Annotated in this window: 97 protein-coding genes, 1 tRNA gene and 2 pseudogenes; 48 read left to right on the top strand and 52 right to left on the bottom strand. The window is 75.0% G+C overall.

What is annotated here, in order from left to right; translation table 11 throughout:
- Window positions 1-1,749: 1,749 nt before the first annotated feature.
- The 3 genes from ACZ7KX_RS34235 to ACZ7KX_RS34225 all read right to left on the bottom strand — a co-directional run bounded on the left by ACZ7KX_RS34235 (window position 1,750) and on the right by ACZ7KX_RS34225 (window position 5,480).
- Window positions 1,750-2,289 carry a GNAT family N-acetyltransferase gene (locus ACZ7KX_RS34235; RefSeq protein ID WP_470329879.1) on the bottom strand — a complete coding sequence of 180 codons (540 nt, stop codon included), beginning with the start codon at window positions 2,287-2,289 and terminating at the stop codon, window positions 1,750-1,752.
- A gap of 457 nt (window positions 2,290-2,746) precedes the next feature.
- The gene (locus tag ACZ7KX_RS34230) at window positions 2,747-3,766 is read right to left on the bottom strand and encodes a hypothetical protein (protein WP_470329878.1); all 1,020 of its coding nucleotides are present in this window, start codon (window positions 3,764-3,766) and stop codon (window positions 2,747-2,749) included.
- A 1,369-nt stretch (window positions 3,767-5,135) separates the two neighbouring features.
- Window positions 5,136-5,480, bottom strand: coding sequence for a CbrC family protein (locus tag ACZ7KX_RS34225; protein ID WP_470329877.1), 345 nt, complete (start codon window positions 5,478-5,480; stop codon window positions 5,136-5,138).
- 89 nt (window positions 5,481-5,569) lie between these two features.
- Between ACZ7KX_RS34225 and pip the strand changes: the two genes are divergently transcribed.
- Window positions 5,570-6,526, top strand: a complete 957-nt coding sequence (gene pip / locus ACZ7KX_RS34220) for a prolyl aminopeptidase (RefSeq protein WP_470329876.1) — start codon at window positions 5,570-5,572, stop codon at window positions 6,524-6,526.
- 232 nt (window positions 6,527-6,758) lie between these two features.
- Here pip and ACZ7KX_RS34215 read toward each other — a convergent pair whose 3' ends face one another.
- The 5 genes from ACZ7KX_RS34215 to ACZ7KX_RS34195 all read right to left on the bottom strand — a co-directional run bounded on the left by ACZ7KX_RS34215 (window position 6,759) and on the right by ACZ7KX_RS34195 (window position 12,563).
- Window positions 6,759-8,567 carry an AAA family ATPase gene (locus ACZ7KX_RS34215; protein ID WP_470329875.1) on the bottom strand — a complete coding sequence of 603 codons (1,809 nt, stop codon included), beginning with the start codon at window positions 8,565-8,567 and terminating at the stop codon, window positions 6,759-6,761.
- Window positions 8,564-9,277, bottom strand: a complete 714-nt coding sequence (locus ACZ7KX_RS34210; RefSeq protein ID WP_470329874.1) for a hypothetical protein — start codon at window positions 9,275-9,277, stop codon at window positions 8,564-8,566. The genes ACZ7KX_RS34215 and ACZ7KX_RS34210 overlap by 4 nt, the downstream gene beginning before the upstream one ends.
- A gap of 48 nt (window positions 9,278-9,325) precedes the next feature.
- Window positions 9,326-10,399 (bottom strand): AAA family ATPase, encoded by a 1,074-nt coding sequence (locus ACZ7KX_RS34205; protein ID WP_470329873.1) that lies wholly within the window; start codon window positions 10,397-10,399, stop codon window positions 9,326-9,328.
- Window positions 10,400-11,231: 832 nt separating this feature from the next.
- Window positions 11,232-11,834, bottom strand: a complete 603-nt coding sequence (locus ACZ7KX_RS34200; protein ID WP_470329872.1) for a hypothetical protein — start codon at window positions 11,832-11,834, stop codon at window positions 11,232-11,234.
- Between the two features lie 354 nt (window positions 11,835-12,188).
- Window positions 12,189-12,563, bottom strand: coding sequence for an aggregation-promoting factor C-terminal-like domain-containing protein (locus tag ACZ7KX_RS34195; protein WP_350519594.1), 375 nt, complete (start codon window positions 12,561-12,563; stop codon window positions 12,189-12,191).
- Window positions 12,564-13,226: 663 nt separating this feature from the next.
- Between ACZ7KX_RS34195 and ACZ7KX_RS34190 the strand changes: the two genes are divergently transcribed.
- Window positions 13,227-13,601, top strand: a complete 375-nt coding sequence (locus ACZ7KX_RS34190) for a hypothetical protein (protein WP_350519593.1) — start codon at window positions 13,227-13,229, stop codon at window positions 13,599-13,601.
- 117 nt (window positions 13,602-13,718) lie between these two features.
- On the opposite strand, the gene ACZ7KX_RS34185 is transcribed toward ACZ7KX_RS34190, so the two are convergent.
- On the bottom strand, window positions 13,719-14,543 hold the full coding sequence (locus ACZ7KX_RS34185) for an SDR family oxidoreductase (RefSeq protein WP_470329871.1): 825 nt from the start codon (window positions 14,541-14,543) through the stop codon (window positions 13,719-13,721).
- A gap of 114 nt (window positions 14,544-14,657) precedes the next feature.
- Between ACZ7KX_RS34185 and ACZ7KX_RS34180 the strand changes: the two genes are divergently transcribed.
- The gene (locus ACZ7KX_RS34180) at window positions 14,658-15,077 is read left to right on the top strand and encodes a MarR family winged helix-turn-helix transcriptional regulator (RefSeq protein ID WP_350519591.1); all 420 of its coding nucleotides are present in this window, start codon (window positions 14,658-14,660) and stop codon (window positions 15,075-15,077) included.
- Between the two features lie 51 nt (window positions 15,078-15,128).
- Here ACZ7KX_RS34180 and ACZ7KX_RS34175 read toward each other — a convergent pair whose 3' ends face one another.
- Window positions 15,129-16,340 carry an eCIS core domain-containing M35 family metalloendopeptidase gene (locus tag ACZ7KX_RS34175; protein WP_470329870.1) on the bottom strand — a complete coding sequence of 404 codons (1,212 nt, stop codon included), beginning with the start codon at window positions 16,338-16,340 and terminating at the stop codon, window positions 15,129-15,131.
- 148 nt (window positions 16,341-16,488) lie between these two features.
- Here ACZ7KX_RS34175 and ACZ7KX_RS34170 point away from each other — a divergent pair, with 148 nt between their 5' ends.
- Both ACZ7KX_RS34170 and ACZ7KX_RS34165 read left to right on the top strand, forming a co-directional pair.
- Window positions 16,489-17,142 (top strand): GOLPH3/VPS74 family protein, encoded by a 654-nt coding sequence (locus ACZ7KX_RS34170; protein WP_470329869.1) that lies wholly within the window; start codon window positions 16,489-16,491, stop codon window positions 17,140-17,142.
- A 141-nt stretch (window positions 17,143-17,283) separates the two neighbouring features.
- A complete protein-coding gene (locus ACZ7KX_RS34165; protein ID WP_350519589.1) occupies window positions 17,284-17,496 on the top strand; it encodes a cold-shock protein in 213 nt (70 codons plus the stop codon).
- Between the two features lie 34 nt (window positions 17,497-17,530).
- Here ACZ7KX_RS34165 and ACZ7KX_RS34160 read toward each other — a convergent pair whose 3' ends face one another.
- Together ACZ7KX_RS34160 and ACZ7KX_RS34155 are read right to left on the bottom strand one after the other, a co-directional pair.
- Entirely contained in the window at window positions 17,531-20,044 is a 2,514-nt protein-coding gene (locus tag ACZ7KX_RS34160) for an FtsX-like permease family protein (RefSeq protein ID WP_470329868.1), read from the bottom strand.
- Complete coding sequence (locus ACZ7KX_RS34155) at window positions 20,038-20,850, bottom strand: ABC transporter ATP-binding protein (RefSeq protein WP_402803722.1); 813 nt, start codon at window positions 20,848-20,850, stop codon at window positions 20,038-20,040. The genes ACZ7KX_RS34160 and ACZ7KX_RS34155 overlap by 7 nt, the downstream gene beginning before the upstream one ends.
- Window positions 20,851-21,362: 512 nt before the next feature.
- Here ACZ7KX_RS34155 and ACZ7KX_RS34150 point away from each other — a divergent pair.
- Complete coding sequence (locus ACZ7KX_RS34150; RefSeq protein WP_402803724.1) at window positions 21,363-21,632, top strand: hypothetical protein; 270 nt, start codon at window positions 21,363-21,365, stop codon at window positions 21,630-21,632.
- Window positions 21,633-21,901: 269 nt separating this feature from the next.
- Here ACZ7KX_RS34150 and ACZ7KX_RS34145 read toward each other — a convergent pair whose 3' ends face one another.
- Window positions 21,902-22,666, bottom strand: a complete 765-nt coding sequence (locus ACZ7KX_RS34145) for a VC0807 family protein (protein ID WP_470329867.1) — start codon at window positions 22,664-22,666, stop codon at window positions 21,902-21,904.
- An 82-nt stretch (window positions 22,667-22,748) separates the two neighbouring features.
- Window positions 22,749-23,348 (bottom strand): TetR/AcrR family transcriptional regulator, encoded by a 600-nt coding sequence (locus ACZ7KX_RS34140; protein WP_350519585.1) that lies wholly within the window; start codon window positions 23,346-23,348, stop codon window positions 22,749-22,751.
- A 481-nt stretch (window positions 23,349-23,829) separates the two neighbouring features.
- On the opposite strand from ACZ7KX_RS34140, the gene ACZ7KX_RS34135 reads away from it, so the two are divergent.
- Window positions 23,830-25,383 (top strand): RICIN domain-containing protein, encoded by a 1,554-nt coding sequence (locus tag ACZ7KX_RS34135; RefSeq protein WP_470329866.1) that lies wholly within the window; start codon window positions 23,830-23,832, stop codon window positions 25,381-25,383.
- A 79-nt stretch (window positions 25,384-25,462) separates the two neighbouring features.
- Here ACZ7KX_RS34135 and ACZ7KX_RS34130 read toward each other — a convergent pair whose 3' ends face one another.
- Window positions 25,463-26,383: an MBL fold metallo-hydrolase gene (locus ACZ7KX_RS34130; protein WP_470329865.1), complete on the bottom strand. Its 921-nt coding sequence runs from the start codon at window positions 26,381-26,383 to the stop codon at window positions 25,463-25,465.
- 194 nt (window positions 26,384-26,577) lie between these two features.
- Here ACZ7KX_RS34130 and ACZ7KX_RS34125 point away from each other — a divergent pair, with 194 nt between their 5' ends.
- Window positions 26,578-27,579 carry an AraC family transcriptional regulator gene (locus ACZ7KX_RS34125; protein ID WP_470329864.1) on the top strand — a complete coding sequence of 334 codons (1,002 nt, stop codon included), beginning with the start codon at window positions 26,578-26,580 and terminating at the stop codon, window positions 27,577-27,579.
- A gap of 49 nt (window positions 27,580-27,628) precedes the next feature.
- Here ACZ7KX_RS34125 and ACZ7KX_RS34120 read toward each other — a convergent pair whose 3' ends face one another.
- Complete coding sequence (locus ACZ7KX_RS34120) at window positions 27,629-28,039, bottom strand: PPOX class F420-dependent oxidoreductase (protein WP_470329863.1); 411 nt, start codon at window positions 28,037-28,039, stop codon at window positions 27,629-27,631.
- A 200-nt stretch (window positions 28,040-28,239) separates the two neighbouring features.
- On the opposite strand from ACZ7KX_RS34120, the gene ACZ7KX_RS34115 reads away from it, so the two are divergent.
- On the top strand, window positions 28,240-28,692 hold the full coding sequence (locus tag ACZ7KX_RS34115) for an iron chaperone (protein WP_402803733.1): 453 nt from the start codon (window positions 28,240-28,242) through the stop codon (window positions 28,690-28,692).
- Window positions 28,693-28,726: 34 nt separating this feature from the next.
- Here the strand turns inward: ACZ7KX_RS34115 and ACZ7KX_RS34110 are convergent, their stop codons facing one another.
- Window positions 28,727-31,738, bottom strand: coding sequence for an ATP-binding protein (locus ACZ7KX_RS34110; protein WP_470329862.1), 3,012 nt, complete (start codon window positions 31,736-31,738; stop codon window positions 28,727-28,729).
- Between the two features lie 144 nt (window positions 31,739-31,882).
- Between ACZ7KX_RS34110 and ACZ7KX_RS34105 the strand changes: the two are divergent.
- A pseudogene (locus ACZ7KX_RS34105) lies at window positions 31,883-32,209 on the top strand (VOC family protein); the annotation flags it as partial.
- 12 nt (window positions 32,210-32,221) lie between these two features.
- Complete coding sequence (locus ACZ7KX_RS34100) at window positions 32,222-32,686, top strand: pyridoxamine 5'-phosphate oxidase family protein (protein ID WP_470329883.1); 465 nt, start codon at window positions 32,222-32,224, stop codon at window positions 32,684-32,686.
- A gap of 106 nt (window positions 32,687-32,792) precedes the next feature.
- Here ACZ7KX_RS34100 and ACZ7KX_RS34095 read toward each other — a convergent pair whose 3' ends face one another.
- The gene (locus tag ACZ7KX_RS34095; protein WP_470329861.1) at window positions 32,793-34,985 is read right to left on the bottom strand and encodes an MMPL family transporter; all 2,193 of its coding nucleotides are present in this window, start codon (window positions 34,983-34,985) and stop codon (window positions 32,793-32,795) included.
- Between the two features lie 383 nt (window positions 34,986-35,368).
- Between ACZ7KX_RS34095 and ACZ7KX_RS34090 the strand changes: the two genes are divergently transcribed.
- Together ACZ7KX_RS34090 and ACZ7KX_RS34085 are read left to right on the top strand one after the other, a co-directional pair.
- The gene (locus tag ACZ7KX_RS34090; RefSeq protein ID WP_470329860.1) at window positions 35,369-36,667 is read left to right on the top strand and encodes a sensor histidine kinase; all 1,299 of its coding nucleotides are present in this window, start codon (window positions 35,369-35,371) and stop codon (window positions 36,665-36,667) included.
- Window positions 36,664-37,356 carry a response regulator transcription factor gene (locus ACZ7KX_RS34085; protein ID WP_470329859.1) on the top strand — a complete coding sequence of 231 codons (693 nt, stop codon included), beginning with the start codon at window positions 36,664-36,666 and terminating at the stop codon, window positions 37,354-37,356. The genes ACZ7KX_RS34090 and ACZ7KX_RS34085 overlap by 4 nt, the downstream gene beginning before the upstream one ends.
- Window positions 37,357-37,423: 67 nt before the next feature.
- Here ACZ7KX_RS34085 and ACZ7KX_RS34080 read toward each other — a convergent pair whose 3' ends face one another.
- On the bottom strand, window positions 37,424-38,257 hold the full coding sequence (locus ACZ7KX_RS34080; RefSeq protein ID WP_470329858.1) for a hypothetical protein: 834 nt from the start codon (window positions 38,255-38,257) through the stop codon (window positions 37,424-37,426).
- A gap of 470 nt (window positions 38,258-38,727) precedes the next feature.
- On the opposite strand from ACZ7KX_RS34080, the pseudogene ACZ7KX_RS34075 reads away from it, so the two are divergent.
- Window positions 38,728-39,502: pseudogene (locus ACZ7KX_RS34075) on the top strand (SDR family NAD(P)-dependent oxidoreductase).
- A 50-nt stretch (window positions 39,503-39,552) separates the two neighbouring features.
- Here ACZ7KX_RS34075 and ACZ7KX_RS34070 read toward each other — a convergent pair.
- On the bottom strand, window positions 39,553-40,284 hold the full coding sequence (locus ACZ7KX_RS34070; RefSeq protein ID WP_470329857.1) for a hypothetical protein: 732 nt from the start codon (window positions 40,282-40,284) through the stop codon (window positions 39,553-39,555).
- A 250-nt stretch (window positions 40,285-40,534) separates the two neighbouring features.
- Window positions 40,535-41,260: a hypothetical protein gene (locus ACZ7KX_RS34065; protein WP_470329856.1), complete on the bottom strand. Its 726-nt coding sequence runs from the start codon at window positions 41,258-41,260 to the stop codon at window positions 40,535-40,537.
- Window positions 41,261-41,363: 103 nt separating this feature from the next.
- On the opposite strand from ACZ7KX_RS34065, the gene ACZ7KX_RS34060 reads away from it, so the two are divergent.
- The gene (locus tag ACZ7KX_RS34060) at window positions 41,364-41,636 is read left to right on the top strand and encodes a hypothetical protein (RefSeq protein WP_470329855.1); all 273 of its coding nucleotides are present in this window, start codon (window positions 41,364-41,366) and stop codon (window positions 41,634-41,636) included.
- A 488-nt stretch (window positions 41,637-42,124) separates the two neighbouring features.
- Here ACZ7KX_RS34060 and ACZ7KX_RS34055 read toward each other — a convergent pair whose 3' ends face one another.
- A complete protein-coding gene (locus ACZ7KX_RS34055; protein WP_470329854.1) occupies window positions 42,125-43,156 on the bottom strand; it encodes a glycosyltransferase family 2 protein in 1,032 nt (343 codons plus the stop codon).
- Window positions 43,157-43,539: 383 nt separating this feature from the next.
- Here ACZ7KX_RS34055 and ACZ7KX_RS34050 point away from each other — a divergent pair, with 383 nt between their 5' ends.
- The 8 genes from ACZ7KX_RS34050 to ACZ7KX_RS34015 all read left to right on the top strand — a co-directional run bounded on the left by ACZ7KX_RS34050 (window position 43,540) and on the right by ACZ7KX_RS34015 (window position 53,115).
- The gene (locus ACZ7KX_RS34050) at window positions 43,540-45,156 is read left to right on the top strand and encodes an FAD-dependent monooxygenase (RefSeq protein WP_470329853.1); all 1,617 of its coding nucleotides are present in this window, start codon (window positions 43,540-43,542) and stop codon (window positions 45,154-45,156) included.
- A gap of 265 nt (window positions 45,157-45,421) precedes the next feature.
- Window positions 45,422-46,501 (top strand): methyltransferase domain-containing protein, encoded by a 1,080-nt coding sequence (locus ACZ7KX_RS34045; protein WP_470329852.1) that lies wholly within the window; start codon window positions 45,422-45,424, stop codon window positions 46,499-46,501.
- A gap of 271 nt (window positions 46,502-46,772) precedes the next feature.
- Entirely contained in the window at window positions 46,773-46,973 is a 201-nt protein-coding gene (locus tag ACZ7KX_RS34040) for a hypothetical protein (protein WP_396552166.1), read from the top strand.
- A 115-nt stretch (window positions 46,974-47,088) separates the two neighbouring features.
- A complete protein-coding gene (gene ligA / locus ACZ7KX_RS34035) occupies window positions 47,089-49,170 on the top strand; it encodes an NAD-dependent DNA ligase LigA (protein ID WP_470329882.1) in 2,082 nt (693 codons plus the stop codon).
- Between the two features lie 214 nt (window positions 49,171-49,384).
- Window positions 49,385-50,581 (top strand): serine hydrolase domain-containing protein, encoded by a 1,197-nt coding sequence (locus tag ACZ7KX_RS34030; RefSeq protein ID WP_470329851.1) that lies wholly within the window; start codon window positions 49,385-49,387, stop codon window positions 50,579-50,581.
- Window positions 50,582-50,687: 106 nt separating this feature from the next.
- A complete protein-coding gene (locus ACZ7KX_RS34025; protein WP_470329850.1) occupies window positions 50,688-51,392 on the top strand; it encodes a hypothetical protein in 705 nt (234 codons plus the stop codon).
- Window positions 51,393-51,767: 375 nt separating this feature from the next.
- Window positions 51,768-52,112, top strand: coding sequence for a hypothetical protein (locus ACZ7KX_RS34020; RefSeq protein WP_402803767.1), 345 nt, complete (start codon window positions 51,768-51,770; stop codon window positions 52,110-52,112).
- Window position 52,113: 1 nt separating this feature from the next.
- Window positions 52,114-53,115, top strand: a complete 1,002-nt coding sequence (locus ACZ7KX_RS34015) for a tyrosinase family protein (RefSeq protein WP_470329849.1) — start codon at window positions 52,114-52,116, stop codon at window positions 53,113-53,115.
- A 61-nt stretch (window positions 53,116-53,176) separates the two neighbouring features.
- Here the strand turns inward: ACZ7KX_RS34015 and ACZ7KX_RS34010 are convergent.
- Window positions 53,177-53,245 (bottom strand) — tRNA-Glu (locus tag ACZ7KX_RS34010).
- 283 nt (window positions 53,246-53,528) lie between these two features.
- Here ACZ7KX_RS34010 and ACZ7KX_RS34005 point away from each other — a divergent pair.
- Window positions 53,529-54,527: an AraC family transcriptional regulator gene (locus ACZ7KX_RS34005; RefSeq protein WP_470329881.1), complete on the top strand. Its 999-nt coding sequence runs from the start codon at window positions 53,529-53,531 to the stop codon at window positions 54,525-54,527.
- 676 nt (window positions 54,528-55,203) lie between these two features.
- Here the strand turns inward: ACZ7KX_RS34005 and ACZ7KX_RS34000 are convergent.
- The 4 genes from ACZ7KX_RS34000 to ACZ7KX_RS33985 all read right to left on the bottom strand — a co-directional run bounded on the left by ACZ7KX_RS34000 (window position 55,204) and on the right by ACZ7KX_RS33985 (window position 58,693).
- The gene (locus ACZ7KX_RS34000) at window positions 55,204-56,199 is read right to left on the bottom strand and encodes a DUF4232 domain-containing protein (protein WP_470329848.1); all 996 of its coding nucleotides are present in this window, start codon (window positions 56,197-56,199) and stop codon (window positions 55,204-55,206) included.
- A 146-nt stretch (window positions 56,200-56,345) separates the two neighbouring features.
- Window positions 56,346-57,410 (bottom strand): alpha/beta fold hydrolase, encoded by a 1,065-nt coding sequence (locus ACZ7KX_RS33995; RefSeq protein WP_470329847.1) that lies wholly within the window; start codon window positions 57,408-57,410, stop codon window positions 56,346-56,348.
- A 205-nt stretch (window positions 57,411-57,615) separates the two neighbouring features.
- Entirely contained in the window at window positions 57,616-57,840 is a 225-nt protein-coding gene (infA, locus tag ACZ7KX_RS33990; protein WP_350519557.1) for a translation initiation factor IF-1, read from the bottom strand.
- A gap of 31 nt (window positions 57,841-57,871) precedes the next feature.
- Window positions 57,872-58,693, bottom strand: a complete 822-nt coding sequence (locus ACZ7KX_RS33985; RefSeq protein ID WP_470329846.1) for a GNAT family N-acetyltransferase — start codon at window positions 58,691-58,693, stop codon at window positions 57,872-57,874.
- A gap of 455 nt (window positions 58,694-59,148) precedes the next feature.
- On the opposite strand from ACZ7KX_RS33985, the gene ACZ7KX_RS33980 reads away from it, so the two are divergent.
- Window positions 59,149-59,478: a hypothetical protein gene (locus ACZ7KX_RS33980; protein ID WP_470329845.1), complete on the top strand. Its 330-nt coding sequence runs from the start codon at window positions 59,149-59,151 to the stop codon at window positions 59,476-59,478.
- A gap of 45 nt (window positions 59,479-59,523) precedes the next feature.
- On the opposite strand, the gene ACZ7KX_RS33975 is transcribed toward ACZ7KX_RS33980, so the two are convergent.
- From ACZ7KX_RS33975 to ACZ7KX_RS33955, 5 genes are all read right to left on the bottom strand, one after another.
- On the bottom strand, window positions 59,524-61,017 hold the full coding sequence (locus tag ACZ7KX_RS33975; RefSeq protein ID WP_470329844.1) for an SDR family oxidoreductase: 1,494 nt from the start codon (window positions 61,015-61,017) through the stop codon (window positions 59,524-59,526).
- Window positions 61,018-61,069: 52 nt separating this feature from the next.
- The gene (locus ACZ7KX_RS33970) at window positions 61,070-62,077 is read right to left on the bottom strand and encodes a MerR family transcriptional regulator (RefSeq protein WP_470329843.1); all 1,008 of its coding nucleotides are present in this window, start codon (window positions 62,075-62,077) and stop codon (window positions 61,070-61,072) included.
- Entirely contained in the window at window positions 62,074-62,835 is a 762-nt protein-coding gene (gene sigK / locus ACZ7KX_RS33965; protein ID WP_470329842.1) for an ECF RNA polymerase sigma factor SigK, read from the bottom strand. Before sigK ends, ACZ7KX_RS33970 begins: the two co-directional genes overlap by 4 nt.
- 127 nt (window positions 62,836-62,962) lie before the next feature.
- Window positions 62,963-64,300, bottom strand: a complete 1,338-nt coding sequence (locus ACZ7KX_RS33960) for an NAD(P)/FAD-dependent oxidoreductase (protein WP_470329841.1) — start codon at window positions 64,298-64,300, stop codon at window positions 62,963-62,965.
- Window positions 64,301-64,639: 339 nt separating this feature from the next.
- Complete coding sequence (locus ACZ7KX_RS33955) at window positions 64,640-65,737, bottom strand: baeRF3 domain-containing protein (RefSeq protein WP_470329840.1); 1,098 nt, start codon at window positions 65,735-65,737, stop codon at window positions 64,640-64,642.
- Window positions 65,738-66,009: 272 nt separating this feature from the next.
- On the opposite strand from ACZ7KX_RS33955, the gene ACZ7KX_RS33950 reads away from it, so the two are divergent.
- The 5 genes from ACZ7KX_RS33950 to ACZ7KX_RS33930 all read left to right on the top strand — a co-directional run bounded on the left by ACZ7KX_RS33950 (window position 66,010) and on the right by ACZ7KX_RS33930 (window position 72,933).
- Entirely contained in the window at window positions 66,010-66,477 is a 468-nt protein-coding gene (locus ACZ7KX_RS33950) for a MarR family winged helix-turn-helix transcriptional regulator (RefSeq protein WP_396552145.1), read from the top strand.
- A gap of 241 nt (window positions 66,478-66,718) precedes the next feature.
- Window positions 66,719-67,915, top strand: a complete 1,197-nt coding sequence (locus ACZ7KX_RS33945; RefSeq protein ID WP_470329839.1) for an MFS transporter — start codon at window positions 66,719-66,721, stop codon at window positions 67,913-67,915.
- A 40-nt stretch (window positions 67,916-67,955) separates the two neighbouring features.
- Window positions 67,956-68,378 (top strand): GlcG/HbpS family heme-binding protein, encoded by a 423-nt coding sequence (locus tag ACZ7KX_RS33940; protein WP_470329838.1) that lies wholly within the window; start codon window positions 67,956-67,958, stop codon window positions 68,376-68,378.
- Between the two features lie 161 nt (window positions 68,379-68,539).
- Window positions 68,540-70,546 (top strand): NHL repeat-containing protein, encoded by a 2,007-nt coding sequence (locus ACZ7KX_RS33935; protein WP_470329837.1) that lies wholly within the window; start codon window positions 68,540-68,542, stop codon window positions 70,544-70,546.
- A gap of 155 nt (window positions 70,547-70,701) precedes the next feature.
- Window positions 70,702-72,933 (top strand): MMPL family transporter, encoded by a 2,232-nt coding sequence (locus ACZ7KX_RS33930; RefSeq protein ID WP_470329836.1) that lies wholly within the window; start codon window positions 70,702-70,704, stop codon window positions 72,931-72,933.
- On the opposite strand, the gene ACZ7KX_RS33925 is transcribed toward ACZ7KX_RS33930, so the two are convergent.
- On the bottom strand, window positions 72,930-73,802 hold the full coding sequence (locus ACZ7KX_RS33925; RefSeq protein ID WP_470329835.1) for a class I SAM-dependent methyltransferase: 873 nt from the start codon (window positions 73,800-73,802) through the stop codon (window positions 72,930-72,932). The genes ACZ7KX_RS33930 and ACZ7KX_RS33925 overlap by 4 nt on opposite strands.
- Window positions 73,803-73,899: 97 nt before the next feature.
- On the opposite strand from ACZ7KX_RS33925, the gene ACZ7KX_RS33920 reads away from it, so the two are divergent.
- On the top strand, window positions 73,900-74,490 hold the full coding sequence (locus ACZ7KX_RS33920; protein ID WP_470329834.1) for a TetR/AcrR family transcriptional regulator: 591 nt from the start codon (window positions 73,900-73,902) through the stop codon (window positions 74,488-74,490).
- A gap of 7 nt (window positions 74,491-74,497) precedes the next feature.
- Here the strand turns inward: ACZ7KX_RS33920 and ACZ7KX_RS33915 are convergent, their stop codons facing one another.
- On the bottom strand, window positions 74,498-75,853 hold the full coding sequence (locus tag ACZ7KX_RS33915) for a M14 family zinc carboxypeptidase (protein ID WP_470329833.1): 1,356 nt from the start codon (window positions 75,851-75,853) through the stop codon (window positions 74,498-74,500).
- Window positions 75,854-75,962: 109 nt separating this feature from the next.
- Here ACZ7KX_RS33915 and ACZ7KX_RS33910 point away from each other — a divergent pair, with 109 nt between their 5' ends.
- Window positions 75,963-76,628, top strand: a complete 666-nt coding sequence (locus tag ACZ7KX_RS33910) for a hypothetical protein (protein WP_470329832.1) — start codon at window positions 75,963-75,965, stop codon at window positions 76,626-76,628.
- Window positions 76,629-76,695: 67 nt separating this feature from the next.
- Here ACZ7KX_RS33910 and ACZ7KX_RS33905 read toward each other — a convergent pair whose 3' ends face one another.
- A complete protein-coding gene (locus tag ACZ7KX_RS33905) occupies window positions 76,696-77,544 on the bottom strand; it encodes a hypothetical protein (protein WP_470329831.1) in 849 nt (282 codons plus the stop codon).
- 74 nt (window positions 77,545-77,618) lie between these two features.
- The gene (locus ACZ7KX_RS33900) at window positions 77,619-79,844 is read right to left on the bottom strand and encodes an MMPL family transporter (protein ID WP_470329830.1); all 2,226 of its coding nucleotides are present in this window, start codon (window positions 79,842-79,844) and stop codon (window positions 77,619-77,621) included.
- 132 nt (window positions 79,845-79,976) lie between these two features.
- Here ACZ7KX_RS33900 and ACZ7KX_RS33895 point away from each other — a divergent pair, with 132 nt between their 5' ends.
- Together ACZ7KX_RS33895 and ACZ7KX_RS33890 are read left to right on the top strand one after the other, a co-directional pair.
- On the top strand, window positions 79,977-80,672 hold the full coding sequence (locus ACZ7KX_RS33895) for a TetR/AcrR family transcriptional regulator (RefSeq protein ID WP_470329829.1): 696 nt from the start codon (window positions 79,977-79,979) through the stop codon (window positions 80,670-80,672).
- 103 nt (window positions 80,673-80,775) lie between these two features.
- The gene (locus tag ACZ7KX_RS33890; protein ID WP_470329828.1) at window positions 80,776-81,558 is read left to right on the top strand and encodes a hypothetical protein; all 783 of its coding nucleotides are present in this window, start codon (window positions 80,776-80,778) and stop codon (window positions 81,556-81,558) included.
- Between the two features lie 55 nt (window positions 81,559-81,613).
- On the opposite strand, the gene ACZ7KX_RS33885 is transcribed toward ACZ7KX_RS33890, so the two are convergent.
- The gene (locus ACZ7KX_RS33885; RefSeq protein ID WP_470329827.1) at window positions 81,614-82,762 is read right to left on the bottom strand and encodes a mechanosensitive ion channel family protein; all 1,149 of its coding nucleotides are present in this window, start codon (window positions 82,760-82,762) and stop codon (window positions 81,614-81,616) included.
- Between the two features lie 212 nt (window positions 82,763-82,974).
- On the opposite strand from ACZ7KX_RS33885, the gene ACZ7KX_RS33880 reads away from it, so the two are divergent.
- Complete coding sequence (locus ACZ7KX_RS33880; RefSeq protein WP_470329826.1) at window positions 82,975-83,346, top strand: PRC-barrel domain-containing protein; 372 nt, start codon at window positions 82,975-82,977, stop codon at window positions 83,344-83,346.
- A gap of 112 nt (window positions 83,347-83,458) precedes the next feature.
- Here ACZ7KX_RS33880 and ACZ7KX_RS33875 read toward each other — a convergent pair whose 3' ends face one another.
- The 6 genes from ACZ7KX_RS33875 to ACZ7KX_RS33850 all read right to left on the bottom strand — a co-directional run bounded on the left by ACZ7KX_RS33875 (window position 83,459) and on the right by ACZ7KX_RS33850 (window position 87,517).
- A complete protein-coding gene (locus tag ACZ7KX_RS33875) occupies window positions 83,459-83,938 on the bottom strand; it encodes an ATP-binding protein (protein ID WP_470329825.1) in 480 nt (159 codons plus the stop codon).
- Between the two features lie 146 nt (window positions 83,939-84,084).
- Window positions 84,085-84,480: an STAS domain-containing protein gene (locus ACZ7KX_RS33870; RefSeq protein ID WP_470329824.1), complete on the bottom strand. Its 396-nt coding sequence runs from the start codon at window positions 84,478-84,480 to the stop codon at window positions 84,085-84,087.
- 110 nt (window positions 84,481-84,590) lie between these two features.
- Window positions 84,591-85,493 (bottom strand): SigB/SigF/SigG family RNA polymerase sigma factor, encoded by a 903-nt coding sequence (locus ACZ7KX_RS33865; protein WP_470329823.1) that lies wholly within the window; start codon window positions 85,491-85,493, stop codon window positions 84,591-84,593.
- Window positions 85,494-85,674: 181 nt separating this feature from the next.
- The gene (locus tag ACZ7KX_RS33860; RefSeq protein WP_350519533.1) at window positions 85,675-85,974 is read right to left on the bottom strand and encodes a DUF7701 domain-containing protein; all 300 of its coding nucleotides are present in this window, start codon (window positions 85,972-85,974) and stop codon (window positions 85,675-85,677) included.
- Complete coding sequence (locus ACZ7KX_RS33855) at window positions 85,971-86,456, bottom strand: RipA family octameric membrane protein (protein ID WP_470329822.1); 486 nt, start codon at window positions 86,454-86,456, stop codon at window positions 85,971-85,973. Before ACZ7KX_RS33855 ends, ACZ7KX_RS33860 begins: the two co-directional genes overlap by 4 nt.
- 149 nt (window positions 86,457-86,605) lie before the next feature.
- On the bottom strand, window positions 86,606-87,517 hold the full coding sequence (locus ACZ7KX_RS33850; protein WP_470329821.1) for an MBL fold metallo-hydrolase: 912 nt from the start codon (window positions 87,515-87,517) through the stop codon (window positions 86,606-86,608).
- 128 nt (window positions 87,518-87,645) lie between these two features.
- On the opposite strand from ACZ7KX_RS33850, the gene ACZ7KX_RS33845 reads away from it, so the two are divergent.
- From ACZ7KX_RS33845 to ACZ7KX_RS33835, 3 genes are all read left to right on the top strand, one after another.
- A complete protein-coding gene (locus tag ACZ7KX_RS33845) occupies window positions 87,646-87,855 on the top strand; it encodes a hypothetical protein (protein ID WP_470329820.1) in 210 nt (69 codons plus the stop codon).
- Window positions 87,855-89,249: an amidase gene (locus tag ACZ7KX_RS33840; RefSeq protein ID WP_470329819.1), complete on the top strand. Its 1,395-nt coding sequence runs from the start codon at window positions 87,855-87,857 to the stop codon at window positions 89,247-89,249. The genes ACZ7KX_RS33845 and ACZ7KX_RS33840 overlap by 1 nt, the downstream gene beginning before the upstream one ends.
- A 145-nt stretch (window positions 89,250-89,394) precedes the next feature.
- Window positions 89,395-89,952, top strand: coding sequence for a TetR/AcrR family transcriptional regulator (locus ACZ7KX_RS33835; RefSeq protein ID WP_470329818.1), 558 nt, complete (start codon window positions 89,395-89,397; stop codon window positions 89,950-89,952).
- Between the two features lie 40 nt (window positions 89,953-89,992).
- Here ACZ7KX_RS33835 and ACZ7KX_RS33830 read toward each other — a convergent pair whose 3' ends face one another.
- Window positions 89,993-92,899 carry an AfsR/SARP family transcriptional regulator gene (locus tag ACZ7KX_RS33830; RefSeq protein ID WP_470329817.1) on the bottom strand — a complete coding sequence of 969 codons (2,907 nt, stop codon included), beginning with the start codon at window positions 92,897-92,899 and terminating at the stop codon, window positions 89,993-89,995.
- A gap of 298 nt (window positions 92,900-93,197) precedes the next feature.
- On the opposite strand from ACZ7KX_RS33830, the gene ACZ7KX_RS33825 reads away from it, so the two are divergent.
- Both ACZ7KX_RS33825 and ACZ7KX_RS33820 read left to right on the top strand, forming a co-directional pair.
- Window positions 93,198-94,589: a uracil-xanthine permease family protein gene (locus tag ACZ7KX_RS33825; RefSeq protein ID WP_470329816.1), complete on the top strand. Its 1,392-nt coding sequence runs from the start codon at window positions 93,198-93,200 to the stop codon at window positions 94,587-94,589.
- A gap of 131 nt (window positions 94,590-94,720) precedes the next feature.
- Window positions 94,721-95,443, top strand: a complete 723-nt coding sequence (locus ACZ7KX_RS33820) for a heparin lyase I family protein (RefSeq protein ID WP_470329815.1) — start codon at window positions 94,721-94,723, stop codon at window positions 95,441-95,443.
- Window positions 95,444-95,506: 63 nt separating this feature from the next.
- Here ACZ7KX_RS33820 and ACZ7KX_RS33815 read toward each other — a convergent pair whose 3' ends face one another.
- From ACZ7KX_RS33815 to ACZ7KX_RS33790, 6 genes are all read right to left on the bottom strand, one after another.
- The gene (locus ACZ7KX_RS33815; RefSeq protein WP_470329814.1) at window positions 95,507-95,806 is read right to left on the bottom strand and encodes a hypothetical protein; all 300 of its coding nucleotides are present in this window, start codon (window positions 95,804-95,806) and stop codon (window positions 95,507-95,509) included.
- Between the two features lie 76 nt (window positions 95,807-95,882).
- Window positions 95,883-96,194 (bottom strand): hypothetical protein, encoded by a 312-nt coding sequence (locus ACZ7KX_RS33810; RefSeq protein ID WP_470329813.1) that lies wholly within the window; start codon window positions 96,192-96,194, stop codon window positions 95,883-95,885.
- 95 nt (window positions 96,195-96,289) lie between these two features.
- A complete protein-coding gene (locus ACZ7KX_RS33805; protein WP_470329812.1) occupies window positions 96,290-96,865 on the bottom strand; it encodes a WXG100-like domain-containing protein in 576 nt (191 codons plus the stop codon).
- A gap of 30 nt (window positions 96,866-96,895) precedes the next feature.
- Window positions 96,896-97,225 carry a WXG100 family type VII secretion target gene (locus ACZ7KX_RS33800; RefSeq protein WP_470329811.1) on the bottom strand — a complete coding sequence of 110 codons (330 nt, stop codon included), beginning with the start codon at window positions 97,223-97,225 and terminating at the stop codon, window positions 96,896-96,898.
- A gap of 153 nt (window positions 97,226-97,378) precedes the next feature.
- Window positions 97,379-97,582 carry a DUF397 domain-containing protein gene (locus tag ACZ7KX_RS33795; protein ID WP_470329810.1) on the bottom strand — a complete coding sequence of 68 codons (204 nt, stop codon included), beginning with the start codon at window positions 97,580-97,582 and terminating at the stop codon, window positions 97,379-97,381.
- Window positions 97,575-98,363 (bottom strand): helix-turn-helix domain-containing protein, encoded by a 789-nt coding sequence (locus tag ACZ7KX_RS33790; RefSeq protein WP_470329880.1) that lies wholly within the window; start codon window positions 98,361-98,363, stop codon window positions 97,575-97,577. Before ACZ7KX_RS33790 ends, ACZ7KX_RS33795 begins: the two co-directional genes overlap by 8 nt.
- Window positions 98,364-98,832: 469 nt before the next feature.
- Here ACZ7KX_RS33790 and ACZ7KX_RS33785 point away from each other — a divergent pair, with 469 nt between their 5' ends.
- The gene (locus tag ACZ7KX_RS33785; RefSeq protein WP_470329809.1) at window positions 98,833-99,342 is read left to right on the top strand and encodes an NUDIX domain-containing protein; all 510 of its coding nucleotides are present in this window, start codon (window positions 98,833-98,835) and stop codon (window positions 99,340-99,342) included.
- A gap of 25 nt (window positions 99,343-99,367) precedes the next feature.
- On the opposite strand, the gene ACZ7KX_RS33780 is transcribed toward ACZ7KX_RS33785, so the two are convergent.
- Window positions 99,368-100,576, bottom strand: a complete 1,209-nt coding sequence (locus tag ACZ7KX_RS33780) for an erythromycin esterase family protein (RefSeq protein WP_470329808.1) — start codon at window positions 100,574-100,576, stop codon at window positions 99,368-99,370.
- Between the two features lie 101 nt (window positions 100,577-100,677).
- On the opposite strand from ACZ7KX_RS33780, the gene ACZ7KX_RS33775 reads away from it, so the two are divergent.
- From ACZ7KX_RS33775 to ACZ7KX_RS33745, 7 genes are all read left to right on the top strand, one after another.
- Complete coding sequence (locus ACZ7KX_RS33775) at window positions 100,678-101,502, top strand: MerR family transcriptional regulator (protein WP_470329807.1); 825 nt, start codon at window positions 100,678-100,680, stop codon at window positions 101,500-101,502.
- A 106-nt stretch (window positions 101,503-101,608) separates the two neighbouring features.
- Window positions 101,609-102,571: a quinone oxidoreductase family protein gene (locus ACZ7KX_RS33770; protein ID WP_470329806.1), complete on the top strand. Its 963-nt coding sequence runs from the start codon at window positions 101,609-101,611 to the stop codon at window positions 102,569-102,571.
- 70 nt (window positions 102,572-102,641) lie between these two features.
- Window positions 102,642-103,247 (top strand): TetR/AcrR family transcriptional regulator, encoded by a 606-nt coding sequence (locus ACZ7KX_RS33765; RefSeq protein WP_470329805.1) that lies wholly within the window; start codon window positions 102,642-102,644, stop codon window positions 103,245-103,247.
- Window positions 103,248-103,619: 372 nt separating this feature from the next.
- Window positions 103,620-105,023 (top strand): MFS transporter, encoded by a 1,404-nt coding sequence (locus ACZ7KX_RS33760; protein ID WP_470329804.1) that lies wholly within the window; start codon window positions 103,620-103,622, stop codon window positions 105,021-105,023.
- Between the two features lie 284 nt (window positions 105,024-105,307).
- Complete coding sequence (locus tag ACZ7KX_RS33755; RefSeq protein ID WP_470329803.1) at window positions 105,308-108,088, top strand: ATP-binding protein; 2,781 nt, start codon at window positions 105,308-105,310, stop codon at window positions 108,086-108,088.
- Between the two features lie 172 nt (window positions 108,089-108,260).
- Window positions 108,261-109,364, top strand: a complete 1,104-nt coding sequence (locus ACZ7KX_RS33750) for an NADH:flavin oxidoreductase/NADH oxidase (RefSeq protein ID WP_470329802.1) — start codon at window positions 108,261-108,263, stop codon at window positions 109,362-109,364.
- 205 nt (window positions 109,365-109,569) lie between these two features.
- A complete protein-coding gene (locus tag ACZ7KX_RS33745; RefSeq protein ID WP_350519505.1) occupies window positions 109,570-109,992 on the top strand; it encodes a carboxymuconolactone decarboxylase family protein in 423 nt (140 codons plus the stop codon).
- Window positions 109,993-110,006: 14 nt separating this feature from the next.
- On the opposite strand, the gene ACZ7KX_RS33740 is transcribed toward ACZ7KX_RS33745, so the two are convergent.
- On the bottom strand, window positions 110,007-111,194 hold the full coding sequence (locus tag ACZ7KX_RS33740) for a sensor histidine kinase (protein WP_470329801.1): 1,188 nt from the start codon (window positions 111,192-111,194) through the stop codon (window positions 110,007-110,009).
- Between the last annotated feature and the right edge of the window lie 103 nt (window positions 111,195-111,297).

Here is a 111,297-nt window from a genome sequence, read left to right as displayed (position 1 = left end):
GGGGGCGGAGGCCTACGGCCTGCAACGGGCCTGGCGGCCCGTTGGGCGGTGCTGACGCACCGCCAGGTGCGGGGGTGCCGCCTACGGCGTCACCATGCGTGGTGTGGCCTAGGCTGCGCCTCGGCGGGTGGGTGGGTGGTTGGGGGTATTCGCCTGCGGCGAATACGTGGGCTTGCTCGGGTGGTTGGTGGCGGGGCTTTGGCGTCGCTGCGCTCCGCCTATCTGGTGGCTTTTCTCCGGGCCTGCGGCCCGTCAATCGGTCGGCTTTCCGGTCTTGTTGGGCTGGTGTTTTCACGGCCCTGCGGGCCGGTTTGCTGGCAGGGTTTCCCGGGCGGCGCCCGGGGGTGAGCGTTGACGATGTGACGCGGAATTCGGGTAGTGGCCCCTTCCCTCCGGACGGGCGGGGGTGCCGGCCGGGGCCTGCGGCCCTCGGCGTTGACGATGTGTCGCGGACTTCGGGTATCAGTCACAACCTCACCCCCGGGCCCTCTCCCCCGGTTCCGGCCGGTGGGGGCGCTCGGGGTGCTTTCGCCTTGTGGTTGCTGGGCCGATGGCTCATCCGGCGCCCCTGGGGCGGGGCCTGCGGCCCTCGGAGGGCCACGGTGGGGTCTCCGGTCCGGCTCGGGCCTCCCCCGCCCCTGTGGCGGGCCCTCACGGGCGCCCCGGACGGCGGTCCCTGACAGGCCCTCAACCGCACACTCCCGACCGGAATCCGAAACGAATCCGGCGGCGATTCTAAGGCGTTTCACCGGCTTCCGAACAGCTCTATCCTACCGATCCCCGAAGGGGCACGGGACGCGAACCGGCAACCTCGCGGCAACCATCCATCCCGGCTCTATCCTGCCGCGCTTCCGGCGAGAATCCGAATTACCTTCCACTCCCTTTCAGGCGGCAATCCGAACCCATTTCGAGGCGCAGCGGCAAGGAATCGAATTCAGGCACGCCGGAAAGGGGCCTACGGCCCTCCCAGGCCGACACCACGACCGCCCTCCCAGGCCGCCCGTGAAAACCCGCCAAGCGTCAACCGGGAAACTCCCGAAGCAGCGACACCAAACCGAACACCGGACCAGGACGGCAGCCACGACGGCGGGCAGGGCGGCAGGCAGGGCGGGCCCGGAGAGGGCCAGGCAGCCCAGGGCCGGAGCGGCCAGGACAGCAACCCAGGGCGGGCACCAGGGCTTCCAGGGACGGCGGCCTGGACAGCGGCCAAGCCGGGCGCAGCGGGACGGCCTGGCGGCCGACCAGGACGGCGGCCAGGGCGCAGCAGCGGGGCAATTTGACGGGTGGGGCCGGTGCTGACGAGCCGTCCCCAGGCCCTTTCTCCCCGGACGCCGGTTAGGCCGTAACCACCCCCGCGCAGACCGGGAGGTCTGCCGTTCCGTCTCCAGTGCTGGACACTCCGGTACCCGCCCCACCCACACACCACCGTAGAAGCCCCCACCGACACACCCCTCCGGCCACGCCAGGGCAGCGGGACGGCCTGGCGGCCGACCAGCACGGCGACCCGGCCAGGAACCAGGGCGGGCACGGGCACGGCCCGGACGGCGGCGAGGACGGCGGCCAAGCGCAGCAGCACGACAGCGGTCGGCGGGACTCGGGTGACCTGTGACAGCGAAGTCCGGACGGTTGTCACCGAAGTTGGGAACAGCGCCGGTTTGTGACAGCGAAGTTGGGCGCACTGGCGCACGCGGCGCGCCGAGATCGACGGTCGATCGGTGGCCTCGTAGATCCGCGCTGTCGAGCGCGTGCTCAATCGGACGGCGTGATGGGGGACCACAGGCCGAGCCACTGTTCGGCGCCCCAGGCCTCGAACCGCTCCACCTCGGTGAAGCCCAGCTTCGCCGCGAGGCGCATCGAGGCGACGTTTGCGCTCTGGGTGGCGAGCACTACTGGTTCGCCGGGAAGCGCGCCGGCGAGCCAGTCGAGCGCCGCCGCGCACGCCTCGGCGGCGTACCCGAATCCCCATGCCCGCGGCAGGAACAGGTAGCCGAGCTCGGCCGTGCCCGCGGCAGCCGGGCGACGGTTCCCTGCTGCTCTCCTGAGCAGGATCTGGCCGATCATCGACCCGTCGAGCTCGACGACGAAGCTCCCGGGCCACCGCTCGGGCACCTCGGGCATCTCGCGCTCGAGCTCGTCACGCGGCTGGGGGCCGCCGAGGTAGGTGTGCACCTCTGGCGAGGCGAGCAGTTCGATGAACGCCGTACGGTCCCGGGGCTCGGGCTCACGGAGCACGAGCCGCTCGGTCTTGATCGGCTCAGGCGGCCAAGCCACGGGTCCAAGCTCAGTCATGACGGGCAACCTACCGCACGCCCGCCGGCAGGAGCCTCAGACGAGCGACGAGACCGATCAGTCCCAACTGCCGTGCCACAAACCAGCGATGTCCCAGCTTCGGTGACAATCATCCCAACTTCGCTGTCACAGATCATCGGGCGAGGCCAGCGGACCGGCGCAGCCCGGTACAACACAGGGTGCAACACACCCACCCACCTCCACCCCCGGCCACATAACACCAGGTCAAACCCGCAACACGACCCCGCGTTGCACCCCCGCGCTGCACACCCACCACCAGCCACCAGGCCACCAGCCGCCGTGTCCCGTGCCATCGAACCTTGACCGATTGCCACCGAAGGTTGACGGGTGGTGGTTTGTGTCAGCGAAGATTGACCGCCCAGGTCAGGTCCGTCGAGTGGGCCTCCGCGTACTGTGCCCGGGACACGGTAGACGTCACCGTCCCGTCTCCAGGTGGTCAGAGCAACAAGCCGCCCAGCCAGCTGGAGGGGAACCAGCCCTCCAGGGAGCGCAGTTCGGGTTCGGTGGCGGGATGGGTTGCCAAGATGGCGTGGCGCACCTCGCCGCCCCCGCTGAGGGTGCTCAGCCCGCCGCCGGCGCCGGCCAGCGTGATCGTGAGGCCGTCGCGCTGCAGGACGTATCGGTTCACTCCGTCGGACCAGAGGCCGCCCGGCTGCGGCAGGCAGGGGGTGAAAGGGCTGGTGGTGAGAGTCTCACCGTCCGCGGACAGCATCGGGCGGCCGCAGGGGTCGCTGTAGCCCGGGGAGACCGTCTCGACCGCGGCCTTGTCGAAGCCGTTGCCGAGTCCGCCGCTGCCGGCGTAGATGTCCGCCTGGTCGCTGAGCACGAAGACCGCCCGATGCCCATCCCAACTGATCCCGGTGATCTGCACATCCGCCGAAAGGACCGGCTGCATCAGGGACCGGGACGGGATGCCGGCCCCGCGCAGCAGGTCCTGGACCCCCAGCTCCCGCTGCATCGCCCGCAGCGGGAACGCGAGCACGAACACGCCCAGCAGCGTGCCGACGGCCGCCAGCAGGGCGGTGCGTGAGCGCAGCACCACGGCGCCTGCCACGGCGAAGGACGGGAGCGCGAACACCAGCACGCTCAGCAGGCCCGGGCGGAAGGGCAGTAGGAAGGCCAGCCCGTGGGTAGCGGCGAGGTCGAGCGCCATCGGCGCGGGTGCCAGCAGCCAGCACCATCGGGGGGCGGACGGCTGCAGGGCGTGGACACTGACGAAGTACGCGGGTATGACGACCGCGAGCGTCACCACCAGGTGCAGGATTCCGAGGACGCGCCCCCCGCCGCCAGGCTCGAAGTGCTGGACGGCGCTGCCGATGACCACCGAGATCAACGACGGCAGGGCGCAAGCCGCACCGAGGGTGAGGACCTGCCAACGCTGGTTCGAGGGCGGACGAACCGGAGCGCTCCCCTGCGCCGTGACCACGTACCGATCGTGCCGTTCGACCGCGGTCATCGCTTCCCCCTGGCGTTCGGTGCGTTCGAGCCATCAGTGGGACGAGCGCGTGCCGATCTTGGTTGCGGCAGCCGGGCGGGTGTACCGCGAAGTCTCGAGAATTCCCTGGCTCGTTCCGCCGAGCGCCTAGCGGCCGTCCTGCGTCGGAAGGTCGTATCCCAGGGTTCCAACGACCGTCCGTTCGGGTCACCGGCACGACGCGCGGCGACTGACCTGGGCGATCAACCTTCAGTGACACAAACCGTGCAGACGTCAAAGCTCAGTGGCACACGGTCAAGGTTCGGTGGCACGGGACACCCCGGCCGCCGAGCACCACCACCAGGACCAGCCCTCCGAGAAGGCCGGCCTTCACGATGGCCACCAGCACCTGGCGGTCGTCGGCACCCCCAAGGCAGCCACCACCGAGCAACAGCCGCGGCCCCGCCCCGCCACCCTGTCCCGCCCACCTGTCGCGCCCCCACCACGCACCGGGGAACAGGGGTATCCGCCCACGTCACAGCACGCGACAGCAGCACGCAACAGCAAGCGCGACAGCCCCCACCCACAACCCAGGACGACGCCGGGACAGCCTCCCGGACCACCACCAGAACAGCCTCCACGGCGGCCTGACGGCCACCCAGCCGTCCAGCGAGGGGCGCAGCGGGACGACGTACGACCCGGGATGACGGCGCAGCCCGGACGGCGGCCAGCACGGCGGGACGGCGACGGCGGCGGCCGAGCAGGGACACAGCAGGCCCGGACCAAACCGGGCCCGACCCGCGCACCGCCCCGGCGGCGTAGCACCGACTACATGCCCCGCGCGGGCCATCCGGCGACGGGGCCAGCCCGGCGCGCCGGCGGCCAGCGCGCAGCCACCGGACCGCCCCCGAGACGCGCTGAGGACCACACCAAAGACCACGCCAAGAGCCGCACCAAAGAGCACACCAAGGCCACTCCAGGCCGCACCGGCGGCCACCCGCACCACACCACTGAAAACCGTCAGCGCCACGCCAAAGGCACCGGAAAACCAGCCATGAAACAGCATCGGAAAACAGCGCCTAAAACAGCGGGAAACAACACCGCATTCCCATCCAGGCACCACCCCTTACCCCTGGTATGGCATGCCCACGGCGAACACGCACAGCAATCAGACCCGCCCACAGCCACCAGACCCGCCCACAGCCACACCCCGCCAACAGGGTCCAGCCCACCAGGGGAGAAACGCCCAAAACAGGCTAAAACACCCCGGTCGGTGGGAACAGGTCACACTAAGCAGACAGGCCCGCCACGACACGGGCGTCGGCATCGTTCAACCGGCAAAGGACCGACGACTTGTGGCTCGCTCCGACACAGGCGGGGTGCCACCGGGCCCATCACCCGGATCCAGGGGCTACGTGGCGTCTGCGTATGCGAGGTGGGTGCCACAGACCCGGCACTGGAAGAGGTAGGCGGTTGGCTGGCCGTTCTTGGACAACGCCATGAGGTACTGCTCGGCCTGCGAAGAGGACCAGGGGCCGCAACTGAGCTCTTGCCGCAACGATGCCCATGCTTCGGGGCGGGCCATGAGCTCGGCGGCGCCGGCGCTCCCGAGGAAGGCAGCGCCGTCACCGCAGTGGATCAGCCAGCGCTCCTGCTGCCACCCGCTGAATCCCGGCGTGCGCTGCGTGATCGCGAACAGCAGGTCCAGCGGAACATCGTCGACCACCTCCGTGAACTGGGCCTCGACGCACACCACAGGCTGAGATCGAAGATCGTTTCGTTGCGCTTGTCGAGAGTCGGCTGACCCCCAACGGGAGGACCGCTGGGCCGCCTAGGATCGAACGCATGACCCTCTATGCTCCGACCGAGCCGTACGACTCCGGGTTACTCGACACCGGTGACGGCAACCGGATCGCCTACTCCCAGCTCGGCAACCCTGAGGGGAAACCCGCCGTGTACGTGCACGGCGGCCCCGGGGCGGCCACTGTACGACGGCCGCTCAGGGCCTGGGATCCGGACGCCTACCGGGTGATTCTCTTCGACCAGCGCAACTGCGGCCGCAGCACCCCGCACGCCAGTGACCCGGCGGCGGACATGAGCCTCAACACCACGCAGCACCTGATCGACGACATGGAACTGCTGCGCGAACACCTCGGCATCGAGAAGTGGCTGCTCAACGGCGCTTCCTGGGGTGTCACCCTGACGCTGGCCTATGCGCAGCAACACCCCGAGCGGGTCAGCGAGATCATCGTCCAGGCCGTGATGACGACCAGCCGGGCCGAGCTCGACTGGCTCTACCGGGGTGCGGGGCGCTTCCGTCCCGAGGCCTGGGACCGGTTCCGCGCGGGTGTCCCCGAGGAGGAGCGGGACGGCGATCTGCTCACCGCGTACGCGCGGCTGATGGAGCACCCGGACCGCGCCGTCCGGGCCAAGTCCGCCGCCGACTGGCTGGCCTGGGAGGACGCGGTGATCGCCGGCGAGCCCAACAACTCGCCCGGCATGTACAGCGACCGGGGGGTGGACGAGCAGATCGCCTTCGTCCGGATCTGCTCCCACATCTTCAGCCACGGAGCCTGGCTGGACGATGACCAACTCATCCGCGACGCACCCAAGTTAGCTGGCATCCCAGGCGTCATCGTGACCGGCCGCCATGACATGGGCTGCCCGCCGCAGACCGCCTGGGAGCTGGCGAGGAACTGGCCCGGCGCCCGGCTGTACATCTCCGAGGACTCCGGACACGTCGGCAGCCCGAGCATGGTCCAGGTCGTCCACGATGCCATCGAGGAGTTCAAGACCCGTTGACCGCCCGACCCCAGACAACTCAGCCGCTCCGACCGACACCACCCAGACCAAGCAGCCCATCGGCTGAGTGACTCGACCACTGGTCGGGGCGGCTCCACAACCGCCCCGACCGGCAAACCCTGTCTCGACCGCACCAAGGACCGTATCGAGGGCCGCACCGGGCCACACGAGCAGCACCGGCGGCGGCCGGGCGCGCGGCGGTCACGGACGGCGGTGATTGGGGGCCGTCAGTTCAGCTCTGGTCCATGGGGAAGAGCGTCTCGTTTGGCTGCCGGGCAGCGGGGAGAGCCGCGACGCTGGGGGAGTTGCGCAGCTGGGGCAGCTCCATCATCAGAGTGATCAGGTCGCCTGGCGGGGTGTGGCCTCCGGAGCGCTTGCGGAGGAACTCCTTGAGGTGGACCTTTCGGGCCGGGATCGTACGGGCCCAGTTGCGGAAGTTGCCGTGGGCGGCGTGCTGGTCGGCGAAGGCGATGTCGCCGGGGTCGGCTTCGGCCCAGATGGGGTGGTAGAGGGGGATGACGTCCAGGACCTCCTCGGGGGTGAGGCGGGCCAGGCGCTGCCAGATGAAGATCCTGGAGGAGAGCATCGGTTCCTTGCGCAGGGTCTGGTAGCAGCCTTCTCCGCCGACGAAGACGACGGCGAGCTGGGTGTAGGGGTCGTCCCAGAGGTGGCGGACGTACTCCAGCTGGTCGCTGGAGAGCCATTGGGCCTCGTCCAGGACGAGGGTGCGGGGGTGGGTGGCGAGGGCGGTTTTGAGGAGGTGGTCGAACTCGCCGGCGTAGCGCGGGGGCTGGCCTGGTAGTTGGAGGCTGGTGAACAGTTCGTGGCGCGCGGCGCGGGTGGTGGGGCGGGCGTGGAAGGTGATGCGGTGGATCTCTTCGCCGGGTTCGAGTTCGCGCAGGCAGCTGGTCACGGCGACGGTCTTTCCGAAGCCTGCGCCGCCGTGGATGCACATCATGGCGCGGGCGGCGATGGTGTCGGCGAGGTTGTCGCGCACGGTGAGCAGCGCGCGGGTGGCCACGAGGCGGGCCTGGGGCAGGGTGACGTACTGGTCGGTGGGTGCGGGTGGCAGGCGGCGGGTCACGGGGCGTCCTGTCCTGGTGGGCCGGGGGGCGGTTCTCACGGTGGCGGGGGTGGGCCAGTCCGCGGGTGGCGGGGCGGGTGGGATCAGGTCCGGCAGGGCCAGCGCGGCGAGGTCGCTCTCGTGGTGGCGTGACAGTTCCCGGGCTGTCTCGGCGGCGGTGGCGGCATGCAGGCGGTGTGGTGCGGTCGGGGTGGTGGCGGGAGCGAAGCGCTGGTGACGCAGGTGCTCGGCGGCCTTCGCTTCGGCCCGCAGGCGCTGGGCGCGCCGGGCGCGGGCGCGGCGCAGCGCGCCGAGTTGTTCGGGGGTGGCGTGGTCGGCGAGGTGGGCGGTGCCCAGGCGGCGGCCGGCGGGGTCGCAGATTTCGATCTCGTGGGTGTGGTGGGGCATGAACCGGACCCTGACCTCGCGGCCGGCCTGTCCGGTCATCCAGTCGGCGAGGTAGTCGCGGTTCTTGAAGCGCACACCGTGGCTGGTGATGACGCGGGTGCGGCCGTCGTCTTCGAGCGTGAACGACCACAGATCCGTGGGCGGGATGTCGGTGAGCGGTGTCGGATCCTGCTGCCAGGCCTCACGTGGGGTGTGACCGTTCAGGCCTTGGGGGTGGTGTTCGGTGTTCCACCAGGTGACGTAGGCCAGGACTTCGGCGGTGAAGTCCTCGAAGGACAGGGCGGGGGCAGTGGGGAGGCGGTCGGGGCGCCGGCGGGGCTGCTTGGTTCGGTAGCCGGGCAGGGGGTTCTCGATGCTGCCCTTCAGGTGGGGGCTGTAGGCGGGCAGGTCGTCCACGGTCGTCCCGAACGCGCCGAACGCGGCGGTGACGGTGCGGGAGAGGAAGTCCTTGCCGCGGTCGATCCGCACCATCTCCGGCCGGCCGCCGATGGGTCCGTACGGGCCGGTGCGCAGCACCGCGGAGCGCAGCGCCGCCAGGACCGAGGCACGTGAGGGGGTGCCTGGGGTCACCGCCACCCCGGTGATCGCTTTGGTTGCGCAGTCGATGAACCAGGTGACGTACGGGCGTACCAGCTGGCCGTCGGCGACGACGCGCAGCGGGGCCTGGACGTGGTCGCCCTCCCAGACGTGGTTGCCCAGGTGCGGGGGCGTTTGCCGAACACGTCGAACGCGCGGGCCGCATCGGGGCCCTTGCGGTACCCAGCCCGCTCCCCTGCCGTCAGGTCCAGGCGCACCGCGCGCAGAAACGTCGACAACGAGGGCACCGGATCCAGCACGGGCACTGCCGGAGGCGGGGCGCCCCCCGGGACGGGCGTGGGCTGGGCGGCGTTCATGCCGAGCGTCTCGGGCCCGGCGGCGGCTCGAGCACGGGTGAGGAGCTCGCGGTGGACGGCGGAGGCGTTGCCGTGCCAGTAGGCCAGCAGCACCCGAACCTGTGGGGTGATCTCGAAACGGGTTGCCCTGCGGGCACCAGGGCGGGCGGCCGTGTCCGGTCTGGTCGTGGCTTCGGCCAGCCAGCGCCACACCGTGCGCTCCGAGACACCAAGGCACTGCGCCGTCAAGCGGACGTGACTGCCGGTGAGTTCACGCCGAGAGCGCAGATCCAGCAGGATCCGTACGGCCGGAGCACGCAGCGCGGTCAACGACACCGCGTCCAGGACGGTCTCGCGCTCGGCGGTCGAGGATTCCGGAGAGTCCGTGTCGGGGGTGGTCGCGTCCATCGCGGTCCTTCCCACCTGCCTTGCGGCAGCGCGGCGGTTGGAATGTGGTCAGAGGGTGGGGCCCAGCCGGGCGCAGGCCCACGTGATCAGCTGACGGTCCACGGCTCGGGAGGGACGACGGTCCCGGGCGGCATAGACATGGGACGTGATCTTCGCCCAGGTACGCAGGTTCCCCCTCGCACAGGTCTCGTCCGCATGCAGCAGGTCCTCGTCGATGGCTGCATCCCACAGTGGATGAAACAGCCGCAGCACGCCCGGGACCTGGGATGACTCCAGCCGTGGCATGTGTTGCCAGGTCAGGACTCGAGAAGCCAGGGCAGGCGCCCGTTGAACAGTGCGCTCGGCGCCGGCGCCGCACAGCACCAGCGCGGCCCTGGTCGTGGAGACGTCGGCGAGCAGACGCAGATAGTCCAGCTCCGGGGCGGCGATGCGCTGGACATCATCGATCACCAGCACGCCCGGGGCCTTCAGTGCGTCGATCAGCGCGCGGTCCGTTGCCTCAGTGCGGTGGGCCAAAGACTGGACGGGCAAGCCGTAGGCCGTGAGCAGCGCGGCACGCAGCTGCGGAAGCGCCGGCTTCACCGGCACCTGTACCCGGCGTACGGGAAGACGGCGAGGCAGTAACCGCAGCGCCTGATGGACCGCCACCGACTTCCCGTGCCCGGGATCGCCGTAGACGCACAACACGCCCCGCGCAGCCACCGTATGAGCCAGAGCCTCCGTCACCTCACCCAACTGCCGGGTCGACACCAGGTGGGCCCCGGGCGCGTACAAGCGCACCCCGTCGAGCAAAGCCGGTAGGGAGGACGAGTCAGAATCGCTGTTCGCGCCGGTTCCCGTCACGGGCTCCGCCGCTGGAATACGGCCAGCGTCGGCATCGGCCATGCCTGGCAACGCCAGCTCGGCCACCGCCCGGTCATAGCGGTCAGGAGCGACATGCCCTCGAGCCGGGCGGGCGATCTCCAATACGCGCCCCTGGCTCAAGTCCCGTCGTACCACCCGTATCACGGTCGCAAGGGAAGGCACCGACGTGTCACTGGCCGCGCGGCCGGCCTGCTCCTCGGTGAGCGACCGATACAGGGCCGACACGTTTCCGCCGAGGTCCGCCAGGCGGGCCCACATCTCCTCGTCCAGAGAGAATCCCCCCGCGCCGAGACTCCGGCTCGACCTGCGCGTCGCGTCCACTGGCCAGCCAGCGCCACACCGTGCGTTCCGACAGCCCTGCGGCCTCGGCCGCAATCCGCACATGCACCCGCGACAGACCACCTGCCTCGTCCACGGCCAGCAGGCGGCGTACCACCGCCCCGCGCATCACACCCCGTACAGACCCATCCGCGCCTGCAGCACCGGATGCCGCAACCAGCGAAGACGAGGAAGACCGACCAACCGTCATGGCCACCAGCACACGCCCCACACCACGAGCGAGGCACAGGAACAGCCAATCCCATGACAGAGACCGTCATGCATGCTAACGACGCCATAGCAGTCGAAAATCAACCCGTGACAGTGCAAACGATCAACGCGTCCAGGCTCGTGAACAGCAACAACACCCCGACACGCCGATCACAGCGACTGCCACCAACCCACTGCCACCCCACCGCCCAGTCACAGCCCACAACCCTCGTCGGCACACCGGACGAACTCATTGCCCACGAGGAAGCAGCCCACGGCCGCATCAACGGTTGAACGACGAACGGCGGGCGGGTCCGCGGCGGTTGGCCGGGCGACCGGGCGACGGGTCGGCGGCGTCGGGGGGGTGGGGGTGAGCTGCTGGTGTTCTTCTTGTTGCGAGGGAGATGATCTCTCGTCAGGCGTCAGCGGTGCTGCCAGAGCGCGCCCTCCTTTCAGTAGGGAGAGTTCGTGCGATCCGGGCCTGGCGCTCCATTGGTCGGACGAGGTCCGGTGCCCGTACGGGTGCCGGCCTCGTCTGCGTTGGGCGGGGCCGGGTGGTGGGTCAGCACTTCAGGTGGGCGCTGGTGGTCGCCTGGTTGATGCCCTGGAAGTCGTTGATCCAGAACCGCACGTCGGATTCGGTGGGATGGGCCGTGCCGCAGCTCTGGTTGAACGGGTAGTCGATCGACCCGCCGGTGTCGGTCAGGTGCACGCGGCCGTAGGACGGGCTGTCGAACGAGTGCTTCTCGTAGGCCCAGTGGGATCCCTTGATTCCGACGAACGAGAATCCCCTGGCCTGGTCGGGCAGGTCGCGGAACTCGACGGTGAGGAACACCAGGGGGCCTTCGGTGTGGATCCGGGTGCCGGTGATCTGGATCCGGCAGAGGTCCGCGACGCGGGGGACGGTGGCGGGGAGCTGAGTGCAGATCTGGGCCAGCCACGCGCGGGCGACAGCCACTTCCCCGTGGAAGCAGTTCACGATGACCGTCCAGCTGCCGGCGTTGTTGACGGCGCAGGCTTCCTCGGGAGTCTGGGCGACCGCGCTCGGTACGGCTGCGGGTGTGACGCTCTGTGCGACGGTCGCGCCCGTGGTCTGGAGGCCCACCAGGGCCACGGCGGCGGCTGCGGGCACCGCGAGGGAGCGCCAAGGGCGAGGAATCTTCATCGGAAGTCCTCCGATTGTGCGTGTGGGATCGCGGGGAATACCCGGCTTCACGCGGGGATTCCTCACTCTCCGTCAAGAAGAGGCTTCGTATAGAAACAACGCTAGCGACTGCACTATTGAGTGGCAATTGCAGAAGATTCAACAGAGGGGATCGGCGGAGGGATTCGGCCCGGGCGCTGGGGGCGGTTGCGCAGGGTGTCCGGCGCGGCCTGGCGGGCTGTCAGGCGGTGGCCGGGGCCGGAACGGCGTGAGGGCCCGGCTCCGCGCGGTTGCGCGGGGCCGGGCCCTCACGGGTCGCCCCGGTGACACCTGTCCGCCCCCGGGGTGGGGGGAGGAAGATGCGACGGTGTCGGCTTAGTACCAGTGGTGGGTCTGCCAGAAGGCCCAGGCGGCGTTCGGGCTGCCGTAGCGGGAGTTCATGTAGTCGTAGGCCCACTTGATCTGGGTCTTGGGGTTGGTCTTCCAGTCGGCACCGGCCGAGGCCATCTTGGAGGCCGGCAGCGCCTGGCCCAGGCCGTAGGAGCCCGAGCTCGGGTTCGTCGCCGTCACGTTCCAGCCCGACTCGTGGGAGATGATCTGGCTGAACGAGGCCAGCTGGTTCGCCGGGACGATCTGGGCGGCGATCGCCTGCGGGGAGGCGGTGGCGGCGTTCGCGGTGGCGGGCAGGACACCGGCGCCCAGGGCGGTCAGACCGGCGGCGCCGACGAGAACGGCGGCAGAGGTACGCATACGGAGCTTGAAAGCGGGCATGTAGAGCAGGACCTCAATCGGGTTGGGCCGGTGTCGCACCCCGTCTCGACCGCGGCCGGACAGGGGCCGAAACGGTCACGGGGTGTGACACGGCGCTTAGCCGCAACCGGCGGGACAGGAGCCGGTGTGGCTGACGACGAATGCCAAGGTGCCAGACCGCGGCAGCCCCTTCCAAGGCCCCCTCGCTACGACCCGCCGTCGTAGCGAGGGGGCCTCGGAACGGCCCGGGAAGAGCGTCCGCCTCGCCCCCGCAGGCCTGCCCCGACCTGCGCGAACACCTCTCACCGGTCCGCGTGGAAAGGTGCGGAACAGTGCGAAACGGACAGCACTACCCGCCGTCGTTCATGCCGTACCCGTGTGAGCACCCTCACCACCCGCGGCCCCCGCACCGCCACCCACCGGCCCTCCCCCGCCACGCCCGGTCACCGCCGCGCCCGCGATCCGAGACGCGCACCACACCCGGTGACGGGGAGGGGAGGAGGGATGGCCGGGGAACCGGGGACGGACGAGGGAGGCAGGGGGACGAGGGGGCGGGCGCGCCCGGGGCGGCGGGTGGGGCGGGACGGGGGGCAGGGGGCGCGGATAATGACCGCAGGCCAGGCGCCGGTGGGTGCGGTGGTTCGACGAGGAGGCGGAGGACGGATGACCCTGGAGGAGGGCCGGCGCGTCAGGCTGGCCGAGGACGTGGGGATCGGTGAGGCGGTCACCGCGGCGTCCGGCGTCGCCGTCGGGTTCCTCTCGGTGGGGGCCGGGGCCGAGGGCACCGTCGAACGGGTGGACGGGGAACTGCCCGAGAGCGACGAGGTCCGCGAGTACCGGCGGCTCAAGGCGCTGTTCGAGGACTACGGGCACACCATGCCGACGGCGAGCCGTGAACGGCTGGAGGCGCAGCTCGCCGCGCTGGAGCCGCAGTGGGCCGCCCACCGGGAGCGGGGCAAGCGGGTGACGGTCCGGGTGCGGCTGGACAACGGCCTCGTCCTCGACGGGGCCCACCAGGACGTCCTCACCCTGCTGTGACACGCCGCCCGCGCGTGCAGCCCCGTACCGGCGCGGTACGGGGCTGCGTCATGTGAGGGCCGAGGCTGCGGTCCGAGGCTGCGGTCCGCGGCGCTCAGCCGCGTGCCCGGGGACGGGTCACCCGGCGACCCAGGCGGCGGTCAGGGCCTGGACGGCCGAACCGTCGAGGTCCTTGAGCTTGGCGGCGGCGAAGGCGCTCGCGGCGTCGGAGGTGAGCAGCCGGAAGGCGGGGCGCTCGGCCGCGAGCTGGTCCACGATCCTCGCCGCCACGTCCTGCGAGGTCTGGGCGGCGGCGAAGGCGCCGCGGGTGCGCTCCAGGTAGGCGGCGAGGGCCGGGGCGTACGGTCCGGCCTGGTCGAGGGCGTCGTCCGGGAGGCCCACGTTGGCGACGAACTCGCTGGCCACCGCGCCCGGCTCGACCACGCTGACGGACACCCCGGCGGTGGCCGCGACCGGGGCCAGGGACTCCATGAAGCCCTCGACCGCGAACTTCGCCGCGCAGTAGGCCTCGTTGAAGGGCTGGCCGATCACGCCGCCGACGCTGGTCACGGTGAGCACGCGGCCCCCGCTCGCGCGCAGCAGCGGCAGGGCGGCCTTGGTGACGTGCAGGACGCCGAAGAAGTTGACCTCCATGACGGCGCGCACGTCCTCGACGCTCTCCTGCTCCAGGGTGCCGACGTGGCCGGCGCCGGCGTTGTTGACCAGCGCGTCCAGCCGTTCCAGGCCGGCCAGGCAGGCGTGGACGGAGGCGGGGTCGGTCACGTCCAGCGCCCGGACCTCGACGGTGGCGCCGGCGTCCTTCGCGGCTGCCAGCAGTGCGTCGGCCTTGGTGGTGTCGCGCATCGTGGCGATCACGTGCCAGCCGGCGCGGGCGGCGGCGACGGCGGTGGCCAGGCCGATGCCGGAGGACGTGCCGGTGATCAGGACGGTCTTGGTGCTCATCGGGGGAACCTCCGGAGGCTCGGGAAACACATGCTTATGGTTCATAACCAATATGAACCATAACTATGTGGGCCGATATTCCACCCTGTCAAGCACCTGGCTACGCTGGACCCCATGCCCGATCCATCGGATGAGCTCGCCAGGGAGGTCGTCGGCCTCTTCGCGGCCGTCAACCGCCGCTACGCCCAGGAGTCCGAGGCCGCCGCCGCGGTCCACGACCTGACCCCGCTGCAGGCCAAGGCCCTGCTCGCCGCCGAGACCCCGCTCCCCACCCGCCGCATCGCCGAGCGCCTGCACGCCGAGCCGTCCAACGTGACCGTGATCATCGACCGGCTCGAATCGCGCGGCCTGGTCGAACGCGGCCCCGACGAGACCGACCGCCGGGTCAAGCGCGTCACCGCCACCGCGGCCGGGCGCGCCGTCGCCGCCGACCTGCGCGCCCGGATGCCCTTCGCCGGCGACCCGCTGGCCCGGCTCGCGGCACCGCAGCGCGAGGCCCTGCGTGACCTGCTGCGGCTGATCCTGGAGACCTGACGGCGGAGATCTGACGGGGGTGGGCGGCCGGGCAGGAGGCGGCCGGGGGGATCAGTCGGAGTCGCTGTCGGAGTCGCTGTCCGACGCGCTCTCGGAGTCGCTGCCCGGGCCCAGCGAGGCCGTGCCCGCGTCGTCGGCGAAGTACTCGTAGTTGTAGGCGCAGTCGACGGCCTCGTCCGGTGAGCTCCGGGCGAAGGCCTCGGCGGCCGCGCGGCCGAAGCCGCTGTCGTCGTGCGTGTCGTGGACGGCGTGCGTCGCCTCGTGCACCAGGGTCAGCGCCCGCTGGCGCTGGCTGCCGGACCAGAACCTGCCGGCCACACTGATCGGGCCGCCCTGGACGGTGTAGGCGTGCACGCCCTCCTCGTTGCCGACCATCATGTTCGGCTGGTGGTCGTCGATCACGATCGTGTCGAGGATGTCGGAGGCGCCTTCGTACACGCGCTCGATGCGGTCGAGAACACCCACGTCGTCGTGCTCCCCGAAGTACCGCACGAAGACCCGCGCGCCGAGCGGATCGTCCAGCTCCCGCAGCTCGTAGAGCAGGCTGATCGCCTCCTCGATGACGGCCTGCGCTTCCTGCACGGCCTGCTCCACCTGCGTCCGCCGGTCCTCGCCGGCGACCTCGACGGCGGCCCGCTGGAGCGCCCCGGCCCGCACGCCGCCGTGCCCGGACGCCTCCCGCTCCTCCCCCGCCGCCCGCCCCGCCGGCGCGGCCAGGGCCCGGACCGCGTTGGCCTCGGCCTCGCGTTCGAAACGGTCCGCGGGATCGCTGATCCTCAGACCGGATCCGTCGTCGGTGCCGGCCACCGGCCCCGAGCGCTGCTGGATCACATGGGTCAGCTCGTGGGCGAGCGTACGGCGGTCCGCGCCGCCCTCGCCGATCACCACGTGGTTGCCCGAGGTGTAGGCACGGGCCCCGATCCCGGCGGCGGACGCCTTCGCGGCGGGGCCGGTGTGCACCCGGACGTCGGAGAAGTCCGCGCCCAGCCGGCCCTCCATGTCGGCCCGCGTCCGCTCGTCCAGCGGGCGCCCCGCCCCGCGCAGCACCTCGTGCACCGCGGAGCGCTGCACGGCGGCTGCCGGGAGTCCGTCGCCGGCCAGCATCCTGGCCACCGCCGCGTTGCCGACGCTGCGCTGCAGTCCGTGCAGCACGGCGGCGGACGGCGGACGCGCGGGCACCCGCCCGGCCGCGCCGGCCTCCGGCCCGGCGGCGCGTCGCGGTCCCGCCGAGGATGTCCGCTCCGGCCTGCGGTGTGCGTGCATGGGCGTCTCCGTCCCTACGCGAAGCCAACGCTGCCTTCCTACCGGGGGCGGCCGCCCCCGGGACAGGGCCGCGAGGGCAGGCCCGGGGCCGCCGGCCCTGCCCCGGCGGGCGGGCCCCGGCGGCGGGGCCCGCCGTATCGTCGGTGCCATGAGCCGAGGACTGCATCTGGACGCCTACCTGCTGGCCTTCGACACCCGGGCCCAGTCCCTGCAGGACCGCACCCGCGCCGGCTTCCTGGTGCGCGCCGCCGCCCTGGCCGAGCTCGCCCACCGTGGCGCAGCCGCCGAGGACGCGGCGGGCCGGGTGCGGATCCTCTCCTCCGCCGCCACCGGGGACCCCGTCCTGGACGCGCTGCTCGCCGAGGTGGCCGAGCGGCCGCGCAGCTGGAAGTCGTGGATCCGGCGCGGACGCGAGGACACCCTGGAGGCCGTCGAGGAGCGGCTCGCGGTGCTCGGCGCGGTGACCGTCGCCGACCGCGACCCCTACGGCCCGGTCGTGCCGCACCGGCCGGTGACGATGGAGGACCCGCGCGAGGCCATGGACCTCCAGGCGCGGGTGGCCGCCCTGGTCCGCGGCGACGCCCCGGTCGCCCGGGCGCCGTTCACCGACGCCGCCCTCGCCGCGCTGGCCGCCCACGGACACCTGCGGCTGGTGCTCTCCCGGCACGACCGCCACGCCCACGCCGACCGGATCGCCGCGCTCACCGACCGCCTCGCCGACCCGGCGCCGGGCCTGGCCCGGGCGGTGGCCGGACTGAACCTGACCATGATCGCCGCGCAGGGCGGCATGGGCGGCGGCTGACCGGCCGGACGGGCGGGGCGCGGGGCCGCGCCCCGGTGGCGGGTGACCGGCGCCGGGACGCGCGTGACGTTTGGCACCCGATCCCTCACGGAACGTGAAAGGATCGTGGTCGGCAATGGTTCACATCGGCTAGGGGAAGACATGGCGGAGCGTCAGAACGGCACGGTCAAGTGGTTCAACGACGAGAAGGGGTACGGGTTCATCACCCCTGAGTCCGGGCCCGACCTGTTCGTTCACTTCCGTGCGGTCGAGGGAAGCGGCTTCAAGTCCCTGGTGGAAGGACAGAAGGTCAGCTTCGAGGCCGTGCAGGGCCAGAAGGGGATGCAGGCCGACAAGGTGCGCATCGAGCAGTAGCCGCCGGCTCCGGGCGGGCGGTCGCGGCCGGGTCCTACTCACGGGCGCCCACGGCCTCGACCGGCCGCCGCCGGGTCGCCCGCACGGTCGCCACCACCGCGGTGCCCACCGCGACGAGGGCGCACAGGGCGACGGCCCCCGCGATCCGCGCCCACGGGACGACCGTCGTCGCGCCGTCCACCAGCCGGGCCAGCGAGGCGTGCTGGGTCACCGCGGCCAGGACGGTCGCCACGGCGGCCAGGACGGTGCCGACGACCACCGCGACGGCCGTCTCGGCCGCGGCCACCCTGACGACCTGTCCGCGCACCGCGCCGGCCAGCCCGAGCAGGGCGAACTCCCGCCGCCGCCCGGCCACCGCCATGACCAGCGTGTTGGCGACCGCGATCAGCGCGTAGGCCAGCGCCGTCCCCAGGATGACCACCGCGGCGTTGTCCGCCTGCTCGGCGGCGTGCGCGCGCTGGGCCTCCAGGTAGGCGCCGTAGGGCACCAGGCGCGCGCCGGAGCCGGCCAGCACCCGGTTCACCTCGGCGGTCTGCCGCTCGTCCAGCGGCCGGCCCGCACCCGCCGCGGAGTCCAGGTAGACCCGGCTCGGCGGCACCGCGCCGGTCAGCGTCGAGGACAGGTAGGCGTCGTCGCCGTGCAGGCCCCGGGCGACGACCGCCGCGACGACCACCGGCACCCGCGCGCCGGTCGGCAGCAGCGCGACCACCCGGTCCCCGACCGCCAGGCCGTCGGACTCGGCCGCGTGCTCGTCGACGACCAGGAAGTCCCCGGGCGGCGCGGCGAGCGAGCCGGAGCGCACCGGCGGGGTGACGGTGGTGCCCAGCGCGGACGCCGGCACCGCGACGGTGCTCAGCGAGTCGATCTGCTCGCCCCCGGCGGTGCCGATCCGGACGTTCATCGCGGTGACCGGGGTGACCCGGACCCCGGGCACGGCCGCCAGCCCCTCCAGCGTCCGGGCGTCGATCCCCGGGCCCGCGGGCACCACCACGCCCGCCGCGTGGACCTCCTGGCGCTGGCGGGCGAGCGCCGCGGCGTCCCCGGAGCCCTGCGTCGTCAGCAGCGTGGCGACCAGGCCGACGGCCACCACGACCGGCGTCACCGTGGCGGCCGTACGCCGCCGGGAGGTCAGCACGTTCGCGCGCACCAGCATCGGGCCGGCCTTGGCCGAGCGGCGCAGCGGGCCGGTCAGCAGGGCGGTGACCGGCCGCAGCAGGACCGGGGCCAGCAGGGCCACCGCGCCGACGTACAGCACCGGCACGGCCTGGTACTTGCGGACGCTGGCCGCCAGGTAGGGCTGCGTGGCGGCGATGACGGCCCCGGTGGCGACCGCGCCGGCCAGCAGGGCGGCCCCCAGCAGGCGGCGCACGGGCGTCATCGTGCGGCGCTCCACCGCGCCCTCGCGCAGGACCTCGATCGGGCGGATCAGCGAGACCCGCACCAGGGTGGCCGCCGAGCCGGCCAGTGCCGCGGCCACCCCGACGACGAAGGAGACCAGCAGCGGCAGCGGGTTGAGCGGGACGGTGAACCAGGACGGGGCGACGTGGTGGCCGAGCATCCAGGAGCGCAGCGGCACGGTGCACAGCGGGGCCAGGGCGCAGCCGGCGGTGGCGGCGGCCAGGCCGATCAGGAGTGCTTCGCCGAGCACCATGCGCCGCACCTGGCGGGGGGCGGCGCCCACCAGGCGCAGCAGTGCCAGTTCGCGGCGGCGCTGTTCGGTGGCGAAGGCGAAGGTGGCGATGACGACGAACACCGAGACGCAGGTGGCGAGTCCGGTCGTGCTGCCGGCCATCGCCTGGGCGTCGGCCAGTGCCTGGGCGCCGCCGGTGGGGTCGGGGTCCAGGCGGGTGCGGCCGTCGCCGTCGAGGAGGACGGCGCGGCCGTGCAGGAGGGTGGTCAGTTGGGCGGGGTCGGCGTCGGTGACCAGGGCGTTGACGCCGGGTGACAGGCGTCGGGCCTCGGTGTCGCTGAAGAAGACCGCGTTCTCGAACCAGCGTGCGTCGGTGACGGCGACGACGCGGTAGCGGGCGGTGCCGTCGGGGGTGGCGGCTTCGGCCCGGCGTCCGATCAGGGAGGGGTCGCCGCCGCCGACGGCGATCTCGTCCGGGGCCTGGGGCGGGTGCCCGGCCGTCAGGTGGTAGCCGGCGAAGGCGGCGGAGGACCAGGGGTGGCCGGTGGTCTCGGCGGGGGCGGCGGGGCCGGCGCCGCGGTCGGGGGTGGGGTCGGGGGTGGGGTCGGGGCTCGCGTCGGGGGTGAGGCGGACCGGGAAGCTGCGGTCGGCGGTGGTGTTGCCGGCCGCGGTCACCTGGGCCACGACCTCGGGCGGCAGGACCGCGGGGGCCTTCATCGGGTTCCCCTCGAAGCCCTCGGGCGCGACCACGGCCGGCGCGTGCGGGAAGCGCTGCGGCCCCGGGTGCGGTGTGCCGAAGGTGGCGGCCAGGGTCAGCGTCATCATGCCGACCATCGTCGTGCCGAGGGCGAGGGCGACGAAGGCGCCCAGGAAGCCGGTCAGGCGTCGGCGCAGGGTGGCGGCGGCGATCCTCAGCACGGGTGCGTCCCGCTGTCGCCGGGCTCCAGCGCGGCCATCCGCAGGGCCACCGTCTCGGCCGTGGGCCCGATCAGTTCGCCGGTCACCGCGCCGTCGGCGAGGAAGAGGACCCGTTGCGCGTACGAGGCGGCCGACGGGTCGTGGGTGACCATGATCACCGTCTGGCCCTGCTGTTCGACGACGTCGCGCAGCAGGGCCAGGACCTCCCGGGCGGTGCGCGAGTCCAGCGCGCCGGTGGGCTCGTCCGCGAAGACGACCTTGGGCCCGGTCACCAGGGCGCGGGCGACGGCGACCCGCTGCTGCTGGCCGCCCGAGAGCTCGGCGGGCCGGTGGCCGCCGCGCTCGGCGAGGCCGACCCGGGCCAGCGCCAGGTCGATCGCGGCCGGGTCGAGCGGGCGCCCGGCCAGGCGCAGCGGCAGTTCGACGTTCTGTCGGGCGGTCAGCGCCGGGACCAGGTTGAAGGACTGGAAGACGAAGCCCATGTGCGCGCGGCGCAGCACGGTCAGGGCACGTTCGGAGAGTTCGTGCAGCGGTGTGCCGTCGAGCAGGACCCGGCCCGCGTCGACCCGGTCGAGGCCCGCCGCGCACTGCAGCAGCGTCGACTTGCCGGAGCCCGAGGGGCCCATGACGGCGGTGAAGGTGCCGGCCGCGAAGGCGGCGTCCACCCCGTCGAGGGCGCGTACCCGGTTGTCGCCGCGGCCGTAGGTCTTGTGCACGCCGGTCAGGCGGACGATGTCGCCCGGTGTCGTCGCACCGGCGTCGGCCTGGTGCGAAGTCCCTGCCGGTAGAGCCTTGTTCCGGAACACGCGCTCGCCTTCTCCCTGGGGCACCGGGTGGGGCGGCGCCTCGGCCGCCCGCCGCGCCGACGCTAGGGCCGGGGGCGGCGGCCGCGCCTCCGGGCCGTCCCCGATCTTGTCCCTGAGGGGCCCCTGACCCGGGGCCCGGGTGGGCGGTGAAGGTGCCGGGGGTGGTGGCGGTCGCGGTGACGGGGGTGGTGGCGGTGGGCGAAGGGCGGGGTGGCCGCCGGGGTATCCGGGCCGATCAGGGGTGGTGTCCGGGGCGCCGGCGCCGGGGGCGGATTCCCGCCTCCTGCCCGGGTACGTGGAAGGGCCCATGCGCCTGCTCCGCCCGACTGATCCCCGGAAGGTGCCCGTCGGATCCGCATTTCCGCAGGTCGGCGCGGTGTTTCTGACGAGCTGTGAGGTCCGCTCGGGCGGCGGCAGCGCTTGCGGGGGGTCGCGGCGCATGGCTGTCTGAAGTCGTGACGGGCCGATCGGCGCCGTCCCTTTGAATCCTGAACTCCGTGGAGGAGATTCCCATGCGTGCTTTCAAGCGTGTTCTGGCCGTCGGCGCTCTGACCGCCCCGCTCGTCATCGGCTGCGCCGGTCTGGCCTCGGCCACCGAGGGCCTGAGCGCGGACTTCGGCAAGGGCGGGTTCATGGCGAACCAGAACGGCGCCGGCGTGGCCGCTGTCGAATCCGCCGTCTCCCCCGACGGGGTCTCCCACGCGGGCTTCTGGATCCTGGCCGACGACAACGGCGTCTCGGGCTCGTTCGCGGGCTCGGGCGCCACGTGGAGCAACGACTGACGAAGCCCGGCCGCCGCCCGCCCGGACCGGTCCGGGCGGGCGGCGGGCGGGCCCGGGGCGCGGTGGACGCGGACGACGTGAACGGCGTTGCCGCTTGCGCCCGGACCGGCGAAGGCGGCGCGCGGTGCCCGGTGGGACGGGTACCGCGCGCCGCCGGCGCGTGTCCGGGGTGTTCCCGGGGGTCTTCCGAGGTGCCCGGGTGCTCCGAGGGGGTGTTCCGGGGTGTTCCGGGGTGTTCCGGGGCTGCTGTCCGAGGGGGTGGTCTGCCGTCAGACCTTGAGGCCGTGGCGGTTGACGTACCAGAAGTGGAAGCCGAACAGCCCGCCCAGCACCACCAGCCACTGCAGCGAGTTCACCAGGGGCACCACGTCCACCGGCAGGGTGCAGGCCAGCGTCACCCGGATCCCGGCGTCCGCGGCGAAGCCGAGGCCCCAGACGGCGGTGAGCGTGCGCAGGTGGCGGCGGAAGACGGCGTCGTGGTCCCAGCGCCCCACCCACTCCTCGGCGCCCGCCTCGCCGAGCTTGGCGGCGACGATCGACCGGGCCGCGGTCAGCATGAACGGACGCCGTGTCGCCAGGGTGCCCAGCACCCAGAGCCCGAGCACGCCGAACACCCAGCTGTCGCGCACCAGCAGCACCCGGGGGCTGCCGCTGACCGTCGCCATCAGCGCGCCGAGCGCGATCATCAGCAGGGTGAAGGCGGGCATCGCCTCGATGCGGCGGCTGCGCACCATGCCGAGCACCAGCCACGGCACCAGCAGCAGGCCGCTGACCAGGAGCGCGGCCCACTGGCTGAGCCCCAGGCCCTGCAGCAGGTAGAACCCGCCCAGGGGCAGCGCCAGTTCGAGGACCAGCGACCGGGCCAGCAGCCGCTTGGCGGCCCGGGCCTTGTGGTCCTCGTCCGGTGCGGGCCTGCCCTGCCCGGATCCGTTCGGCACGGACCCGTTCGGTGCGGACCCGTCCGGTGCGGACCCGGGCGTGGTGCCCTGCGGATCGGTCTCCTGTCCGGCCGGCTTGCTCACGGTCTCCCCCATCACACTCGCCCCTCCCATGACTGCCCCTCCCCTGTCCTGTGCGCCCCGCCGGCCCGCCGGCCCGTCGGCCCCGGCGTCCCGATTACGGTTCGGCCCGGGTGGCCCGGTCGAAGATGTCCGCCAGCTCGCGGCCGGCCGCGGTGACGTCGAAGGCGGGATCGCCCACCCAGCGCATCACCACGGCGTCGACCGCCCCGCGCAGCGCGACCAGCATCAGCCGGGGGTCGAACTCCCGGAACTCGCCCGCCTCCTGGGCTTGGCGGACGGCCTGCTCCTGGCCGTCCATCAACAGCTGCAGGGAGGCGTTGTAGCCCACCGTGGCCGGATCGTCCCCGCCGAGGTTGGGCAGCACCTCGATCAGCGCCTTGAGGTGCCGGGGCCAGACCGCGAGCAGCTCGACGTTGGCCTCGACGAACGCCCGCAGCCGGGCGCGCGCACCCTCGGCGGCGCCGACCCTGGGCGCCATGAACGCGCCGGTCACCCTGGTCACTTCGGCGACGACCTCGTGCATCAGGTCGTCCTTGCCCGCGAAGTGGTACGAGATCATCCCGGTGCTGCTCAGCCCGGCCTGCTTCGCGATCCGGCTGAACGACGCCTTCGCGTAGCCCTGTTCGGCGACCACCTCGATCGCGGCCTGCACGATCTGTGCCCGGCGTCCCGACTCGGTGAACGTCCGCCCCATCCCCACACCTCCTTGCTCGTGCAAGCTGGTTCTTGCTTGCCCGAGCAAGACTGTAGAGCAGTTTGCTCAGCCGAGCAAGAACTTGCGCGACCAAGCAAAGTGCGAGCGCCCGGCTGCCGGACGCCCCCTGACGCACACTCACCGCCGACGGGTTCAAACGCCCCCTGCATCCCCGGAAGGGGCGAGCCGGCACGAAGGGCGCGCGAAGGCCGGTTCGCCACCGAAGTGATTCCGGCGGAACACCGGCCTGCCCCCACGCTTCCGAGCGCTCTTACCGCGACGGACACCGGCGGTGATCCTGGCTGCGGGCCCGGTCGTCGGCGAACTGTGCTGCCGCCCGGCGACCGCGGCGCCGTCCCCTGCGCGAGCGGCGCCGCCCCCGGTGAGGACAGCGCCCCCGGCGAACGGCGCGACCGCCCCGACCTGTCAGGGAACCGCAAGCGGCACCTCCGGGGGCCGCGCTCCCGGAAGGAACCCGTCCTTGGTCATCGGAATCCCGCTGCCCCGCGGCCTCGCCGCCCTGGGCACCGTCCTGCTCGCCGCCACCGCCGCCGTCCCGCTGACGGCCTCCCCCGCCGCCGCGGCCTCCCCCGTCTGCCTGAGCGGCAACCTGCAGTACGACTACCAGTCGGCCGAGGACGGCACCGCGAAGCCCACCAGGACCAAGCCGGTCCGCAACGCCGACGTCGCGCTGTGGGGCAACGAGAAGTCCACCGACAACGCCCGCCAGCTCACCGCCGACTACCAGTACACCGCCGTCGGCGACGGAGGCTTCCACCTCTGCTACACGCCCGTCACCACCACCTCCATGAGCAGCATGTGGGTGCGCTTCCGCACCGAGAGCACCAAGCTGTGGAAGATCAGCGACACCACCGGCACCCCCTACACCCTGGACTCCCCCGTCCGGACGAACGTCTCCGCCGACACCTCGCTCGGCACGCTCAAGCCGGCCGCCGCCACCGCCCGGGCCTGGCACGCCTTCGACACCGTCAACCTCATCTGGTGGAACCGCAACAACCCCACCAGCGACTGCTGGTCCTCCCACGAGGCGAACAGCAACGCCTGCACGGAGCTGAACGTCCAGTGGACCGACGGCTCCTCGGACGGCCCGTACTACGACCTGGCCGGCACCGTCCACCTGGCCTCCGGCGACCCGGACTCCGAGCACACCGTGCTCCACGAGTCCGGCCACTTCCTGATGCACCGCCTGTACGACGGCAAGTTCCCGGTCGCCACCAACTGCAGCCCGCACTACATCGCCCTGGCCAGCTCCGCCAGCTGCGCCTGGACCGAGGGCTTCGCCGACTCCGCCGCCGCCTACCTGCTCGGCGACAACCGCTACGTGTGGCCGGACGGCAGCAGCTACCCGTTCACGTACACCACCGGCTGGAACACCGGCGACCAGGTCCAGGGCAACGTGGACGGCTCGCTGCTCGACCTGTGGAAGAACCTCGACGGGGGCTGGAACGGCACCATCGCGGTGCTCACCACGCACGCCCCGTCCACCTTCGCGGACTACTTCACCACCGGACGGCCCGCCGGCAACCTCGCCACCAACGCCTCCGCGCTCGCCCGCCTGGCCGCCCACACCATCGACTACGGGCCCACGATCGTCGGCGACAACCAGTACCACGCCCTCACCGACGGCGGCGGCCTGGCCCTGGAGCACGCCGGCCAGTGCGCCGCCACCACCGGTGTGGTCGCCGACCTCAACACCTACGACGCCACCCGCGCCTCGGAGCGGTGGAAGTTCGACACGAATGCGGACGGCACGGTCAGGATCTACGACAGCTGCCCGACCCCGCTCACCCTGACCGCCCCCGGAGCCGCCGGGGCCCAGGTCACCCTGAAGGCCTTCGACTCCACCGACACGCACCAGAAGTGGAAGGTCGCCCAGAACACCAGCGGCACCTACACGATCACCAACCCGGCCACCGGGTACGCCCTCGACAGTGCCTCCGTCAGTGCCGGCGCCGCGGTGACCGTCAACCCGGCCGGCAGCGCCAACAGCCAGGCCTGGGCCACCCTCGGCTGAGGGCCGGGCCGCGAGGAGGACCGGCGGTGCCCGGCAGGGGCCCGCAGACCCGGTGCCCGGCGGGCACCGGGCCCGGCCGTCAGCGCGCCCAGTCGGCCGAGAACCCCGCCCCCGCGCGGCCGACCCGCGCCGCCCCCGCCCCCGCGAAGTGCGCCGGAATCACCAACTCCTTCTCCGTCGCCGCCCGTTCCAGCACCCGCAGCCGGCTGGCCGCCGCCTGCACCGGGTCCAGGCAGAAACAGCTACTGCAGCCGGGGTGCGCCAGCTGCACCGGCGAGTGCATCAAGTCCCCCACGAACACCGCCCGTTCACCTCCGGACTGCACCCGCAGCACGGACGAGCCCGGCGTGTGCCCCGGCGCCTCCTCCAGCACCAGCGCCGGGTCGATGCGCAGCGAACCCGACCACTCCTGCGCCTGCCCGGCCGCCAGCACCGGGGCCACGCTGTCCTCGAACACCTGGTGCCACTCCGCCCACCGCACCGCCTCCGCGGTGTCCTCGGCCCCCGCGGCGCCACCGCCGCGGGGGCCGTTCCCGGCGGCCGGGTCGAAGAACGCCCGGTCCGCCGCCGGCAGGTAGTACACGGCGTTGGGGAACGTCGGGACCCACGCCCCGCCCCGCTCCACCGTGTTCCACCCCACGTGGTCCGCGTGCAGGTGGGTGTTCACCACCGCGTCCACGTCCTCCGGCCGCACCCCCGCGGCGGCCAGAAGCTCCGGGAAGCGCCCTTCGAGCCGGTGGAACAGCGGCGTCGCCGGCCGCTCGCGCCCGTTGCCCACCCCCGTGTCCACCAGGACCGTCCGGCCGCCGCTGCGCACCACCCAGGTCTGCAGCGCGCCGATGTAGGCGCCGGAGGCCGGGTCGTAGTGCTCGGGCGCCAGGGCGGCGGCGCTCCAGGCCGGTTCGCCGAGCTCGGGCACGATCTCCGCGGCCGGCGCGAACGGCCCCTGGAACTCCAGCACCCGGATGATCTCCACGTCCCCCAGTACGATCCGCTCCACGGCTCGCCCCCTCCATCTGTCGTCCGTCGGTCCGGTGTTCGGTGTTCGGTCTTCGACCTTCGGCGTCCGACCTTCGGTGATGAGCCTAGGGAGGCCGGGTGAGCCGCTCAATGCGCCAGTGGCTCGCTCCGATACGCGAACGGCTCATCATCGGCGTCCCGGCGGAGGCGTTCGGGGGCGGTTACGATGGCCGGATGGACGTGGTCAGCGACGCGATCGCCGCCGTACGGGCGGGCCGGCCCGCCTCCAACCGGCTGCGCGTGGCGGGGCGTTGGGGCGCGCGCATCCCCCCCTACGCGGGCGCGGGCTTCCACGTGGTGCTGTCCGGCAGCTGCTGGCTGCTGGCCGACGGCGGCGAGCCGCTGCGGCTGGGCCCCGGTGACGCGGTGCTGCTGCCGCACGGCAGCGGACACGCCCTGTCCGACGGGGAGTTGACCGCCGCCCGGGCGGCGCGCCTGCCGGAGCTGGACTCCCTGCTCGGCCCCCGACGGCGCACCGGCGGCGGCCCGGCCACCGCCGGGGCGGACGCTGGCGGTGCTGATGCTTCCGGTGCCGGTGCGACCGGTGCGGGTGCTCCCGGTGCGGGTGCTCCCGGTGCGGCCGACCTGCTGTGCGGCAAGTACCGCCTCGACCACGGGCTCGGGCACCCGCTGATGCGCGAGCTGCCCGAGGTCGTCCACCTGCCCACCCGCACCGGCAAGCACCCTGAACTACGCGCCGCCGTCGACCTGTTGAGCACCGAACTGACCGCCGCCCGACCCGGCGGCGAACTCGCCGTACCGGGCCTGATCGACCTGCTGCTGGTCTACCTGGTGCGGGCCTGGACCACCCGGCGCGGCGCCGACGGCTGGGGCGCCGCACTGACCGACCCGGTGGTGGCGACCGCGCTCGCCGCCGTCCACGAGGACCCGGCCCACCCCTGGACGACCGAGACCCTGGCCACCCACGCCGGCGTCTCGCGCGCCACCCTCACCCGCCGCTTCACCACCCTCACCGGCCGCCCCCCGATGGCCTACCTCACCTGGTGGCGGATGACCCGCGCCGCGGGCCTGCTGCGCAACACCGCCGACCCGCTGGAAGCCGTCGCCCGCAAGGTCGGCTACGCCAGCCCCTACGCGCTCTCGCACGCCTTCGTCCGCCAGTTCGGCACCACCCCCGGCCGCTACCGCGCCGCCCGTACCGACCTCGTCGCCTGACCGCCCGCGGTGGCGGTCATGTGGTGGCGGCCGGTCAGGCGGCGACCGGTCAGGCGGTCGCGGTGCCGAGCACCTTGGTGGGGGTGATGCGGACGACGACGCGCAGGACCTCCGCCGGGAGGTCGAGGTACTCCTGGCCGGCACCGGGACCCTCGTACTGTTCGGCGAGGGCGACGGCGACGGCGCGGCCGGTGTCCTCGGTGACGGTGGCCAGGCCGCGTATCTCGACGTAGCGCAGCGGGTCGGCGGGGTCGTAGACGGTGAGGCCGGCCCGGGGGTCGCGGCGCAGGTTGCGTTCCTTGCGGCGCCCGGCGGCGGTGGAGACGAGCAGGTCGTCCCCGTCGCGGCCGATCCAGACCACCGAGGTCTGCGGGCCGCCGTCCGGGTTGAGGGTGGCGAGGACGGCGGGGATCGGCGCGTCGAGCAGGGCGCGGACGGAGTCGTTCAACGTGGTGGTCATCGGGCGAGGTTATCCGTCGTCAGGCCTGGTCCGCACCGGGGGCGGGCCGGGGTTTCGCCGTCCGTGGGTCGGCCGTCCGCGGGCCGCCGTCCGTGGTGCTTTCCGTGGTCAGCACGGAGGCGGTCCGTACAGCGGGCCCGGCACGATGTGATCACGGCGATCGGGTCCGACCGGAGCTGACAAGACGACAGGGGCTGACCATGACCAGCAGTGCGACCGACAGGCACGAGGGCTTCTCCGCCGAGGAGCGGGCGGCGATGAAGGACCACGCGCAGGAGTTGAAGAAGGCCGCGCGCAAGGCGTCCAAGGAGGAGAAGGCCGCCGAGGCGGAGCGTGACGTCCTCGCCAAGATCGCCGAGATGCAGGCGAGCGACCGGATCATGGCCGAGCGGCTGCACGCCATTGTCGCCGCCGTCGCCCCCGGCCTCGCGCCCAAGCTCTGGTACGGGATGCCCGCGTACGCGCTGGACGGCAAGGTGGTCTGTTTCTTCCAGAGCGCCGAGAAGTTCAAGTCCCGCTACGCCATGCTGGGTTTCAGCGACCAGGCGCAGCTGGACGAGGGGCCGATGTGGCCGGCCTACTACGCGCTGACCGAGGTGACGGCGGAGGTCGAGGAGCGGATCGCCGCCCTGGTGAAGCGCGCCGTCGGCTGACGCGTCGGCGGGCGGCCATCCGGCGGGCGGGCGGCTATCCGGCGGGCGGCGGGGCGAGGCCGAGGACGGCGAGTGCCGACCGGCCGGCGGGGCGGTGCTCGTCGCCGGCGAGCAGCAGGGTGCGCGCCGCCTGGTAGGGGCAGCCGGCCGCGTCGAAGGCCGCCGCGACGGCGGGCAGTCGAGCCGGGTCGCCGTCCAGCAGGGCTTGTGCCCGGTCGAGTTGGGCGGAGGCGACCGGGTTGCCGTCGACCACGGCGCGGGCCGCGGCGATCCGCTCGCGGGCGTCCGGGTGGCCGGCGAGCACCGAGGCCTCCGCCCGCAGGGCCACGTACCAGTGCAGCCAGACCCAGCAGACCCACTTCCACACCTGCTCCGGTTCCGGTGCCAGGCGGTCCAGGGCCGCCTGCGCGTCGCCGTGGTGGAGCAGGACGACGGCGTCGAACACCGCGCCGTGGCCGTGGCGGTGGTCCAGGACGGGGCCGGCCCGGTCCGCGACGGCGAGCCAGGCCGCCCGGGCGTCGTGGTCGCCGCGCAGCCCGTGGACCATCGCGACCGCCGCGGCGGCCGGGCCGAGCACGAACGACCGTGGCCGGCCGCCCCGTTCCCACGCGTCGAGGAACGTGGCGCCGCCCGGGAGCACCGCGTCGGCGCGGCCGGCGAACGCCTCGGTGACCAGGAGCCAGGACGTGGCGTGGTGGCCCGCCTCCGCCAGCAGCGGGTGCTCGGCGAGCTGTCCGCTCCACCGGCGGGCCTGCGCCAACTGCCCCACGCCGAGGGCGTTTCCGGCGGCCATGGCGAGGGCGTCCACCAGCTCGTGCGTCCCGGCCGGGGTGCAGGGCGCGCCTGCCAGGACGTCGATCCGGCGGCTCGCGGCGGCTGCGGCGCCGAACGGTTCGCCGGCCCAGCTGCGGGCGCCGGAGAGCGCGTCGAGGGCGGCGGACTCGGCGACCGGGTCCCCGGTGAGGCGGGCGAGTTCGACGGCGCGTTCGGCGTACCCGACCGTCTCGTGCGGAGTGTTGTCGGCGTCGCCCTGGACGGCGCCGTAGGCGTCCGCGACGACCGCGGCCTCGGCGAGGGCGACGGCCGCCCGCGCGGCCGGGTCCGCCGGGCCGGCCAGCTCCCTCGCCTTTGCGAGCAGGGAGTTCACCTCCGGCGTCCCGGGGATCCGGGCGAAGGTGCTGGAGAAGCGGTACGCCACGGTGGCGGCGGCGGCCAGGTCGCGGGCGGCGCCGGTGGTGTCGCCGGCCTGCAGGGCGGCCTCGGCGGCGGCGCGGTGCAGGCGGAACATGTCCTCGCCGCGTCTGCGGCAGCCGGCCACCCCCGCGGCCTCGCGCAGCGCGGCGGCGGGGGCGGGGGCGTCGCAGGTGGCATCTCCGGTGGCGGTGATGGTGCCGGTGGTGACGTCGGAGGTGTCCTCGGTCGGGCCGGCGAGTGCGGCGGCCTGTTCGAAGCGCTGCTGTGATTCGCCGAGCAGGTTGGCGTCGAAGGCGAGTGCGGCCAGGGCGAGGGCGAGCCGGCGGGCCGGTACCCGCTGCTCCGGCCGGTCGGCGGCCCAGGCGAGGGCGGCCCGGAGGTCTTCGGCCAGGGTGTCGAACCGGGCGCGCCGGGCCGGGCCGGCCGGGCGATCGGGATGGCCGGGGTGAGCGAGGTGACCGGGGTGGTCCCGATGGTCCGGCTGGTCCGGGTGGTCCGGGTGGTCCGGGTGGTGGCGTCCCGTCAGGGCGGTCGCGCCGGCCAGGCACCACGCCAGGTGGCGGGAGCGGACCTCGGCCGACTCCCCGGCCCCGTCGAGGCGTTCCGCCCCGTACTGCCGGATGGTCTCCAGCGCCTGGTAACGGGTGCCCGCCGCGTCGTGCGTCACGGCCAGCAGACTCTGCTCGGCGAGCCGGCCCAGCCCGTCGGCGACCTCGGCCGGATCCAACGGCGCGAACCCGGCCACCTCGGCCGCCGCGTGCGCGGTGAACGGCACGACGAAGGCCGACACCCGCCGCAGCAGCGCCCGGTCCCGGGGTTCGAGCAGGTCGTGGCTCCAGTCGAGCACCGCGCGCACCGACCGGTGCCGGCCGTCGGCGCGGGGGCCGCCGGCCAGGATCCGCAGCTGGTCGTCGAGGCCGGCCGTGAGGCCGTCGAGGCCGAGCGTGGGCCAGCGCGCCGCCGCCAGCTCGATCGCCAGCGCCATGCCGTCGAGCCGTTCGCACAGCGCCGCGACCTCGCCGAGCCGCTCCCGGTCCGGGGCCCGGCCGACGGCAACCGCCCGCGCCGTGAACAGGGCGACCGCGTCCGAGTCGCCGCCGCCGACCCGCGACAGCGGCGGGACCGCGAGGACCCGTTCGAAGGGCACCATCAGCCGGGCCCGGCTGGTCGCGAGCACCCGCACCCGCGGGCAGGCGGTGAGCAGCCGTTCCATGAACGGGGCCACGCCGTCGCGCACGTGCTCGCAGTTGTCCAGCACCAGCAGCGCCTCGCGGTCCGCCAGCGCGGCCACCACCGCGTCGTCGACGCCCCGGCCGGGCTGCTCGCCCGCGCCCACGGCCGCCGCCACCGCCGCACCCACCCGCTGCGGGTCGGTGACGGGGACGAGGTCGACGAACCGCACGCCGTCGGCGAAGCCGGCGGCCAGTTCGCCCGCCACGGCCAGCGCGAGCCGCGTCTTGCCGACCCCGCCCGGGCCGACCGCGGTCACCTGCCGGTGGGCCCGCAGCGCCTCGGCCAGCTCCGCGCGCTCGCGCGCCCGGCCGACGAACGCGGTCAGCGGCGCCGGGAGGACGGGGGCCGGTTGGGCGGGGGCCGGTTGGGCGGGGGCCGGTTGGGCGGGGGCCGGTTGGGCGGGGGCCGGGCTCGGCTGGTGGGCGACGGCGGGCGCGGTCGTGCTCCGGGCCAGCGCCCGGCGGTCCGGCAGCTCCAACTTGCGCAGCAGCGAGGAGACATGGGACTCGACCGTACGGACCGAGATGAACAGCTGCGCGGCGATCTCCGCGTTGCTGAGGTGGTCGCCGAGCAGCGCGAGCACGTCGGCTTCCCGGGGCGAGATCAGTGGAGTCGACACCGGCTCATTATCGGTGCCGGCCAACGGAGTTCCGTACCGGGTTCCGTGGTCGGCACGGAGGCGGCGCGCACCCCGGCCGGGCGAGGCTGTGACCACGGCGACCGGCCACCAGGGCCCGGTCGACCGCGACGAGAGGAGTGACCCGTGACCGGCTCCGCCACCCTCGGGATCAGGACCGTCCTGCACCCGGTGTCCGACCTGGCGGCGGCCAGGGCCGTGTACGCGGCCCTGCTCGGAACCCCGCCGCGCACCGACGAGCCGTACTACGTCGGCTTCGAGGCCGGCGGCCAGCACATCGGGCTGCTGCCGGCCGGCGGGCCGCAGGGTCTGACCGCGCCGCTGGCCCACTGGCACGTGCCGGACATCGGGGCCGCCGTGGCCGCGGTGACCGCCGCGGGCGCCACCGTGAAGGAGCCCGTGCACGACGTGGGCGGCGGACGGCTGGTGGCCACCCTCGTCGACCCGGACGGCAACCCGATCGGCCTGCTGCAGGAACCGGCGCGCGGTCCGCGCTCCCGCGCCGAGCGCCGCCGTGACACCGAACGCCGGCTCGCCGAGGACGTCGACCTCTGGCTCGCCAGCGCCTCGCCCGACGGCGCCCCGTACCTGGTGCCGCTGTCCTTCGACTGGGACGGCGGGGCGCTGCTGCTGGCGACGGTGGCGGACGGCCCGACCGGCCGCAACCTGGCCGCGGGCGGCACCGCCCGGCTGACCCTGGGGCACACCCGTGACGTGACGGTGGTCGAGGGCACGGTGGAGGTGCTGGCGATGGACGCCCTGCCCCGGGAGCGGGGCGACCGGTTCGCGGCGCGCACCGGTTTCGACCCGCGCGGGCTCGCTACGGCGTACCGCTGGTTCCTGGTCACCCCGCGCGTGGTCCAGGCCTGGCGCGAGGCGGACGAGCTGGCCGGCCGTGAGCTGATACGCGACGGGCGCTGGCTGGACTGACGGGCGGCCGGGCCGTCCGGGGCGGGGGGGTGAATGGGGGCGAGGGGGCGGGCAGGGCCCGCCCCCTCGTCGGTGCCGTGCCCCGCCGGTTCGGGGGCACCCGCTGTCAGGGCACCGGGATCCGGGCCGGCTCCGGGGCCCCGGCGGCCGTGCGGTCGTGGCGGGCGGTGCGGACGGGCCACCACAGGGCGCGGCCGAGCAGGGCGGCGACGGCGGGCACCAGGACCAGGGACAGGACGACGGCGGAGAGCAGGATGCCGAGCGTCATCGCGAAGGCGACCTGTTCGCTGCCCGGGGTGGTGGCCAGGCTGGCGAAGGAGCCGGCCAGGACCAGACCGGCGGTGGCGACGGCGGGCGCGGTGTGCCGCACGGCGCGGGCGACGGCCGCGCGGGCCGGGCCGGGGGTGCGCATCTCCTCGCGGATCCGGTCGGCGATGAGGATGTTGTAGTCGGTGCCCAGGGCCACGACGAACAGGAACAGCACCAGCGGGAGGGTGAAGCTGACACCCGGTTCGCCCAGTCCGTGCTGGAACAGCAGGGTGGCGGCGCCGAGGGTGGCGGCGAAGCCGAGCCCGACGGAGAGCATCAGGACCAGCGGGGCGAGCAGGCTGCGCAGGAGCAGCAGCAGGATCAGGGCGATCAGGGCGGCCGCGACCGGGAAGACGACCGCCAGGTCGTGGTCGACGGCGGTGGCGACGTCGGCGAAGATCGCCGCCGTGCCGCCGACGTGGGCGGTGGTCCCGGCGGGCGTGTGGGCGGCGACGGCGGCGCGCACCGGGCCGGAGGCCAGGTCGCGGGCGCGCTGGCTCTGCGGATCGGCCTTCAGGTAGAGGTCGATCCGGGCGGCGCGGTGGTCCGCGTTGAGGACGGTGGCGCCCACCGTGCCGACGCCGTCGACCCGGGCCACCGCCCGGGCGAGGTCGTCGAGCCGTCCGGTGGTGAGGGCGGTGCCGTCGGTGGCGAGGACGTAGACGCTCGTCGGGTCGGAGACGCCGGCCGGCAGGGTGCGGGAGATCTCGGCGGCGGTGACGGCGGCCGGGGTCTTCTCCCCTGCGCCGCCCACGCCGTAGTCCATCCGGATCCCGGCCGTCCCGGCGGTCAGGGCGCCGAGCAGGGCGACGGCGGCGAGCAGCATCGGCAGCGGGCGCCGGGCCACCAACGCGCCGAAGCGGGCGGCCAATCCCTCGCGCGGCTGCCGGCGCAGGCTGCGGGAGGGCCAGAACATCCCGCGGCCGCAGGCGGCGAGCAGGGCGGGCATCAGGGTGAGGCTGCCCAGCAGCATGACCAGGACGGCGACGGCGATGGCCGGGCCGAGCGAGCGGAACTGGCCGAAGCTCGCCACGCCGAGGGTGGCGAAGGCGGCGACGATGGTCAGCGCGGCCGAGGTGATCGCGGTGCCCACCCGGGCGCAGACCTGGGCGGCCGCCTCGCGGGCGGGCTGTTCGGGCCGGGCGCGCAGCTGCTCGCGGAAGCGGAAGAGCAGGAACAGCAGGTAGTCGACGCCGATGCCGAGCAGCACCACGCCGACCAGTCCGGGGGTGCCGGCGTCGAGCTTGAGGCCGGTCAGCATCGCGGCGCCGGCCACGGCACCCCCGGCCACTCCGCCGATGAAGGCGACCGCGAGCAGCGGCAGCAGGGCCGCGAGGACGCTGCGGAACACCAGCACGTTGAGCAGGACGATCAGCCCGACGACGAGTGCGCTGCCGACCGTCGCGGCGGTGCGGTTGGCGTCGGCGGTGTCGACGGAGTCGGCCAGTCCCCCGGTGAACCCGGTGCGCATCCCGGCCTCGGCGAACTGCGCCCGGGCGGTGTCCCGGAAGGTCCGGTAGACGCCCTGGACGCCCTCGTCGGCGGCGTTCCCGGTCAGTTCGACGGAGAGGAGTTCGAAGCCGCGGTCGGGGGCCACCATCGCGGGGGCGATCCGGGGGGTCTGCGAGCGGTCGGGGACGAGGAAGGCCGGGTCGTCCTTCTTCCGGGGCATGACGACCCGGCGCTGGGCGAGCTTCGCCGCCTCGGCCTCGATCCGCTGCTGGTCGGCGGCGGCGAGGGGCTTGCCGTCCGTCCTGGCCACCAGCACCGTGACCGTGGTGGCGTCGGGCCTCGCCCCGAAGTTCTCCTCGGCGATCCGCAGCGCGGCGGCCGAGTCGTAGCTGCGGGGCAGGAAGTCCCCGGTCTGGGACTGGGTGACGCGGGAGAGCAGCATCGGGCTCAACAGGGTCAGGGATATCCCCAGCACCACCCAGAGGGTGATCACCTTCCACGGGTTCCTGGTGGCGTATCCGGTCAGTGCGCGGATCACGAAAATCCTCCGGCGGTGGACGCGAGCGTCCGCAGGTCGGTCTCGGCTCCCGGGGGTCCCGGGGCGGCTCCGGGGGTTCCCGGACGGGTTCCAGACCATCACCCGGAGCGTGCCCCGGACGTCCTCGCGCGGGACGATCCGCACCGGGGCCCCGGGTCCCCGACCGGGGCCGGACCCGGGACCGTGGTCCTGGTCCGGGGCCGGCGATCGACCGTGGGGACCATGCGGGAGCAGGGTGGACCGATGCCAGAATGGCGTCATCGCAGCTGATCAGCGCCGGTCCGGGGCGGTCGTCCGGTGGCGGGCGGTCGTCCGGGTCGGCGGACGGTCGGTCGCCGGCGGCGGCGCGGGTACGGCAGGGAACGACACGGAGGGGAACGGACATGGGCGGGCTTCAGCGCCCCGCGGCGGACGCGGGGCACGGGGTGGACCCCGGCCGGGGGCCCGGCGCGGCGGACCCCTCGTCGGACGCCGACGGCGCTCCGTGGAGCAACACCGACGCGCTGGTGGCGGCCGCCGCCTGCACGATCGACCTGCTCGGCTACCTGGTGTTCAACGGGGAGAGCGTCGACCGGGAGGTGAGCCTGCCGGGCTTCCTCCTGGTCGCCCTGACGGCCCTGCCGCTGCTCGCCCGACGCAGGCGTCCGGTCGCGGCGCTGGCCGGTGTCCTGGTGCTGGGAACCGCGGCCGACCTGTCCGCACCACCGCCGAGCCCCCACTTCGGCGCCGTCCTGGCGGTCGCCCTGTACACGGTGGCCAGGGCCGTCCCCGTCGCGCGGACGGCGGTGGCCGTGGCGGTGGCGTCGGTGCTGACCGTGCTGGGCCAGAGCAACCTGCGCATGCCGACCTGGCAGGCCGCCGTCAGCGCGCCGGCCGCCGCCCTGCTGGCGGCCGGCGCCGGCGTCGCGATCGCGCGCTGGCAGCGGGAGGTGGAGGCCAACCGCGAGCTGCTGGCCGACCGTGCGGTGGCCGACGAACGCCGCCGCATCGCGCGGGAGTTGCACGACATCGTGGCGCACCACATCACCACCATGCAGCTGATGGCCGGCGGCGCCCGGGCCAACCTCGCCAACCCGGAGGTGGTCCGGGAGGCCCTGGTCACCCTGGAGTCCTCGGGGCGGCTGGCCCTGCGCGAGATGCGCCAGCTCCTGGACGTGCTGCGGGCCGGCGACGAGCCGGACGCCGGCCTGCCCTCGCCCCAGCCCGGGGCGGAGGACCTGGACCGGCTGGTCGCCGAGTCCCGCCTGGCCGGGCTGCCGACCGACATCGACGTCCACGGGCCCCGGCGCCCGCTGCCGCCGACCGTCGGCCTGACGGTGTTCCGGATCGTCCAGGAGGGCCTCACCAACGCCCGCAAGTACGCGGGGCCCGCCCGCGCGAGCGTGCTCCTGACGTACGGCGCGGACCGGGTCACCGTCGAGGTGCGCGACGACGGCGGGAGGGGCGGCGGAACGAACGGCCTCGACGGAGACACCGCGGCACCCGGCCGGGACACGGCGACGGGCGGGAGCCGGGGCGGGTACGGCCTGATCGGCATGCGCGAGCGCGTCGCCCTGCACGGCGGCACCCTGGAGGCCGGCCCGCGGTCGGAGGGCGGCTTCGCCGTGGTGGCCGAGCTGCCGCTGGCCCCGGAGGAGACGGCCGACGCGGCCGTCCAGCACGGCACGGCGGCGGCCCGGTGAGCGCGGCGGCACCGGGCATCAGGGTCCTCATCGCGGACGACCAGCCGCTGGTGCGGCGCGGCCTGTCGCTGATCCTCTCCCCCGACCCGTCCTTCGAGGTGGTGGGCGAGGCCGAGAACGGGGAGCAGGCCGTCGCCGCCGCCCGCCTGCTGCGCCCCGACGTCGTGGTGATGGACATCCGGATGCCCGTCCTGGACGGGGTCGACGCGACCCGCGAACTGGCCCGCGCCCTGCCCTCCTGCCGGGTCCTCGCCCTCAGCACCTTCGACATGGACGAGTACGTGGTGGCGGCGCTGCGCGCCGGCGCCCACGGGTTCCTGCCCAAGGACGTCTCGCCGGAGGAGCTGGGCGCGGCGATCCGCACCGTCCACACCGGCGAGGCGGTGGTCGCCCCGCGCCTGCTCACCCGGCTGATCTCCACCTACGTCCGGGCCCCCCTCGGCGCCCCGCCGCCCGTCGCCGACACCGGCGGGCTCACGCCCCGGGAGGTCGAGGTGTGGCGCCTGATGGCCACCGGCCTCGACAACGCCGAGATCTCCCGTGCCCTGGACATCAGCCTGTCGACGGTGAAGAACTACATCACCAGTATCTTCGGCAAGCTCGACGTCCGGGACCGCGCCCAGGCGGTCATCGCGGCCTACGAGTCCGGCCTGGTCACCGCCGGGGCGGGCGGCGGGCGGGCCGGGTAGCGGGCGGGGACCGGGGGCGGGCCCGGGCGGGGGGCGGGCCCGGGCGGGGGGCGGAGCCGGGCGGGGGCTACGGCGTCCGGCGTGTTCGGCGGACCGCCGCCCGGAAGGACATGCCCCGGTCGTGCCACATCATGCCCGTGGACGCGCCCAGGATGATCACCACGCCGATCGCGATGAAGAACGACATCAGGGTGAACACCACCCCGATCGGCCCGTACTCCTGCTCGTTGCCGATGACCATGCCCGAGAAGGTGAAGTGGAAGACGAGCAGCATGCCGATCCAGAACCCGCCGGTGGCGACCGCGCACGGCAGCAGCCGGCGCCAGGCGACACGCCCGCCCAGCAGGAACCACATCGTGAACCACCAGAACAGGACGCAGACGGCGACGCTGATGATCCACCACAGCACCGGCTGACTCGCGTGGAACGTGTGGCCCACCAGGGCGGCCAGAGCGAGCCAGCCCACCACCACGGCCAGCCAGACCAGCGCGCGCAGCCTGTCCCAGGCGTGCTTGGGCAGCTGGAAGACCCGCTGGTACAGCTGCTGGATCGAGACGGCGGCGGCGAGGCCGCCCCCGATGAAGAAGACCCACGACAGGCCTGTGACCGCCGAGGACGTGGTCGACGAGGAGGCGAACAGGTGGCCGACGTCGGCGGAGGCCTCCGGGCTCAGGCCCAGCCGCGACGTCAGCCCGGCCACCGCCGAGCGCCCGGCCAGGGCTGACACCACCAGCATGAACGGGACGGCGCACAGCAGCAGCGTGGCGGCCAGCACCATGGCCTGGCTGAGGAAGTCCACCGCGTCCAGCCGCCCCCACAGGTTCTCGGCCCAGGAGCCGAGGTACTTCGCCTTGCCCCACTCGGCCGCCCGCCGGGCCTGACGGGCCTGCCGGGAGGTCATCCGCTCGGGCACCCCCGGCGGCGGGGGCTGGGGATCTTCCCCGCGTGCCTCCCCGTGGGTGTCGGGGAGCGCGTCGGGGCGGGGGTCGGGGCGGGCGTCGCCGTGCTCACCCCTGTGCTCGCCCTCCGACTCTCCCGGTGTCCTGTCCCTCGCGTGCATGGTGCATCCTCCGGCGGCCGCGCCGACCCGTGGCCTGCCGGGACCCGTCACGCGGTGCGCCACGCGTGCCCGGGAGCCGCGGTCCTGTATTCACCGTCGCACGGCGGCCCCGCCTGCGCCCGGGCCGCACCTGACGGCGGCGGCGGGCGGGCCTCGGCGGGTGGGATCCGGGCGGGGTGGGATCCGGGCGGGGTGGGATCCGGGCGGGGTGGGAAGGCATGACCTCCGGTGCCGGGACGCACCGGGGACGGGCCCTGGTGCGCGGACAGTCGAGCCGTCCGAGGAGTCCGAGGAGTCCGAGGAGCCTGCGGATGTCGTCTTCACCGGGTGCGGTGGCCCTGGTCACCGGTGCCGCCGGCGGGATCGGACGGGCCGCGGCGCTGCGGCTGGCCCGGGCGGGGTGGACGGTGGCCGCGGTGGACGTGGACGCGGCCGGGCTCGACGCCCTGACCGCGGAGGCCGCCGGGGTGCGCCCGTTCGTCCGCGACGTCACCGACCGGTCGGCCGTCGCCGCCGTGGTCGGCGACATCGGCCGCGCGCTGGGCCCGCCCCGCCGACTGGTGCACTGCGCGGGCGATGTCGCCGACCACGGGGCGGCTGCTGGACCAGGACCCGGCGGACACCCTGCGCGTGATGCACGTCGTGTACGGCGGCACGCTCCACGTGGTCCGGGCGGTGGTGCCGGCCATGGCCGCGCGGGGCGGGCAGGTGGTGCTGTTCGGCTCCATCGCCGGCTGGGTGCCGGTGCCGATGGGCGGGGCGTACGGCGCGGCGAAGGCCGCGGTCCACTTCCTCGCCGAGACCGTCGCGGCCGAGCACCGCGGGGACGGGATCCGGGTGGTGTGCATCTGCCCGCCCGCGGTGGAGACCCCGATGCTGGACCGGATGCGCGCTGACTCCCCCGAACTGGTGGGCAACGTCCGGGGGTTGGACCCGGAGGTGGTCCTGGACTCGATGGACCGCGCCCTGGCCCGCGGACACCTGTGGGCCTTCCCCGGGCACGGCACCCGGGCGATGTGGACGGCCCGGCGCCTGGCACCCCGCCTCCTCGGCCGCACGATCGGCCGCCTCGTGGTCGGGAAGTGAGGCGGGACCGAGGCCGGAAGTGGGGCGGGATCGCCGCCGCGCGGGCCCGGTTAGCGGCCGACCGTCCTGGGGGCCTCCAGTTCGGTGTGGTGGACGGCGAAGCCGCCGCGCAGGACCGGGGCGAACGGGGCCGGGGCCATGCAGGTGCCGACCACCGGCTGGTAGGGCTTGCCGTCCGCACCCACGTCCATGTTGGCCACGCCCCAGGAGAACCCGAGGCGGGCGTCACCGTGGCCGCTGCCCTGGTAGATGCTCAGGCCTATTCGCTCGCCGGTGTTGCCGACGTCCGACCTGGTGACGACGGCGGTCAGCGTGGCGACCGGGCCGCCGGTGCTCAGGCAGTCCACCTGGGCCTCGGCGCTGTAGACCTTCCCGGTGTCGGCCTTGCGGTGGGAGTAGCGGACGGTGCCCCGGGCGTCGGTGGGCAGGCCTCCGGCCGCACCGGTGCCCGGGAAGCGGTGGGTGTACGGGGCCGCCAGGGCGTCGACGGTGAACCGGATCTCGTCGTCCGGGGAGAGGGCGTACGAGATCCGGGCCGTGCCGCTGACGCTCGCCGGGCGCCCGGACCGGCCCTCCTGCCGGGCGGACGGAGCGGTGGCGGACGCGGCGCCGGTGGCGGAGGCCGGGGCGACGCCCGTGAGCGCCACGAGCGCCAGCCCGGCCGCGGCGACGCCCCGCGCGGCACGGGCACCGGCACGGGCACCGGCACGGGCGCGGGCACAGGCGCGGGCACAGGCGCGGGCAGAGGCGCGGCTGCGGATGCGGGTACGAATGCGGAACACGGTGGGCTTCCCTCCCTCCGACGGCCCGGGCGGCCGCCGTCTCGATGTCCCCAAGCGTGGCCGCCGCACCCCCTCGCGCACATGTGCCGATCGGCATAAAAGTCCTGCTCTCCGCGGGTGTTGTGCCCTGCCGATCGGCAGGGCACCCCGTGGTGCAGTGCACCGATCCTGCGAGTCGGCGGCGCGGAGCGGTGTCGCTGCACGGGAAGTCGGCCGGTCCGACTTCCCGTGCGCGGGCCGGGCGGCCCCGTCAGCGTCCTCGCCACCACCGGCGGCGCGGCGCCTCCGCCGGGGCGGGAGCGGCCGGGACGGGGCCGTCGCCGGATGCACCGCCATCGGATGCGGGGCCGCCGTCGGGTGCGGGGCCGGAGAACGGGGGCAGGGCCCGGAAGCGGTCGTCGAGCACCGCGCTCGCGCCGACCCGGGCCAGCGTCTGCCGGACCAGGGTCAGCGGGTGGGTGGGGAAGTGGGCGTCCCACTCCGGGAGGTCGGCCACGTGGTACGGCAGCGGACCGCGCAGGTCGGGGTCGTAGGGGTGGGGGCGGACGTAGGCGTCGAAGCCGACCCGGTCGGCGACCACCGCCTCGCGCATGCCGCTGACCGGGCCTTCGGCGGCCTGCACCTTCAGCACCACGCTGCACCGGTCGCGCGGCACCGTCCACGCCCCGATGAAGACCTGCCCGCGGCCGGTCGCCCTGGGCACCTTGACGAGCTGCCACAGGCCCGGCACCCCGCCCAGGTCGCGCACCTGCGCCTCGATCAGCGCGGCCCCGCTCCGCGCGGTGTGGCGGGCCAGTCCGCGCAGCAGCCGCTCGCCCGCGTCGAGCGGGGCCACCAGGTCCGGCACGAGCGCGAAGTCGTGGACGGACAGGACCACCCCCTGCGGGTCGTCCCACACCCGGTCTCCGCCCCCGGTGCCGCTCCCGTCCTCGCGTGGGACGAAGCCGGCCAGATCCAAGCTGATGATCGCACTCATGGCGGTCATCCTCCCGCCCCCGACCGCCCGGCAGCACGTCCTTTGCCCCGCGCACGGCTGCGCCCGGTGATCTCCGCCGGTGCGCAGGCGGGAGAATGGACGGGTGACCGACAGTCAGCTCCCCCGAGGCATCACCGCCCTCATCCCCGGCGCCCCCACCCCGCCCACGCCCGGCGAGCGCGCGGCGTCGCAGCTCCTCCACCTGCGCACCGCCGAGGTGCCCCTCCCGCTCCTGGCCGCGGCCGTGGAGCTGATCGCCCCGCAGCTGGAGAGCGAGGACCCGGTCACCCGCGAGGCCGCCGCCGACGTACGCGCCCGGCTGCTCGCCGCGCTCGACGCCGCCGGGCCGCGCACCGCACGACCGGGCAGCGCCTGACCGGACGGCGCACGACCGCGCACCGCACGACCGCGCACCGCCTGACCGGACGGCGCACGACCGCGCACCGCACGACCGGGCACCGCCTGACCGGACGGCGCACGACCGGGCACCGCACGACCGGACGGCGGCCGGGGCTCCCCCGGGTCAGCCGTGGCGCAGCGGGCCGACGATCTCGTCGAGCAGCCACCGCGCCACGCCCGGCGGGCAGGGGCTGCGCAGGCCGAGGACGAGGTGGGTGAAGCCCGCGGCGATCAGTTCGGCGAGGACGGCCCGGTCCCGGGCCGGGTCGTCGCAGGAGACGGTGCACGGAGCGGGTGATCGTGCGCGGGTCGCGGCCGATCGCGGCGCAGTGGGCGTCGAGGACGCGGCTGCGTTCGCGGACGTGGTCGACGGTGTTGTGGGGCGGGCCGGGGATGTTCCAGGTGTGGAGCAGGACGGGCGGTAGCCGTTCCGGCCTGGCGCCGGCCCCGGGTGGCGGCCCGGTGTCAGCTCCGGGTGGCGACCTGGCGGGTGCGGCGGGCGAGGCGGTGCAGGCGCTGGACGGCGACGAAGCGGTGCATCCGGTCGGCCAGCGTCAGGCGGTACTTGAGCCGCAGCCGGCTGCCCAGGGCGGCCAGCCGCTCGGGGCCGATGGCCCGCAGCAGTCGGCTGACGTGCTGCTGGTAGGCCTCCCGGTAGGCGCGGTCGCCGTCCGGGACGGACCAGAAGAACATCGGGATCTCCTCGACCAGGCAGTTGTGGTCGTAGGCGCGCAGGTGCTCGGCGAACTCCGGCTCGGGGCGGGCGAGCAGCCATTCCCGGACCAGTTCCATCGAGCGGACCCGGTCGACCACGCCGCGCGGGTCGGTCTTCTTCTGGGTGATGGACAGGTCGCCGTCCTCGCGCACCCGCCAGTGGTAGATCGGCTCGGCGAGCACGTCGACCCGCTCGGCGAGGAAGTGGTGGGGCACGCTGACCGGGGCGTCCTCGTACAGGATGCCTTCGGGGTAGAGGATGCCCGCGGCGTCGAAGAAGGAGCGCCGGTAGACCTTGTTCCAGGCGGTGCGGTCGGTGACCAGGGCGGGCACCTCGCTGACGTGGGTGCGCAGCCGGGTCTCGCGGAAGGCGCGGCGGTGGCCGTGCGAGGGGGTGAGGCCGCTGGTGCGCAGGCGCAGCGCGTTGCCGGTGACGAAGTCGGATCCGGTCTCGTCCAGCATGCTGATCATCAGCTGGTAGGCGTGCGGCGGCAGGGTGTCGTCGCTGTCGACGAAGGCCAGGTACTCGGTGCCGGGGGTCAGGTGGCGCCAGCCGGTGTTGCGGGCGGCGCCGAGGCCCTGGTTCTCCTGGCGGACCAGGCGGAAGCGCGGGTCGCGGCCGGCGTACTCCTCGGCGATGGCGGGGCCGCCGTCGGTGGAGCCGTCGTCGACCAGGACGCATTCGAAGTCCGCGAAGGTCTGGGCCGCGATCGAGTCGAGGCACTCCCCGAGGTAGCGCTCGACGTTGTAGATCGGGACGACGACGGACAGGCGGGGGGCCATCGGGCGGCCTTTCCTCAGGTGCGGACGCGCGCCGGACGGGGCCGGGCGGATACGCACCGCCGACGGCCGATCACCGGCAGTGGCCCGAATGTAGGGACCGTACGAGAACGTTGGGCGAACGGTAGGTGTCGTAGAGGCTGCGGATCTGTGGAGCGGACGTGCCCGGCGTCAACCGTTCGCAAACCATCAGCACCCGTACGGGGGGCCTGCCCGTCGGCCCCGGGCCCGGCCCGCACGCCGGTCCCGGGCCCCGAACCCGCACGCCGGACCCGCACGCCGCGGCCGCCGGGACGTCCCACGGCCTCCGCCGGGCGGGACGCCGGGGCGGAGGGCAGCCTGGGAGGACGGCGGCACCGCCGGTGCCGGGCAGCCGAGGAGCGGGCATGGACGACACCGACGTACTGGTCGTGGGCGCCGGCCCGGTCGGCCTGACCGCGGCCGCGGAGCTGTGCCGGCGCGGCGTGCGCTGCCGGGTCGTCGACCGGCTGGACGCCCCGCAGCCCTACGCCAAGGCGGTGGGGATCCAGCCCCGCACCCTGGAGCTCTGGGACGCGATGGGGCTGGTGGGCCGGGTCCTGGACGAGGCGGTGCCGCTGCTGGGCCAGCTCGCCTTCGTCGACGGCGAACCCGGCCCGCGCCTCGACCTCGACCTGCCCGCCGAGGTGCCGTACCGCTTCGCCGCGCTGCCCCAGGACACCACCGAGCGGCTGCTCGCCGAGCACCTGGCCGGGTGCGGCGGCACCGTCGAGCGGGGCACCGAGGTGCTCGGCCTGGAGCAGGACGACGAGGTCGTGCGCGTCACCCTGGCCACGCCCGCGGGGCCGCGCGAGCTGACCGCCCGCTGGGTCGTGGGCTGCGACGGCGCCCACAGCACGGTGCGCCACGCCGCCGGGATCGGCTTCGGCGGCGACGCCTTCCCCGAGCAGTACATGCTCGGCGACGTCGAGCTCGACTGGGACCTGCCGCCCGGCTACGTCGTGCGTTCGACCCGCCGGACCGCCGACGGCGGCACCGACGCGCTGGTGTGCGTCCCGCTGCCCGGGCGCGGCCGCTACCGGGTGTCCATGAACGTCCCGCCCGAGCTCGCCACCGCCCCCGCCGCCGGGGTCGCGCACGGGCTGGAGGGCGGCCGCGCCCCCGAACTGCGGCACATCCAGCAGGTCCTGGACCGCCTCTCCCCGCGGCCCGCCACCGCCTCCGCGCTGCGCTGGTCCTCGGTGTTCCGGATCAGCCACCGCCTCGCCGACCGCTACCGCGCCGGGCGCCTGCTGCTGGCCGGCGACGCCGCCCACATCCACCCGCCCACCGGCGCCCAGGGCATGAACACCGGCATCCAGGACGCCTGGAACCTCGCCTGGAAGCTCGCCCTGACCGTCCGCGGCGCCGCCACCGACACCCTCCTCGACAGCTACCAGGCCGAGCGCCACCCCGTCGGCGAGGAGGTCGTCTCCCGCACCGTGCGCCACGCCCGCGCGGGCTTCGACAGCGACCCCGAGGACCCCGCCACCCCGGTCCTGCGCGAGGCCCAGCTCCTGGTCGGCTACCGCGACGGCCCGCTGACCGAGCCCGCCCCGGGCACCCGCCCCGCCCCCGGCGACCGCGCCCCGGACTGCGCCGGCCTCACCCGCCCCCTGACCGCCTACCCGCAGCGCCTGCACGAACTGCTGCGCGGCACCCGCCACACCCTGCTGCTCGCCGCGGGCCCCACCACCGACGCGCAGACCCTGCACACCTGCGCGGCCGCCGCCCACGCCGCCGCCCACGGCCTGCTCGACGTGTACGCCGTCCTCGCCCAGGGATCCCCCGCCTCCCCGGCGGTGGCCGACGGCCTGCGCCTGCCCGTCGTCCGCGACACCGGCGCCGCCTTCCACGCCGCCTACCGGCCCGGCGACGGCGAGGCCCTGCTCATCCGCCCCGACGGCTACCTCGCCGCCCGCCTGCCCGCCGCCGACCCGGCCCGCCTGGTGGCCCACCTGCGCCGCACCTTCGCCCCGGTCTGAGCAGCCGCCGGGGCGGATCCCGGCGCGGTGACAGGACCGGACGCCACGGTGATCGTCGTGCAGCTTCGATACCGCTTCCGCGTGTACCCGAGTGCTGGTCAGCGTGCTTCGTCGGCAGTCCCGCAAGGACAGCCGGCAGGCGGTCCGCTTCACCGCCCACGCCGGGTGGAGGATCACCGACAGCAAGAAACTGCGCCTACCGAAGGTCGGTGACGTGCGGGTGGAGTGGTCACGGTCGCCGCCATCGGCGCCGTCCACGGTGACCGTGGTCAAGGATGCTGCCGGGCGTTACTTCGCCTCCTTCGTGGTCGAGACCGATCCGGGCGCCGACCTCCGGCGGATGCCCGAGGCCGATGCCACGGTCGGCACCGGCCTGGGTCTCGCCCACTTCGCCGTACTCTCGGACGGCCGGAAGATCCACAGTCCGCGATTCCTCGCCGCCCGGCCCGGGCGGGAGGCGGGTGCCCGGCACGACGGCCGGGGCGCGGCACGGACGGTGTCCGTACGGCTGCCTATAGTGAGCGCCATGAACGACCCGGGCCCCACCTCGGCCTTCCACGCGGCCAACGCCGATCCCGCGCTCACCGGCCGCCTGGTCGCCGCGCTGGACGTCCAGGCCGCCGCGGCCGGGGTGCGGCGGCTGCGCGAGTGGGCGCACGCGCAGCTGGCCGCGCGTCCCGGCGACCGGGCGCTGGACGTCGGCTGCGGCACCGGCTCGGAGACCGTGGTGCTCGCGGCGGCGGTCGCCCCGGACGGCACCGCGACCGGACTCGAACCCCACCCCGGGCTGCGCGCCGTCGCCGAGCGGCGCGCAGCCGAGGCCGGCAGTGCGGCCCGGTTCCTGGACGGCGACGCGCTCGCGCTGCCGCTGCCCGACGCCGGGGTGGACGCGGTCCGGTGCGAGCGCGTCCTGCAGCACCTGGACGACCCGGCGCGGGCCGTCGCGGAGATCGCCCGGGTGCTGCGCCCGGGCGGCCGGGTGGCCCTGCTCGACACCGACTGGTCCACCTTCGTCCTGCACCCGGCCGACCCGGAGGTCCGCCCCGCGCTGGCCGCCGTCGCCCTGGCCACCGCCGCCACCCCGGACGCCGGGCGCCGCCTGACGGGCTGGCTGGCCGCGGCGGGCCTGACCGTCGACGCGCTCGGCGCCGACGTCCTGCTGCACGACCCCCGCTCCGTCAGCCGGCCGATCGTCCTCGGGCTCGCCGACGCGGCCGCCGGGCGGGGCCTGATCACCGGGGCGCAGCGCGACCGGCTCCTGGCCGGTCTGGAGGAGGCCGCCGGGCAGGGCGCCTTCCACCTGTCGGTGACGATGTTCGCCGCCGTCGCGCACAAGCCGCGCTGAGCGCCCCGCCGTCGCGCACAAGCCGCGCCGAGCGCCCCGCCGTCGCGCACGAGCCGCGCCGAGCGCCCCGCTGACGGCCCTGCTCCCCCGCAACCGCTGACGGCCCGGATCCCCGGTCCGCGGGCGACCCGGCTGCCCCGGTCCTCGGGCCGCCCGGGGGGCGGTTTCACCCGGACGGAGTAACTTGGTCGTACTCCACCCGCCACGGTCCGGCCGCGGGAACGACCATCGAAGGACCGTGCGTACGGGCACCAGCGATGAGGTGATGGACATGCGCGAACCGATGAACGAGGGCGTGCCGGAGTCGGCGTCCGGGATGCAGCGGCAGCTCTACAGCGGAGGGGAGCGTCCCTTCGACCCCGAGGACCTCGTGATGGCGTCGGGCCGCGACGTCACGCCCAGCCGGCTCGAATGGGCGCGGCAGGAGATCGAGCGCAAGGGCGCCGCCGCCCTGGAGCGCTACCTCCCCTGATCCGACCCCGCCCGGAGGACCGGCCGCCCCGCCGGGCCCTCCGGGCGGGAGCCGGGGGCGCGCAGGGCCGGTCGGACACCTGTTCCAGCGTCGGTTGTCAGTGCCGGCGGCGATGATGCCGTCCATGAACGACGCCGCTCTGCTCACCCCCGGCGACTACGCCGACGCCGTTGCCACCGCCGTCCGGGCGGCCGCCGCCTACTACACCGACGGCGCCACGCCGCTCGGCGACGACGAGTACGACGCCCTGCTGCGCGCCGTCGCGGCCTACGAGGAGGCGCACCCGGGCGAGGTGCTGGCGGACTCCCCCACCGGGAAGGTCGCCGGCGGCGCGGTCGGGGGCGACGTGCCGCACAGCGTGCCGATGCTGTCGCTGGACAACGTCTTCTCGGCGGAGGAGCTGGCGGACTGGGCGGCCGGGCTGGAGCGCCGCCTGGGCCGTCCGGTGGCCGCGTGGTGCGTGGAGCCCAAGCTGGACGGGCTGGCGGTGGCCGCCCGTTACCGCGCCGGGCGTCTGGAGCGGCTGATCACCCGCGGCGACGGCCTCGCGGGCGAGGACATCAGCCACGCCGCCGACGCCGTGCTGGGCCTGCCCGCCGCACTCGCCGAGCCGGTCGACGTCGAGCTGCGCGGGGAGGTCCTGCTCACCCGCGAGCAGTTCGAGCACGCCAACGAGGTGCGCACCGCCCACGGCGCCGTCCCCTTCGCCAACCCGCGCAACGGCGCGGCCGGCACCCTGCGCGCCAAGGACCGCCCGTACCGCATCGAGCTGACCTTCTTCGGCTACGGCGCGGTCGGCCTCGACGAGGGCCTCACCCACAGCGCCCTGCTGGAGCGCCTGGCCGCCCTCGGGGCCAACACCGCCGCCACCACCGCCGCCCGCCCGGCGCGCTGCGCGACGCTGGAGGAGGCCCGGCAGCGGATCGACGAGATCGCCGCGCTCCGCGCCGAGCTGCCGTTCGGCATCGACGGCGTCGTGGTCAAGGCCGACGCCGCGGCGGACCGGCAGGAGGCGGGGTCCGGCTCCCGCGCGCCGCGCTGGGCCGTGGCCCGCAAGCTCGCCGCCGAGCACAAGGTCACCCGTCTGCTCGACGTCGAGTGGAACGTCGGGCGCACCGGCATCATCGCCCCGCGCGCCGTCCTGGAGCCGGTCGTCATCGACGGCGTGACCGTCACCTACGCCACGCTCCACAACCCGGCCGACATCACCCGCCGCGGGCTGATGCTCGGCGACCGGGTGTTCGTCTACCGCGCCGGCGACGTCATCCCGCGCGTCGAGGCGCCGCTGGTCGAGGAGCGCACCGGCGAGGAGCGGCCGATCGTCTTCCCCGAGGCCTGCCCGCGCTGCGGGGACGCCATCGACACCGGCGAGCAGCGCTGGCGCTGCGCCCGGGGGCGCAACTGCCAGGCCGTCGCCTCGGTGATCTACGCGGCCGGCCGCGACCAGCTCGACATCGAGGGCCTGGGCGGCACCCGCGCCGTCCAGCTCGTCGAGTCCGGCCTGGTCGCCGACGTCGCCGACCTGTTCTCGCTCACCCGCGAGCAGTTGCTCGGCCTGGAGCGGATGGGTGACACCAGCACCGACAACCTGCTCGCCGCGATCGAGACCGCCCGCACGCAGCCCCTCAACCGGGTGTTCTGCGCGCTCGGCGTGCGCGGCACCGGGCGCACCATGTCCCGCCGGATCGCCGCCCACTTCGGTTCGATGGCCGCGATCCGCGCCGCGGACGCCGAGACGCTGGCGCTGGTGGACGGCATCGGCCCGGAGAAGGCCCGGGTCGTCGTCGCCGAACTCGCCGAGCTCGCACCGCTGCTGGACCGCCTCGCGGCCCGGGGCGTGGGCACCGCCGTCAGCGCGCCGCAGGCTCCGGCCGTGCCGGGCCCGGCCGGCGGGGGCGCGGCGCAGGAGGGCCCGGCGGAGGAGGGCGCGGCGCAGGCCGGGCCGCTCGCGGGCGAGGCCGTCGTCGTCACCGGCAGCATGACCGGCGTGCTCGCCGCGCTGTCCCGCAACGAGATGAACGAGCTGATCGAGCGCGCCGGGGGCAAGGCGTCCTCGTCGGTCTCCAAGCGCACCACCCTGCTGGTCGCGGGCGAGAAGGCCGGCTCCAAGCGGGCCAGGGCCGAGGAGCTCGGCATCCGCATCGTCACCCCCGACGACTTCGCCGTCCTCGTCGCCGACCACCTGCCCGAGGGCTGACGGGACGAGCGGACGGGCCTCGCCCTCGGCGCCCCGCCCGCCTGACGGGCCGGCGGACGGCCCCGGGCGGGCGGGGGCTCGGCTGGGCGGGTCACGGGGGGCCCGGGGCCGTTTCCCCGGGCTGCCGGCGGGTGATCCCTTGCGGCCAGAGCGGCGGGCCGTTGCCGTCGCCGAGTCGTCCGAGTCACCCGAGTCGCCGTCCGGAGGCCCCGCCGTGTCCCTGTGCTCCCACCGCCCGTCACCTGCCCGCCGTTCGCCGCTGCGCCGCCGTCCCGGGCGGGCGGTCGCCGCCCTGGTCACCGCCGCGCTGGCGCTGGCACCCGCCGGGCCCGCCGCGGCCGGGCCCCGCGACGACGACGACCTCGCGCTGCGGGCCCGGCTGCAGGAACTGGTGGACCGTCCGGACGGCCCGCCCGGCGCCATCGCGGTGCTGCGCGACGGCGAGCGGGTGCGGGTGTTCCGGGCGGGGGTGGCCGAGGTCGGCACCGGCCGCCCGCCCCGGCCCGGCGACCACATGCGCCTGGCCAGCGCGGCGAAGGCGTTCAGCGGCGCGGTCGCACTGCGCCTGGTCGACTGCGGGCTGCTCGCCCTGGACGACACGATCGCCGAGCGGCTGCCCTCGCTGCCCGCCGCCTGGGGCGCGGTGACGCTGGGCCAGCTGCTGCACCACACCAGCGGGTTGCCGGACTACAGCGACGCGCCGGCGTTCGTCGACCTGATCCGCGCCGACCCGCACCACGTGTTCGACTCCCGGCACCTGCTGGACTTCGTCGCCGACCGGGACCTGGAGTTCGCGCCCGGCTCCCGCTACCACTACTCCAACTCCGACAACATCGCCGTCGCCCTGATGGCCGAGGCCGTGACCGGGCAGCGCTACGAGGACCTGCTGGACGCCGAGGTCTACCGGCCGCTGGGCCTCACCCGGACCAGCCTGCCCTCCGGCTACGAGCTGCCCGCACCGTACCTGCACGGCTACGCCGTCCAGCCGGGTGAGCCGCCGGAGGACGTCAGCACCCTGTTCGGCGCCTCGGGAGCCTGGGCGTCGGGCGGATTGGTGTCCACGCCGAGGGACTTCAGCGTGTTCGCGGCCGGGTACGCGGGCGGCCCGCTGATCAGCGAGGCGACCCGCCGCCGGCAGCGGGCCTTCGTCGAGGGCGCCTCCGAGCCGGCCGGCCCGGGGGCCAACCGCGCCGGGCTGGCGATCTTCGAGTACACCACCCGGTGCGGCGTGGTGTACGGGCACACGGGCAACACCGCGGGCTACACGCAGTTCGGCGCGGGCACCGCGGACGGGCGGCGCAGCGTCACCGTCTCCGTCACCACGCAGGTCAACGAGAGGGTCGCCCCGGACCTGCTGGCCCACCTGCGGGCGGTCGAGGAGGACTTCGTCTGCGCCCTGCCGGCCGGCTGAGGGCGGCGGGCCGGGTCGCAGCAGGGCCCGCCGGCTGTCGGAGGCGGTGCGTACGTTGTCCTCGTCCCCGCCCGCCGCAGCACTCACCGCACTCCGGGAGACCGTGATGACCTCCGCCGCCGAGCACGGCGTCGCCCTGACCGAGCGTGCCATCGCCGCCGTCCTGGCCGATCCGCAGCGCCCCGTCCTCGATTACGACCGCTTCGCCGGCCCGTGGGTGGACGGGCAGCCGCGGCCGGTGCCGCCCGGGGTGCTGGCGGGGGCGGTGTTCCCGAGCGGGCGGCCGCTGCCGCCGAGCCTGCGGCGGTGGCTGGCGTTCGACTCCGGGCTGCTGCGGCGCTTCGGCTGGTTCGCCGAGGACGGTGGGAACGGCGGGGGCAGCGGAAACAACGAGCGCAGCGGGAACGGCGGGGACGGCCTGGTGTTCACGCCGCGCCCGCTCGGCGAGATCGCGGCCGCGGAGTTCGGCGAGGGCTGGGGCCTGCCGTTCGGGGCGCTGTCGGAGCGCTTCGACGAGTGCTTCCTGCTGCCCGGCGGCTCGGACTCGCGCCGGGTGCTGGCCACCGGGGCGGCCGACGAGCACGGCGAGTACCCGGTGTTCGCGCTGGACGTCGACGACCTGCCCTGCATCGAGCTGATGTACCCGGGCCTGGACGTGTACCTCGCCGACACCGCCGGCCTGCCGGTGCGCCGCGGCCGGGGCTACTCCGCGCTCGCCGCCGATCCGGTGTACCTGCGCCGGATGCACGCCCACGCCCGCAACCACCTCGGCGGGCAGATGCACGAGTACTGCCTGGACTGGCCGGCCTGACGGTCCGGGAACCGCCGGGGCCGGCCGGTGCGCGACCGGCCGGCCCCGGGTGTTCCGGGTGCGGCGCTCAGGTGCCCGCCGGCCGCCGCCCGCCTGGCCGCCGCCACCCGCGCGAACTGACCCGCACCCGGCCGCCCCGCACCCGGCCGCCCCGCACCGGCCCACCCGCACCCGGCTGACCCGCCGTCCGGGCCCCCGCCGGCCGGGCCGGGCCGGGGTCACCGTCCGTACACCCCGGCGCTCCTGACCGGCCGCCCCGTCGCGCTGCGTGCCCGCCGGCCCGCCGAGCTGCACGGGCCGGGCCGCGGCGGGAAGGTGGGAGACGGACGGCGCCCGCAGTCCGGCGGCGCGCCGCCGCGACCCCGGGACGCAGACATGGACCCGAGCCTCACCCCGGCCGACCTGGCCGCCGCAGCCGACCCGCACACCTTCGGCACCTACCTCGCGGGCATCGCCCCCGCCCCCGGCCACATGGGCACCGACCACCACCCCGGCCGTTCCTCCTCCGTCCGCACCGCGGAGTACGAGGGCCACCGGATCAGGATCGTCACCACCTACGACATCACCGTGGACGACCACCCGCTGCCCGCCGGGCTCGACGTGGACGACGACGGCGTGCTGTCCTGCCACGGCCTGCCCGCCTACCAGTTCTACTCCGCGGTGGACACCGTGAAGGCGCTGATCCGCCACTTCCCGGGCCGTTTCCGGGAGGGCCGCTGAGATGCCCGTCGTCCGGAAGAACATCCTCGCCGACACGACCGCGCGCGACGACTACCTCGCGGGCGTCCTCGCGCTCAAGCAGGAGCGGACCGCCTTCACCACCGACCGGCTCGGCGTCCCCGGGCCCCCCGCACCGGTGTTCACCTACGACCAGTTCGTGATCTGGCACTGCTGGACGATGATGACCCCCATCCCGCCGGGCGGCAGCCCCCGCAAGCGCAACGCCGCCCACCGCGGACCGGTCTTCCTGCCGTGGCACCGCGTGATGCTCGGCCTGCTGGAGACCAGGATCCAGCAGATCCTGGGCAAGCCCCACTTCGCCCTCCCCTACTGGGACTGGTCCGCCGACGGCGACCTCGGCTCGCCCAAGGACGCCACCGTCTTCACCGCGGCCTACCTCGGCGGCGACGGCGACCCGGTCTCCACCGGCGCGTTCGCCCACCGCCCGGACGATCCGGCCGCCTTCACCGTCCGCATCGAGAGCGACCTCGACGGGATGCCCGTCCAGAGCGACCCGCCGCGCGGCCTGCGCCGCTCCTTCGCCACCGACTGGTCCACCCTGCCGACCGGCGACGAGGTCAAGAGCACGCTCGGCTACCAGCCCGCGGCCCCCGCCGCCCACCCGACCGACCGCTACGACACCCCCGGCTTCGACTCCTCCTCCCGGGGCTTCCGCAACCTGCTCGAAGGCTGGATCCCGCGCGATCCCGTCCGCCCGGTCCACATGCACAACCAGGTCCACGTCTGGATCGGCGGCGACATGGCGCCCGGCTCCTCCCCCAACGACCCGGTGTTCTTCCTGCACCACTGCAACGTCGACCGGATCTGGGAGGGCTGGATGAACCGCTACGGCCGGCTCTACGCGCCCGACATGACCTTCCCCGCGGCCACCTACCGGGGCGAGCGGGTCGGCGACCCGATCGTCTCCCCGCTCGGCCCCTCCGCGACGCCCGGGTCCGTGCTCGACATCTCCTCGGTCTACACCTACGACGCGCTGCCGTGAGAAGGCCCCGCACAGCAGACAGGGGCGGAAGTCGAAAACGACTTCCGCCCCTGTTCATCGGAGCGCCGGGCCCGAATCGAACGAACCCCTCCCGCTGAAAGCGGGCGTGCTACCGCTGCACCACCGACGCATGTCCCGGCAGGACCCGGCCGCTTTCGCGATCTCGTCCTGCTGACGAGGAAGAAGTTACCAGCTCATGATCGGAAAAGGAAAACCGGCGGCCGGCCCCCTCCCGGCCGCCCTCCCCCGCCCACCCCGCACTCGTCGCACCGTCACCGCCCCCTTACGCTCGGGCCAGCCGCCACGAGGCCCGGTGCCCTCGGGCCGGGGGCCTCGCGGACGGGCCGGACGACGGACGCGCAGGAGGGAGCGGGAGCGTGGGCGCGGGGACGGCGGACGCAGGGACGGCGGGCGTGTTCCGGGGCGAGGAGGTGCCCGCGAAGGAGCGGTTCGACTGCTGGCGGGAGCTGATCGGACGGACCAGGGACAGCGAGATGACCAGTGCGCACGCCGCCGACTTCCAGGCGGAGATGCGGCGCCTGGAGCTGGGCCAGGTGACCCTGCTGAGGTCCTCGTTCCCGCCCGCGCGGTTCCGGCGCACCGCCGCCAGGGTGCGGCGGTCCGACCCGGAGGTCTACCACCTGACCCTGGTGCTCGACGGCGGCCTGTCGCTGGCCCGCGACGACCGCGGCCCGACGGCCGTGTTCGGCCCCGGCGAGCTGTACGCGCTCGACAGCTCGCAGCCGTACGACGTCCGGGGCCTGGGTGCGCGCACCGCCGGCCGGGGGCCCCGCCGGGTCGAGGCGCTGGGCGTCGACTTCCCCGTCTCCGCGCTGCCGGTGCCGCCCGACCGCGCGCGCGAACTGATGGGGCGCGGCTTCTCCCGGCGCGAGGGCACCCCGGCCCTGCTCGCCGACTTCCTCGTCGGCCTGGACCGGCAGGCCACCCTCCTCGGACCGGCCGAGGCGCCCCGGCTGGGGACCGTCGTGGTCGACCTGGTGTCCGCCTGGCTGGCACGGGAGCTGGACGCCGAGACGGCGGTGCCCGACGACGCCCGCCGGCGCGCCATCGTCGAGCACGTGCGCGCCTTCATCCGGCGCAACCTCCACGACCCCGGGCTGACCCCGTCCGTGATCGCCGCCGCGCACCACATCTCCGTCAGCTACCTCCACCGCGTCTTCACCCAGCACACGCAGGGCGAGACGGTCGCCGCGTGGATCCGCGGGCGGCGGCTGGAGAAGGCCCACCGCGACCTCGCGGACCCGGCGCTGCGCGCCCTGCCGGTGCACGCCGTCGCCGCCCGCTGCGGCATCACCCGCCCCTCCGACCTCAGCCGGGCCTTCCGTGCCGCGTACGGGCTCTCCCCCAGCGAGCACCGCCACCGCGCGCTGTCCGCACGCGCGGGCGGCTAGCGCCGGCCGGGAAACCGCCGGGCGGGCGGGTGGGCGGGTGGCCGGGCGGGCGGGTGGCCGGCGAGTCGACACAGTGCCGTCGACGCAGTGCCAAGGAACTGTCGACGCAGCGCCAACGCGGCCGCGCCGCGCCCTGGCATCCTCCACGGGTGGACACCGGCGGCGTGCCGCCGTCGGCCGCCCCGCGCGGGACCGCGACGGACCGTGGGCCCGGCACGCCACGGGGGAGCGTGCCGGGCCCCCGGCCGTGGAGCGGCGCCGGGTCGGACGCAGCTGACCCAGCCCCGCAGGGCGGTGGTGTTCGGCGGGCAGTACACCCGCACGTTCTGGAAGGTCGTGTACGGGCCCGCCGTCCGCGTGGTGTTGTTCGAACAGCTCACGTTCACCCACCACTTGGTGGTGCCGGTGGCCGAGCAGGAGATGCTGGAGTACTGCTGGGTGCCGTCGCGCCGGGCCGTCGACCGTGTCCGTCGGCGCTGCGGCGACTCTAGGGATCCGCCCGCCCCGCGCGCACATGACGGCGGGAAACCCACCGCACCGCCCGGGGGCAGCGCTCTTTCCCCCGCTCCCCCGCAGTCCTGGGGCGCGGCGGTGCCCCCGGGACGGACGGGGAACCCCGGCGGGCCCGGGAACGGCCGGAAACGGCCCCCCGCCCGCGCCCGGTGGTGGCGGCCGGTCAGCCGGCCCCGGCCGGGGGCCTGGTGGCGGGGGGCTGCGCTGCGGCGTCCTCGCGGGCCCAGGCGCCGATGCCCAGGCGGCCGGTGGTGCCCAGGTCGAGTTCCGGGGTGACCATCACGGGGGCCGCGTCCGCGGTGGCGCGGACCCGGGCGTAGGGGGCGTTCACCGGGGCGCCGTCCCCGGTGGTGTTGCGCCACACCAGGGTGGCGCGGGCGCCTTCGCCGGGGCGCAGCGCGATCTTCTGCGGCGGGGTGTCCGCGCCGGTGCCGGTGGCGATCCCGGCGCCGCCGGAGAGCAGCCGCACCCCGTCGACGGGCCGGTGCTCGGCGTCGAGCAGCTGCAGTGCGGGGTAGCCGTCGAGGTTGACGGTGGCGGTGCCGCAGTTGCGCAGGTGCAGGCCGAGCGCGCGCAGGCCCATCGCGGCGTCGCCGTCGTCGGCGTACAGCCGCAGGCCGGAGGGCGGGCAGGGGCCGCCGGGCTGCGGGGCCTCGGCGCTGGGCACGCTGCGGACCTTGACGATCTCCACCTGCGGTGTGGTGCCGGGCCGGGCCGGGGTGGGGCCGGGGAGGTCGAGCTGCCCGGTGGCGACGGCTCCGGGGGCGAGCGCCGTGACGGTCCGGGTCACGTTCTCCGGCGCGCCGCCGACGGCCCCCGGGGAGCGGCTGAACACCACGGTGACGTCGTACGGTTCGGCGTTCGGGTTGGTCACCTCGTACTGCGCGCAGGCCGGGCCGACGGCGGTGATCCACACCCCGTCCCGGGCGGGCCGGGAGGGCGCCGGGGTGCCGCCGGCGGGCGTCGGCCGGGGCGTTGCGCACGGCGCGGCGCCGGATGCCGTCGGTGCGCCGGCTCCGGCCGCCGCGGCCCCGGCCGGGTGGGAGCCGGCCGGTTGGGAGCCGCAGCCGGTGAGCAGGGCGGCGACCGCGGCGAGGGTGAGGGCGGCGGCGGGCCGACGGGCCGTCAGTGCGGCGGCGGGCTTCTCGGACTGGCGCATCCGCCGAGTCGATCACGCTTCGCACCCGCACGGCTGTGAGCCGGGCCACTCGCCGTGCAACAGGTCTGCAATGGCCGCCGCCGGCTCCCCGTGGGCGTTCCGGGGAGCCGGCCTCGGCGTTGTGCTCGGGCAAGGCCGGGGACGCGTCAGAGCCGGTCGGCGTCGAGGACCGCCCGGGCGAAGTCGGCTGGCGCCTCCTGGGGCAGGTTGTGGCCGACGTCGGCGAGCGTGCGGTGGAGGTAGGGGCCGGTGAAGTACTGCCGGTAGCCGGAGCCGTCGCCGGGGGCGGTGAAGGGGTCGCGCCCGGCGTCGAGGGTGACGGTGGGGACGGCGATGCGCGGCCGCGCGGCGAGCCGCTGCTCCAGCCGGTCGTAGCGGCGCTCGCCGTCGGCCAGGCCCAGGCGCCAGCGGTAGTTGTGGATGACGATCGCCGCGTAGTCGGGGTTGTCGAAGGCGGCGGCGGTGCGCTCGAAGACGGCGTCGTCGAAGGCCCAGGTCGGGGAGACGGTCTCCCACACCAGGCGGCACAGGCCGCGCCGCTTGTCCCGGTCCTCCATGGCCAGGCGCCCGCGCTCGGTGGCGAAGTAGAACTGGTACCACCAGGTGTGCTCGGCGGCGGCCGCCAGCGGCTCCTTCTGCATCTCGACGTCGGTGACGAGGTACCCGCTGACCGACACCAGCGCCCTGACCCGCTCGGGCCACAGCGCGGCGACGATGTCGGCGGTGCGCGAGCCCCAGTCGAAGCCGGCCAGCACCGCCCGCCCGATCCCCAGCGCGTCCATCAGGGCGATGACGTCCGCCGCGACCGCCGCCTGCTGCGCGTTGCGCGGCGTACGGGCGGACAGGAAGCGCGTCGGGCCGTGCCCGCGCAGGTAGGGGACGATGACGCGGTAGCCCTGCGCGGCGAGCAGCGGGGCGACGTCGACGTAGCTGTGGATGTCGTACGGCCAGCCGTGCAGGCAGATGACCACCGGGCCGTCGGCCGGGCCGTCCTCGGCGTAGCCGACGTCCAGCACTCCGGCGCGGACCTGCGCCGGCCGGGCGAAGCCGGTGCCCCCGGCGGAGCCGGCCGGCCCGGCCTGCGCCGCGGGAGCGACGGGAGCGGGGGCAGCGGGAGCGGCCTCCGCGGACGCCGGAAGGGCGGCCAGGGACAGCGCGCCCGCGCCCGCCCCGAGGCCGACGGCCCTGGTGAAGGTGCGCCTGTCGATCATGCTCGTCCTCCGTGGTGCAGCTCGCGTGGGCCGGCCGCGCGGACCGGCGGCCGGCACCACCCACTGTGGCCCGGCCGGCGATCACGCACATCGGTCACTTGACGCCCGGTCACCGCACGGGTGACGGACGGATGACTGCACCGCCCCGGGGCGCGCCGAGGATCGCGGGAGGGCGCGCGGGCCGCCCCGCGCGCCGGTGCGGCGGCTATGACCGGTAGCGGTAGCGGATCCGGCCGCGGGTGAGGTCGTAGGGGCTGAGCTCCACCAGGACCCGGTCGTGCGGGAGGATCTTGATGTGGTTCTTGCGGACCTTGCCGCTGATGTGGGCGAGCACGACGTGCCCGTTGGGGAGTTCCACCTTGAAGTTGGCATTGCGCAGGCACTCGATGACGGTGCCTTCGACTTCGATGCCGTTCGTTGTCTTGGTCATGTCTCTCACCTCTCCGTTCGATGATGGGGCGTCAGTGGCGGACGAGTTCGAGGGTGGCACCCGCGCGGCGGGCGCCGATGCCCTCGACCAGGGCGGTGGCGGCCGTGTTGGACTCCGCCACGTCGGCCCAGGCCGTGGTGGTGCCGCCGCGGTGCATCGATTCCAGTGCGTGGGCCAGCAGGGCCCGGGCGATGCCGAGGCGCTGGTGGTCGGCGCGCACGGCGAGCAGTCCGATCCGCGGGCGGCGCACCGGGGCCACCCGCAGCAGCCCGACGTAGTGGTCGCCCCGGCGGGCCACCGCGTAGCGGGCGGGGTCGAGCACGGTGGTGCCCGCCGGGCAGGGCAGCACCTGGGCCGGCATCGCCGGCCAGCCGATGCCGGCCTCGACCTCCGCGTGGATGACGCGGTCCAGGGCGCGCAGCGGGCCCTCCTCGGCCTCGCCGGCGGGCACGATCGTCACGCCCGCCGGGGGCCGTACCGGGCCGAGCCCGGTGGCCTGCGGGTCGGTGGGCAGGAGGTAGCCCCACTCGCGGCGTACGGTCGTGAAGCCGGCCCGCTGCCAGGCGGCCGTGGTGTCGTGGTCGGTCTCGTCGGTGACGGTGTGCAGCGGTTCCGGCAGGTCGGCGGCCATCGCGGCGACGAGGCGGTCGAAGACCGCGCCGTGCCAGGCGTCGGCGCTGACGAACAGCCGTCCGTCGGGGCGGCGCGAGGCGTCGCCGGAGCCGACCACGCGGTCGTCCTGCACGGCCTGCCACGCGGTGTCCGAGATCCGGGTGACCACGACCGCGGGGTCGTCGGTGCCCGGGGCGCCGTGCGGGGGCTGCGGGGAACAGGGGGGATGCGGAGCGTTCATGGTGTTGCCTCTCGGGAGTGCCTGGTCTGAGGCGCTCCCGGGCGACACCTGCGTCAATCGCCCGCCGTGGCGGAAAGGAGGAGCACCCACACGGATACAGCCTTCATGGGTGTCACCTCCTTGCGTTCTCTACACGGCTGCGCAGACGGTAGCAGCCGGCGGCGCGCCCGGCCAACCGATTTAGCGGCCGGGCCGGTTGACGGACCGGGCGGCCCGGGCGGGCCGGCCGCCCCGCCCGCGTCCCGCAGTCTGAGACGCCCCGTCCCGTCCTGGCGGCTTTCTGCCAGCATGCGGGGTATGCAGCAGCAGCTGATTACCAGCGGCCGCGTGCCGGCACCGCGCCGGGAGGAGTGACCCTCCCCGGCCCACCGCCCGCACGCAGACCTCTCGCGCTCCGCGAGGGGTCTTTCTGTTTTTCCGGCCCGCCAGTCCCACCCACAGACAGGACCGTCGCCATGGAACACACCCGGCTCACCGTCACCCTGCGCCCCACCACCGGGACGCTCGCCCGGCTCGCCTCCACCCTCAACAACCACCGGGTCCTGGACCTCGCCTTCAGCGCCGTGGCGCCGGCCTCGGCGCGGGCCGTCGTCCGCGTCCCGGGGCCCGAGGCCGTGCGCGTCCAGCAGAAGCTGCGCCGGATGGTCGACGTGCTCGACGTCGCCCTGGAGCCGGCCTCCCCCGACGACGGCCCGGCCCCGCAGGCCCCCTCCCCCCGGCCCGCCGGGGTGCCCGCCGGGGCGGTCGCCGGGGTGCCGGCCGGTATGGCCGCCGCCGGCGGGTGAGCGGCGGGGCGGCCCGGCTCCCCCGTCCGGGCGGGGCGGCCCGGGTCAGGCGGGGCGGCGGGCGCGGTCGGTGATGTTGCGGGCCATCGCGCCGAAGACCAGGCCGTGGAAGGGCGCCATCGACCACCAGTAGGCGTGGCCGGCCAGGCCGTGCGGGTGGAACAGGGCGCGCTGGCGGTAGATCGCGCCGCCGTCCCGGCCGGGGGCGACCCGCAGTTCGAGCCAGGCCAGGCCGGGCAGGCGCATCTCGGCGCGCAGGCGCAGCAGGCGGCCGGGCTCGATCTCCTCCACCCGCCAGAAGTCGAGGGCGTCGCCGACCCGCAGGTGGTGGCGGTCGCGGCGGCCGCGGCGCAGGCCGACGCCGCCGGCCAGGCGGTCGAGGGTGCCGCGCAGGGCCCAGGCCGCCGGCAGGGAGTACCAGCCGTTGTCGCCGCCGATGCCCTCGACCACCCGCCACACGGCGGCGGGGTCGGCGGCCACGCGTCGTTCGCGCAGGTCCTGGTAGAGGCTGCCGCCGGCCCAGTCGGGGTCGGTGGGCAGCGGGTCGCTGGGGGCGCCGGGCAGGGAGGCGGAGGACCAGCGGGTGGTGACCTGCGCGTCCCGGATGCGGCGCAGGGCGAGGTCGACGGCGCGGTCGAAGCCGGTGAGGCCGGCGGGCGGGTCGGGGATCCAGCGGGCGATGTCGTGCTCGTGGCAGACCACCTCGTGGCGCAGCGACTCCACCAGGGGGCGGGCGAGCGGGCCGGGCACGGGGGTGACCAGGCCGACCCAGTGGCTGGACAGCGCCGGGGTCAGGACGGGCACGGGCACGATCACCCGTCGGGGCAGGCCGGCCGCCCGGGCGTAGCGGTGCATCATCAGGCGGTACGTCAGCACGTCCGGTCCGCCGATGTCGAAGGGCCGGTCGACCTCGGGCGGCAGGGCCGCGGCGGCGACCAGGTAGGCCAGTACGTCGCGGACGGCGATGGGCTGGATGCGGGTGTCGACCCAGCGGGGGGTGACCATGACGGGTAGGCGCTCGGTGAGGTAGCGGAGCATCTCGAAGGAGGCGGAGCCGGAGCCGATGATCACTGCGGCCCGCAGTTCGGCGGTGGGGACGCCGGCGGAGCGCAGCAGGCGGCCGACCTCGGCGCGCGAGCGCAGGTGCGGGGAGAGCGCGGCCTCGGGGACGCCGGCGGGCAGCAGGCCGCTGAGGTAGACGATCCGGGTGACGCCGGCCGCGGCGGCGGCCCGGGCGAAGGCGCGGGCGGCGTGCCGGTCGGTGGCCTCGAAGTCGGTGCCGGTGCCGAGCGAGTGGACCAGGTAGTAGGCGACGTCGACGCCGTCGAGGGCGCCGGGGAGGGTCTCGGGCCGGGTGACGTCGCCGGCGGCGGCCTCCACCTCGGCGCGCCAGGGCTGGTCGCGCAGGCGCCCGGGGTCGCGGGCCAGGCAGCGCACCCGGTATCCGGCGGCCAGGAGTTCGGGCACCAGGCGTCCGCCGATGTAGCCGGTGGCTCCGGTGACCAGGCAGCGCCGCCCGGTCGGGGTGGGCTCGTCCACCGTCCGCTCCTCTCCTCGTTCCTCTTGTGCCTCCCCCACGGTTTTCGCGTCGTCAGCGCAGTAGTCGTTCCAGTTGGTCGAGGGCGCCGGCGAGGTCCCGGGGCCGCAGGGTGCCCGGGGGGCGGCGGGGGCCGGCCCAGCCGGGGCCTGCGGCCAGTACGACGGGCCCGGTGCGCGCGCCGTGGGGGCCCCAGGTGGTGCGGGCGACGCGGTGGGCCAGCGCCCGGTCGGCGGTGCGGGCGACCTGGGACCAGAGCAGGACGGCGGGCGGGCCGGTGCGGTGCACGGCCTCCATGAGTGCCTCGGGGGGCAGGGCGGCGCCGAACATGAGGAACGGCAGGCCGCGTTCGGCCAGTCCCGCGGCGAGCGCCTCCAGGGGCAGGGCGTGCAGTTCGGTGGGCATGCCGGCGAGCAGTGCGGCCGGGCCCGGCGGCTGCTCCTCCCGTTCGGCCGCTCGGCGCAGGGCCGCGGAGACGTGCCAGGACAGCAGGTGTTCCACGTCGACGCAGCGTTCGCCCTCGACGGCCCACTTGCGTCCGGCGGCCCGCAGGGCCGGGGTCATGACCTCGGTCCAGGCGGTGACCGTGCCGAGGTCGTCGATGCTGCGGCGCAGGATGCGGGCCATCTCGGGGGCGTCGAGGCGGACGGCGGCGCGGGCCAGGCCCCGGCACTCGGGGCGGACGGCGCCCACCGGCAGGGTGTTTCCGCCGGGGGCGGGCACGGTCCGGCCGGGCGGCAGGCCCCGGGCCCGGGCGGGGGCGGGGGCGGTGCGGGCGGCCGGGGTGACCGGCGCGGCCGGTGCGGCCGGTGCGGTGCGGGCGGTCAGGGCGAGGCGGGCGGCTTCGGCGGGGGCGGTGCCGCGGGCGGTCAGGCGGCACATCTCCTCCAGCACGGCCACGTCCTGCGGCTCCCACCGGCGGTGGCGTCCGGGGGCGCGGCGGGCGGGGCCGATGCCGTAGCGGCTCTCCCAGGAACGGATGGTGGTGGGCGAGACGCCGAGGCGGCGGGCGAGGGCCCCGGTGGTCAGCGCGGCGGCGGCCTCGGCGGCGGGGGCGGTCACGGCCGTGAGCCTACGGCGGGGCGCGGCGCGGCGCCGGGTGGACGCGCGTACCGGCGGGACGGGGCACCGGGGGCGCCGGGGGCGGCGGGCGTCCCGGGGGCTTCGCCGAGGTGGCCGCGCAGGTGCCGCAGGGCGTCGCGGATGCGGGTCTTGACGGTGCCGAGCGGCACCCCGATCCGGGCGGCGGCCTGGGCCTGGGTGCAGCCGCCGAAGTAGACCAGGAGCAGGCACTCGCGCTGGACGTCGCTCAGCTCGGCCAGCGCGCGCCGCACGCGGTCGCGTTCCAGGCCGCCCTCGACGTGGTCGGCGACCACGTCGAAGTCCGGGGTGTAGGCGCGCACGGCGGCGGCGCGGTCGCGGGCGGCGGCGGCCCGGACGGAGCGGACGCGGTCGACGGCGCGCCGGTGGGCCAGGGTGAGCAGCCAGGGCAGGACCTCACCGCGCTCGGGGCGGTAGCGCGGCGCCTCCCGCCACACCTGCCAGAACACCTCCTGGGTCACCTCCTCGGCCTGGGCGGGGTCGCGCAGCACCCGCAGCACCAGGGCGAGGACGGCCGCGGCGGTGGCGCCGTAGAGGTGCTCGAACGCCCGCTCGTCGCCGCGGGCGGTGCGGGCCATCAGCCCGCGCAGCCCGGCCCGCCGGTCGTCCGGTGGCCCGGCGCCGGGTGCCTCGGGGGTCGGCACCCCGGCGCCGGGTGTTTCGGGGGCGGGCGTCTCGGGGGCGGGCTCGCCGGGCGGCCGCTCGATCGTCGCCTGCACCTTCCGACCGTCCCGCAGCAGCGGTCCGGGCCGGTATTCGCATCGCTTTCGCAGCGTTTCTGCGGCGGCGGTGGTGGCCCGGGGAGCGCCGGGGCGCGCCCGCGCCCCGGGCCGGGCCGGGCGGGTGTCAGGGGGCGGCCGCTCCGAGCAGGGCGCGGGCGGCGGCGAGGCCGGAGCGGCAGCCGTCCTCGTGGGAGCCCCAGCCGTGGTGGGCCCCGGCGAAGGCGGTGCGGCCGGTGGTGAGCCGGGGCAGCAGGCGCTGGGCGGCGACGCTCTCGGCGGTGTGGACGGGGTGCTCGTGGACGGTGCGGGAGATCACCAGGTGCTCGGGGACGGGGTCGTGGGGCGGCTCGTTGCGGGTGAGCAGGTAGTCCTCGCCCGCGTCCAGGCGCAACAGCCGGTTGAGGTGGTGGCTGATCCGCGCGGCGCCGGCCGGGGAGGTGCAGTGCGGCATGCGGTAGTTCCAGGAGCCGCGGGCCCACCGGGCGTGGGGCAGCACGGAGGCGTCGTGGTGCAGGACGGTGGGGGTGCGTGTGTGGTGGAAGGCCGCGAGGACCTCGCGTTCGGTGCGGGTGGGGTCGGCGAGCAGGCGCAGGGCCTGGTCGGCGTGGGTGGCGACGACGACGGCGTCGGCCTCGGCGCGGCGGCCGTCGCCGGTGGTGAGGGTGACGCCGTCGAGGTGGCGGTGGACGGCCCGTACGGGGGTGTGGCGGTGGACGGCGGTGAGGCGTTCGACGATCCGCCGCACGTAGGCGGCGGAGCCGCCGGTGACGGTGCGCCGGGGCGGCGGGCCGTCGTCCGAGAGCAGGCCGTGGTGGTCCAGGAAGGCGAACAGGTGGCGGGCGGGGTGGTCGCCGGACGGCTCGGGGGCGCAGGGCGGGGCCGCGGCGGTGAGGGGGATCAGGTAGTGGTGGAGGAAGTAGCCGGAGAAGCACTCGTCCAGGAGGAAGTCGCGCAGGGTCGGCTCCCCGGCGCCGGGGTCGGCGAGCAGGCGGCGGGCGCGGCGCCGGAAGCGCGGGATGTCGGCGAGCAGGCGCAGGTAGCGGTGGCGCAGCGGGGGGTCGGGGAGGGCGAGGAGGGCGGCCGGGCCGTCGGCGCCGGCGTATTCGAGGCCGCAGCCCTCGCAGTGCACGGAGATGCTCGGGTCGGCGTCCCGGGTGGGGACGCCGAGGTCGCGCAGCAGTCGGGCCAGGTGCGGGGAGGTGGGCGCGTCGTGGACCAGGAAGCCGGTGTCCAGGGCGAGTTCGCGGCCGTAGGGGGCGGTGACGCGCTGGGTGCGGGCGTGGCCGCCGAGGCGGGCGTCGGCTTCGAAGAGTTCGACCTCGGCGCCGGCGCGCCGTAGCTCCCAGGCCGCGGTGAGGCCGGCCACGCCCGCGCCGATGACGGCGATGCGGCGCCCTCCGGGGGTGCGCGGGGCGCGCCGGGCGCGCCGGGCGGCGGGTGGTGCGGTCGTGGGTGTGGTCAACGGGGTTCCCTCCCGGTCGGCCCGGTGCGGTGCGGGTCGTACGTGCGGTGCGGTGTGCGGTGCGGGTCGTACGTGCGTGCGACGTGTGCGGCACATGCGGCGCGTACGGCCGGCTGGGCGGCGCCCGTGGGGGCCGCATCCGGTGTTCGGAGCGGGCGGGGCGGCGGATTGGCGCGGATCGGGTGGCGGTTCGGGCGGGCGCGGTGGGAGGGGTGACGGTGCGTCGGCCGTGCGGACGCGCCGCGGCCGCCCTCGGAGGGGCTCCGGCGGGCGGCCGCGGTCGGGATCGGTCGGGTGGTTCGGGCGACGGGGACGGTTCGGGTGGTTCGGGTGGTGGGGTCAGTAGCGCAGGGCAGCGGCGATCCGGCCGCTGTCGGCGAGGGTGTCGTCGGGGACGAAGCTGACCGTGGCGCCGGTGTCGAGGGCGCGCTCGATGACCTCGTCCACGATGTCCTCGCGGGCGCCGGGCTGGTCGGCCTCGGCGGGGACGAGGTGGTCGCCGTCGTCCCGGACGGTGGTGCGGTAGTTCTCCTCCACGACCAGCCGTTCGACCCGGCCCTGGCCGGCGGCCTGCCAGACCTCGTCCAGGCCGGCGGCGAACCCCTTGCCGCCGCGGGCCTTGTCGAGCTGGGCGAGGGCGTCGGCGACCTCCTGCTCGGCCCGGGCGCACACGGCGGGGTCGACGACCCGGCGCACGGTCTCGGCGTCGGCCTGGGCGAGGCCGCCGTGCGGGATCTGGGCGGTGGCCTGCTGGGCGATCGGGCCGACGGCGTCCAGCAGGGCGAGCGCAGCGGCCTCGCCGACCACGTACAGCGGGCGCGGGTCCGCGGCGAGCACCTTGCCGATCCCGGTGTCGGCCTGCCGCAGGAAGGTCTTGGTCTCCTCGTCGCGGAAGGTGCTGGGCGTGTCGCCGATCTGCTCCTGCCGCTCCGGGTCGGGGTTGTCGAAGACGCGCACCAGCGGGAAGCCGTCGCCGGTCTCCTCGGTGACCCGCTCCCGGGTGCCGCCCCACAGCGCCACCCGGTCGGCGGCGATCGCGACCACCCAGTGGGGGCGCTCGGCGGTGTGCGCGGCGACCAGGTTGCGGGTGAGGAAGGTGTCGGACAGGACCACCCGGGCGGGGGCACTGCGCCCGAGTGACCAGACCTGGTGCTCGCCGGGCGCGGCGAGGATCGCCAGGCCGTCCTCGGCGTGCACCAGGTCGACCTCGGCCATGGCCCGGTCGAGCTGCTCCAGCACGTCGATCCGCTCGGCGCGGGAGACCTCGGGGTCGGCCTGGACCTTCTCCTTCGCCTCGGCCAGCAGGTTGCGCAGCCGGACCGGGTCCTGCGTGTTGTCCGGTTCCCGGCGGTGGGTGGGCATCAGGATCGACACCGCCGGGTAGGGACGGGGCCGGCGCAGCTCGGCGAGGACGGCGGGGCTGAGGGCGGGGTGCATGGAGACCCTTTCCGAAGGCGGTTCGGCCTTCTGTGCGTGCCTTCCGCGCGTGGCCGCGCGAAGCCTGGCGCTGCTCCTGAATGCCCATCAATGTACCGATCTGCGGCTTTCCCGGCGCGCGCACCGGCGGGTGGCGGGCGGCCCGGGGGGCCGGGCGGAGCCGCCGACCGGAACCCAGCTATTTGCACAAGCGCTATATCTGCTCTAGCCGATATTTTTCGCCATGGCTTATCCTGGTACCGCTACCCCCCTCGGGAAGGAGGCCGGGCCCCATGACCGCCACGGACCCCGCGCTCACCGCCCTCGCCAGCGGCTGGGGCGCCCTGTCCCTCCTGCACGGCAGGATCGAGTCGCACATCGAGCGCGCCCTGCAGTCCGGGCACGACCTGAGCGTGCGGGAGTACTCGCTGCTCGACGTGCTCAGCCGCCAGCACGACGGCGAGGGCGGGCACCTGCAGATGAAGCAGGTCGCCGACGCCGTGGTGCTCAGCCAGAGCGCCACGACCCGCCTGGTCACCCGGCTGGAGGACCGCGGCCTGCTGGCGCGCTACCTGTGCCCGACCGACCGCCGCGGGATCTACACCAACGTGAGCGAGGACGGCCTGAAGCTCCTGGAGGAGGCCCGGCCGACCAATGACGCCGCCCTGCGGGAGGCGCTCGACGAGGCCGCCAGGAACCCCGAGCTGGCCTCGCTGGTCAGGGCGGTCGAGGCCGTGGACGCCGCCTCGCCCCGCCGCTGACCCGGGCGGCCCGCCGGCCGCCCCCGCTCCCCCACCGGGCCCGACCCCTCCCCGCCGCACGGCGGCACGGAGGAGCCGGGCCCGTTCGCGTCCCCCCGCCCGGCGCCCCACCCGCACCCTACGGACACCTCCGCCGACCCTACGGCGCATGCCCGATACCTTCGCTTGCACTTATCGCGCGTCTGCAACTATTGTGAAAGCACGCTAGGCGCCCGTTCAAGCAATCTCAGAAGGGACGGCCATGCCTCTCGCTCTCCTCGCCCTCGCCATCGGCGCGTTCGGGATCGGGACCACCGAGTTCGTGATCATGGGCCTGCTGCCCCTGATCGCCGACGACTACGGTGTCTCCATCCCCGGCGCGGGCCTGCTGGTCACCGGCTACGCCCTCGGCGTCGTCATCGGCGCACCGCTGATGACGGTGCTCGGCACCAGGATCAACCGCAAGACGATGCTGATGCTGCTGATGGGCCTGTTCGTCGTCGGCAACCTGCTCTCCGCGGTCGCGCCGACCTTCCCGCTGATGCTGGCCGGGCGCATCGTCACCTCGCTGGCCCACGGCGCCTTCTTCGGCATCGGCTCCGTCGTCGCCGCCGACCTGGTCGCCCCCCAGAAGAAGGCCGGCGCCATCGCCACCATGTTCACCGGGCTGACCGTCGCCAACATCGTCGGCGTGCCGGCGGGCACCTTCGTCGGTCAGGCCGTCGGCTGGCGCGCCACCTTCGGCATCGTCGCCGGGCTCGGCGTGCTCGGCCTGCTCGGCATCGCCAAACTGGTGCCCGCCATGCCCCGCCCCGAGGGCGCCCACCTGCGCCGCGAGCTGACCGCCTTCCGCAACCCCCAGGTGCTGCTCGCGATGGCGATGACCGTGCTCGGCTTCGGCGGCGTCTTCGCCGCGATCACCTACATCGCGCCGATGATGACCGGAGTCGCCGGCTACTCCGAGGGCGCGGTCACCTGGCTGCTGGTGCTGCTCGGCGTCGGCATGTTCCTCGGCAACCTGCTCGGCGGCAGGTTCGCCGACCGCAGGCTGATGCCGATGCTCTACACCACCCTCGGCGGCCTGGCGGTCGTGCTGGCGCTGTTCACCCTCACCGCGCACAGCAAGGTCCTCGCCGCCGTCACCGTCCTGCTCGTCGGCGCCCTCGGCTTCGCCACCGTCCCCCCGCTGCAGAAGCGGGTCCTGGACCAGGCCCACGGCGCGCCCACCCTGGCCTCGGCCGTCAACATCGGGGCGTTCAACCTCGGCAACGCGCTGGCCGCCTGGCTCGGCGGGATCGTCATCTCCGCCGGACTCGGCTACACCGCCCCGAACTGGGTCGGCGCCGCCCTCGCCGCCGCCGCGCTCGTCCTCGCCTTCTGGTCCGCCGCCCTGGAGCGCCGCGCCCCCGCGCCGCAGGCCCCCGCCACCGCCGCGGCCCCCGTTCCCGTCCACCACTGACCGCCCCTCCCCTCCCCCTTCCCCCGGAGAACGCACCGTCATGAGCACCACCACCGCCGTCGCCCCGCTGACCGTCACCGACGCCGAGACCCTCGTCGCCGCCGCCCGCGCCGCCGCCGACGCGGCCGGGGTCGCGGTCGGCATCACCGTCCTGGACGCGGGCGGGCACCTGCTCGCCTTCCGCCGCGACGACCGCGCCGTGCTGATCGCCGGCGAGACCAGCACCCGCAAGGCCTACACCGCCCTCCAGCTGGACGCCCCGACCGCCGACCTGGTCGACCTGGTCAAGCCCGACGGCCCGTTCCACTCGCTGTCCACCGCGCTGGACCGCCCCCTGCTGTTCATCGCCGGCGGCATCCCCGTGCGCCGCGACGGCCGCCTGATCGGCGCCATCGGCGTCGGCGGCGGCGCCCCCGAACAGGACCACTCCTTCGCCGCCGACGCCCTGACCCGGCTCGGCTGACGCCCCGGCACCGGCGCCTCGCCCGTACCGGGCAATTTCCGCCGCGCCCCCGGCCGGTCGCACGCGGGCGGCCCGCGGATGTGGCAGGCAGGAGGACGACGGCGGCCCCCGCCCCCCGGTGGGCGGGGGCCGCCGCGCCCCCGCGACCGAACGGAGCCCCCATGCGCCGACGCCACGGCGTCCTGCTGACCGCCGCCCTCCTGGCCCAACTCGCCGCCGGCCCCTCCCACGCGACGGCCCCCGCCCCCGCCGGGTGGGAGCCCGCCGACCAGTGCGGGGTGGTCCGCAGCGGCGACACCCCGCTCGGCGGCGCCGAGGTGACGCTCTACCAGGCCGGGGACGGCGAGGGCGCCGCACCGCGGGTGCTGGCCCGCACCCGCAGCGCCCAGGACGGGCGCTTCACCCTCGACTACCGCCGCCCGCACGACCCGCGCGCCGTGCTCTACGTGCTCGCCGACCTCGGCCGCCTCCAGGACCGCACCGCGCCGCACGGGACGCCGCCGGACGGGCCCGTGACCCTCGCCGCCGTGCTCAGCGGGGCCGACGCCCCGCCCGAACTCGTCGTCAACGAGCGCACCACCGTCGCCGTCGCCTACGCCCTGGCCCGCTTCACCGGCCCGGCCGGCGTCTCCGGCCCCCACCCCGGCCTGCAGAACGCCGCCGCCGTCGCCCACAACCTGGCCGACACCGCCACCGGCGACATCGCCGCCCCGCTCGCCACCCCGCCCAACGGCGCCCTCACCTCCACCATGGCCGAGTTCAACACCCTGGCCGACCTGCTCGCCGCGTGCGTCACCGGCGGCGCCTGCGACCAGCTGTTCGACCTCGCCCGCCGCCCCGGCCACGACCGGCCGCACGACACCCTGCGCGCCGCCGTCGACATCGCCCACGACCCCGGCCACAACGCCGCCGACCTCTTCGCCCTCGCCGCCACCACCCCCACCTACCGGCCCGCCCTGCCCGCCGCCCCCGACGCCTGGACCGTCGCCCTGCGCTACGACGGCAACGGCCACGAACTCGACGGCCCCGGCAACCTCGCCTTCGACGCCGACGGCAACGCCTGGGTCACCAACAACTACGAGTACGACGCCGACCCCACCGTCCCGGTCTGCGGCGGCCGCACCGTGCTCAAGTTCACCCCCACCGGCCACGACGCCCCCGGCGCGCCCTACCGCGGCGGCGGCCTGTACGGCGCGGGCTTCGGCGTCACCGTCGACGCACGGGGCAGCGCCTGGATCGGCAACTTCGGCTTCCAGGGCCACGGCTGCACCGTCGACCCGACCGAACTCGAACGCAGCGTCTCGCAGTTCGCCCCCGACGGCACCCCGCTCTCCCCCCGCCGGGGCCGGCGCGCCGGCGGCATCGCCCAGCCCCAGGGCATGGCCGCCGACCGCGCCGGCACCGTCTGGGTCGCCAACTGCGGCGGCGACAGCGTGACCCGGATCCCCGACGGCGACGCCACCCGCGCCCGGGAGGTGCCCACCCCCGCCCTCAGCAAGCCCTTCGGCGCCGCCGTCGACCCCTCCGGACGGCTGTGGGTCAGCGGCAACGGCAACGACAGCGTCCAGGTCCTGGCCCCCGACGGCACCGTGGAGCGGACCGTCACCGGCGGCGGCCTGCGCCGCCCGCTCGCCGTCGCCACCGACAGCAAGGGCTACACCTGGGTCAGCAACAGCGGCATCCTGCCGGTGCCCTGCGCGGACACCACCGCCGACGACCTCGCCACCGCCGCCACCGGCGGCGACACCGGCCCGCGCCCCGGCGCCTCCGTCACCCTGATCGGGCCCGACGGCACCCCGGCCCCCGAACCCTTCACCAACGGCGGCCTGTTCCTGCCCTGGGGCGTGGCCGTCGACGGGGACGACACCGTCTGGGTCGCCAACTTCGGCGGCCACCGCGTCGCCCGGCTGTGCGGCACCGACCTCGCCGCCTGCCCGCCCGGCCACCGCACCGGCCAGCCGATCTCCCCGCCCGACACCGGCTACCCGAGCGACGGCCTGGAGCGCAACACCGGCCTGCAGATCGACCCCTCCGGAAACGTCTGGCTGGCCAACAACTGGCGCACCGTGCCCATCCGGACCAACCCCGGCGGCCACGAACTCGTCGTCCTGATCGGCGCCGCCGCCCCCGTGCGCACACCCCTGCTCGGCGGGCCCGCCCGGCCCTGACCGCACCGCCCTGACCACCCCCGCCCCGGCCGTCCGCCCCACCGACGGCCGGGGCCGTCGGGGCGACTACCCGCCGGTACCGATGACCCGGACGGCCCACCGGGAACACTGCGCCGATCCGGCGCACCAGCGCGCAGCCGACCCGGGAGCCGTCCATGCCGCCGTCCGCCCGCCAGGCTCCCCAGGCCGCCGCGAGCCCGACCAAGCGCGCGGCACTGCGCCGCCTGGGCGAGTGGTGCGCACGCCACTCACTGATCGTCATCGTGCTGTGGATCGTCGCCCTGGCCGGCATCCAGGCCGCCAACAAGACCATCGGCGGCTCCTACTCCGACGACTTCTCACTGCCCGGCACCCAGGCCCAGCAGGGCCGCGACGTCCTCCAGGCGCACGAGCCGGCCGCCGCGGGCACCAGCTCCCAGGTGGTGCTGCACGACGCCGCGCCGCTGACCGGCTTCCAGCCGCAGATCTCCCAGGCCGTCTCCTCGCTCCAGCAGCTGCCGCACGTCATCTCGGCGCAGAGCCCGCTGCCGCCCCCGGGCCAGCCGGCGCCGCCGAACGGGCCGCTGTCCGCCGACGGGCAGACCGGCTACATCACCGTCCGCTTCGACACCACGCCCGCCCTGCTGGGCACCGACTACCTGGACGGGGTGGACGCGGCGGTGGCGCCGCTGCGCCAGGCCGGGGTGCAGGTGGAGTACGGCGGGCCGCTGGGCGAGCTGGCCCGGCCGGCGCCGGACGACCGCGCCAGTGAGGCGATCGGCTTCGCGGTGGCGATCGTGGTGCTGCTGGTGGGGTTCGGCAGCCTCATCGCGGCCGGGCTGCCGCTGGTCACGGCGCTGTTCGCGGCGGTGGTCGGCCTGGGGGTGCTGGGCCTGATCGCGGCGCTGTCCACCTTCGCGACGGTCGCGCCCACCCTGGCGACGATGATCGGCATCGGGGTGGGCATCGACTACGCGCTGTTCCTGCTGACCCGTCACCGGCAGAACCTGATGGACGGCGTGGACCCGGTGGCCTCCGCCGGGCAGGCGGTGGCCACCAGCGGACGCGCGGTGCTGGTCTCCGGCTGCACGGTGATCATCGCGCTGTCCGGGCTGTCGGTGTCGGGCATCTCCTTCATCGCCAAGCTCGGCGCCGCGGCGGCCGTCACCGTGGTGTCGGCGGTGCTCGGCGCGCTCACCCTGCTGCCGGCGCTGATGGGACTGATCGGGCCCCGGATGGACCGCTTCTGCGTGCGCCGCCCGATCGCCGAGGCCGGCGGCACCGAGGACGGGGAGGGCGGGACCTGGCACCGCTACGCCCGGCGGGTGGAGGCGCACCCCTGGCGCTTCCTGACGGCCGGGGTGGTGGTGCTGGCGGTGCTGTCGATCCCGCTGTTCTCCATCCAGCTCGGCCACATCGACGACGGCGCCGACTCCACCGACTTCACCGACCGGCGCGCCTACGACCTGATGTCCGCCGCCTTCGGCCCCGGCTCGAACGGCCCGCTGACCGTGGTCGTCGACCAGAGCGCCGTGCCCGCCGAGGCCCGGCCGGCCGTGCTGTCCTCGGTGCAGCAGGCCCTCACCGGCGTGCCCGGCGCCGCCAGCAGCACCCCGCTGCAGACCAGCCCGGACGGCGCGGTGCTGTTCGACACCGTCATCCCGGCGACCGCGCCGCAGGACCGGGCCACCACCGACCTGGTCAACCGGCTGTCGGACACCGTGCTGCCCGACGCGGTGGCCGGCACCGGCGCGAAGACCTACGTCACCGGCAACACCGCGGCCCAGGTCGACTTCCTGGACATCGTCGCGAGCCGGCTGGCGCTGATCATCGTGGTCGTGGTCGCCCTGGCCTTCCTGGTCATCCTGGCGGTCTTCCGCGGCCCGCTGGTCGCCCTCAAGGCCGCGGTGCTCAACCTGCTGTCGATCGCGGCCTCGTACGGCGTGGTGGTGGCGGTCTTCCAGTGGGGCTGGGGCGGGCCGGCGCTCGGGGTGGCGGGGAAGGTCCCGATCGAGAGCTACGTGCCGATGATGATGTTCGCGATCGTCTTCGGGCTGAGCATGGACTACGAGATCTTCCTGCTCTCCCGGGTGCACGAGGCCTGGCTGCGCACCGGGCGCGCCCAGGACTCCGTGGCCCACGCCCTGGAGATCACCGCCCGGGTGATCACCTGCGCGGCGCTGATCATGGTCAGCGTCTTCGCCGCGTTCATCGTCAGCGACAACATCGTGATCAAGATGATGGGGCTGGGCCTGTCGGTGAGCGTGCTGGTGGACGCCACGATCGTGCGGCTGCTGCTCGTCCCGGCGGTGATGACCCTGCTGGGCGCGGCGGCCTGGTGGACGCCGCGCTGGCTGGACCGGATCCTGCCGCACATCGACACCGAGGGCGAGGGCGAGCAGGCCTAGGGGCGGGTGGCGGTGACCAGCCAGGCGGCGGTGCGCAGCCGCAGGCCGTCCGGGCGTTCGTAGCGGGCGAGGGCGGCGGTGAGGGCGGCGCGGACGCGCTCGGTGCCGTCGGCGCGGGTGTGGGCCGCGTCGCCCCGGTCGAGCTGGTCGGCCAGGTCGCGGGCGGGGCCGGAGCCGAGGAGGTGGTCGGCGGCGTCGGCCGCGTCGCGGCCGAAGTGTCCGTGGGCTTCGACGGGTTCGGTGCGGACGTCGGTGAGGGCGGCGGCGCCGAGGACGCGGTGGATGACGGCGGGGTCGGCGAGGGAGAACATGCCGGGGCCGGTGGGCGGGGCGGTGCTCTGCGGCGGGAGCGGGAGCGCGGCGCGGGCCTCACCGAGGACCCGGACCCATTCGGTGCGGGCGGGGTCGGCGACGCAGACGAAGGCGAGGCGGCCGCCGGGGCGCAGGGCGCGGGCGATGTTGGCGAAGGCGGCGGCGGGGTCCTCGAAGAACATGACCCCGAAACGGCTGATCGCGACGTCGAAGGCGGCGGTGGGCAGGGGGTGGATCTGGGCGTCGCCCTGTTCGAAGGAGATGCGGGCGGTGTCCCGGTCGGTGGTCAGGGCGCGGGCCCGTTCCAGCATCGGGGCGGAGAGGTCGAGGCCGAGGGCCGAGCCGCGGGCGGCGGCTGCGGCGGCGCGGCGGGTGGTGTGTCCGGCGCCGCAGCCGATGTCGAGGACGCGGTCCTCGGGGGCGATCGCGGCGGCGGCGAGCAGCAGGGGGTCGAAGCCCTGGTTGACGGCGTCCCAGCGGTCGTGGTGGTCGCTCCAGTGCCGGCCTTCGTCGCCGTTCCAGGCTTGGGACTGTGCGGTGTTGACGGCTGTGCGCATGGGTTCGCTCCTGTCGGACCACTAGTATGGGCGAGTGCCCATAGCAAGGTATGGGCACTCGCCCATACTGGGCAAGCCCCTGTTCCGGAGGACCTGGATGTCACCACGCGGCGTAGCGATCCCCGACGTGCGGGAGCGGCTGTTCGCGGCGGCCGAGCGGGTGCTCGCCCGGGAGGGGCCGGCCGGGCTGACCAACCGTGCCGTCACCGAGGAGGCGGACTGCGCGAAGGGCCTGCTGTACAACCACTTCGCCGACCTGGACGACTTCGTGGCCCAGCTCGTCCTGGACCGCTTCGAGCGGGTCGCCGCCGAGGTCGCCCCGCTGCCCGGGCGGGCGGGGCAGGGCGAGGTGCGGGAGAACCTGGCCGACGCGGCGCTCGCGATGCTCGGCACCGGCGGGCCGGCGGTCGCGGCGGCGGCGATGTCCCGACAGGGCGTCACGCAGCGGGTGCGGACGGCCTGGGAGGCCGGCGCACCCGGGCCGGACGTGGCCGAGGGCGCGCTCGTCCGCTACCTGGAGGCCGAGCGGCGCCTGGGGCGGGTGCCCGCGGACGCCGACTGCGCGATGCTCGCGCTCGCCCTCACCGGCACGGTCCACCACTTGCTGATGTACGGGGGCCGGTCGGCGGACGGTCCGGCGCTGATCCGCCGGCTGGTCGCCGCACTGGTCCCCGGCCCCCGCACCTGAGGCGCGGTCAGGCCGGGTGGCGCAGCTCCACGGCGGCCTGGACGATGTTGGCCTGGTGCTCGGCCTGGCGGGCCACCGGCAGCCAGGCCGGGCGGAAGCGCCGCTGGTAGCGGGCGCACCAGTCCTGCAGGAGGGCGTCGAGGCGGGCGGTGTCGCAGGCGGCGCGGGCTCCGGCGGGCTCGACGGCGCGGCGCAGCAGGGCGGCGGCGCGCACCGGGATGCGGTGCGCCCACAGGTCGATGCCGGCGAGTTTCGCGCGGGTCATGAGCCCCGGGCGCAGCAGGCGCCGGCCCAGGGCCCGGGGGTCCCATTCGTCGGCCAGCTGCCGGGAGGCGGCCAGCGGGGTGCGGGCGGCCCGGAGCAGGGCGGTGTCCTGGTCGGGCAGGTGGGGCAGGGCGGCGGTGAGCAGGTCGGCGAGCAGGGCGGTGCGGGTGCGCAGCCGGTCGGCGCTGGCGGTCAGGCGTTCGGGGGCGTCGTCGGCCGGGCGGGTGTCGCCGAGGCGGTCGCTGGTCCAGGCGGGCACCTCGACGATGACGGTCTGGCCGCCGTGGCGCTGCGGGGCGAACCAGGTGGAGGCCCGGACGCCGCCGGTGCCGTCGGGGCGGCGGGCGGGGTGGGGGGCGAGCATGCCGGTGCTGCTCTCCTGGCGGTCGATGTGGTGGGGTTCCATCAGGTAGACGCCGGGGCCGGACTCGCGCAGCCAGAAGGTGTCGTAGGTGCCGGTCTCGACCGGGATGCCGAGGGCGGCGGCGGAGGTGGCGAACGGGGCGGCGAGGCCGGCCGGGTCGCAGGTGGCCTGGAGGAAGGTGCCGCCGACGTCCATGCTGTGCAGGGTGAACTGGAGGGTGGGGCGCAGTTCGTCGATCAGGTCGAGCAGGGTGCGGCTCTCCGGGAGGCGTGCGCCGATCGCCGGGGCCCATTCGGGCTGTTCCTCGGCGGCGGGGCGGTAGTAGCCGGCGAAGTACTCGGGCAGGGTGCGGGCGGTGAGGGCGCCGCGGGCGAGGTGGGCGCCGTCGGGGTCGAGGCAGAGCAGGAAGTTCCAGGTCGCGGCGGTGCGCAGGGCGGGGCGGGCGAGGACCCGGTGGGCGAGTTCGACGATGCTCGCGCGGCCGGCGAACTCGTCGGCGTGGGCGCCCGCGACGACCAGGACGTTGCGCCCGGGGCGGCCGGGGCGCTCGGCGCGGCCGACGGACAGCAGGGTGAGCGGGCGGCCGGCGCGGGAGGCGCCGACGGTGCGCAGCCGGCACAGGTCGGGCCGGCGGTCGGTCAACTGTCGTGCGGTGTCGGTGAGTTCGGCGAGGGTGGGGCAGCGGTCGTGGATCAGTACGGCCCTGCCCGCGCCGGTCGTCGTGTCGGTGAGCATGCGCTTCCCCCTGTGGTCGTCTCCCCCGGGCTCGGAGAGTACGACGGACGGGGGCGGAGCGGGAGTTTGTGGCACACCCCTTGATCTGACATATCATCCGATGATCTTGATGACTGGGAACGGGGAGTTCGGCATGGCCGCGCACATCGGCGCCACCGCACGGGGGTTGGGCATCGGCATCGCATCGGTCGTGCTGGGGGGTGCGCTGACCGCCTGCGGTTCCGGCCCGCTCTCGGACCAGCTGGCCCCCGGTGCGCAGAAGTGGGCGGACTTCAAGACCGTGCTCGCCGACAAGGACACGGTGAAGCGCGCCCTGCCGGACTCCGCGGCCCTGCCCGGCTGGAAGGGCCACCGGCCCGAGGTCTCCACCGAGGACGGCACCGACGAGGACTGCCGGGGCTGCATGATCGACGGCACCGTGGAGTTCGAGTCCGGCAGCGCCAAGGCCGCCTTCAAGGTCATCACCTTCGGCTCGGCCACCGAGGCGAGCGCGTACCTGGCGACCACCGCGGGCGAGTTCGAGAAGAAGGCCGACAAGGGCGCCACCAAGCTCTCGGTGCCGGCCGTCGGCAACGAGAGCGCCGCCTACACCGCCGCGTCCGGCGGCAGTCCGCGGAACGTGGTCCTGATGCGGGTGGGCACCACCTTCTCGGGCGTCATGGTGCAGAACTCGACGGACACGGCCCGGCTCCAGGCGCTGGCGACGATGCTCGCCCGGCGGGTCGAGCAGGCCGCCGCGGGGCAGCCCGTCGACGCCGCGCTCGACGCCCGCTGAGCCGACGGGCGGGGGCCGCCGTACGGCGGCCCCCGGCGCCGCCGCTGCCGGGCCGTCAGCGGCTGGGTCAGCGGCGACGGGCGGCGTAGGCGGCCGCGCCTCCGGCCGCGACCAGGAGCGCGGCGGCCACCACGGCGGCGGTCAGCAGGCCGTCGTCCGGACCGGTGGCGGCCAGCGTCGGAGCGGCCGTCGGGGTCGGGGTCCGGGACGGCGTGGCCGGTCCGGTCGGGGACGGTACGGGGGCGGGGGCCGCAGTCGTCGGGGCCGCAGTCGTCGGGGCGGGGGTCGTCGGGGTGGGGGTCGTCGGGGTGGACGGCACCGGGGCGGCAGTCGTCGGCCCGGCAGTGGTGGGGGCGGGGGCCGTCGGGGTCGCCGGGCCGGCGGTGGGCTCGGGCGTGCAGGCCGTGCCGCCGTTCCAGGTGGCGACGGCCAGGCCGGAGAACGGCTCGTCCGGGTAGTGCGGCAGCGGGTGGTCGCTGTCGCTGCCGTCGTACTTCTCGCCGACCGTGTAGAGGGCCAACTCGCCGTAGCAGTGCGGCAGGTGGCCGGTGACGTCGAGGGTGTCGCGGTAGTGCTCGCGGGTGAGCGTGACGGTCGCCCAGCCGAGGAAGGCCTGCCGGCCCGAGGTGGCCCAGGTCGGCCCCTGGGTCTCGTAGGAGCCCAGGGAGACGTGGTAGTCGCAGCCGGCCGCCGGCACGCCGGCCAGCCGGACCTGGACGACGGCGGACTCGGCGGGCATGGTCGCGCCGGCCGTCCAGTGGGCGCCGCCGTCGACGGAGTACTGGACCGGCGCCCGCCCGCAGTCGGGGGCGGCGTGGGCGGCGGGCGCCGCGACGACGACGGCTCCGGCGCCCAGGGCGAGGGCGGTCAGCGAGAGGGCGGTGCGCGCGGACGGGCGGCGCGGGTGCGGGTGCATCGGGAACTGCTCCTGGCGGGTGGATCGGATTCGGGTACGGATTCGGGTACGGGTACGGGAAGGCCGTGGGGTGCTCACCGGGCGTCGGCCGCAGCCGGCGGGGCGCTCGACGGGGCGGTCGACGGGGCCTCCGGCGCAGCGGCGGGGTGCTCGTGGTGGCCGTCGCCCTCGATGTCGATGTGCGGCAGCAGGCGGTCGAGGAACCGGGGCAGCCACCAGTTCCCGTCGCCGAGCAGGACCATGGTGGAAGGGACCAGCAGGCCGCGCACCACGGTGGCGTCCAGGGCGACGGCGGTCGCCAGGCCGATGCCGAACATCTTGACGACCGGGTCGTCGGAGAGCAGGTAGCTGAGGAAGACCGCGACCATGATCAGGGCCGCCGAGCTGATGATCCGTCCGGTGGCGGTGAGGCCGGCCACCACGGCGCGGCGGTTGTCCCGCTCCCGCAGGTAGCCCTCCCGCACGGCGCTGAGCAGGAACACCTCGTAGTCCATCGACAGGCCGAAGAGCACGGCGAACATCAGCAGGGGCACGTAGCCGGGGATCGGCACGGCGCCGTCCAGGCCGATCAGCCGGGCGCCGTGGCCGTGCTGGAAGACCGCGGTGAGCACGCCGTAGGCGGCGGCGACGGAGACCAGGTTCATCACCGCGGCCTTCACCGCGACGACCGGCGCGCGGAAGGCCAGCAGCAGGAGCAGGCCCGCGACGGTCAGGACGAAGCCGACGACCAGCGGCATGCGCTGCGCGATCCGCGCGTTGAGGTCCGCCTGGGCGGCGGGCGCGCCGCCGACGTGCGCCACCTGGCCGCTGCCGGCGGTGGCGGCGGGCAGCACGTCCGCGCGCAGCCGGCGCACGAGCGCGGCGGTGGCGGGGTCGGAGGGGGCGGTGGTCGGGGTGACCTGCCAGCGGACGGTGCGGCCGTCGGCGGCGAGCGCGGGCGGGCTGACGGCGGCGACGCCCTCGGCCGTGCGCAGCGCGGCGGTCACGGCCGCGGCGCGCGGGTCGGCGGCTCCCCCGGCGGCCGGGGCGGGCAGCACGTCGACGACCTGGAGCGTGCCGTTGGCGCCCGGGCCGAAGGCCGCGGCCATCCGGTCGTAGGCGGTGCGGCTCATGCTCCCCGCGGCCTTGCTGCCCGCGTCGAGCTGGCCGAGGTGGAGGCCGGCGGCCGGGGCGGCGAGGGTGCCGAGCAGGGCCAGGCCGGCCAGCAGCAGGGGCCAGGGCCTGGCCGCGACCAGGGCGGCGATCCTCCCCCAGCCGCGCGGGCGCCCGGCGGGGGCGGGGGCGGCGGGCCGGGGGGTCAGGCGGGCCCCGAGCAGGACGAGGGTCGCGGGCAGGAGGGTGAGGTTCACGCCCAGCGCCGTCAGCACGGCGATCGCGGGGGCCAGCGCCAGGGCGTACAGCAGCGGCAGGCCGCCCAGGGCCAGTCCGGCGAGCGCGGCGACGACGGCGCTGCCGGCGAAGGCGACGGACTTGCCGGAGCCGGCGGTGGTGCGCACGGCGGCGTCCTCGACGCCGACCCCGGCGGCGCGCAGTTCCCGGAAGCGGGTGAGGCCGAAGAGGGTGTAGTCGATGCCGACGCCCAGGCCGATCATGGCGGCGATGGTCTCGCCGGCCTCGGGCACGTCCATCAGGTGGCCGGCCAGGCCGAGGACGGGCAGGGCGATGGCGAGGCCGACCACGCCGGCGAGCAGCGGCAGGGCGGCGGCGACGAGGCTGCCGAGGGTGAGGGCGAGGATCACCAGGGCGGTGCCGAGGCCGATGGCCTCGCTGCGCCCGGTGCCGCCCTTGTCGACGGCGGCGGCCAGGTAGCCGCCCGGGGTGACCTCGATGCCGGCGGCGGTGGCCGGGGCGGCCGCGGCGAGCACGGCGTCGGTCGTCGCGGGCGTCACGTCCCGTCCGGAGACGTCGAGTTCGACCGAGAGGTAGGCGGTGTGGCCGTCGGCGCTGACGGCGCCGGCGCCGGCCGGGTCGTAGGGCGTGGTGACGGCGACGACGTGCGGCACGGCCGCGATGGCCGCGGCCGCGCTGCGGACGGCGGCGGTGGTGGCGGGGGCGGTGAGCGGGTCGGCGCCGTCGGGGGTGTGCAGCAGGACGGGCTGCTTGCCGGAGGCCGGGGCGGGGAACGCGCGGTCGGCGATGTCCTTCGCGGCCTGGCTGTCGCTGCCGGGGATGGAGACGGCCTCGCTGGTGACGCGCCCGAAGGTGGCGAGGGCGGTGAGGGCGGCGGCGGCGAGCAGCAGCCAGGCCGCGAGGACGCGCTTGGGCCTGCGGGCGCACCAGCGCCCCACAGTGGTGAACATCGGCGGCGGACGGCCCTTCTCGTGCGGCGGGCGGCACGTGAGGGACCCCCGCCAAACTTATTGCACTCGGCGTGCAACGCGTACACTTGCACTCGCGGTGCAAGAATGTCAACGAGAGGTCGAGGGGCCTACGTGAAACGGACCGAGGCCGCCGCGCCCGTCCCCGACGGGCGCACGGAACGCGGACGGCAGACCCGCGAGAAGATCGCCGACGCGGTGCTGTCGCTGCTCGACGAGAACCAGGCACACTTCCCCGCCGACAAGGTGGCCGAGCGGGCGGGCGTCTCGCGCCGGCTGGTCTTCCACCACTTCGCGGACATGGCCGAGCTGGCCGAAGTGGCCGTCAACCGGCGCCTGGAACAACTCGCTGCCCAGATCAGGCCGTTGCCCACCGAAGGGCCGCGCGAGGTGCGCGTGGCGGCGCTCACCGAACAGCGCGCGCGCATCCTGGAGGGCGTCACCCCGGCCAGGCTCGCCATCATGCGCCTGGAGAACCCCTCGCCGAGGGTCCAGGAGGCCGTCCGGCAGATGCTGGACTTCGCGCGCCTGCGGCTCACCCAGGTCTTCGCCGCGGAACTCGACCCACTGCCCGAGCCCGCCCGCACGGACCTGCTCAACGGCCTGGACGCGGTGACCACGTGGAGCACCTGGCACCACTGGCGCGGCTGCGGCCTGGACGTCGGACAGGCACGGCGCACCATGGCCGCGACCGTGCACACCCTCCTCGCCGGCGCCGACGCCGGGGCCGACACCGGGGCAGCGGCAGCGGCGACGGCAGGGGCCGGCCCGGACGGGAGCACGGACGAGAGCACCGGCGCGGCCGGATGACCGCGGCCCCGCCGGTCGCGGGCGGCAACCGGCGGGGCCGGGCGGGCGATTCGTACCGTTGCGTCCTGGTTCGCCCCTTGCGGGAGCGGGCACAAGAAGACACATGGGCACACGACGAGGCAGCGGACCGGACCGCGTGGTCGGCGCGGCCGAGGCACGGCGGCTGACCGAGGAGCTGCGGGCGGCGGTGGCGGATGCGCGCACCGCCGCCCTGGTGCTGACCGACCGGGTGCACGCCGCGTACGGCGGCCGGGTCTGGACGGCGCTCGGCTTCCCCTCCTGGGGCGCCTACGCGATGGCCGAGTTCGGCCTGTCCCGGCCGACGGCCTACCGGCTGCTGGACCTCGCGGCGGTGGCCGGGGCGATCGAGGCGACCGTGGAGCGCGAAGCCGGGCCCTCGCTCGCGCACACCTGGGACTCCTGGCCGGTGCTGTCCGTCCAGGCGGTCGTCGACCTGCGCGGCCGGCTGGCCGAGCTCTCCGACCTGATCGCCGAGCGGCTGGCCCGGGTGCGCGCCGAGGCCGGCGACGCACCGGCGGAGCCCGCCCTGGTCGGCGCCGCCGTCGCCGACGCCGTCACCGAACTGCGCGACCGCCCGGACGTCCCGCCCGTCGACCTCCAGGCCGTCCAGAGCCCCGACGGCCACGACGTCGAGGCCTGGCGCACCGTCGTCGCCCGCGGCCTGGGCGCGCAGCAGCGGCTGCTGGGCGGCTTCCGGGAGCTGGGCCTGCTCGCCCTGCGGGTCGCGCCGGGCTACGTCCCGGACCGCGACGCCGAGGGCGTGCTGCACCTGCTCGGCAAGGAGATCGGCAGCACCTGCGAGGAGCTGCTGGCCTGCCGCCGCTACGCGCTGACCGGCGACGCCCGCGCGGTCCAGGGCCGCTGAGGGCGGCACGCCGAGGGAACCGAGCCGTCGAGGCAACCGCCGGGGGCACCGGCGGTCACGGCCGGGACGGCGGGCCCTGCGGAGGACGGGGCGGGTCCTGCGGAGGACGGGGCCGGTCCTGGGGCGGGCGGGGCGCCTCGTCGGCGGCCCGGGGGTCCGGGACCTGCGGGTACCGGCCCGGCGCCTGCGCCACGGGCAGGCGCGGCAGGGCGTACGGGTGGTGGTCGCGCAGGAAGCCGACCAGGTGCTCGCGCAGCTCGCAGCGCAGCTCGAAGGCGTCGGCACCGTTCGCCGCCGTGGCGAGCACCCTGACCACGATGGTGGTGGGGGTGGTGTCGACCACCTGCAGGGCGCTGCCCTCGCCGTCCCACAGCTCGTTCTTCGCCAGGAACGCGTCGAACTCCTCCCGCAGCAGGGCGACCGGGGCGTGGTGGTCGAGGTGGAGCAGCGCGGTGCCGGTGATCCGGCTGGAGCGGCGGGACCAGTTCTCGAAGGGGCGGCCGACGAAGTACGACATCGGCATCACCAGCCGCCGCTGGTCCCAGGTCTCGATCACCACTGCCGTCAGGGTGATCTCCTCCACCGTGCCCCACTCGCCCGCCACCACGACCGCGTCCCCGATCCGGGCCAGGTCACCGAAGGCCATCTGCACCCCGGCGAAGACGTTGGCCAGCGTGCTCTGGGCCGCCACACCGGCCACCACGCCGACCAGACCGGCCGAGGCGAGCAGGCTCGTGCCGATGCCGCGCACCGCCGGGAAGGTCATCAGGACCGCGCCCAGCGTCACCAGGGCGACGATCGCCTGGCCGATCCGGCCGAGCAGGTCGGCCTGGGTGCGGGCGCGGCCGGCCCACACCGGGTCGCGCCGGTGCACCGCGAGCCGGAGGGCGCCGTCCGCGAGCAGCGCCACCACCCGGGCGCACAGCCAGCCGCCTGCGGCGATGGCCAGGATCACCGCCAGGTGGCGCAGCCCCTCGCGGGCGGCGGGCGGCGCGGCGACCCACGGGAGGGCGCCGAGCAGGAGCAGGCACGCCGTCAGCGCCAGGATCGGCATCCGGCACCGGCGCACCAGCCGCGGCACTCCGGTGGTGCTCCCGCGGGCGGCCAGCCGCCGCACCGCGAACTGCGCGACCCGGTCCAGGCCGTACGCGACGAGGAGCGCCGCGGCGCCCGCGAGGACCAGGCGTACCAGACTCCACCACATCGTCCGTTCTTCCCTTCCGCCGTGGGGTCGCCCGCTCGTTTTTCCCGACGGCGCGCGGCCATTCCTGTCCCGTCGGCCCGGTCCGGTCGGCGCGGTCCCGTCGGGCCCGTCCGCGGGCGGGCGGCATGGAAGCGGCGCTCCGGGGCACGCGGGCACCGCGCGTACACGCACGCAGGCACGCACGCACGCAGGCACAGGGAAGGGAGCAGGGCATGAGCGGGAACGTCGACATCTGGGAGTTCCGCAGCGCCTCCGGCCACACCGCGGGCACCGACCTCATCGGATTCCACGTGGAGGCCGAGGACGGCCCGATCGGCAAGGTGGACAAGCTGTCCGAGGAGGTGGGCGCGCAGTACCTGGTGGTCGACACCGGCCCCTGGATCTTCGGCAGGCGGGTGCTCCTGCCGGCCGGCACCGTCACCCGCATCGAGATCGGGGAGCTGCGGGTGTACGTCGACCTCACCAAGGAGGAGATCCGCCACAGCCCCGACCTCGATGCCGCGACGGCCGAGGCGGAGATCGACGTCCGTGACCGGTACGGGCTCTACTACGGCCCGTTCTACGGCAACGGCCGCATCCTCTGACCGCGCGTCCGGCCGTCGGCGCCACCACGTACGGCGACGGGCCCGGCGGGGAACCCCCCTCGCCGGGCCCGTCGCCGTACGGGTGGTGGTGGCGGGCCCGGTCAGGCGCCGGTCAGTCGCCGGTCAGGCGGGCGGCGTCGAACTCGGCCCAGATCGCCTTGCCCTGACTGTGCGGTTCGGCGCCCCAGCGGTCGGCGATCCGCTGCACGATGACCAGGCCGTGGCCACCGGGCAGGGCCGGCTGGTGCGGCAGGCGCGGGGCGGGCATGGCCGGGCTGCGGTCGCTGACCTCGATCCGCAGCCGGTCCGCGGCGGCGTCCAGGACCAGTTCCAGCGGGCCGTCGCCGTGCAGCATGGCGTTGGCCACGAGTTCGGCCACCAGCAGGACGACGTCCGCGGCGACGCCGTCGCGGGCGTCCGGCTCGGCGGCGGGGCCGTACCAGTCGCCGAGGGCGTCCAGGGTGAACGTCCTGGCGCGGGCGACCGGCTTGGGGAGCCCGGCCAGGGTCAGCCGCCGGCGCTGGCCGCCGGGGGGCAGCGCGGGCCCGGTCCGGTGCGGATCACCGTCCAGGGTTCCCCGGCTCATCGTCATGTGAGGGCACCCCTTCGGATCGACGGCGGTTGTCGCTTGGTCGGTTTCCCGGCGCTTTCGGGATTATGCACCGGCCCGGGCCCGGGCCGGGTCCGAACGGCGCGGCCCGCGCGGGACCGGCCGCAGGGGGCCCGGGCCTGCCGGGCTCAGGCCGTCAGGGCCGCTTCGACCGACGGGTGCAGGGAGAACACCGCCCGGGCGCCGGTCAGTTCGAGCACCCGCATGACGGTGGGGGACACCGCGGCCAGGTGCAGGGCCACCCCCTCCTCCCCCGCCGCGAGGCGGGTCTTGAGCAGCAGGTTCAGGCCGGAGGAGTCGCAGAAGCCCACCTGCGCGAGGTCGATCACCAGCGCCCGGGGGCGTTGTGCGACCAGGGCGGTGAGCGCGTCGGCGGCCGGCGCGAGCGTCTCGATGTCGAGGTCGCCCTCCAGTGCGCACACCAGCGCGCCGCCGGCGCCGGGGCGGGTCCGCACCGCGGGCTCCGTCCGGGGCGCGGCGGCCGCCAGCACGGTGTCCCGCCGGTCGTCGTCGGATGGCATCATCGTCGTCCCCTCCATGTCCGTGCCCTCCGACCTTAGGGAGGTCGCGCCCGTCGGCCAAGCAGGGGGGCGTGAACCGGCCCCGCTCCGGGCGGTTTCCCCGCGGCGCACGGTCAGGAGTCCTCCAGGCCCTCGCGCAGGCGTCGCAGGGTGCGGCTCAGCAGCCGGGAGACGTGCATCTGGGACAGCCCGAGGCGTTCGCCGATCTGGGACTGCGTCAGGTCCTCGCAGAAGCGCATCGACAGGATGCGGCGTTCGCGCTCGGGCAGCGCGGCGACCAGCGGTTTGAGCGCTACCAGGTCCTCGACGAGGGCGAGGTCCCGGTCGTCCTCGCCGAGGCGCTCGCCCAGGGGGCCGGGGCGGTCGTCGTCCTCCGTGCCGGTGTCCAGGGAGCCCGCGGTGTGCGCGTTGGCGGCGGTCATGCCCTCGACCACCTCCTCCGGGGAGAGTCCCAGGCGGTCGGCGAGTTCGGCCACGGTGGGTGCGCGGTCCAGCTCCTGCGCCAGGTCCTCCTGGGCCCGGGCCAGGGTGATGCGCAGTTCCTGGAGGCGGCGCGGGACGTGGACGGCCCAGGTGGTGTCGCGGAAGTGGCGGCGGATCTCGCCGAGGACGGTCGGCACGGCGAAGGTGGTGAACTCGACGCCCAGGCCGGGGTCGAAGCGGTCGATGGCCTTGATCAGACCGACCGCGCCGACCTGCAGCAGGTCCTCCTGGGGCTCGCGGTGCGTGTGGAAGCGGCGGATCGCGAACCGCACCAGGGACAGGTTCATCTCCACCAGGGTGGCGCGGACGTAGGAGTACTCGCGCGTCCCCTCCTCCAGGGCGGCGAGGCGGCGCAGCAGCACCCGGGTGAGCTCCCGCGCGTCGGCCGGGGCGATCTGCCGCGGGTCGTCGACCGCGGCGAGTTGCGGCGGCAGCAGGTCCCGTGGCCCCGCGTCGGGCACGGCCGGACGGGACGACGGGGCGCCCGTCGACGGATCGGCGGAAACGGGCAGTTCACCAGTGGGCGTGACCATCGGATTCCCTTCCTCGTGTCGGCACGGTCGAACGCCCCGGATACCCGGTGCCCGGCGATCGATGCGGCCTCCCGGGGTGGAGGTTTCGTGAAACCCGTCCGGGAGCCGGGCGGGTGGTCGGCGAACCGCCCGCCCCGGCGCCGTACCCACTGGTACGTACCTGCCGCGCTCCCGGACGCCGTCAGGCCGTGGGGTGGTGGAGCTTGCGGGCGGCGGTCCGGATGGCCAGCGTGTACGGGGTGTCGAGGGCGCGGGTGGGGGCGTCGAGTTCGTCGAAGGGCACCAGGGCCCGGTGGGTGTCGTCGGTGGCCTGGGTCCAGGCGGTCCAGGCGTTGTGGACGTCCTCGTCGGTGACCGCTTCCCCCTTGGCCTGGAGCAGGACGGCGTAGATGCGGAACAGGTCGTCGGAGCCCGCGGGAGGTCTCGCCTCCGTGGGCAGGCAGTCGCGGATCAGGTCGGCGATCGGGTCGAGGTGACTCATGGGGACAGTGTGCCGCTGACCAGCGTGCCGGTGAGGAGGATCAGGTGGGCCGCCGCGAAGACGACCGGCACGGCCCGCTCGGTGGTGCCGAGTTCGGTGTAGTGCTTGCGCCAACGGCCGCGGCGGGAGGCGTTCCTGAGGGTGTCCCACTCGTCGGTGTAGATCCGCGCCGCGAGTTCGTCCTCCAGGGCGTTGATGACCTTGAACTTGGCGGCGTTGAGGTCCCGGTAGCTGCGCAGCTGCATCCACCAGGCGACGGAGAGGGTGATGCCGGCCAGCGCCACGGCCGTCGGCACCCACCACGGGGACTCGGAGAGCCGGGGTATGCCGAATCCGATCAGGGTGACCAGGGCGGTCTGCACGGACAGGAAGAAGGTGTTCGCGGTGCCCCGGCGGGCCGAGACGCGGTCGGCCATCTCCACGGCGAGCTTGTAGAGCTCCAGCAGTTCGCTCGGTCGGTCCGGCTGCGGCGGCACGGTCATCGCGGCTCCCTCGGTCGGGCGGGGCGGGCGAGGCGGCGGGGACGAACCGTTCGGGCACGGTGACGCCGCGCCGTCACTGATGCGACGTCATTTCCCTTGCAGCGGGGCGTTCTACCGGCCGCGCGGGACCGGTCCGGCGGCGGTGCGGCTCAGGCCGCGGGGACGGACTCCAGGCGGTAGGCGTCGCCGTGGGTGCGGACGCGGCCGGCGGTGGGCGGGGCGAAGTGGGTGCCCAGCAGGAGGGTCCCGGTGTCGGCGAGCGAGGCGAGCAGGTCGTGGCGGGTGGCCCGGGAGCGCTCGGGGTCGATGTCGACGCAGGCGCCGACGGCGGGGTGGGCGAGCTGGACGGGGTGGTGCACGCAGTCGCCGGTGATCAGCGCGGTGCGGCCGCGGCTGGTCAGCTCGACGGCGACGTGGCCCGGGGTGTGGCCGGGGGTGGGCAGCAGGCGCAGGCCCGGGGCGACGGTGAGGCCCTCGGCGGGGACGTCGAGGAGGTCGAGCAGGCCGGCCTGCTCGACCGGGAGGACGGAGTCCTCGAACATCTGCCGGCGCGCGTCCTCCATCGGGTACCCGGCCCAGAACTCCCGCTCGGTGCGGGAGGTGAGGTAGCGGGCGCCGGGGAAGGTGGGGACCCAGCGGCCGTCCACGCTGCGGGTGTTCCAGCCGACGTGGTCGGCGTGCAGGTGGGTGAGGATCACCAGGTCGACGGCGTCGGCGGGGAAGCCGGCGGCGGCCAGGCGCTGCTCGTAGTCGGTGTCCAGGTCGTGCCAGGCGGGGTTGGCGCGCTGCTTGCCGTTGCCGATGCCGGTGTCGACGAGGACGCGCAGGCCGCCCGCGGTGAACGCGAAGGTGTGGCTGGCCAGGCGCAGCGTGCCGTCCGGGTCGGCGAAGTGGGGGTGCAGCCAGTCCTGACCGGTCACCAGCTCGGGGGTGGCGTCGGGCAGGAGCCAGGGGCCGGTCTCGCGGGGCAGGGCGATCTCGTCGATGCGGTGGACGGTGATGTCGCCGACGGTCCAGGCCGGGGCGGAGGCGGGAGCGGGGGTGGCGGCGGGGGCGGACATGGGCTGCTCCTTCGGTGCGGGCGGCGGCCGGGGCCGGACCGATCTAAACGCAACGTGTTTGCGTTAGGAAGACGGTAGAACCTACAGTCGCCTAAAGCAAACCGTTAGCTTTTGTAAGGGGAGGACCCATGCCCGCCGACGACCTCACCCCGCCGGAGGCGGCCCGCCAGGCCGCCCGCGCCGGCGTCCCGCTGCCCGCCGACCGGCACGCCGCGGTCGCGGCCACCGCCGAGCACATCCGCTCGGTGGTCGCCGTCCTGCAGGAGCTGGACCTCGCGGACACCCCGCCGGCCGCCGCCTACCGCGCGGTGCCCGCCCACGGCACGGAGGTGGCGTGATGCGGCCGTACGAGCTGTCGCTGGCCGCCGCCGCACGGGAGATCGGCGCCCGGCGCCTGTCCCCCGTCGACCTGGTGGAGTCGGTCCTCGACCGCATCGAGCGCGTCGAGCCCGGCCTCGGCGCCTACGCCGAGGTCACCGCCGAGCGGGCGCGCGAGGGGGCACGCGAGGCGGAACGGGAGATCGCCCGCAGCGGGCCGCGCGGGCCGCTGCACGGCGTCCCGGTCGCCCTGAAGGACCTGGTCGACGTCGCGGGCCTGGCCACCGGGGCCGGCTCCCTGGTCCGCGAGGGCCACCGCGCGGAGGCCGACGCCACCGTGACCGCCCGGCTCGCGGCGGCCGGCGCCGTCCTCGTCGGCAAGACCCACACCCACGAGTTCGCGTACGGCCTGGTCACCCCGCGGACCCGCAACGCCTGGGACCGCGAGCGGATCGCCGGCGGCTCCAGCGGCGGCTCGGCGGCCGCCGTGGCCGCGGGCGCGGCACCCTTCACCCTGGGCACCGACACCGGCGGGTCGATCCGGGTGCCCGCCGCGCTCAACGGCGTCGTCGGCCTCAAGCCCACCTACGGGCTGGTCCCCCGCCACGGCGTCACCCCGCTGTCCTGGTCGCTGGACCACGTCGGACCGCTCACCCGCACCGCCGAGGACGCCGCCCTCGTGCTGGCCGCCCTGGCCGGCCACGACCCGCGCGACCCCGCCTCGCTCGACGTCCCCGCCCCCGACCTCCGGCCCCACCCGGACGACGACCTGACCGGCCTCCGCGTCGGCGTGCCGCGCACCTACTACTTCGACCGCGTCACCGAGCCGGTGGAGAACGCCGTCCGCCGGGCCGTCGGACACCTGGAGGAGCTCGGCGCCACGCTCGTCCCGGTCGACATCCCGCTCACCCGCTACATCCGGGCCACCCACTGGGGCCTGATGGTCCCCGAGGCGACCGCCTACCACGAGGCCGCCCTGCGCTCGGCGCCCGAACGCTACGGGGAGGACGTCCGCGTCCTGCTGGAGGCCGGGGCACTGATGAGCGCCACCGACCACCTGCGCGCCCAGCGCGCCCGGACCCTCATGCGGCAGGAGTGGGCGCGGCTGTGGGAGCAGGTCGACGTGATCGCCGCCCCGGCCGTCCCGATGACCGCCGTGCCGGCCGGCCAGGAGAGCGTCGAGTGGCCCGACGGCACCACCGAGAGCGTCCCCGACGCCTACGTCCGGCTGTCCGCCCCCGCCAACATCACCGGCACACCCGCCCTGTCCCTGCCCGTCGGCCACGACCCGGCCGGCCTGCCGGTCGGCATGCAGCTGCTCGCCCGCCCCCTGGGCGAACGCACCCTGCTGCGGGTCGCCCAAGCCCACGAGCGCACCCGCCCGGTCCGCACCCTCGCCCCGGCGGCCGACTGACGGGCGGGGGCGGGCTGGGCCGCGGGAACCGGGCCGGGCGGGGAGAGCCGGGCGGGGAGAGCCGGGCAGCGGGAACCGGGCCGGACCCGGGCCGGGGTGGCGCCGGACCGGGCTAAACGCAACGGCTGCGCTTTAAGATGGCCCCATGAGTGGCAGGCAGATGGTGCGCCCCGGCGGGCGCAGCGCCCGGGTCCAGGCGGCGGTGCACACCGCCGTGCGCGAGCTGCTGGCGGAGGCGGGCCGGGACGGGCTGACGGTGCCGATGGTCGCCCAGCGGGCCGGGGTCACCCCCTCGACGGTCTACCGCCGCTGGGGCGACCTGCAGGAGCTGCTGTCGGACGTCGCGGTGGAGCGCCTGCGGCCCGACACCGCGCCGGCGGACCACGGCGACCTGCGGCGCGACCTGACGGCCTGGGCCGAGCAGTTCCTCGACGAGATGGCCTCCCCCGCGGGCCGCGCCTACGTACGCGACGCCCTGCTCGGCGACCCCGACGGCGGCAACGCCGGCCGGTGCTCGGCCTACGCCGCCGACCAGCTCGACACCGTGTTCGCCCGCGCCCGCGAACGCGGGGAGCAGCCGCCCGGGGTCGAGGAGGCGATGGACCGCGTCGTCGCCCCGTTGATGTACCGGATCCTCTTCCGCCCGGCCGGGCTCGACGCCGCGTACGCCGGCCGGCTGGTCACCGGCCTCCTCGGCGCCTGACCCGCCGCCGGCCGGGGACGCGCGCCGCGCCCGGCCGGGGTCAGCAGGGCCCCCGGCCGTACACCCCGGCCGTGGCCGTCACCGTGGCCGTGGCCCGCGCCGGCGTGGCCGTCGCCGCGGCCCCGGGGGCCGCCGTGGCCGGGAGGGCCCGCAGGGCCGCCAGGGCGCCCGCCTCGCCCTCGCCGTACTGGTGGGTGCGGGCGGCGCGGACGGCGGCTTCGAGGTGGAGGGCGGCTTCCTCCGGGTGGCCGGTGGCGGCGAGGGCGCGGCCGTAGAGGGTCTGCAGCAGGACGCGGCGGGCGGCGGGGAAGGGCGGTTCGGCGACGGCCAGGCCGCGGGCGGCGTGGTGGGCGGCGTCCTCGGGGGCGCCGGCGCTCAGGCACTCCTGGGCGAGGTGCTGGCGGGCGAGGGCGACCAGGTCCGCGCGCCCGGCCCGCTCGGACAGCGAGAGGGCGCGCACCAGCAGGCCGCGGACCCGCGCGTTGGGACCGTAGCGGCCGAGGGCGACGGCCAGGTTCATCAGGGCGACGGCCTGGGCGGTGCCGTCGCCGGCCCGGGCGGCGAGGTCGGGGGCGCGTTCCAGGTGGACGAGGGCCTGCTCGTGGCGGCCCTCCTCCAGCAGGACCCAGCCGAGCAGGGCGCGGGCGCGGGACTGGGCGGCCGGGTCGTCGTCGGCCTCGGCGGCGGCCAGGCCGTGTTCGAGCAGCGGCACCCAGCCGTCCCGGACCTGCCACACGATCAGCGGCCACTGCAGCAGGACCAGGCGCCAGGCCCGGTCGTGCAGTCCGGCCGCGACCGCCGCCTCGACCGCGCCGCGCAGGGTGTCGCGCTCGGCGGCGTACCAGGCGAGCGCGCTCGCGCGGTCCGGGAAGGGGCGGACGTCGGCGGGGCGCCGGGTGCCGGGCGGCAGGGTGCAGCAGGGTTCGCTGCCCGGTTCGGCGGCGTCGCAGGCGGCGACCAGGGTGTTCAGCAGGTGGTCGAGCAGGCGCGGCAGCACCTCGTCGTCGACGTCGCCGGGCAGGCTGCGGGCGTAGAGGCGGACGAGGTCGTGGAGGGCGTAGGCGTCGCGGCCGATCTCGACGAGGAGGTGGGCGGTGGCGAGCCGGCCGAGGGCGCCGGAGGCTTCGGCGGGGCTGCAGTCGGCGAGGGCCGCGGCGGTGCGGCTGTCGAGGGTGGTGCCGGTGTGGGTGCCGAGGCGGTGGAACATCCGGCGGGCGGAGCCGGGCAGGTGCTGGACGGTGAGGGCGAGGGCGGCGGCGACGCTGGTGTCCTCGATGTCGAGGATGCCCAGCCGGCCCTGTTCGTCGGCCAGTTCGTCGGCGAGGCCGGCCAGGTCGCGGGCCGGGCCGGTGGCGACGCGGGCGGCGGCCAGGCGCAGGGCGAGCGGCAGGCCGTCGCACAGGCCGGCCAGGCGGGCGGCGGCTTCGGGTTCGGCGGCGACCAGGTCGGCGCCGAGGGTGGCGGCGAGCAGGGTGACGGCCTGCGGCGGTGACAGTTCGGCGAGCGGGACGGGGCGGGCGGCGTCGGAGGCGACCAGGCCGCCGAGCCGGTCGCGGCTGGTGACCAGGGTGATGCAGCCGTCGCCGTCGGGCAGCAGCGGGCGGACCTGGTCGGAGCGGCGGGCGTTGTCCAGGACGATGAGCATCCTGCGCTCGGCGGTCAGTTCGCGGTAGCGGGCGGCCAGGGCCTCGGGGGTCGCGGGCATCTGCTCGGCGGGCAGGCCGAGGCCGAGCAGCAGTTCGCGCAGGACGGCGGGGGTGGAGCGTTCGGGCAGCGGGCTGTGGCCGCACAGGTCGACGAACAGCCGGCCGTCGGGGAAGTCGCCTTGGCGGCGGTGGGCCCAGTACAGGGCGAGGGTGGTCTTGCCGACCCCGGCGCCGCCGGTCACGACGGCGATCGCGCCGGGGCCGGCGGTGGCCCGGTCGAGCGCGGCCAGTTCGTCCTCCCGGCCGGAGAAGCCGCGCGGGCGGCGGGGGAAGGGCCAGGGCGTGGCGCGCGGCGGGCGGGGCGCGGGGGCCGGCCCGGCGGCGGCGGGGACGGGGACGGGCGGCGTGACCGGGGCGGGTGCGGCGGCGACCGGGGCGGGTGCGGCGGTGCCGTGTGCGGGCGCCGGGGCGGGTGCGGGCGCCGGGGTGTCGGCGCAGGGCGGGCCGCCGACGGTGGGCACCCGCGGCGGCGGAACCCGGCCGGGCCGCAGGGCGGCGGCGTCGGTGCGCAGCAGGGCGTCGTAGGCCTCGACGAGTTCGGGGCCGGGGTCGATGCCCAGTTCCTCGGCCAGGGCCCGGCGGGTGCGGTGGAACCAGTCGAGCGCCTCCGAGCGCCGCCCGGCACGGCCGAGCGCCAGGACGAGCGCGGCGACCAGCGGCTCGCGCAGCGGGTTCATGGTGGCCTCGGTGGACAGCACGCCGGCCGCCGCGCCGTGGTCGCCGAGCCGGCCGTGAGCGCGGGCCAGTTCCTCGACGGCGGCGAGGCGCAGTTCCTCCAGGGCGTGCGCGGCGCACTGCAGCGGGACGCTGGGGGCGGTGCCGGCGAGTGCGGGTCCTCGCCACAGCGCGAGTGCCTCCTGGAGCGCGGCGACCGCGTCGGCGGTGTCGGGGGTCGACCGGGCGGAGCGCAGGAGGTGTTCGAAGCGGGCGGTGTCCACCGCGAGTTCGGGCACCCGCAGCTGGTAGGCGCCGCCGTCGGTGACCAGTTCGACGCCGCCGTCGGGCGCGCCGTGCGCGGCGAACAGGGCGCGCAGGCCCGAGATGTGGTTGTGGATGACGGTGCGTGAGTGCCGGGGCGGTTCCTCGTCCCAGAGGGTCTCGGTGAGGCGGTCGACGGTGACCGGCGCGCCGGGGTTCAGCAGCAGCATGGCCAGCAGGCTGCGGCGCTTGGCCGACCCGGTCGGCAGCTCCCGGCCGTCCGGGGCCACCGCGGCCACCGAGCCCAGCAGTCGGAAATCCAAGACCCGCCCCTCATTCAATGTGACAAGCATATGACAGCGGGCGACATGTCGATCACGGGTGCCGCCCGGGCGGCGGGACACCGCCCACCGGATGACCGAAGCGTGCGCGGTGATCCGTCCCGGCCGCCAGCGGTCCCGGGCAGTCCGGGACGCTGGAACGCCCGGGCAGGCCCTGACCAGGCATGATGCCGGTCCCCTGGAACGCGTGGACGGGACGCGGCGATTCGGCGGAACACCCGGCGGCCACCAGAATGGTGCGGACCAATACCCGGAAGTACAGAGAAAGCGATACCTCATCATGGATCTCGGCGTGCGCTGGAAGCTGCACGGTGACGGGCGCACGCCCGCACCGGGGGCGGTGGTCCGCCCCGACGAACGGCTCTCCTGGCCCCGTACCGCAGGACTGGGCGCCCAGCACGTGGTGGCGATGTTCGGGGCCAGCTTCGTGGCACCCGTGCTGATGGGGCTCGACCCGAACCTCGCGATCATGATGTCCGGCGTGGCGACCGTGATCTTCCTGCTGGCCACCCGCGGCCGGGTGCCCAGCTACCTGGGCTGCTCGCTGTCCTTCGTGGGCGTCGCCGCGGTGATCCGGGCGCAGGGCGGCACCAGCGCGACGGTGACCGGCGCGGTGTTCGTGGTGGGCGCGGCGCTGTTCCTGGTGGGCCTGGCGGTCCAGCGGTTCGGGGCGCGGATCATCCACGCGGCGATGCCGCCGATCGTCACCGGCGCGGTGGTCATGCTGATCGGCTTCAACCTGGCCCCGGTGACGGCGTCGGTGTACTGGCCGCAGGACCAGTGGACGGCGCTGCTGGTGATGCTCTTCACCGGGCTGGCCGTGGTGGGCCTGCGCGGCTTCTGGTCGCGGGTCGCGATCTTCCTGGGCCTGGTCTTCGGGTACGGGATCTCCTGGCTGTTCGACCGGGTCTTCGGGAAGATCCACTCGGTGGACGCGAGCGGCCACCTGACCGACCACTGGCGGCTGGACCTGTCGGGCGTCGGCAAGGCGGACTGGGTCGGCCTGCCCACCCTGCACGGCCCGTCCTTCCAGTGGTCCGCGATCCTGGTCGCACTGCCCGTGGTGATCGCGCTGGTCGCGGAGAACGCCGGACACGTCAAGGCCGTCGGCGAGATGACGGGCGCGAACCTGGACGACAAGCTGGGCACCGCGATCTCGGCGGACGGCGTGGCCTCCATGCTCTCCACCGCCGTCGGCGGCCCGCCCAACACCACGTACTCGGAGAACATCGGCGTGATGGCCGCGACCCGGGTCTACTCCACCGCCGCGTACTGGGCGGCGGCCTGCTTCGCCCTGCTGTTCGGCATCTGCCCGAAGTTCGGCGCCGTCGTCGCCGCGATCCCCGGCGGAGTGCTGGGCGGCATCACCGTCATCCTGTACGGCATGATCGGCCTGCTCGGCGCGCAGATCTGGACCAAGTCCGGGGTGGACCTGCGCAATCCGCTCAACCTGGTGCCGGCCGCGGCGGGCATCATCATCGGCATCGGCAACGTGACGCTGAAGTTCACCGACACCTTCAGCCTCAGCGGCATCGCCCTGGGCACCCTGGTGGTCATCACCGGCTACCACGCGCTGCGGGCGCTCGCCCCCGCCCACCTCAAGACGCAGGAGCCGCTGCTGGACGAGGGCACCTCCTCCTACGACGAGCAGGCCGCCGAGGGCGGCAGCTGACGGCTCGCGAGAACACGGGCGGAAGTGGCCCCGGGGCTACTTCCGCCCGTGTTTCCGCCTGGTTCGCGGGCCCGACGGATGGTCGAATCGCTGCGTACGCCCACGCCGACCGTCCGACCCCCGGGAGAGGCATGTCCGACCTGACCGACCGCCGCAAGCTCGCCTACGGGAGCGTGGCAGCCGCCGTGCTCGCACTCTCCTGGGCCTCGGTGACCCCCAGCAGCGCGGCGGGGCAGGTCCTGTGGACCCCGAGCACCAGCAAGGGGGCGTCCTCCTTCGCCGCCGTGCAGTGCGCCTCGGGAAACTTCAAGGTCGTGAACGACGCCGCCAAGGGCAAGGTGTGGCGGGCGTACCAGGCCGCCGGGCAGGAGCGCTGCGAGACGCTGAGCCCCGACCTGAAGAACGGTGACACCTTCTACCTGGGCTGGTCGTCCAAGGTGGACATCAAGGACGCCAACAGCCGGTACGTCTTCCAGCTGAAGTGCGACCCGAGCACGGACACGGCCAACCACCCGATCGAGATCGACGCGACCAACGGCCGCATCCGGCTCCAGGAGTGGGACACCGACCACGTCTCGCACACGCTGTGGACCGCGCCGACGGCCAACGGCCAGTGGCACTCCTACGCGCTGAAGATCCGCCTGGGCCGCACCGACGGAACGATCGACTTCTGGTTCGACGGCAAGAAGCAGACCTTCACCACCGGCTCGGGCACCTTCAAGGGCACCACCTGGGACGGCAACCGCAACTACCTGAAGTGGGGCTCGTACCACGAGTCCACGGGAGACGCCACGAACACCTTCACCAGCCCGGTGATGGCGACGACCCTGGAAGCCGCCACCGCCGGCTCGTAAAAGGGGCGCGGAAACGTCCGCAGGCCCGGACCGCATGTGGGAGCGGCCCGGGCCTGCGGCATGTCAGGCCTGCTCGTGCTTCGCTTTCCACTCCCGCGTCCTGCGCTGCATCTCATCCAGCATGGCCATGGTCTCGGGGTTGACCGGGGCCGTGCTCTCTACGACGACCAGCGGATACTGCCGAGCCGCCGGGAGGAGTTCGTCGTAACGAGGGTCCCCCGGCACGAACTTGTGCCAGCCGTCGTAGAAGAAACCCTCCGGGGCCCTTCCGCCGTACTGCTGCCAGATCGTGACGCCATCGGCGTCGAGCCTCGGGTGCCCGGTGACGTGGTAACTCTCGGATTGATCGGAATGCTCGGTCAAAGTAACCCCCCAGAGAGATGCCTGCGGGCTCGGACCGCATCCGCGACCAGCCCTCCCACGCATGGAGCCCCGGACGTCACTCGGGCTCCGCGTGCCGCTGGTTCTGCTCCTGCGCCTCTTTCCACTCCCGCGTCTTGCGCTGCATCTCGTCCAGCCGGGCCAAGGTCTTGGGGTAGATCGGGGCCGTGCTCTCTTCGACATCCTGCGGATTCTGCTGTGCCTGCGGGAGGAGCTCGTCGTAGCGGGGATCCCCCGGCTCGAACTTGTACCACCCGTCGTAGAAGTTCCCCTCCACGGTCCTTCCGCCGTACTTCAGCCAGATGGTGACGCCATTGGCGTCAAGCATCGGGTAGTCCGTGACTTCATAGGGCTCAAAATGCTCGCTCAAAATACTCCTTCAGAATCTGTGCTGCCTCGCGGTCGCCGTATGTGAATTGGTCCAGCGTCTTGGCAGTCCAGTGATTGAACGCCTCGGCGAAGTACTCATGTGGCTGGCGGAGGTACGGAGCCAGATACGGGTTGTTGCCGATCCGGTCCCAGGACGGTGGCGGCGATGGTCGCGACGACCTCGGAGACCGCGACACCCACCGACGCCGCGGTGGCGACGATGCCCGCAGCGGTGACGGCGGCGATGTCCGCCGAGATGCTGAAGGTCACGAACGCCAGGGCACCGCCGACGAGCAGGGTGCCGCCGACGATCGCGGCCTCCTCCTCCAGCTTCTTGATCGCCTTGTCGACCTCGTGGGCGAACTCGCGCAGCGCCTTGGCCAGGCTGCGGCACGCCTCCGCGGTGTCGGGCAGCCAGCCCTTGCCCTTGCCCGCGCTGTCCTTGCCGCCGTAGTACCGGCCCCAGAACGTGCCGAAGGCGTCGATCGCGGGACCGTGGTTGTTGGCGACGATGGCGGCCGCGGCCTGGTTGGTCGGGGCGGTGACGTTGTCGATGGCGGTGGCCATCGCCTCCCACGCGTCGGCGACCTTGCGCAGCTTGCCCGGGTCGGCATCCGGCCACCACATGCCGGTGACCTTCTGGACGGCCTTCGCGACCGTGGACTCACCCACGGGCCGGCCCCCGGCCGGGAACGGGACGGGTCACGACAGCAGGTTCTTGGCGTGGTCGTCGGCCCCGGCATGGTTGTCGGCGTGGGCACGCAGCCCCGCGCCGATGCTGCCGAGCCCCTGGACCAGGACGTCCAGCGCCGAGAGCACCTTGTCGTGCGGACCGTTGTACGCCGTCGCGAACTCGTTGCCCTGCTTGTCACCACCCCACGGACTGCCCGCGTCAGCGAGGCTGCGCCTGAGCGTGTCGAGGGCTTCCTTCAGCGCCTTGCTCTGGTTCTCGAAGGTCGGCGCGGCGTCCGTCAACTCCCCCGGCCGGACCTTGAACTCCGGCCCACCCGCCTTCGCCCCGTCATCCGCCATGGTGCCCCCGCACTGTCCGTCAACTGACCAGTCCCGTGGTCAGACTGACCAACGAACTGGCGGGGTTTCAGTTGTGGAGAGTGACATCAGTCACGCCTGCAGGCCCGGACCGCTTGCGGCGCGGTCCGGGCCTGCGGCACGTGCGGTTCAGACTCAGCCGAACTCGCCGTCGCGGACAGCGGTGACGAACGACTCCCAGGCCGCAGCGGGGAAGATCAGGGCGGGGCCGTTGGGGTCCTTGGAATCGCGAACCGGCATCAGGTCACGAGACCCTCGCGCGACCTCAAGGCAGTCACCGCCTTGCTGGCTGTATGTCGACTTCACCCACGATGCGGTAGCCAAGTCGAGATCAGCCATGAGATTCCTTCCGGGCATGGAGTATCAGTTCGAGAGTCGCCGACTCGGCCAGCGCCCCCACCTGGAGGCGATCGTATCGCCTGCGCCAGTCACGGAGCCGGTCGTCATCCCGCTCGACATGCCCTCGCCCCTCGGATTCAGAGTAGCCAAACAGGGAGCCGTCAGGGAGTGTCAGCAGCCGCATGGGCAAGGCGAACGGTCTGTGCTCTCCCATGCTGAACGGTGCCACCTGAAGGACTACGCGCCCCTGCTCGCAGAGCTGTTCAAGTTGCCCAAGCTGCTCCCGCATGACCTCCGGGCCGCCGATGATCCGCCGGAGACAGCTCTCGTCCAGTACAGCGTGGATGAGCGGCGGATCTCGTCGCGCCAAGGCCTCTTGTCGCGCACGAAGGAAGGTCAGCCTCTCTTCTGCCTGCGTGGGAGTGATATCCCTTCGACGGACGTCCGCCCTGGCAAGAGCCGCTGCGTAGGACTTCGTCTGCAGCAAACCGGGGATGACACCGAGTTCGAAGATCCGGATCTCACTGGCTCGCGTCTCGTTGGCCGCATACTCCGGAAAGCCCTCCAGTAATGCCGAGTGCTTGGCCTGGAGCCACATCAGCAGCAAGGTTCCGCCGGTCTCAAGCACCCGATCGGCATCACGCGCGAACTTCTCGCTGGGCGGGGTCCGACCGGGCGGGGCAAGTTCGGCATAGGAGACGTAGGAAGGATCGACCCCCACGAGTCTCGCCAACTGAGCCTGCGTGAGACCAGCAGCCTTGCGTGACCTGCGAAGTTGCACCCCCAAGGGCGCCCATGGTCCTGATGTCGGATCAAGTTCCTTGAGATTCAATGATCTTCACCTACTTGCCGAGCGCTGACTTCAAGCTTCAGATCGGCTTCCGATAGTAAGGGCGATCGCGCCATCATGGCTACAGCCGGTAGTTCACCGGAAGCACAGCGCAACTCGGAGCCCCCATGCCTGACGCGCAGAGACCCGATCCCCTGTTCCAACTCCACGAAGTGGTCCGGGACTTCAGCGATACTGGAGGCGGCAGGCCGATCGAGGGCGTCTTCGTGGAGACCGTCTTCGGCAAGGCGGTGCTCCGGCCGCTGGGGGCGAGCGGCCCCGAGCGGCGGGTCCCCCTCTCCGCGATCCGGTCGCTGGATCCGCGGGAGTTCGCGCCGGGCACCTGCGGGAGGCCGCGGCGTCGGCCGTTCGACGGGTGGCCGCTCTCGTCCGACAGCAGTTCCTCATACCTGGAGCAGAGTTGAGCACGTCGCCCCGCCTCGTCGGCAAGCCCCCCGGTCGGCGATGGGGCCACCAGTCCTTCGTCCTGCGGGAGGATCCCGGAGGGTCGGGCGACTTCTTCGTCCTCCTGGTCGACTCCGCCCACCACGACGGGCTGACGCTGCCCGGCGGCTCCGCCGAGCAGGACGAGTTGCCCCATCTCGCGGCCCGCCGTCATCTCGAAACGCAGACCGGGCTCGTCCTTCCCCTCCGCACCATCCTCACGGTCGACTACTCCCCCGCGGCCGAGCTTCCCGAGGGCCTGGACTTCGTCTACGCGGGCGGCGTGGTCACGCCCCGGCAGGCCGGGGCCGTCCGCCCGTACCGGCCCCCGCAGGGCGTCCGCGCCCTGCACTGGGTCGCCCAGGCCAAGCTGCACCGGGTCATGGCCGATGACCAGTACCGCCGTGTCGAGGACGCCTGGGACGCCTGGGAGCACGGCGCCGGCCTTCCGCTCCTCATCCGGGGCGTCCCGGTCCCGGTCGGCTGACCGGGGACCCGGGCCCCGGCGGGGCTCACGACAGCCGGTGCACCGGGGTGACCTCGCGGAGGTGGACGAGGACGTCGAAGGCTTCGGCCAGGGAGGCGACGGCCAGGTGTTCGGCGGCGTCGCGCTCCGGGGTGTAGACACCGCTGATGACACGGGCCTTCGCCGGCCCGTCCCACCGGCTGCGGGCGTCGTCGTGGCGCAGGTCCAGCCAGCGGGCGGGCCGGTCCGGCTCGCCGAGCTTCGCGTCGACCAGGTCCGCGCCCGGGTCGGGGACGAGCGCGATGCCGAGGTCGCCGTGGTGGAAGCCGATCGCCGCGGAGACGTACTGCCCGCCGTGGTGCTTGCGCAGCACGCTGCCGACGGTGGCCTGCGGGCCGCGCTCGGGAGCCAGGCCCAGCACCCTCTCGGCCGCGGAGGTGTGGGCGATGCCGTCCCAGTAGACGGTGCGCAGGCCGGTGCCGTGCTGGAAGTCGGCGATGATGTCGGCCCCCACCTCGGCCTCGCCCGCGTAGGTGCCGCGGCCGGCGACGCTGCGGTCGTGGAACTCCAGGATCAGCCGCATCCGCGCCAGCACGTCGTGATCGCCGCCCGGGAGGGATTCGACGAGCGCGAGTGCGTCGCGGGCGTGTTCGGCGAACGGCCGCCCCGGGTGGACTCCCTGCGCGCGCTGCACGTGTTCGTCGACTGCGTGGGCGGTGCGGACGGGGTCCAGGTGGGCCGCCAGTTGCGCGAGCCGTTCCGGCGCCGACGCGCGCACGTGTTCCAGGACGGCGTCGTAGTCGGCGGGCGCCGCCTGGACCGGCTTCACGCCGATGATCCGGACCGGGTCGTCCGCGTGGTCGCGGTTGAACGCCCGGATCCATTCCAGGGCGCCGGCCATCTCCTCGGTGCGCCACGGCCGCCAGGCGCCGGCCAGCGCGGAGGCGGCCGTACCCTCACCGCCGCCCACGTAGGCGTCGAGGGCCGCGGCGGCACCGGCGCCGTCCTGGACGGCCAGTGCGCGGAAGCCGTGGTCCCGTACCAGCCGGCGGAACAGCTGGTCCCGCACCCCGAAGGTCTCCCGGGAGAAGCGCGTGGACTCCCCGATGCCGACCACCGTCGCCCCGACGGCCAGTCGTGCGGCGATCTCGTCGAGCTCGGCGTCGGCCAGCGGGAGGGCAGGGGCGCCCTGGTGGTCCGCCGGGTCGGCCTGGGAAGGGGTGGAGCGGCGAAGGGGTGCGGTGTCGTTCGGCATGCCGCTCAGCCTGGTTCCTCAAGCTGACTTTAAGTCAAGCCCCGGACCGGTTCCGGGGCCGGTTTGCCCCTCCCCCAGGGGCAGGGGGCACAGTGGCCCGCGTGCCAGAGGAGCTGATCACCATCGGGGAGCTCGCCGCCCGCACCAGGCTGAGCGTCAAGGCCCTGCGGCTGTACGACGAGCGGGGGCTGTTGCGGCCCGCCGCCACCGACCCGCACAGCGGGGTGCGCCGTTACGGCCCCGGGCAGGTCGAGCGGGCCCGGCGGATCGCGCTGCTGCGTGCCGCCGGGCTGCCGCTGACGCCGATCGCCGCCGTGCTCGACGCGGGCGGCGCCAAGGGTGAACAGCTGCTGCTCGCGTACTGGCGCGAGCAGGAGGACGTGCACGCGGCCCGCCGGGAGGCGGTGGGCTACGCCCGAGCAGTGCTGACCGGAAGGACCCCGACCGTGTACGAGATCAACGAGCGCGACGTGCCCGAGCAGCAGGTGCTGTTCGTCCGGCGGCACGTGGGCGCCGCCGGGCTGCCCGGCTTCCTCGCGGAGGCCTCCCAACTGCTGTTCGCCCGGCTGGAGCAGGCCGGAGCCTGCCTGTCCGGGCCGCTGTTCGCCGTCTACCACGGCCTGGTGTCCGAGGACTCCGACGCCCTGGTCGAGGTGTGCGCCCCCACCGGGGCCACCCTCGCACCGGAGGGCCCCTTCGGGCTGCGCGTCGAGCCCGCCCACCGCGAGGCGTACACCGAACTGACCCGGCGCCAGGGCGACTTCGCCACGATGGCCGCCGCCCACGACGCCGTCGCCGCCTGGCTCGCCGACCACGGCCACGAACGCGCGGGCTCCGACCGGGAGGTGTACCACCCCAACTGGGCGACCGCCGCCCCGGACGAGCACGTCGCGGACGTCGCCGTACCGCTGGCTCCCGCCGGGTAGCGGCCCTTCCCCGCACGCACTTTCTGGACTTGAGGGTCCAATTTCGGCTGCCTACCGTGCTGTTCGTTCCCTCCCGGACGAGCCCGCACAGGAAGGCGGTCATCCCATGCACGCGATCAGGATCGAGGAGCACGGCGGCCCCGAGGTCATGCGCTGGACCGAGCTGCCGGACCCGGTGCCCGGCCCCGGCGAGGCGCTGGTGCGCCTGGGGGCGGCCGGCGTGAACTACATGGACGTCGGCGCCCGTACGCAGGGAACCGGCGGCTGGGCGGCGCCCGCCGTGCTGGGTGCCGAGGGCATGGGGTACGTGACCGCCCTCGGTCCGGGGGTGCACGGCCTGACCATCGGCGACCGGGTCGCCTGGTTCTACCACCCGGGCAGCTACGCCGAGTTGCTCGCCGTCCCGGCCGCCGCCCTGGTCAAGGTGCCCGACGGCGTGCCGGACGAAGTCGCCGGCGGTGTGCTGATGCAGGGCCTGACCGCCAACCACCTGAGCACCGAGACCTACCCGATCGGCCCGGGCGACACGGCGGTGGTGCACGCGGCGGCCGGCGGGGTGGGCCTGCTGCTGACCCAGCTGGTCAAGGCCCGCGGCGGGAACGTGATCGGCCTGGTCTCCCGCGAGGAGAAGGCCGCCGCCGCCCGGCAGGCCGGCGCCGACCGGGTGCTGGTCCACTCCGGCGCCGGATTCGAGGAGGCCGTACGGGAGTTGACCGGCGGCCGCGGGGCCGACGTCGTCTACGACGGCGGCGGCGCCGACACCTTCGCCTCCTCGCAGCTGGCCCTGCGCCCGCACGGGGTGCACGCGTACTACGGCCCGTTCATGGGCGTGCCCACGCTGCGGCCCACCGACCTGCCCAACAGCATCCTGCTCACCTACCCGGTGGTGCACCACCACGTCGCCACCCGCGAGGCCCTGGTACGGCGCAGCGGGGAACTGTTCGACCTGCTCCTGGACGGGCGGCTGACCATGCGGGTCACCGGCCGCTACCCGCTCGCCGAGGCGGGCCGGGCACACGCGGACATCGAGTCCCGCCGTACCACCGGCAAGCTGATGCTCCTCCCGTGAGGGGCCCGCGCTGCGCGAGGATCGGACCCGAGGGCCAGGACGACCAGGACGACCAGCACCGGGAGGGCACGTGCCGTTGACCCGCAAGGGTGCCGCGACCAGGCAGCGCATCGTGGAGGGCGCGGCCGGGCGGATCCGCGAGGAGGGTGTGTTCGGGCTGCGGCTGGAGGACGTCATGGCCCGCACCGCGACCAGCAAGAGCCAGCTGTTCCACTACTTCCCCGGTGGCAAGGACGAACTGCTGCTGGCCGTCGCCCGCCACGAGGCGGCCCGGGTCCTCGACGACCAGCAGCCCGAGCTGGGCGCCCTCACCTCCTGGGCGGCCTGGCGGCGGTGGCGGGAGAAGGTCGTCGCCCGTTACCGCGCGCAGGGCGTGGACTGCCCGCTGCACGTGGCCCTGTCCGAGCTGGGCTCGGCCACCGGCGCGGCCCGGGCGGTGGCCGGCGAGCTGCTGGCGCAGTGGCAGGGGCAGCTAGCGGCGGGCGTGCGGCACCTGCAGGGGGCCGGCGAGGTGGACCCGGCGCTGGACGCCGAGCGGGAGGCCGCGGCGCTGTTGGCCGGGGTCCAGGGCGGGGTGCTGATCCTGATGACCACGGGTTCGATCGCGCCGCTGGAGGCCGCGCTGGACGTGGGTCTCGACCGGCTGCGGGCGGCCAGGCCCGGCGCGGCCGGCTGAGGGGGGCCGCACCCCGCCGTTGTGGGAAGGGCCACAGAACGGGGCCGTTCGGGGCCCGAGAGTGACAAGGGTCACGCTGTGTGCGCGGTTCGGTGCCGCCGTGGCGGCCGGGCGGCGCTCGGCCCCGGCAGGACTGGGAATGCCTTGGATCGGCACGGTCGGAGGGCCTGTCCACTTCGGGACCAAGGTCATCAATCCCTTTGACCTTGGACCTCGTGGTGGCCCTGGCCGACCGGGGCAACCCTGGACGGTCGCCCGGTGTGATCGGGCGATGGCGCCGTCCGACGTGGGCGGCGTCGTTCCCCTGCCGTCTACCCGGCGCACGGGAGCGGGCCCCGCCCGCCGCCGTACGCTCCGGAGGACCCCAAGCCCATGTCCCAGACCATCGACAACGCCCCGTATACCGCCTTCCACCGAAGGCTGGCGCTCGCCTGCTCCGGCGGGCCGCTGCTGGACGGCTACATCCTGAGCATCGTCGGCGTCGCCCTGATCGGGATGCGCCCCGACCTCGGGCTGTCCACCGCCGAGGTCAGCCTGATCGGCGCCGCCGCCCTGGTCGGCATGTTCGTCGGCGGCGCGCTCTTCGGCGTGCTGACCGACAAGATCGGCCGGGAGGTGATGTACACCGCCGACCTGCTCGTGATGGTCGCCTGCTCGGTGCTCTCGTTCTGGGTCGACCAGGTGTGGGCGATCGCCGTGCTGCGCTTCGTGCTCGGCATGGCCGTGGCCGCCGACTACCCGATCGCGACCTCGCTGCTCGCCGAGTGGCTGCCCGCCAAGCACCGGGGCCGCCTGCTCGGCCAGCAGATCGTCGCCTGGTACGCGGGCTCCGTGCTCGCCTACGTGGTGGGCTACCTGTTCCTGGAGCTGGCCGGTCCGGGCAGCTGGCGGTGGATGCTGGCGAGCTCCACGGTGCTGTGCGTGGTCTTCCTGGTGATCCGCCGCGGCTCGCCGGAGTCGCCGCGCTGGCTGGCCGCCAACGGGCGGGTCGGCGATGCGGTGCGCGTGGTCGAGAAGCACCTCGGGGTCCGGGTCGACGGCCGCGAGCTGATGCCCGACCCGGCCGAGCGCGGCCGGCCCGCCGGGCTGCGCCTGCTGATGACCCAGCCCTACCGGCGCCGCACCCTGTTCTGCGGCCTGTTCTTCCTGTTCCAGGTCGGCCCGCTGTTCGCGATGCTCACCTTCGGCCCGCAGATCCTGTCGTCCTTCGGCATGCCGGGCGGCACCGTCATGGACACCCTGGGCACCGGGCTGATCAGCCTGGTCTTCCTGCTGGGCTGCTACCCGGCGCTGCGCCTGATCGACAGCCGCGGCCGGCGCCCCGTCATCATCTGGTCCTTCGCGCTGATGACCGTCCCGCTGGCCCTGCTCGGCGTGTGGCCCACCGCCCCGGCCGCGATCGCCCTGACCGCGCTGTGCGCGTACGCGTTCCTGTGCGGCGGGCCCAACGTGCTCGACTGGACCTACCCCAACGAGCTGTTCCCCACCGAGATCCGGGCCACCGCCGTGGGCGTGGCCACCTCGGTCAGCCGGATCGGCGCGGCCGTCGGCACCTACCTGCTGCCGCTGTCCCTGACCGGGCTCGGCACCGGCCCGACCATGCTGATCGCCGCCGGCACCACCGCGCTCGGCCTGCTGGTGTGCGTGCTGTGGGCGGAGGAGACCCGCGGCACCGCACTCGGCGCCTCGCCGGCCGGGTCCGCCGAGGCTGCCGGGGCCGCCAGGAGCGCGGCGTCGGGCGTCCCGGCCCAGCGCGTCCCCCAGCCGGTGCGCTGACGACCGGTGCGCTGACGGCTGCCACCTGACGCGTCGACGGCGCCACCCGGGTTCCTCCCGGGCGGCGCCGTCCGCGGTTCACCGGCCGGTGGCCGCGGTGTGCCCGATACGTTGCCCGGGCCCGGCACCGGCTGACGAGTATCGCGGGCCGGGCGGCCGGGGCCGACGGGTTTTCGGCCCCGCCGACGGGCGGCTTTGTCAAGCGCGCACCGCGGCCGCCCCCGCAGCAGTACCGTCGACCCCTCAACAACCGTCCGGATACGGTGAATCGGAGGCGAGCGACGGTGACCGAGGCGAAGCCCGGGGACGACGGCAGGTCCGGCGCGGAGGGCGGTGTGCTGCACGAGCGCGAGGCCGAGATCCGCTCGGCGGGGCGGGCGATCGAGGCGCTGACCGGGCCCGTCGGCACCGAGGTCGGGGAGTTGCTGCTGTACACGGGCGCGGCCGGGCTGGGCAAGACGGCAGTGCTGACCGAGGTGCGGCGGGCGGCGCGGCGGGCGGGCTGCACGGTGCTGTTCGGCCGGGGCGGGCAGCGGCAGTGCCACGAGCCGTTCCACGTGGTGCGCCAGCTGGTGCGTCCGGTGCTGGCGGCGCTGTCCGACGAGGAGCGGGCCCGGGTGTTCGGGCCGTGGGAGGACGTCGTCGGCCCGGCGGCGGGGCTGACGGCGCCGCGCGGGCAGCTCGACCCGCAGGGGGTGCGGGACGGGCTGGACTTCGTCCTCACCCGGCTGGTGCAGCTGCGCTCCCCGGTGGCCGTGCTCGTCGACGACCTGCACTGGGCGGACCCGGAGTCGCTCGGCTGGCTGGCGGGCTTCGCGGTGCGCGCCCGGGAACTGCCGGCCCTGCTGGTGCTCGCCTGCCGCGACGAGTTCCCCGACGACGCCCTGGCGCTGCAGCGCGGCCTCACCGACCGGGCCGACCGCCGGCACGAACTGCGCCCGCTGCGGCCGGACTCGGTGGCGCACCTGGTCCGTGCGGCCCTGGGCGCGCAGGCCGAGGACGCCTTCTGCCGGCACGTCTGGGCGGTCACTGCCGGCAACCCGTACGAGACCGCGGCGCTGCTGCGCGAGGTGGCCGACCAGCGGCTCGACCCGGTCGAGGAGAGCACCGGGCAGCTGCGTGAACTCGCCGCCACCGCACGGGGGATGACGCTGCGGCACTGGCTGGACCGGCTCGGCCCCACCACCCTGCGCTTCGCCTGGGCGGCGTCCGTGCTGGACACCGACATCCGCCCCGACCTCGCCGCCACCATCTGTGCCCAGGGCCCGGAGACCGCCGCCCAGTCCGTCCGCGAGCTGCGCCGCCACCGAGTGCTGACCGGCCCCCAGTCGGGCCGGCTGGAGTTCGTCCACCCGCTGGTCGCCACCTCCGTCTACCAGTCGATGCCGCCCGCCGCCCGGACCGGGATGCACGGGGTCGCCGCCGTCGAGCTGGAGAACGCCGGCCTGGGCCTGCTCGCGGCGTCCCGGCACCTGCTGGAGATCCTGCCCGAGGGGGACGGCGAGATCGTCGACAAGCTGCGCCGGGCGGCCCGCGAGCACCTGGCCATCGGCGCGCCCGAGGCGGCGCAGAGGTGCCTGCGCCGCGCCATCAGCGAGCCGCCCGCCGACGAGGACCGGGCCACGGTGCTGTACGAGCTGGGCTGCTCGGCGCTGCTGACCGATCCGGCGACGACGGTCAACCAGCTGCGCCTGGCGCTGGCCGACCCGTACGGGCCGGGGCCGGGGCTGCGGGTGGACGCGGTGTTCCGGCTGGCCCAGGCCCTGGCCCACAGCAACCGGGTCGACGAGGCGGCGGCGCTGTGCGCCGAGGAGGCCGCGCGGACCTCGCCGGGGCCGGGGCGGCTGCGCCTGGAGGTCGCCCACTTCATGTTCGCCGCGTTCCAGTCGCAGGACGCGGACGGGCCGGGGCGCTCCCGGCGGCTCGCGGAGTTCGACCGGATGCTGGCGACGGTCGGCCTGGCCTTCACCGACCTCGACGCCGACGGCGGTGCCGACGCGGGGGCGGACGGCGGCACGGGTGCGGGCGGGGCGGGCGCCGACGGGGCCGTGTTCGAACACGACGGCCTGGCCCACGCGGTGGCCGTGCTGCGCTGCTGGGACCTCACGCTGCGCGGGGTGGACAGCGCGGAGGCGATCGCGCTGGGCGAGTCCGCGCTGCCGGGCGGCCGGCTGCCGCGCAGCCTGGGCTGGACCAACACCACCTGGGGTTTCGAGCTGCCCGGGATCCTGGGCATCAGCTACCTCTACGCCGACCGGGTCGACCGGGCGGAGGAGCTGTTCGGGGAGGCGGTGCGCGCCTACGAGGTCGCCGGGTGGAGCGGCGGCCACCTCGGCTTCGCCTACCTGCTGACCGGCATGCTCCGGTTCCGCTGCGGGGAGCTCGCCGCGGCGGAGGACTACCTGCGCCGGGCGCTGCGCATCGCCCGGCGGTTCGGTCCGGGCACCCCGCTGTACTGGGACGCGGTCGGGGCGCTGACCGAGACCCTGGCCGCGCGCGGGCGGCTGGAGGAGGCGCTGGAGCTCGCGCGCGAGCACGCCTTCGGCCCGCCGTACCCGACGGTCATGGCGCTGCCCGACGCGCCGACGCTGTACGGGCGGCTGCTGCTGGCCCGGGGTGACGCGGCGGGTGCGGCGGCGACGCTGGCCGCCGCCGGAGAGGCCCTGGACGCGCGCGGGTGGCGCAACACGGTGTGGGCGCCGTGGCTGGGCCACCTGGCGCGCGCGGTGGCCGCCGAGGAGCCGGAGCGGGCCCGCGGCCTGGCCGGGGAGGGGGTGCGCCGGGCCCGGGAGTCGGGCACCGACTCGGCCGTCGGCAGTGCGCTGCGGCTGTGCGCCGCGGTGCACGAGCGGCCCCGGGCCGTCGAGCTGCTGACGGAGGCGGTCGGTCTGCTGGAGCGCTCGCCCGCCCGCTACGAGCACGCGCTGGCCCTGGTCGACCTGGGGGAGGCGCGGGGCGGCGGCGCGGGCGGCCGGGCGGCGCTCGTCCGGGGGCTGGAGCTGGCCGTGCGGTGCCACGCCGACGGCCTGGCGGAGCGGGCCCGGGCCCTGCTGGGCGCGGACTGAGGCAGGACAGAGGCTGAGGCAGGACGGGGACTGAGGCAGGACGGGGGCGCTGGGGGCCCTTGCAAATGACCAGCGTGTGCAACTATCTTGAGGGCATAAGTTGCAGCTGCAATCAGTTGCGCGGGCATGCACGCCGTCCCCGGCGCCGCCGACCCCACCGGGAGTCTCCGACATGAGCACCACCCTCTTCACCCCGTACACCCTGCGGGAGCTGACCGTCCCCAACCGGATCTGGATGCCGGCGATGTGCCAGTACAGCGCGATGCCGGACGGGGACGCGGCCGGCGTGCCGACCGACTGGCACTTCACCCACCTCGCGGCGCGCGCCGCCGGCGGCACCGGGCTGATCATCACGGAGGCCACCGCCGTCAGCCCCGAGGGCCGCATCAGCCCGTACGACCTCGGGATCTGGAACGACGAGCAGGCCGCGGCCTTCCGCCGGATCACCGCCTTCCTGAAGTCCCAGGGCACCGTCGCCGCGATCCAGCTCGCCCACGCCGGGCGCAAGGCGTCCACCGAGCGGACCTGGGTCGAGCGCGGGCGCGCCCTCGCCGCCGACGAGGAGCACGGCTGGCAGCCGGTCGGCCCCGGCACCGAACCCTTCTCCCCCGGCCACGGCGCGCCGCAGGAGCTGACCGGGGAGCAGATCGGCCGGGTCGTGCGGCAGTTCGCCGACGCCGCCCGGCGCGCGCTGGACGCCGGCTTCCAGGTCGCCGAGATCCACGGCGCCCACGGCTACCTGATCCACCAGTTCCTCTCCCCGCACACCAACCGCCGCACCGACGGCTACGGCGGCTCCTTCGAGGGCCGCATCCGCTTCGCGCTGGAGGTCGTGGACGCGGTGCGCGCGGTGTGGCCCGAGGAGCTGCCGGTCTTCTTCCGCGTCTCCGCGACCGACTGGCTCACCGAGAACCCGCAGGACGGGCGCGAGGGCTGGACCTCGCAGGACACCGTCCGCCTCGCCAAGGAACTCCAGGCGCACGGCGTGGACCTGCTGGACGTCTCCACCGGCGGCCTCGTCCCCGACGCCCGGATCGAGGCCGCGCCCGGCTTCCAGGTGCCCTTCGCCGAGGCCGTGCGCAACGAGGCCGGACTGCCGGTGGCCGCCGTCGGCCTGATCACCGACCCCGCCCAGGCGCAGGCCGTCGTCGCCGAGGGCCGCGCCGACGCCGTCCTGCTCGGCCGCGAACTGCTGCGCGACCCGTACTGGGCCCGCCACGCCGCCACCGAGCTCGGCGGCGAGGTCCCCTCCCCCGTCCAGTACCACCGCGCCTGACGCCCCGGCACACCTCCGCCCGCCGGGTCCTCCCGGCGGGCGGAGATGTCGGGCGGAGATGTCGGGCGGAGGTGTCGGGCTTGAGTTGGAGTGCACTCCAAGTCCTACGGTTCTGCCGTGGGTCCGGCCCGCCGCAGTCGGCGGGCACCGGACCGGTAGCGAGGGACGTGGCCGCCGACAGGGCGGCCGGAAGAGGAGCAGCACGATGGACACGGCCGCGAACGACGCAGGAACCCGCCGGGAGCGCTTCGCGCACGGGATGGAGGTGCTCGACCGCATCGACGGCGAGGTCGGGCGCCGGGTCGTGGAGTCGCTGGACGACATCAACCCCGAGCTCGGGCACCAGGTCGTCGCCTGGGGCTTCGGCGAGATCTACAGCCGCCCCCAGCTCGCGCCGCGCGACCGCCAGCTGGTCACCCTGGGCATGCTGACCGCCCTCGGCGGCTGCGAGCCGCAGCTGGAGGTCCACGTCAACGCCTCGCTCAACGTCGGGCTCACCCCCGAGCAGATCGTCGAGGCGCTGCTGCACTCCGCCGCCTACTGCGGCTTCCCGAAGGCCCTGAACGCCACCTTCGTCGCCAAGAAGGTGTTCGCCGAGCGCGGCCTGCTGCCGGTCACCGGCACCTGACGGACCGGCGGCCCTCAGCCGCCGGACCCGACGGGCCCGGTAAGCCCGGCAGGCCCGGCAGGCCCGACAGGCCCGGTAAGCCCGGCAGGCCCGGCAGGCCCGACAGGCCCGGTAAGCCCGGCGGGCGGGGTCTGCGGCAGGGCGAGGGTCACCAGCAGTCCGCCGTCCGGGTCGGGGGTCAGGCGCAGCTCGCCGTGGTGGGCCTCGGTGACGGCGGCCACGATCGCCAGGCCCAGCCCGTGGCCGCGGCGGGCCGGGTCGGCCTCGGCGGTGCGCCCGCGTCCGCGCAGGAACGGTTCGGTGAAGGTGGCCACGGCCTGCGGGGTGAGGCGGGGGCCGGTGTTGGCGACGGCGAGGCGCACCCGGCCGCTCTGCTCGGGGTCGGGCCCGGTGGTGACGGTGACGCGGCCGCCGGCCGGCAGGTTGTGGCGCAGCGCGTTGTGCAGCAGGTTGACGGCCGCCTGGCGCAGCAGGACGGGGTTGCCGGTGGCCGGGGCGGGGCGCAGGTCGGCGGTGAGGGTGGTGCCGGAGGCCCGGGCCTCGTCGTGGACGGCGGCCAGGGCCTCGCGGGTGGTGTCGGCGAGGTCGACGGGGGCGAGGTCGGGCGGGGTGTGGCCGAGGTCGGCGAGTTGGAGCAGGGCCTCGCTGATCTCGATGCCGCGCTGGTTGGTGTCCTGGAGGCGGGTGACGAGCTTGTACCAGTCCTGGCCGGCCGGGTCCGCGGCGGCGACCTGCAGCATGGTGCGGGTGATCGCCAGCGGGGTGCGCAGTTCGTGGGAGGCGTTGGCGGCGAAGCGCTGCTGGGCCTCGAAGGAGCGCTGGAGGCGTTCGAGCATCTCGTCGAAGGCGTCGGAGAGGTCGGTGAACTCGTCGCGCGGGCCGGTGAGGGCGATGCGGTGTTCCAGGGCGCCGCTCGCGGCGGCGTGGGCGGCGCGGGTGATGTCCTGCAGCGGGCGCAGCACCCGGCCGGCGATCAGCCAGCCGCCGGCCAGGCCGACGGCCGTCATCAGGGCGAGCGCGTAGCCGCCGGCGGTGAGCAGGGAGTCGAGGATCTCCTGGCGGGAGGGGGCGTCCGCGCGGTAGCGCGGGTTGGAGGAGGTCAGGGGGTAGTTCGGGATGTAGCGCATCCCGACGTAGACCACGGCGAGGGCGAGGGCACCGGCGGTGACCGCGAAGAGGGCGTAGCTGAGGGTCAGGCGCATCCGGGCGGTCAGGCGGCTCTACCTTCTGAGCCGGGTTGATCGGGCCATTCGTAAGGTTGGGTCGCCCAGGGGTTCTGGGTGTGGCTATCAGGCGGCTGCCGTT

This window comes from Kitasatospora sp. NPDC038210, from assembly GCF_055600605.1.
This window is presented reverse-complemented; position numbering and strand designations above follow the sequence as displayed.

Coding starts and splice junctions, on each gene's coding strand:
- ACZ7KX_RS34205 (WP_470329873.1), bottom strand. CDS start 10,399: ATGTGGGCCCGCCTGGCGGACCTCGGCGGAAACGTGTCGGCCCTGTAT.
- ACZ7KX_RS33910 (WP_470329832.1), top strand. CDS start 75,963: ATGACTGGGAACGGGGAGTTCGGCATGGCCGCGCACATCGGCGCCACC.
- ACZ7KX_RS33795 (WP_470329810.1), bottom strand. CDS start 97,582: ATGGCTGATCTCGACTTGGCTACCGCATCGTGGGTGAAGTCGACATAC.
- ACZ7KX_RS33925 (WP_470329835.1), bottom strand. CDS start 73,802: ATGCGCACAGCCGTCAACACCGCACAGTCCCAAGCCTGGAACGGCGAC.
- ACZ7KX_RS33945 (WP_470329839.1), top strand. CDS start 66,719: ATGCCTCTCGCTCTCCTCGCCCTCGCCATCGGCGCGTTCGGGATCGGG.
- ACZ7KX_RS33950 (WP_396552145.1), top strand. CDS start 66,010: ATGACCGCCACGGACCCCGCGCTCACCGCCCTCGCCAGCGGCTGGGGC.
- ACZ7KX_RS33955 (WP_470329840.1), bottom strand. CDS start 65,737: ATGCACCCCGCCCTCAGCCCCGCCGTCCTCGCCGAGCTGCGCCGGCCC.
- ACZ7KX_RS34140 (WP_350519585.1), bottom strand. CDS start 23,348: ATGGGGCGGACGTTCACCGAGTCGGGACGCCGGGCACAGATCGTGCAG.
- ACZ7KX_RS33845 (WP_470329820.1), top strand. CDS start 87,646: ATGCCCGCCGACGACCTCACCCCGCCGGAGGCGGCCCGCCAGGCCGCC.
- infA (WP_350519557.1), bottom strand. CDS start 57,840: ATGACCAAGACAACGAACGGCATCGAAGTCGAAGGCACCGTCATCGAG.
- ACZ7KX_RS33930 (WP_470329836.1), top strand. CDS start 70,702: ATGCCGCCGTCCGCCCGCCAGGCTCCCCAGGCCGCCGCGAGCCCGACC.
- ACZ7KX_RS33865 (WP_470329823.1), bottom strand. CDS start 85,493: ATGGTCACGCCCACTGGTGAACTGCCCGTTTCCGCCGATCCGTCGACG.
- ACZ7KX_RS34145 (WP_470329867.1), bottom strand. CDS start 22,666: ATGGGGGAGACCGTGAGCAAGCCGGCCGGACAGGAGACCGATCCGCAG.
- ACZ7KX_RS33820 (WP_470329815.1), top strand. CDS start 94,721: ATGTCCGACCTGACCGACCGCCGCAAGCTCGCCTACGGGAGCGTGGCA.
- ACZ7KX_RS34235 (WP_470329879.1), bottom strand. CDS start 2,289: ATGACTGAGCTTGGACCCGTGGCTTGGCCGCCTGAGCCGATCAAGACC.
- ACZ7KX_RS34040 (WP_396552166.1), top strand. CDS start 46,773: ATGCGCGAACCGATGAACGAGGGCGTGCCGGAGTCGGCGTCCGGGATG.
- ACZ7KX_RS34080 (WP_470329858.1), bottom strand. CDS start 38,257: ATGACCTCCCGGCAGGCCCGTCAGGCCCGGCGGGCGGCCGAGTGGGGC.
- ACZ7KX_RS34015 (WP_470329849.1), top strand. CDS start 52,114: ATGCCCGTCGTCCGGAAGAACATCCTCGCCGACACGACCGCGCGCGAC.
- ACZ7KX_RS34165 (WP_350519589.1), top strand. CDS start 17,284: ATGGCGGAGCGTCAGAACGGCACGGTCAAGTGGTTCAACGACGAGAAG.
- ACZ7KX_RS34195 (WP_350519594.1), bottom strand. CDS start 12,563: ATGCGTACCTCTGCCGCCGTTCTCGTCGGCGCCGCCGGTCTGACCGCC.
- ACZ7KX_RS33905 (WP_470329831.1), bottom strand. CDS start 77,544: ATGCACCCGCACCCGCGCCGCCCGTCCGCGCGCACCGCCCTCTCGCTG.
- ACZ7KX_RS33745 (WP_350519505.1), top strand. CDS start 109,570: ATGGACACGGCCGCGAACGACGCAGGAACCCGCCGGGAGCGCTTCGCG.
- ACZ7KX_RS33915 (WP_470329833.1), bottom strand. CDS start 75,853: ATGCTCACCGACACGACGACCGGCGCGGGCAGGGCCGTACTGATCCAC.
- ACZ7KX_RS34200 (WP_470329872.1), bottom strand. CDS start 11,834: ATGAAGATTCCTCGCCCTTGGCGCTCCCTCGCGGTGCCCGCAGCCGCC.
- ACZ7KX_RS33780 (WP_470329808.1), bottom strand. CDS start 100,576: ATGCCGAACGACACCGCACCCCTTCGCCGCTCCACCCCTTCCCAGGCC.
- ACZ7KX_RS33985 (WP_470329846.1), bottom strand. CDS start 58,693: ATGAACGCTCCGCATCCCCCCTGTTCCCCGCAGCCCCCGCACGGCGCC.
- ligA (WP_470329882.1), top strand. CDS start 47,089: ATGCCGTCCATGAACGACGCCGCTCTGCTCACCCCCGGCGACTACGCC.
- ACZ7KX_RS33900 (WP_470329830.1), bottom strand. CDS start 79,844: ATGTTCACCACTGTGGGGCGCTGGTGCGCCCGCAGGCCCAAGCGCGTC.
- ACZ7KX_RS33850 (WP_470329821.1), bottom strand. CDS start 87,517: ATGTCCGCCCCCGCCGCCACCCCCGCTCCCGCCTCCGCCCCGGCCTGG.
- ACZ7KX_RS33740 (WP_470329801.1), bottom strand. CDS start 111,194: ATGCGCCTGACCCTCAGCTACGCCCTCTTCGCGGTCACCGCCGGTGCC.
- ACZ7KX_RS33885 (WP_470329827.1), bottom strand. CDS start 82,762: ATGTGGTGGAGTCTGGTACGCCTGGTCCTCGCGGGCGCCGCGGCGCTC.
- ACZ7KX_RS34170 (WP_470329869.1), top strand. CDS start 16,489: ATGAGCCGAGGACTGCATCTGGACGCCTACCTGCTGGCCTTCGACACC.
- ACZ7KX_RS34055 (WP_470329854.1), bottom strand. CDS start 43,156: ATGGCCCCCCGCCTGTCCGTCGTCGTCCCGATCTACAACGTCGAGCGC.
- ACZ7KX_RS34090 (WP_470329860.1), top strand. CDS start 35,369: ATGGGCGGGCTTCAGCGCCCCGCGGCGGACGCGGGGCACGGGGTGGAC.
- ACZ7KX_RS34150 (WP_402803724.1), top strand. CDS start 21,363: ATGCGTGCTTTCAAGCGTGTTCTGGCCGTCGGCGCTCTGACCGCCCCG.
- ACZ7KX_RS34025 (WP_470329850.1), top strand. CDS start 50,688: ATGACCTCCGCCGCCGAGCACGGCGTCGCCCTGACCGAGCGTGCCATC.
- ACZ7KX_RS33935 (WP_470329837.1), top strand. CDS start 68,540: ATGCGCCGACGCCACGGCGTCCTGCTGACCGCCGCCCTCCTGGCCCAA.
- pip (WP_470329876.1), top strand. CDS start 5,570: ATGACCCTCTATGCTCCGACCGAGCCGTACGACTCCGGGTTACTCGAC.
- ACZ7KX_RS33880 (WP_470329826.1), top strand. CDS start 82,975: ATGAGCGGGAACGTCGACATCTGGGAGTTCCGCAGCGCCTCCGGCCAC.
- ACZ7KX_RS34180 (WP_350519591.1), top strand. CDS start 14,658: ATGCCCGATCCATCGGATGAGCTCGCCAGGGAGGTCGTCGGCCTCTTC.
- ACZ7KX_RS33750 (WP_470329802.1), top strand. CDS start 108,261: ATGAGCACCACCCTCTTCACCCCGTACACCCTGCGGGAGCTGACCGTC.
- ACZ7KX_RS34020 (WP_402803767.1), top strand. CDS start 51,768: ATGGACCCGAGCCTCACCCCGGCCGACCTGGCCGCCGCAGCCGACCCG.
- ACZ7KX_RS33840 (WP_470329819.1), top strand. CDS start 87,855: ATGCGGCCGTACGAGCTGTCGCTGGCCGCCGCCGCACGGGAGATCGGC.
- ACZ7KX_RS34065 (WP_470329856.1), bottom strand. CDS start 41,260: ATGAGTGCGATCATCAGCTTGGATCTGGCCGGCTTCGTCCCACGCGAG.
- ACZ7KX_RS33875 (WP_470329825.1), bottom strand. CDS start 83,938: ATGACGATGAGCCGGGGAACCCTGGACGGTGATCCGCACCGGACCGGG.
- ACZ7KX_RS33920 (WP_470329834.1), top strand. CDS start 73,900: ATGTCACCACGCGGCGTAGCGATCCCCGACGTGCGGGAGCGGCTGTTC.
- ACZ7KX_RS33825 (WP_470329816.1), top strand. CDS start 93,198: ATGGATCTCGGCGTGCGCTGGAAGCTGCACGGTGACGGGCGCACGCCC.
- ACZ7KX_RS33995 (WP_470329847.1), bottom strand. CDS start 57,410: ATGATCGACAGGCGCACCTTCACCAGGGCCGTCGGCCTCGGGGCGGGC.
- ACZ7KX_RS33800 (WP_470329811.1), bottom strand. CDS start 97,225: ATGGCGGATGACGGGGCGAAGGCGGGTGGGCCGGAGTTCAAGGTCCGG.
- ACZ7KX_RS33980 (WP_470329845.1), top strand. CDS start 59,149: ATGGAACACACCCGGCTCACCGTCACCCTGCGCCCCACCACCGGGACG.
- ACZ7KX_RS33855 (WP_470329822.1), bottom strand. CDS start 86,456: ATGACCGTGCCGCCGCAGCCGGACCGACCGAGCGAACTGCTGGAGCTC.
- ACZ7KX_RS34120 (WP_470329863.1), bottom strand. CDS start 28,039: ATGACCACCACGTTGAACGACTCCGTCCGCGCCCTGCTCGACGCGCCG.
- ACZ7KX_RS34050 (WP_470329853.1), top strand. CDS start 43,540: ATGGACGACACCGACGTACTGGTCGTGGGCGCCGGCCCGGTCGGCCTG.
- ACZ7KX_RS34000 (WP_470329848.1), bottom strand. CDS start 56,199: ATGCGCCAGTCCGAGAAGCCCGCCGCCGCACTGACGGCCCGTCGGCCC.
- ACZ7KX_RS33760 (WP_470329804.1), top strand. CDS start 103,620: ATGTCCCAGACCATCGACAACGCCCCGTATACCGCCTTCCACCGAAGG.
- ACZ7KX_RS33835 (WP_470329818.1), top strand. CDS start 89,395: ATGAGTGGCAGGCAGATGGTGCGCCCCGGCGGGCGCAGCGCCCGGGTC.
- ACZ7KX_RS33860 (WP_350519533.1), bottom strand. CDS start 85,974: ATGAGTCACCTCGACCCGATCGCCGACCTGATCCGCGACTGCCTGCCC.
- ACZ7KX_RS33870 (WP_470329824.1), bottom strand. CDS start 84,480: ATGATGCCATCCGACGACGACCGGCGGGACACCGTGCTGGCGGCCGCC.
- ACZ7KX_RS34125 (WP_470329864.1), top strand. CDS start 26,578: ATGGACGTGGTCAGCGACGCGATCGCCGCCGTACGGGCGGGCCGGCCC.
- ACZ7KX_RS34185 (WP_470329871.1), bottom strand. CDS start 14,543: ATGAGCACCAAGACCGTCCTGATCACCGGCACGTCCTCCGGCATCGGC.
- ACZ7KX_RS34210 (WP_470329874.1), bottom strand. CDS start 9,277: ATGGACGCGACCACCCCCGACACGGACTCTCCGGAATCCTCGACCGCC.
- ACZ7KX_RS34175 (WP_470329870.1), bottom strand. CDS start 16,340: ATGCACGCACACCGCAGGCCGGAGCGGACATCCTCGGCGGGACCGCGA.
- ACZ7KX_RS34190 (WP_350519593.1), top strand. CDS start 13,227: ATGACCCTGGAGGAGGGCCGGCGCGTCAGGCTGGCCGAGGACGTGGGG.
- ACZ7KX_RS34230 (WP_470329878.1), bottom strand. CDS start 3,766: ATGACCGCGGTCGAACGGCACGATCGGTACGTGGTCACGGCGCAGGGG.
- ACZ7KX_RS33770 (WP_470329806.1), top strand. CDS start 101,609: ATGCACGCGATCAGGATCGAGGAGCACGGCGGCCCCGAGGTCATGCGC.
- ACZ7KX_RS33940 (WP_470329838.1), top strand. CDS start 67,956: ATGAGCACCACCACCGCCGTCGCCCCGCTGACCGTCACCGACGCCGAG.
- ACZ7KX_RS34115 (WP_402803733.1), top strand. CDS start 28,240: ATGACCAGCAGTGCGACCGACAGGCACGAGGGCTTCTCCGCCGAGGAG.
- ACZ7KX_RS33890 (WP_470329828.1), top strand. CDS start 80,776: ATGGGCACACGACGAGGCAGCGGACCGGACCGCGTGGTCGGCGCGGCC.